The 115343-nt window shown below is 71.9% G+C and carries 86 protein-coding genes and 1 tRNA gene (2 of these 87 cut by a window edge); 65 read left to right on the top strand and 22 right to left on the bottom strand.

The annotated features are described in order from the left end of the window. The 15 genes in view from ACQEWB_RS09675 to ACQEWB_RS09605 are tightly spaced (at most 54 nt apart) and all read left to right on the top strand, a layout consistent with a single transcriptional unit that may run on beyond the window. A protein-coding gene (locus ACQEWB_RS09675) for an ATP-binding protein (RefSeq protein WP_432829100.1) crosses the window boundary here: on the top strand, positions 1 to 1104 show its 3' portion. The gene continues 852 nt to the left of window position 1, outside the view; only the last 1104 of its 1956 coding nucleotides appear in the window; the start codon falls outside the window, past its left edge; it ends in the stop codon at positions 1102 to 1104. After that, positions 1095 to 1385: a hypothetical protein gene (locus tag ACQEWB_RS09670; RefSeq protein ID WP_432829098.1), complete on the top strand. Its 291-nt coding sequence runs from the start codon at positions 1095 to 1097 to the stop codon at positions 1383 to 1385. The genes ACQEWB_RS09675 and ACQEWB_RS09670 overlap by 10 nt, the downstream gene beginning before the upstream one ends. Continuing rightward, complete coding sequence (locus tag ACQEWB_RS09665) at positions 1382 to 7822, top strand: eCIS core domain-containing protein (protein ID WP_432829096.1); 6441 nt, start codon at positions 1382 to 1384, stop codon at positions 7820 to 7822. Before ACQEWB_RS09670 ends, ACQEWB_RS09665 begins: the two co-directional genes overlap by 4 nt. 12 nt (positions 7823 to 7834) lie before the next feature. Then, positions 7835 to 8398: a HEAT repeat domain-containing protein gene (locus ACQEWB_RS09660; RefSeq protein WP_432829094.1), complete on the top strand. Its 564-nt coding sequence runs from the start codon at positions 7835 to 7837 to the stop codon at positions 8396 to 8398. After that, on the top strand, positions 8395 to 9081 hold the full coding sequence (locus ACQEWB_RS09655) for a hypothetical protein (protein ID WP_432829092.1): 687 nt from the start codon (positions 8395 to 8397) through the stop codon (positions 9079 to 9081). The genes ACQEWB_RS09660 and ACQEWB_RS09655 overlap by 4 nt, the downstream gene beginning before the upstream one ends. 9 nt (positions 9082 to 9090) lie before the next feature. Next, positions 9091 to 9444 carry a hypothetical protein gene (locus ACQEWB_RS09650; RefSeq protein ID WP_432829090.1) on the top strand — a complete coding sequence of 118 codons (354 nt, stop codon included), beginning with the start codon at positions 9091 to 9093 and terminating at the stop codon, positions 9442 to 9444. Further along, on the top strand, positions 9437 to 10576 hold the full coding sequence (locus ACQEWB_RS09645) for a hypothetical protein (protein ID WP_432829088.1): 1140 nt from the start codon (positions 9437 to 9439) through the stop codon (positions 10574 to 10576). Before ACQEWB_RS09650 ends, ACQEWB_RS09645 begins: the two co-directional genes overlap by 8 nt. A gap of 27 nt (positions 10577 to 10603) precedes the next feature. Next, a complete protein-coding gene (locus tag ACQEWB_RS09640) occupies positions 10604 to 11140 on the top strand; it encodes a phage baseplate assembly protein V (RefSeq protein WP_432829086.1) in 537 nt (178 codons plus the stop codon). Between the two features lie 22 nt (positions 11141 to 11162). Continuing rightward, positions 11163 to 11498 carry a hypothetical protein gene (locus ACQEWB_RS09635; RefSeq protein ID WP_432829084.1) on the top strand — a complete coding sequence of 112 codons (336 nt, stop codon included), beginning with the start codon at positions 11163 to 11165 and terminating at the stop codon, positions 11496 to 11498. Next, positions 11495 to 11884, top strand: coding sequence for a GPW/gp25 family protein (locus ACQEWB_RS09630; protein ID WP_432829082.1), 390 nt, complete (start codon positions 11495 to 11497; stop codon positions 11882 to 11884). Before ACQEWB_RS09635 ends, ACQEWB_RS09630 begins: the two co-directional genes overlap by 4 nt. Next, positions 11881 to 15015: a putative baseplate assembly protein gene (locus ACQEWB_RS09625; RefSeq protein ID WP_432829080.1), complete on the top strand. Its 3135-nt coding sequence runs from the start codon at positions 11881 to 11883 to the stop codon at positions 15013 to 15015. Before ACQEWB_RS09630 ends, ACQEWB_RS09625 begins: the two co-directional genes overlap by 4 nt. After that, positions 15012 to 18710, top strand: a complete 3699-nt coding sequence (locus ACQEWB_RS09620) for a putative baseplate assembly protein (protein WP_432829078.1) — start codon at positions 15012 to 15014, stop codon at positions 18708 to 18710. Before ACQEWB_RS09625 ends, ACQEWB_RS09620 begins: the two co-directional genes overlap by 4 nt. Next, on the top strand, positions 18710 to 20839 hold the full coding sequence (locus tag ACQEWB_RS09615) for a hypothetical protein (protein ID WP_432829076.1): 2130 nt from the start codon (positions 18710 to 18712) through the stop codon (positions 20837 to 20839). Before ACQEWB_RS09620 ends, ACQEWB_RS09615 begins: the two co-directional genes overlap by 1 nt. Positions 20840 to 20893: 54 nt before the next feature. Beyond that, on the top strand, positions 20894 to 22444 hold the full coding sequence (locus ACQEWB_RS09610; protein WP_432829074.1) for a DUF6519 domain-containing protein: 1551 nt from the start codon (positions 20894 to 20896) through the stop codon (positions 22442 to 22444). Further along, the gene (locus tag ACQEWB_RS09605) at positions 22444 to 23343 is read left to right on the top strand and encodes a peptidoglycan-binding protein (protein ID WP_432829072.1); all 900 of its coding nucleotides are present in this window, start codon (positions 22444 to 22446) and stop codon (positions 23341 to 23343) included. The genes ACQEWB_RS09610 and ACQEWB_RS09605 overlap by 1 nt, the downstream gene beginning before the upstream one ends. A 43-nt stretch (positions 23344 to 23386) precedes the next feature. Here ACQEWB_RS09605 and ACQEWB_RS09600 read toward each other — a convergent pair whose 3' ends face one another. The 4 genes from ACQEWB_RS09600 to ACQEWB_RS09585 all read right to left on the bottom strand — a co-directional run bounded on the left by ACQEWB_RS09600 (position 23387) and on the right by ACQEWB_RS09585 (position 30972). After that, the gene (locus tag ACQEWB_RS09600) at positions 23387 to 24757 is read right to left on the bottom strand and encodes a M1 family metallopeptidase (protein ID WP_432829070.1); all 1371 of its coding nucleotides are present in this window, start codon (positions 24755 to 24757) and stop codon (positions 23387 to 23389) included. Between the two features lie 77 nt (positions 24758 to 24834). Then, entirely contained in the window at positions 24835 to 28701 is a 3867-nt protein-coding gene (locus ACQEWB_RS09595) for a Pls/PosA family non-ribosomal peptide synthetase (RefSeq protein ID WP_432829068.1), read from the bottom strand. A 274-nt stretch (positions 28702 to 28975) separates the two neighbouring features. Further along, on the bottom strand, positions 28976 to 30556 hold the full coding sequence (locus tag ACQEWB_RS09590; protein WP_432829066.1) for an MFS transporter: 1581 nt from the start codon (positions 30554 to 30556) through the stop codon (positions 28976 to 28978). After that, positions 30553 to 30972, bottom strand: a complete 420-nt coding sequence (locus tag ACQEWB_RS09585; RefSeq protein ID WP_432829064.1) for a DUF3291 domain-containing protein — start codon at positions 30970 to 30972, stop codon at positions 30553 to 30555. Before ACQEWB_RS09585 ends, ACQEWB_RS09590 begins: the two co-directional genes overlap by 4 nt. A 295-nt stretch (positions 30973 to 31267) precedes the next feature. On the opposite strand from ACQEWB_RS09585, the gene ACQEWB_RS09580 reads away from it, so the two are divergent. The 25 genes from ACQEWB_RS09580 to ACQEWB_RS09460 all read left to right on the top strand — a co-directional run bounded on the left by ACQEWB_RS09580 (position 31268) and on the right by ACQEWB_RS09460 (position 69829). Continuing rightward, on the top strand, positions 31268 to 32560 hold the full coding sequence (locus ACQEWB_RS09580; RefSeq protein ID WP_432829062.1) for an NAD(P)/FAD-dependent oxidoreductase: 1293 nt from the start codon (positions 31268 to 31270) through the stop codon (positions 32558 to 32560). Positions 32561 to 32607: 47 nt separating this feature from the next. Further along, entirely contained in the window at positions 32608 to 32874 is a 267-nt protein-coding gene (locus tag ACQEWB_RS09575; RefSeq protein ID WP_030946039.1) for an acyl carrier protein, read from the top strand. After that, complete coding sequence (locus ACQEWB_RS09570; RefSeq protein WP_432829059.1) at positions 32858 to 33769, top strand: thioesterase domain-containing protein; 912 nt, start codon at positions 32858 to 32860, stop codon at positions 33767 to 33769. Before ACQEWB_RS09575 ends, ACQEWB_RS09570 begins: the two co-directional genes overlap by 17 nt. A gap of 70 nt (positions 33770 to 33839) precedes the next feature. Next, positions 33840 to 40637 (top strand): SDR family NAD(P)-dependent oxidoreductase, encoded by a 6798-nt coding sequence (locus ACQEWB_RS09565; RefSeq protein WP_432829057.1) that lies wholly within the window; start codon positions 33840 to 33842, stop codon positions 40635 to 40637. 23 nt (positions 40638 to 40660) lie between these two features. Next, complete coding sequence (locus ACQEWB_RS09560; protein WP_432829055.1) at positions 40661 to 48085, top strand: beta-ketoacyl synthase N-terminal-like domain-containing protein; 7425 nt, start codon at positions 40661 to 40663, stop codon at positions 48083 to 48085. A 45-nt stretch (positions 48086 to 48130) separates the two neighbouring features. Continuing rightward, positions 48131 to 49741 carry a PfaD family polyunsaturated fatty acid/polyketide biosynthesis protein gene (locus ACQEWB_RS09555; protein ID WP_432829053.1) on the top strand — a complete coding sequence of 537 codons (1611 nt, stop codon included), beginning with the start codon at positions 48131 to 48133 and terminating at the stop codon, positions 49739 to 49741. Continuing rightward, a complete protein-coding gene (locus ACQEWB_RS09550; protein WP_432829051.1) occupies positions 49738 to 49887 on the top strand; it encodes a hypothetical protein in 150 nt (49 codons plus the stop codon). The genes ACQEWB_RS09555 and ACQEWB_RS09550 overlap by 4 nt, the downstream gene beginning before the upstream one ends. Continuing rightward, a complete protein-coding gene (locus tag ACQEWB_RS09545) occupies positions 49884 to 51824 on the top strand; it encodes an acyl-CoA dehydrogenase family protein (protein WP_432829049.1) in 1941 nt (646 codons plus the stop codon). Before ACQEWB_RS09550 ends, ACQEWB_RS09545 begins: the two co-directional genes overlap by 4 nt. After that, positions 51821 to 53578 (top strand): acyl-CoA dehydrogenase family protein, encoded by a 1758-nt coding sequence (locus ACQEWB_RS09540; RefSeq protein WP_432829047.1) that lies wholly within the window; start codon positions 51821 to 51823, stop codon positions 53576 to 53578. Before ACQEWB_RS09545 ends, ACQEWB_RS09540 begins: the two co-directional genes overlap by 4 nt. Before the next feature lie 7 nt (positions 53579 to 53585). Then, positions 53586 to 54389, top strand: coding sequence for a 4'-phosphopantetheinyl transferase family protein (locus ACQEWB_RS09535; protein WP_432829045.1), 804 nt, complete (start codon positions 53586 to 53588; stop codon positions 54387 to 54389). A gap of 131 nt (positions 54390 to 54520) precedes the next feature. Continuing rightward, positions 54521 to 55165, top strand: a complete 645-nt coding sequence (locus tag ACQEWB_RS09530; RefSeq protein ID WP_432829043.1) for an RNA polymerase sigma factor — start codon at positions 54521 to 54523, stop codon at positions 55163 to 55165. Further along, positions 55162 to 56577, top strand: coding sequence for an aldehyde dehydrogenase family protein (locus ACQEWB_RS09525; RefSeq protein ID WP_432829041.1), 1416 nt, complete (start codon positions 55162 to 55164; stop codon positions 56575 to 56577). Before ACQEWB_RS09530 ends, ACQEWB_RS09525 begins: the two co-directional genes overlap by 4 nt. Before the next feature lie 23 nt (positions 56578 to 56600). Then, positions 56601 to 57089 carry a DUF4188 domain-containing protein gene (locus tag ACQEWB_RS09520; protein WP_432829039.1) on the top strand — a complete coding sequence of 163 codons (489 nt, stop codon included), beginning with the start codon at positions 56601 to 56603 and terminating at the stop codon, positions 57087 to 57089. Then, positions 57086 to 58792, top strand: coding sequence for an acetyl-CoA carboxylase carboxyltransferase subunit alpha (locus ACQEWB_RS09515; RefSeq protein WP_432829037.1), 1707 nt, complete (start codon positions 57086 to 57088; stop codon positions 58790 to 58792). The genes ACQEWB_RS09520 and ACQEWB_RS09515 overlap by 4 nt, the downstream gene beginning before the upstream one ends. Then, complete coding sequence (gene accB / locus ACQEWB_RS09510) at positions 58782 to 59264, top strand: acetyl-CoA carboxylase biotin carboxyl carrier protein (RefSeq protein ID WP_432829035.1); 483 nt, start codon at positions 58782 to 58784, stop codon at positions 59262 to 59264. Before ACQEWB_RS09515 ends, accB begins: the two co-directional genes overlap by 11 nt. Before the next feature lie 18 nt (positions 59265 to 59282). Beyond that, positions 59283 to 60644, top strand: a complete 1362-nt coding sequence (gene accC, locus ACQEWB_RS09505) for an acetyl-CoA carboxylase biotin carboxylase subunit (RefSeq protein WP_432829033.1) — start codon at positions 59283 to 59285, stop codon at positions 60642 to 60644. 100 nt (positions 60645 to 60744) lie between these two features. Further along, on the top strand, positions 60745 to 61209 hold the full coding sequence (locus ACQEWB_RS09500) for a cobalamin B12-binding domain-containing protein (protein WP_432829031.1): 465 nt from the start codon (positions 60745 to 60747) through the stop codon (positions 61207 to 61209). Further along, on the top strand, positions 61209 to 62486 hold the full coding sequence (locus ACQEWB_RS09495) for a methylaspartate mutase (RefSeq protein ID WP_432829029.1): 1278 nt from the start codon (positions 61209 to 61211) through the stop codon (positions 62484 to 62486). Before ACQEWB_RS09500 ends, ACQEWB_RS09495 begins: the two co-directional genes overlap by 1 nt. Positions 62487 to 62622: 136 nt before the next feature. Then, positions 62623 to 63567 (top strand): transporter substrate-binding domain-containing protein, encoded by a 945-nt coding sequence (locus tag ACQEWB_RS09490; protein WP_432829027.1) that lies wholly within the window; start codon positions 62623 to 62625, stop codon positions 63565 to 63567. Between the two features lie 104 nt (positions 63568 to 63671). After that, positions 63672 to 64568: a DMT family transporter gene (locus ACQEWB_RS09485; protein ID WP_432843720.1), complete on the top strand. Its 897-nt coding sequence runs from the start codon at positions 63672 to 63674 to the stop codon at positions 64566 to 64568. Further along, a complete protein-coding gene (locus ACQEWB_RS09480; RefSeq protein ID WP_432829025.1) occupies positions 64565 to 65608 on the top strand; it encodes an aspartate-semialdehyde dehydrogenase in 1044 nt (347 codons plus the stop codon). The genes ACQEWB_RS09485 and ACQEWB_RS09480 overlap by 4 nt, the downstream gene beginning before the upstream one ends. Next, positions 65605 to 66708 carry an aspartate kinase gene (locus ACQEWB_RS09475; RefSeq protein WP_432829023.1) on the top strand — a complete coding sequence of 368 codons (1104 nt, stop codon included), beginning with the start codon at positions 65605 to 65607 and terminating at the stop codon, positions 66706 to 66708. The genes ACQEWB_RS09480 and ACQEWB_RS09475 overlap by 4 nt, the downstream gene beginning before the upstream one ends. A gap of 2 nt (positions 66709 to 66710) precedes the next feature. Then, a complete protein-coding gene (locus ACQEWB_RS09470; protein ID WP_432829021.1) occupies positions 66711 to 67694 on the top strand; it encodes a TauD/TfdA family dioxygenase in 984 nt (327 codons plus the stop codon). 119 nt (positions 67695 to 67813) lie between these two features. After that, positions 67814 to 68818, top strand: a complete 1005-nt coding sequence (locus ACQEWB_RS09465) for a LuxR C-terminal-related transcriptional regulator (protein WP_432829019.1) — start codon at positions 67814 to 67816, stop codon at positions 68816 to 68818. 114 nt (positions 68819 to 68932) lie between these two features. Further along, positions 68933 to 69829, top strand: a complete 897-nt coding sequence (locus ACQEWB_RS09460) for a LysR family transcriptional regulator (RefSeq protein ID WP_432829017.1) — start codon at positions 68933 to 68935, stop codon at positions 69827 to 69829. Between the two features lie 12 nt (positions 69830 to 69841). Here the strand turns inward: ACQEWB_RS09460 and ACQEWB_RS09455 are convergent, their stop codons facing one another. Further along, positions 69842 to 70735 (bottom strand): LLM class F420-dependent oxidoreductase, encoded by an 894-nt coding sequence (locus tag ACQEWB_RS09455; protein ID WP_432829015.1) that lies wholly within the window; start codon positions 70733 to 70735, stop codon positions 69842 to 69844. Positions 70736 to 71093: 358 nt separating this feature from the next. Here ACQEWB_RS09455 and ACQEWB_RS09450 point away from each other — a divergent pair, with 358 nt between their 5' ends. From ACQEWB_RS09450 to ACQEWB_RS09385, 14 genes are all read left to right on the top strand, one after another. Next, complete coding sequence (locus tag ACQEWB_RS09450) at positions 71094 to 71546, top strand: nuclear transport factor 2 family protein (RefSeq protein ID WP_432829013.1); 453 nt, start codon at positions 71094 to 71096, stop codon at positions 71544 to 71546. Between the two features lie 28 nt (positions 71547 to 71574). Continuing rightward, positions 71575 to 72012 carry a nuclear transport factor 2 family protein gene (locus ACQEWB_RS09445; RefSeq protein WP_432829011.1) on the top strand — a complete coding sequence of 146 codons (438 nt, stop codon included), beginning with the start codon at positions 71575 to 71577 and terminating at the stop codon, positions 72010 to 72012. Then, positions 72009 to 73043 (top strand): ankyrin repeat domain-containing protein, encoded by a 1035-nt coding sequence (locus tag ACQEWB_RS09440; RefSeq protein ID WP_432829009.1) that lies wholly within the window; start codon positions 72009 to 72011, stop codon positions 73041 to 73043. Before ACQEWB_RS09445 ends, ACQEWB_RS09440 begins: the two co-directional genes overlap by 4 nt. 24 nt (positions 73044 to 73067) lie before the next feature. Further along, positions 73068 to 73376 (top strand): muconolactone Delta-isomerase, encoded by a 309-nt coding sequence (locus ACQEWB_RS09435; RefSeq protein WP_030947702.1) that lies wholly within the window; start codon positions 73068 to 73070, stop codon positions 73374 to 73376. 25 nt (positions 73377 to 73401) lie between these two features. Beyond that, the gene (locus tag ACQEWB_RS09430) at positions 73402 to 74109 is read left to right on the top strand and encodes an EthD family reductase (protein WP_432829006.1); all 708 of its coding nucleotides are present in this window, start codon (positions 73402 to 73404) and stop codon (positions 74107 to 74109) included. Next, positions 74096 to 75319 (top strand): MFS transporter, encoded by a 1224-nt coding sequence (locus ACQEWB_RS09425; RefSeq protein WP_432829004.1) that lies wholly within the window; start codon positions 74096 to 74098, stop codon positions 75317 to 75319. Before ACQEWB_RS09430 ends, ACQEWB_RS09425 begins: the two co-directional genes overlap by 14 nt. 10 nt (positions 75320 to 75329) lie before the next feature. Then, positions 75330 to 75728: a cupin domain-containing protein gene (locus ACQEWB_RS09420; protein WP_432829002.1), complete on the top strand. Its 399-nt coding sequence runs from the start codon at positions 75330 to 75332 to the stop codon at positions 75726 to 75728. A gap of 12 nt (positions 75729 to 75740) precedes the next feature. After that, positions 75741 to 76373, top strand: coding sequence for an NADPH-dependent F420 reductase (locus tag ACQEWB_RS09415; RefSeq protein ID WP_432829000.1), 633 nt, complete (start codon positions 75741 to 75743; stop codon positions 76371 to 76373). Next, entirely contained in the window at positions 76370 to 76666 is a 297-nt protein-coding gene (locus ACQEWB_RS09410; RefSeq protein ID WP_432828998.1) for an antibiotic biosynthesis monooxygenase family protein, read from the top strand. Before ACQEWB_RS09415 ends, ACQEWB_RS09410 begins: the two co-directional genes overlap by 4 nt. A 212-nt stretch (positions 76667 to 76878) precedes the next feature. Next, the gene (locus ACQEWB_RS09405) at positions 76879 to 78267 is read left to right on the top strand and encodes an FAD-binding oxidoreductase (RefSeq protein WP_432828996.1); all 1389 of its coding nucleotides are present in this window, start codon (positions 76879 to 76881) and stop codon (positions 78265 to 78267) included. 5 nt (positions 78268 to 78272) lie between these two features. Continuing rightward, a complete protein-coding gene (gene mdlC, locus ACQEWB_RS09400; protein WP_432828994.1) occupies positions 78273 to 79931 on the top strand; it encodes a benzoylformate decarboxylase in 1659 nt (552 codons plus the stop codon). Between the two features lie 222 nt (positions 79932 to 80153). Continuing rightward, entirely contained in the window at positions 80154 to 80990 is an 837-nt protein-coding gene (locus ACQEWB_RS09395; RefSeq protein ID WP_432828992.1) for a type 1 glutamine amidotransferase domain-containing protein, read from the top strand. Between the two features lie 28 nt (positions 80991 to 81018). Beyond that, the gene (locus tag ACQEWB_RS09390) at positions 81019 to 82701 is read left to right on the top strand and encodes a thiamine pyrophosphate-binding protein (protein ID WP_432828990.1); all 1683 of its coding nucleotides are present in this window, start codon (positions 81019 to 81021) and stop codon (positions 82699 to 82701) included. Positions 82702 to 82703: 2 nt separating this feature from the next. Next, positions 82704 to 83291 (top strand): DJ-1/PfpI family protein, encoded by a 588-nt coding sequence (locus ACQEWB_RS09385; RefSeq protein ID WP_432828988.1) that lies wholly within the window; start codon positions 82704 to 82706, stop codon positions 83289 to 83291. Positions 83292 to 83338: 47 nt separating this feature from the next. Here ACQEWB_RS09385 and ACQEWB_RS09380 read toward each other — a convergent pair whose 3' ends face one another. The 5 genes from ACQEWB_RS09380 to ACQEWB_RS09360 all read right to left on the bottom strand — a co-directional run bounded on the left by ACQEWB_RS09380 (position 83339) and on the right by ACQEWB_RS09360 (position 89308). Further along, positions 83339 to 84700, bottom strand: a complete 1362-nt coding sequence (locus ACQEWB_RS09380; RefSeq protein WP_432828987.1) for a helix-turn-helix domain-containing protein — start codon at positions 84698 to 84700, stop codon at positions 83339 to 83341. A gap of 41 nt (positions 84701 to 84741) precedes the next feature. Then, positions 84742 to 84927, bottom strand: coding sequence for a hypothetical protein (locus ACQEWB_RS09375; RefSeq protein ID WP_432828985.1), 186 nt, complete (start codon positions 84925 to 84927; stop codon positions 84742 to 84744). A 198-nt stretch (positions 84928 to 85125) separates the two neighbouring features. Beyond that, the gene (locus ACQEWB_RS09370; protein WP_432828983.1) at positions 85126 to 87453 is read right to left on the bottom strand and encodes a dipeptide ABC transporter ATP-binding protein; all 2328 of its coding nucleotides are present in this window, start codon (positions 87451 to 87453) and stop codon (positions 85126 to 85128) included. Continuing rightward, positions 87450 to 88301 (bottom strand): ABC transporter permease, encoded by an 852-nt coding sequence (locus tag ACQEWB_RS09365; RefSeq protein WP_432828981.1) that lies wholly within the window; start codon positions 88299 to 88301, stop codon positions 87450 to 87452. The genes ACQEWB_RS09370 and ACQEWB_RS09365 overlap by 4 nt, the downstream gene beginning before the upstream one ends. Before the next feature lie 23 nt (positions 88302 to 88324). Then, entirely contained in the window at positions 88325 to 89308 is a 984-nt protein-coding gene (locus ACQEWB_RS09360) for an ABC transporter permease (protein WP_432828979.1), read from the bottom strand. Positions 89309 to 89357: 49 nt separating this feature from the next. On the opposite strand from ACQEWB_RS09360, the gene ACQEWB_RS09355 reads away from it, so the two are divergent. Beyond that, on the top strand, positions 89358 to 91067 hold the full coding sequence (locus ACQEWB_RS09355) for an ABC transporter family substrate-binding protein (RefSeq protein WP_432828977.1): 1710 nt from the start codon (positions 89358 to 89360) through the stop codon (positions 91065 to 91067). Here ACQEWB_RS09355 and ACQEWB_RS09350 read toward each other — a convergent pair. The 4 genes from ACQEWB_RS09350 to ACQEWB_RS09335 form a co-directional block, all read right to left on the bottom strand. Next, positions 91010 to 92224 (bottom strand): IS701 family transposase, encoded by a 1215-nt coding sequence (locus ACQEWB_RS09350; protein WP_432843718.1) that lies wholly within the window; start codon positions 92222 to 92224, stop codon positions 91010 to 91012. The two genes, ACQEWB_RS09355 and ACQEWB_RS09350, sit on opposite strands and share 58 nt — an antisense overlap. Positions 92225 to 92287: 63 nt before the next feature. Then, the gene (locus ACQEWB_RS09345) at positions 92288 to 94435 is read right to left on the bottom strand and encodes an AGE family epimerase/isomerase (protein WP_432828975.1); all 2148 of its coding nucleotides are present in this window, start codon (positions 94433 to 94435) and stop codon (positions 92288 to 92290) included. A 4-nt stretch (positions 94436 to 94439) separates the two neighbouring features. Then, a complete protein-coding gene (gene glgX, locus ACQEWB_RS09340; protein WP_432828973.1) occupies positions 94440 to 96551 on the bottom strand; it encodes a glycogen debranching protein GlgX in 2112 nt (703 codons plus the stop codon). Positions 96552 to 96843: 292 nt separating this feature from the next. Continuing rightward, positions 96844 to 96931, bottom strand: a tRNA-Leu gene (locus ACQEWB_RS09335). A gap of 188 nt (positions 96932 to 97119) precedes the next feature. Here ACQEWB_RS09335 and ACQEWB_RS09330 point away from each other — a divergent pair. The 3 genes from ACQEWB_RS09330 to ACQEWB_RS09320 all read left to right on the top strand — a co-directional run bounded on the left by ACQEWB_RS09330 (position 97120) and on the right by ACQEWB_RS09320 (position 99871). Beyond that, positions 97120 to 98445 carry a M20/M25/M40 family metallo-hydrolase gene (locus tag ACQEWB_RS09330; protein ID WP_432828971.1) on the top strand — a complete coding sequence of 442 codons (1326 nt, stop codon included), beginning with the start codon at positions 97120 to 97122 and terminating at the stop codon, positions 98443 to 98445. A 136-nt stretch (positions 98446 to 98581) separates the two neighbouring features. Further along, entirely contained in the window at positions 98582 to 98815 is a 234-nt protein-coding gene (gene chpH, locus ACQEWB_RS09325) for a chaplin ChpH (protein ID WP_200700911.1), read from the top strand. A gap of 156 nt (positions 98816 to 98971) precedes the next feature. Then, on the top strand, positions 98972 to 99871 hold the full coding sequence (locus tag ACQEWB_RS09320) for a chaplin family protein (protein WP_432828968.1): 900 nt from the start codon (positions 98972 to 98974) through the stop codon (positions 99869 to 99871). A gap of 80 nt (positions 99872 to 99951) precedes the next feature. On the opposite strand, the gene ACQEWB_RS09315 is transcribed toward ACQEWB_RS09320, so the two are convergent. Then, positions 99952 to 100140, bottom strand: a complete 189-nt coding sequence (locus tag ACQEWB_RS09315) for a DUF5703 family protein (protein ID WP_007380901.1) — start codon at positions 100138 to 100140, stop codon at positions 99952 to 99954. 47 nt (positions 100141 to 100187) lie between these two features. On the opposite strand from ACQEWB_RS09315, the gene ACQEWB_RS09310 reads away from it, so the two are divergent. Next, complete coding sequence (locus ACQEWB_RS09310; protein WP_432828965.1) at positions 100188 to 100871, top strand: hypothetical protein; 684 nt, start codon at positions 100188 to 100190, stop codon at positions 100869 to 100871. Between the two features lie 67 nt (positions 100872 to 100938). Here the strand turns inward: ACQEWB_RS09310 and ACQEWB_RS09305 are convergent, their stop codons facing one another. Next, entirely contained in the window at positions 100939 to 102960 is a 2022-nt protein-coding gene (locus tag ACQEWB_RS09305) for a helix-hairpin-helix domain-containing protein (RefSeq protein WP_432828963.1), read from the bottom strand. Between the two features lie 439 nt (positions 102961 to 103399). After that, positions 103400 to 104386, bottom strand: coding sequence for an aldo/keto reductase (locus tag ACQEWB_RS09300; RefSeq protein ID WP_432828961.1), 987 nt, complete (start codon positions 104384 to 104386; stop codon positions 103400 to 103402). A gap of 115 nt (positions 104387 to 104501) precedes the next feature. Between ACQEWB_RS09300 and ACQEWB_RS09295 the strand changes: the two genes are divergently transcribed. Both ACQEWB_RS09295 and ACQEWB_RS09290 read left to right on the top strand, forming a co-directional pair. Continuing rightward, on the top strand, positions 104502 to 105557 hold the full coding sequence (locus tag ACQEWB_RS09295) for an LLM class F420-dependent oxidoreductase (RefSeq protein ID WP_432828959.1): 1056 nt from the start codon (positions 104502 to 104504) through the stop codon (positions 105555 to 105557). 246 nt (positions 105558 to 105803) lie between these two features. Further along, the gene (locus ACQEWB_RS09290; RefSeq protein ID WP_432828957.1) at positions 105804 to 106592 is read left to right on the top strand and encodes a ferritin-like domain-containing protein; all 789 of its coding nucleotides are present in this window, start codon (positions 105804 to 105806) and stop codon (positions 106590 to 106592) included. 7 nt (positions 106593 to 106599) lie between these two features. Here ACQEWB_RS09290 and ACQEWB_RS09285 read toward each other — a convergent pair whose 3' ends face one another. Further along, positions 106600 to 107598 carry a magnesium and cobalt transport protein CorA gene (locus tag ACQEWB_RS09285; protein ID WP_432828955.1) on the bottom strand — a complete coding sequence of 333 codons (999 nt, stop codon included), beginning with the start codon at positions 107596 to 107598 and terminating at the stop codon, positions 106600 to 106602. Positions 107599 to 107660: 62 nt separating this feature from the next. Here ACQEWB_RS09285 and ACQEWB_RS09280 point away from each other — a divergent pair, with 62 nt between their 5' ends. The 4 genes from ACQEWB_RS09280 (at position 107661) to mshC (ending at position 111114) form a co-directional block, all read left to right on the top strand. After that, positions 107661 to 108347, top strand: coding sequence for a histidine phosphatase family protein (locus tag ACQEWB_RS09280; RefSeq protein WP_432828953.1), 687 nt, complete (start codon positions 107661 to 107663; stop codon positions 108345 to 108347). Between the two features lie 67 nt (positions 108348 to 108414). After that, positions 108415 to 109005: a DUF3090 domain-containing protein gene (locus ACQEWB_RS09275; RefSeq protein WP_432828951.1), complete on the top strand. Its 591-nt coding sequence runs from the start codon at positions 108415 to 108417 to the stop codon at positions 109003 to 109005. After that, entirely contained in the window at positions 108969 to 109790 is an 822-nt protein-coding gene (locus ACQEWB_RS09270) for an SCO1664 family protein (RefSeq protein WP_432828949.1), read from the top strand. Before ACQEWB_RS09275 ends, ACQEWB_RS09270 begins: the two co-directional genes overlap by 37 nt. 94 nt (positions 109791 to 109884) lie before the next feature. Beyond that, entirely contained in the window at positions 109885 to 111114 is a 1230-nt protein-coding gene (gene mshC / locus ACQEWB_RS09265; RefSeq protein ID WP_432828947.1) for a cysteine--1-D-myo-inosityl 2-amino-2-deoxy-alpha-D-glucopyranoside ligase, read from the top strand. Positions 111115 to 111180: 66 nt separating this feature from the next. Here mshC and ACQEWB_RS09260 read toward each other — a convergent pair whose 3' ends face one another. The 4 genes from ACQEWB_RS09260 to ACQEWB_RS09245 form a co-directional block, all read right to left on the bottom strand. Next, positions 111181 to 111738: a hypothetical protein gene (locus ACQEWB_RS09260; RefSeq protein ID WP_432828945.1), complete on the bottom strand. Its 558-nt coding sequence runs from the start codon at positions 111736 to 111738 to the stop codon at positions 111181 to 111183. 68 nt (positions 111739 to 111806) lie between these two features. Further along, positions 111807 to 113528: a S8 family peptidase gene (locus ACQEWB_RS09255; protein ID WP_432828943.1), complete on the bottom strand. Its 1722-nt coding sequence runs from the start codon at positions 113526 to 113528 to the stop codon at positions 111807 to 111809. 236 nt (positions 113529 to 113764) lie between these two features. Continuing rightward, entirely contained in the window at positions 113765 to 114775 is a 1011-nt protein-coding gene (locus ACQEWB_RS09250) for a PAC2 family protein (RefSeq protein ID WP_432828941.1), read from the bottom strand. A 239-nt stretch (positions 114776 to 115014) separates the two neighbouring features. Then, a protein-coding gene (locus tag ACQEWB_RS09245; RefSeq protein ID WP_432828939.1) for a FadR/GntR family transcriptional regulator crosses the window boundary here: on the bottom strand, positions 115015 to 115343 show its end. 343 nt of this gene lie beyond the right edge of the window; 329 of the gene's 672 nt are visible here — the last part of the coding sequence; the start codon falls outside the window, past its right edge; its stop codon occupies positions 115015 to 115017.

Below are 115343 nucleotides of genomic sequence, written 5' to 3'. Positions count from 1 at the left end.
GTACCGGTGGTGGTGTCGAGCGAGGACCCGCTGCGGTCGGAGCGGACGTACGCCGCCCGGGTGGCGGTGCCGCGGCTCGACGACGAGGAGCAGTTCGAGCTGTGGAGCGACGCGTTCGGCGACGTCGCCGAGCTCGACGACGGCGAACTGCGGTCGCTGGTCGCCCAGTTCCAGCTGCCGCCGCACGTCGTGCGTGCCGCGGCCGCGACCGTACGGCGCCGGCTCCCGCACGAGGACGAGCTGGACGCCGCCGAACTCGCCTGGCGGGCGGGGCTCGACGAGGCGCGGATCGGCATGGACGAGCTGGGGCGGCGGATCGCGCCGCAGGCCGGCTGGGACGACCTCGTGCTGCACGAACGGCAGACCGGCGTGCTGCGGGAGATCGTCGCGCATGTGCGACAGCGGGCAACCGTCCACCAGGAGTGGGGATTCGGGGCAACGCTGCGGCGGGGGCTCGGCGTCACCGCGATGTTCGCGGGCGGCTCCGGCACCGGTAAGACCCTCGCCGCCGAGGTCATGGCGAAGGAACTCGGGCTCGACCTCTTCGTCATCGACCTCTCGCAGGTCGTCAGCAAGTACATCGGCGAGACCGAGAAGAACCTCCGCCGGGTCTTCGACGCCGCCGAACGCGGCGGCGCGCTGCTGCTGTTCGACGAGGCCGACGCCCTGTTCGGCAAGCGCAGCGAGGTCAAGGACAGCCACGACCGGTACGCCAACCTGGAGGTCAGCTATCTGCTGATGCGGATGGAGGCCTACCGGGGCCTGGCCGTCCTCACCACCAACATGAAGAGCGCCCTGGACACCGCGTTCCTGCGGCGTATCCGCTTCGTCGTCGACTTCCCCTTCCCGGCCGAGCACGAGCGGGCCGAGATCTGGCGCCGGGTGCTGCCCGCCAAGGCCCCGGTGAAGGACATCGACCCGGCGCTGCTTGCCCAACTCACCGTCGCCGGCGGCTCGATCCGCAACATCGCCCTGTCCGGAGCCTTCCTCGCCGCCGAGGAGGGCGACCGGCTCCAGATGCGGCACATGCTGGCCGCGGCCCGCACCGAGTACCTGAAGCTGGAGCGCTCCCTGACGCCGACGGAGGTCCGCGGATGGGTGTGAACAGTGCGGCACAGCCGTCTGCGGTCCGCGTCGAGATCGGCGAGCTGGTACTGGACGGCTTCCGCGCCGACCCCGAGCGCGTCTCGGCCGCCTTCGAGACCGAACTGACCCGGCTGGTACGGCTGCACGGTGTCCCGTTGGCCGCGAACGGCCCCCTCGCCGTCGACGCCCTGTCCGGGCTGCCGCCCCTGCCCGCCGGGCTCTCCGCGCGCCGCCTCGGCCAGGAGCTGGCCCGCGCCGTGCACGAAGGGCTGAGCGGGCACGGGGAGGTGAGCCGGTGAGTTCCCCGACGCGGGACGCGCGGTCCGAGCAGGCCGCCGAGCAGCGCCGCCGCAAGCGCAAGGAGCGGGCCGCCAAGTCCCGTACGCCCGAACCGAAGAACATCGTGAGCGGCGCCGGACAGCCTCTCGACCCGGGCCTGCGACGGGAGTTGGAGGAGCAGCTCGGTCACGACCTCGGGCGGGTACGGCTGCACACCGGCCGGGACGCCGGGCAGCTGACCGAGCTGCTCGGCGCCGACGCGGTCGCCGTCGGCCAGGACGTCTTCTTCCGCGAGGGCGCCTTCCGGCCCGGCACCGACGAGGGCCGGCGGCTGCTCACCCACGAACTCCAGCACACCGTGCAGAACCCGCACGGCCTGGGCGCGCTGCGGGCCGGGCGCGAGCTGGGCGCCGTAAGCCTTCCGCAGCAGGCGATCGAGCGGGAGGCGGAGGCGGCCGCGCAGGCGGTCGTACAGCCGGATTCCGCTGAGCTCTCGGCCCCGCACGTCGAGGAGGGGCAGAGCACGCCCGGCTGGCTGCGCTACGCCACCGTCGACGCCGACCGGATGCGCGCCGAGGCCGTCGACCCGGCGACCCTGGTGGACCGGCTCGCCGGGAATGTGCTGCGGTCCCTGCGCGGCGATCCGACCGACGCGTCCGGGCGCGTGCGCCTCCAACTGGCGCGGATGTCCGAGCAGTTGGAGGATGCCGTCGTCGAGCGGCTCGAATCCCGGCTGCTCACGCCCGAGTACGACCGGCTGCTGGAGATCGCCGACCAGGCCCGGCCCGGACCGGTCGAACTCCAGCCCGCCGAGGCGCCGTTGCCCGAGGTCGACCTCCTCGCGGAGCTCGGGGTCGAGCGCCTTCAGTGGCAGAAGAAGCAGGAGTCCAGGCGTGGTTCCGCCGACCGGCGGGCCGCCGACAGCCGTGAGGAACAGCGGGACGGGAAGGCCAGGGACGAGAAGAGCGGCAGCGACCGCAGCCGGGCGCGGGCGGACTCGGCCACCGAGGAGCAGGAGGCCGCCCAGCGCACCGAGCAGGAGGACGAGCGCAACGCCTCCCGGCAGCGGGGCGAGGAGGAGCAGCAGCAGACCGACGAGCAGGCCTCCGCCGACCGCAAGCGCACCGACGAGGCCGCCGACGAGCGTGCCCAGGGGCAGCAGGAGGGCACCGAGCAGGCCAAGGAGGAGCGCAAGGAACAGCGCGAGCGCGAGGAGGCCGACCCGCAGCAGGCCAGTGCGCCCGGCGCCGACAAGCGCAAGCAGCGGGACGACCAGACCCAGCCCGCCGCAGGGTCCCGCAACGAGCAGCCCGACCCGAAGCAGAAGGCCCAGCCCGGCCCCGTACGACCGGAGAAGGTCGACGAGCGCGCCGAGCAGCCCGACTCGGCGTTGTCGGAGCACGGTCTGAACGAGCAGGACGAGGACGGCGGCGAACCCCGCGAGGAGGAGCGGCCGCTCGGCCTGGAGGCGGGCGCCGACAAGGAGGTCGTCGGCGAGGAGGACGAGGGCGGCGGCGCTCCCGGCGCGCAGGACGAGCCCGCGCTCAAGCCCGAGGACTATCTGCCCGCCGCCGACCTCGACCTGTCCGCCGTACCGACCGCGGACCGGCTCGAACCCGGCGCCGCGGAACCGTCGTTGCCCGGCTTCCCGACCCCGCCGCCGACGAAGGCCGAGCAGACCGAACAGGAGCGGGAGAAGCGGGACTCCGAGGAGGACGAGGACGGGGCCGGGCCCGAGCAGAAGGCGCCGGGGCAGGACGAGGGGCCCGTCGAGGGCGAGGCCCCGCAGCCCGAGAACGGGCCCGCCGCGCAGGCCCAGGACCGCGGCACCAAGGACCTCCAGGAGACGGAGAAGCCCCTCGACCAGGAGGTCGGCCCGGACCCCGCGACCCAGGACAAGGACCGGCCCGAACCGGAGAACGAGAAGCCCGACGCCGAACAGGAGCAGGAGAGGGAGCAGGACAGGGCCCCGGAGTCGACCGAGGGGGACCGGGCCGACGACGAGAAGCCGGACGCCGAGGACGCGGAGGAGGAACGGAGCGAGCAGCGGTCGCGGACGGCCGCCGAGTCTCGTACGACCGCCGGGTCCGGTACGGCCGCGGGGGCCCCGTCGGCTGCCGGTGGGTCGGTGCAGTCCGTCGCGTCCCCGGTGGCGGCCGCCGTGTCCCGGCCCGCCGGCGCGCAGACGCCGAAGACCGCGGTCGAGGACCGTGAGCCCTCGCCCGCCACCCGCCGGGGGGCCGAACCACCGCGCTCCGAGCGGGAGGCGCCCGCCGCCAAGAGCCGGGTGCCCAAGGAGACCGGGCCCGGCGCCGTGCCGCGCGGGCCTGTCGGGGCCGCCGAGATGACCGGGCCCGCCGTCGGAGCCGGGCCCGGCGCCGCGCCGTCCGTCGCGCAGGCGGCGGTGAGTCCGGCCGCCGAGCAGACCGACGCACCCGGGCAGGCCGGTGCGACGGACGGGCCGCGGCCCGAGGCGTCGCTGGAGAAGGACGGCGGCGGCTGTGCGCCGCCGGCGCCCGCGCCCGAGAAGGACGAGGGCGGGCAGGGGAGTTGCGGGGGCGGCGGGGGCGAGGCCGCGGCCGAGGAGAAGCAGGAGGAGCCGCCGGACGTCTCGGGGCAGGACCCCAAGGCGGCCGTACAGACCGTCAGCAGGCTGGCGCCCGACCAGGCGGCCGCCGCCATGCCCGGGGTCGACAAGGCCGCGGAGAAGAAGGTCGGCGACGAGCAGAAGCGGCTCGACGCGGACCCGCCCACCCGGGAACGGCCGTCGGGGGCGCCCGAGACGCGTTCCGCACCGCCCGAGGCCGCGCCCGCGGCCGCCCAGGTCAGCGGGAAGGTGGAGCGGGTCGGTCCGGCGGACCAGGGCGAGAAGCAGCAGGCCAAGGGCGGGGTGAAGGCGGCGGGCCAGGAAGCCACCGCCAATGTGCCGCCTCCGCCGCCGCCCGCCGTACCGGACAAGGGGCTCAGCGAGGCCGAGGCCAAGAACGTCGAGGCCGCCGCCGACGCCGTCCCGACCACCGACCCCGAGCTGGAGAACAAGACAGTCGGCCCGGCGCCCAAGATCCGTCTCGAGGGTGCCAGCGACCCCACCCGCACCGACGACCAGGCCAAGGCGCTCAAGGACAAGCAGACCGATCTGCAGACCACCGGCCGTGCGGACGCGGCCAAGCCGCTCGGCGAGGACCAGATCTACCCGAACGCCCCCGCGGAACAGCTCACGGGCAAGGCCTCCGGCGGCGCGGGCGGTGGCAAGGGCGGCGCGCTGGAGGCGACACCCGCGCCCAAGGCCGGAGTCGGTGCCGTCGCCAAGCAGGAGAAGGGCTCCGAGATCACCGGGGCCGCCGGCAAGGCGCAGGGCGACCTCGGCGCCAAGGAGAAGGAGCAGCAGCAGGGCGAGCAGCAGGCCAAGCAGGACAAGCAGACCGAGATCGACCGCGAGGTGGAGCGGAACACCTCGCAGCAGACCGCCGAACGCGGCCGGGTCGCCCGGGAGACGCAGCAGCAGCGCGAGGACTGGCGGACCGAGCAGGACAAGAAGGTCGAGGACGCGGACCAGAAGTCCGGCGACGAGCACGAGGCGAAGAACAAGGAGATCGTCAAGGCGCGCGACGACAAGGACAAGGAGATCGGCGCGCGCAAGGACAAGGACAACTCGCAGATCGACACCGAGCGGGAGAACGCCGAGAAGGAGGCCGAGAAGAAGAAGGAGGAACAGAAGCCCTCCGGCGGCCTGTTCGGCTGGATCGCCGACAAGGTCGCCGACTTCTTCAAGGGCCTCCTCGCCGCCGTCACCGCGGTCTTCGACGCCGCCCGCAAGGCCGTCAACGGGATCATCGACCAGTTCAAGGAGTGGGCCAACCAGGCCATCGACTTCGTACGGGACCTGGCGATCAAGGCGATCGACGCGCTGGCGGACGCGCTGATCGCGATCGGCGACGTGCTGCTCTCGGCCTTCCCCGAACTCCGGGACCGGTTCCGCAAGGCCATCGAGGGACTGCGGGACGCGGCGATAGCGACGGTCAACCAGCTGGCGGACGGCCTGAAGAAGGCCGTCAACTCCCTGCTGGACGCCCTGGCCGCGGGCCTCAACGCACTCCTCGACGTCCTCGAAGCGGGCCTCAAGGCCGTCATCAAGGCGTATCAGGCCGTCATCGTCGGGGCGATCAAGTTCGCGCAGGCGGCGATCGAGGCGCTCGGGAAGTTCGCGGCCCTGGTCGCCGACATCGCACCCGACCCCGGCGGCTGGATCGCCAAGGCGGGCAGCGCGGCCAAGACCGGCATCACCGACCACCTCTGGGGCGCCATCAAGGTGGCGGTGAAGGGATGGTTCGACACCAAGGTCGAGGGCATCCTCGGGCTCGGCAAGGCGGTCATCGACGTCCTGGTCAAGGGCTGCGTCTCGCTGAAGCAGATCGGCAGGATGGCGTGGGACGCGATCATCGCGTCCCTCCCGATGATGATCGCCTCCCTCGTCATCGAGAAGGTCGTCTCGATGATCGTCCCGGCGGCCGGGGCGATCCTCACGATCATCCAGGGCCTGATGGCGGCCTGGTCGACGGTCAGCTCGATCCTGTCCGCGTTCGGAAAGTTCTGGGCCTATCTGAAGGCGGTGAAGGCGGGCCCGGCCGCGTGCCTCTTCGCGGAGGCGGTCGCGGCGGGCGTCGTGGCCCTCCTGGACTTCATCACCAACTTCCTCCTCCAGAAGCTGTCTTCGGCCACGAAGGGCGTCGGCAAGCGCCTCAAGGGCATGGCCCAGAAGATCATGGACGGCCTGAAGAAGGTGGGGGGCGGGGCGAAGAAGGCGGCGGGGGCGGCGGTGAACTCGGCGCGGGGGGCGGTGCGGAAGGCTCGGCAGGCGCTGTCCAGGGAGGGCACCGAGCCGAGGCCGAAGGGTCGTCCGTCACCGGAACCGAAGTCGCCGGTGAAGCCGAAGGACCACGCGACACCGAAGGGGCCGGCGAAGACGCCGGACGCGGCGGAGACGAAGCCGAAGGAGAGGGCGCCTGCGAAGAAGCAGAAGGAGATCGAGGGCCCCAAGCCCGCCAAGCCCAGGAAACCCAAGTCACCAGCGGGCAAAGCCCTTTCGAGGGCCAAGGGCGCGGTCAAGTCGGCCCTGAAGAAGGTCGGCAACGCGGCGAAGACCCTCGGCCGGAAACTGAAGAAGTCGAAGCTCGGCAAGGCGCTCAAGAACGGGGCGTCGAAGCTGCGGAACTTCCTGAAGCACAAGAAGGACCGGCTGCGGGACCACAAGAGGCGGCAGCAGGAGCAGAAGCGGCGGAAACAGGACCAGCGGAAGAAGGACGAGAGGTCCAAGGAGTCCAAAGAGGCACGGCTGCAGAAGATCGTCGCCCGGGTCCGGCCCAAGGTGCGTCAGCTCCTCGAGCGTGGCGTACCGGAGCGCGCCCTGCTCGGCGCCCTCGCCGCAATGCGCACCTGGTACCGCCTCACCGGTCTGGACAAGCAAGGCGAGCGGCAGTTCGAGGTCGAGGCCACGCTCAATCCGCATGAGTCCGCCGGCCAGGGCTACGAGCTGCAACCTCCGGACATGCGCGAGCTCGTGCGCGAGGAATCGAAGGACATCCTGGAGCGACAGGACGTCAGGGACAGAGCCGCGACGATGCGCCAGGAGAAGAACGCGGCCGAGGCGAAGGAGCAGGGCGGCGGGGCCAAGCACGTGCTGGAGACCCAGGGTTCCGCGGATATTCCCGCAGTGGTCCGATACCTGCGGGAGCGCGGTGACAGGCTGCAGATTTCCAAGCCGGACGGCACCACTGAGACCCTTCCGCCGTACAACCCCAGATACAAGAACGAGGACTACACGGTCGGGCCGAACAAGGAGATGGTCCGAGAGAAGGACCAGCCGGGAGCGCGGAACGCCAAGACCGCGGGCGTGGGCAGTTATCACGAGGTCCCGCAAGAGCTGAAGAGGTTGAACATCTCGGACGAGGACTTCGCGGCCGGAATGCGTTCCTATGTGCGGAACGGAACTCTTCCCGGCAGTTGGACCGAAGAGCAGCGTGACTTCATACGGAACTCCCACTGGCTCATGTTCGTGCGCGAGTCGACGCGAAACTACAGCAATATCGGCTTCGCCGCGCTGACCACGGACCTCATTGCCCGTGGACCGGAAGATCGCGGCATATCGTCCCAAGGTGCTTTCGCCGGTTATGAGGGGACGGACAGGCTGGGAGAGCGCGGCGAGTTCCCGATGTCCATGATGGGGGCCATACAGTCGGGATGGGGCATCGAGCAGCAGGAAGAGGGCCAGGAGAAGGGGCTTCGCGGCACCGGGAAGCGACGTGATGAACTGGCACGGCGCGAGGAGGAGATGGCCCAGAAGTGGGTGCTGGCGGCAACCGAAGGACAGGGCATCACCGGCATCAACCGGAATGACGCCATGCAGAAGGGCCGGAAGCTCGTGTCCAACTTCCTCAAGCGTTTCTACCGGCTGCAGTAGAAAGGAAAACAGATGACCGACTCCAGCCGCTTCGTTCTCAAGCAGGAATACTCCGTCCAACGTGTGAAACGGCTTGCCTGGGACCTTGACTGGGATGTCGTCGACCTGCGCCGAGAGGAAGCCGGTGCATTCATCGACATCTGGATCACGTACGACAAGCGCGCCGAGGTTCACCATGTCGACGACGAGCCGATCGGGATGCGCTATCTCACAGTGCGGGGAGAGGGGCGGGACGAGGTCGTCCGGCAGATTCAGGAGAACTGCGATCTGTGGGGTCACGGCGAGGCCCGACGGGAGCTTCGGGAGGCAACGGACAGAAACCAGAAGCTCGTCGCCCTCTATGCGGCTGTTCTCACGGCTCCCGGGGAACAGGAGGACGACCTGGTCGAGGAACTGGGAGTGGCCGCCCGGGACGAGGACCCGGGAGTGCGACAGGCGGTCGTCATCGCGACCGGATACCTGCCCTGGCCGGGGTTGGTGAGTCTCGTGGAGGAAGTGCTCGTCCACGACTCGGTGGAGCACATTCGTGAGAACGCGGCCATTCTTCTCGAAGGACTCCGAGGGGGCGGGCAGTGACCCGCTACGCCGACATCCCCAAACCCATCCGCTCCGGCATAGTCGTCGTCGACCCCGACCGCGGCACCCCCCAGCGGATCATCGTGCTGCAGTTCAACCCGGACACCCTGGAGCGGAGCATCGCGCCGCAGTCCGCCGGGGATAGTGGGGACTCCGGGAGCGGTGGGACGGGGAGCGGGGACAGGAACGAGGCTCTGCGGCTCAAGGGTCCCGCCGAGGAGACCTGGAAGTTCACCGCCGAGATCGACGCCACCGATCAGCTGGAGATCGCGGCGCCCGACGGGATCCATCCACAGCTCGCCACGCTCGAGATGCTCGTGCAGCCGACCACCGCCCAGCTCCGTGCGGCGAGTCGGCTCGCGCAGAACGGGACCATCGAGATCAGCCCGATCGAGATGCCGTTGACCCTGTTCACGTGGGGCAGCAAGCGGGTCATGCCGGTGCGGCTGACCGAGCTGTCCGTCAACGAGTCCGCCTTTGACGTGAATCTCAATCCGATACGTGCGTCGCTGGGCATCGGCATGAAGATCCTCACCGTCAGCGATCTCCCCGCCGGGCATCGCGGCGCCGACCTCTACATGGCCCACCTCGCGCAGAAGGAGCGGCTCGCCGCCGCCGCGCGGGGCGGGAGTCTCGGGGCCCTCGGGCTGCCGGGAGCGGACGTGCTGAGCGGGAGGGGCTGAGCTCGGATCATGGCTGACATCGAGTCCTACGAGAGTGCGCTCGGGGCGATACCGGGGGCCCATCCGTATCCGCGGACGAGCCGGTACCACGACGCCGAGATCGGCGTGCACACCCTTCCCGACGGGACCCAAGTGCGGTACGCCAAGCGGCGGTTGCTGCCCCCGCTGGACACCCAGGAGACCCAGGAGCATGTCGTCGGCGCAGGCGAGCGGGCCGATCTGCTCGCCCAGCGCTTCTTCGGCGACCCAGGTCAGTGGTGGCGCATCGCCGACGCCAACCCCGCACTCGATCCACGGGAGTTGACCGACGAAGCCGGGCGGGTCGTGGAGATTCCCGAGCCCGGAGGGCGCCGACGTGGCTGAACAGCCCGTGGGGCAGGGCCCCGTACACGTGACGCTCCTCATGGGGCCGAAGCTCGTCCGGCCGGTGCCGGCCGAGGTGACCGAGGCGCTGCTGTCCGCGCAGATCACCGCGACGGCGGGCGAGAGGAGTGGCTTCCAGCTCGCTTTCGATCTCACCAAGGGTGGGGTCATCGGCCAACGGCTGCTGCCCGAAGGGTTCTTCGACCCGAAGACGCGGATCATCGTGACCGTGAGCGTCCGGGGGACCACCGACGTCCTCTTCGACGGGCTCGTCGTACGGCAGGAGGTCGGCGCCAGCAACCAGCCAGGCCACTCCACCCTCACCGTCACCGGCGAGGACCTGACCCTGCTGATGGACCTGGAGGAGCGGACCGCGCGGTATCCCAACCTGCCGCCGTCCGAGCGGGTGCTCGCCATCCTGCGCCGGTACTCCGACTACGGCATCCGCCCCGACGTCTACGCCGAGCAGATCGCCCAGCCCCCGCACCAGGACCTCCGCGTCCACTACCAGACCGGCACCGACCTCCAGTACGTCACCGAGCTCGCCAAGGCCAACGGCTACACCTTCTATCTGGAGCCCGGACCCAACCCCGGCCAGTCATCGGCCCGTTGGGGCCCGGAGGTTCGGCTCGGCATCCGCCAGCACGCCCTCAACGTCAACATGGACGCCAACACGACGGTCGACCAGCTGACCTTCTCGTACGACGGGACGGCCAGGGAAGAGCCGCAGGCGCGTTGGCAGGATCCGGGGACGCGGGTCTCGACGCTGCTGCCGCAGCCGCCGATCAGTCCGCTGCGGCCGCCTCTCGGACTACGGCCCACCCCCGCGCTCAAGCGCAAGACCCTCTCCGGCACCGCCAAACAGCAGCGCGAGCAGGCCGAGGCGGAGCTGCTCGCCCGGGCCGCCGTGTCCGCCGACGTGATCTCCGGGTCGGGCTCGCTCGACGTCAACCGGCACGGCTACATCCTGCAACCCCGCCAACTGGTCGGCGTGCGCGGCTCGGGGCGGGCGTACGACGGCGACTACTACGTCAAGTCCGTGACGCACAACCTGCGTCCGGGCTCCTTCCAGCAGAACTTCACCCTCTCCCGGGAGGGCCTGGAAGCCCGCAGCGACTACGTCCGGCCGTAACACCCCAGCGATCAGGAGCAGTTCAGCATGGCGGTACCCAGCAATCGCTACCTCGGCAAGTTCCGCGGCCGGGTCGTCGACAACAACGATCCGCTGCGGATCGGCCGGATCACCGTCGAGGTCCCGGACGTCCTCGGCGACGAGCCGTCCACCTGGGCGCTGCCCTGTCTGCCGTTCACGGGACCCGAGGCCGGGCAGTTCGCGGTGCCGCCGCCGGGCTCCGGGGTGTGGGTGGAGTTCGAGCAGGGAGATCCCAGTTTCCCGGTGTGGACCGGGTGTTGGTACGGCTCCGCCGAGGAGCTGCCGCCCGACGCGCGGCGCGAGCTCCAGGCGAACTCGCCGAACAAGCCGGTCGTCGTGCAGACGCCCGGCGCGCACAAGCTCGTCATGAACGACACCGCGGGAGCCGAGCAGGGGATCCTGCTCCAGGCCCAGGGCGGCGCGTACATCCGCATCACCAGGGAAGTCGTCGTCATCGCGAACGGCGCGGGCGCCGAAATCCTGCTTCAGGGCGATCACGTCACCATCAACCAGGGCCAGTTGACCGTTCGGTCGAAGCGCTAGCAACAACGGGGGAGAAGAGAAGTTGTCCGGGAGTCTGCTCGACGCGAGCGCCGTGATCGGCTGCCCGCACGGCGGCCGTGTCAGCGCCGCCACCACACCCTCCGGCGGCGTGCTCGTCGGGGGCACCGCCGTCGCCACGGGCGCGCACGCCTACGTCGTCACCGGCTGCCCGCACACCGTCGCGGGCCGGCCCACGCCGTGCGTCTCGGTCCGCTGGACCGCCGACGGCAGCGGCGTCACGGTCGACGGCGCCCCCGTGCTGCTCGACACCTCGGCGGCCCAGTGCTTCACGGCGGCCTTGGTGCCGCAGGGGCCGCCCGTGGTCCAGGCCGCACAGCGAAAGGTCACCGTCCGATGAGCCGCGAAACACGTCAACGCCCGCGCAGCGACCTCGCGTTCCCCTTCCACGCCGACCGCCGCGGCCGCACCGCACACGCCGGCCACGCCGAACACGTCCACGACCTCATCGAGCAACTGCTGTTCACCAGCCCGGGCGAGCGCGTCATGCGCCCCGACTTCGGCTGCGGACTTCTCGACCTGGTCTTCGCCCCCAACAGCCCCGAGCTGGTCAGCACCCTCGAACTCTCCGTGCAGGCCTCGCTCCAGCGCTGGCTCGGCGACCTCATCGACGTCGTCGCCCTCGACGTGATCAGCGACGAGAACACCGTCCGGGTCTACCTGTCGTACGTCCTGCGGGCCACCGGCACCCGGACCGACGACGTCTTCGAGGGGAGGACCGCATGAGCACCGCCACCTCCCGCCGCTCGAAGGTAAGGGCCGCCCAGCTCAACGGAGTCGACGCCGTGGAGGTCGGCGACGACGGGCTGCTGCTCACCGTCACCTTCCTCGGCAAGGCCCCGCACAGCCTCGGCCCCGAGAACGTCCGCATCGACGGCGGCCGCCGTGTCACCGGCATCACGGCCCTCGACGTCAGCGTGGAACGCGAGGAGGACCCGGAGCTCGACGACCGGCTCTACGTCACCCTCGACCGGGCCGGCGACACCTCCCGCTACCGGTTCGCCCTGGTGGAGACGGACCCCTACGGGCGTCCCGGCACCGAGCCGTACCGCGGCTTCGACCAGCGCTACCACTCCGCCGGCTTCTCCTTCCGCCCCGACTGCCCAACTCCCTTCGACTGCAGGGGAGACGGGGAGACCCTCCAGGAGTTCCCGGCCGCTCCGGTCGTCGACTACACCGCCCGCGACTACGAAACCATCCGCAAGCTGCTCCTCGACCGGCTCGCGCTCACCACCCCCGACTGGCGCGAACGCAACCCCGCCGACCTGGGCGTGGCGCTGGTCGAGCTGCTCGCCCACACCGGCGACCAGATCAGCTACCAGCAGGACGCGGTGGCCACCGAGGCCTACCTGGACACCGCGCGCCGCCGCGTCTCCGTACGCCGGCACGTCCGGCTCATCGACTACGCGATGCACGACGGATGCACGGCCCGGGCATACGTCACCGTCCGAACCGCCGGCGACACCACGCTCGCGTCGGGCACCTTCCGTTTCGCCTCGGTCGACGTCCGCACCCTCGACCCGCACGACCGGCCCGAACCCGGCACGGTCATCGACGAGAACGACCTCGGCGACCTGGACGAGCGCGGCTCGGTGGAGGTCTTCGAACCGGTCGTCGCCGCCGACCCGTTGGAGCTGCGCACCGCCCACAACGCGATACGGCTGTGGACGTGGGGCGGCGAGGTCCGCACCCTGCCGAAGGGGGCCACGGCCGCCACCCTGCGCGACGAGTGGGACGACCCGGAGACCTGCCGGGACCGCCGACTCGCCCTGAACCCGGGCGACTTGCTCATCCTTGAGGAGGTCAAGGGCCCGCGGACGGGCACCCCCGGCGACGCCGACCCCGCTCACCGGCAGGCGGTCCGGCTGACCTCCGTCACCCCGGCCGTCGACCGCATCGAGGACCAGCCGGTCCTGGAGGTCACCTGGGCCGCCGAGGACGCCCTGCGCTTTCCGCTCGGCCTCACCACCCGCGGCGGCCGGGACTGCCTGCCCGTCGAGGACGTGACCGTCGCCCGAGGCAACGTCGTTCTCGTCGACCACGGCCGCACCCTCACCGGCCTCCCCGAGACGACCGTCGTACCGCCGGAGCCGGCCGTCGTACCGTCCTGTGACCAGCCCGCCTTCGGCTGCTACGACCGCGAAGAGGGCAACGCGCCCGCGCGGCTGATCAACTCCCTCACGAACAAGGCGGAGAGCGGCGAAGCGCTGGTCCCCGACGACGTCCGCGAGCTCTTCGCGGTGGTCGGCGAGGCGGCGACCGTACGCGCCGGAATCGGTCTGGAGCGGGCCGGGCAGCGGCACGTGGGGGTACCCCCGGCCGGAGGCTGGGGGAGGGTGGTGCCGGGGACGGCGTACGCCCAGGCCGCCGCCCTTCGTACCCTGCTCGCGCAGTCCGTCTACCCGGGGATCAGGCCCCGCTTCCGTCCCGTCCTCGGGCGCTCGCCGGTCGTACAGGCGGTCGCCTTCCCGGACGCCCAGGTCGTGGCCGCCGGGCAGGCCGAGCGGATCGCCGCCATTCCGGGGCGGTTGCGGCAGCGGCTCGTCGAGCTGTGGCGCAGCGCCCGTGACCGGAACGGGCTCGGTGACGAGGAGATCGGTGAACTCGCCGTGATCTTCGGCCTGAAGGTCCTGGAACGGTTCGAGCTGCGTGCGCATCCGGTGCGTGCACTGCGTGAACTCCTGCACAAGAGCGACGAGTTGCTCGACGGGAAGCTGCGCCGGGTCGAGGTCCTCGCCTCCCGTGCCCGCGCGGGCACGGTGCTCGACGGACACATCGCCTGGGAGATCGCGCACAGTTGGGGTCCGGTGTACGCCGTCGGACTGCACCCGGAGGAGCCGGTGCTGAGGGGATCCGCGACGGCCGCGCTCGCCCAGGACCCGCGCCGCGCCCTGCCCGCCGTACGCGTCGAGGACGGCGAGCTCACCTGGCAGCCCCGCCGCGACCTGCTGCACAGCGCCGCCCGCGACCGGCACTTCGTCGGCGAACTGGAGGACGACGGCCGCCTCGCCCTGCGCTTCGGCGACGGCCGGCACGGTACGAAGCCGACGGCGGGCGCGCGGCTCGCGCTGCACTACCGGCTCGGCGGCGGTATCGCGGGCAACGTCGGCGCGGAGGCCATCAACCACCTGGTCATCCGGAGCGACCGCGAACAACCGCCCGCCGCGACGGTCCGCAATCCACTACCGGCCACCGGCGGCACCCGACCCGAACCCGTCGAGCAGGTACGGCAGTTGGCCCCACTCGACCTGCGTCGCACCCGCCTTCGCGCGGTCACCGCGGACGACTACGCGGCCCTCGCCGCCGAACTCCCCGGCGTCCAGCGCGCCGCGGCCGACCTCCGCTGGACCGGCAGCGTCCAGGAGGCGCACATCGCGATCGACGCGTACGGCGGCGGCACGCCGTCGGCCGAACTGCTCGCCCGCGTCGAGCAGTCCCTGGAGACGTACCGGCGTATCGGCCACGACCTGGTGGTCGGGCCGGCCCGCCTTGTACCGCTCGACATCGCGCTGAGCGTGTGCGCCGCGCCCGGCCATCAGCACGGGCAGATCCTGGCCGAGCTGTACCGCGTGCTGGGGAGCGGCCGCCTGGCGGGCGGGGGGCTCGGGTTCTTCCACCCGGACGCGCTGACCTTCGGCGAGCCCGTACGGCTCAGCCGGATCGTCGCCGTCGCGGCCGCCGTACCGGGCGTGCAAAGCGTCCAAGTCACGCGCCTGCGGCGGCTGTTCGAGCAGGACCGAGGAGAGAGGGAGGACGGCGTGCTGCCGCTCGGCCCGCTGGAGATCGCCACCTGCGACAACGACCCGGACCGGCCGGAGAACGGCCTGCTGGCGATATCCCTGGGAGGCGCGCGATGAGCGACGAGCGCGTTGCGCCGACGCCGGTGCACAATCCGCCGGGCCGTACTGCCCTCGACTACCGCGTCGGCGAGTACGGGTCCTTTCTGGCCGCCCTCCTCGACCGGCTCGCCTCGCCCGCGTACCCGGCCCTGGACGGGCTCACGGTCCGGACGCCGGACGATCCGGCGATCGGGCTGCTCGACGCCACGGCTGTGCTGGGTGACCTGCTGACCTTCCACTCCGAGCGGATCGCCGACGAGGCGTATGTCCGTACGGCCAACGAGCATCGGTCTCTGGTGCTGCTCGGGCGGCTGGTCGGGCATCGGCCGCGGCCGGGGGTGGCGGCCAGTACGTATCTGGCGTACACGCTTGAGCGCGATCCGCGGGCCGAGACGCTGCCCGTGCTGATTCCGCGGGGGGCGCGCAGTCACAGCGTGCCCGCCTCCGCGGACGAGGAGTCGCTGACGTTCGAGACCGGGCGGGATCTCACGGCTCGGTGGGACTGGAACGAGCTCAAGGTGCGGCGGCGGAGGCCGTCGTTGGTCACGCCGGAGGATCTGGAGCGGCGGTCCGAGTTGTTCGTGGAGGGCACGGGCAATTCGCTTCAGACCGGTGACCAGTTGCTCTTCGTGTTCGGGGAACAGGCCGGTGGGGAGCGGAAGTTGCTGCCCGTGGCCGGGGTGCGGGTCGATCGGGACGATGACGTCACCGCGCTGACGCTGCCGAAGTCCGCGCCGCCGAGCTTGAAGGAGCTTGTGGACGAGGTGCGGCGGTGGATCGCCGAGCCCGCGGTGCCTGGGGAGCCGGGGGATGAGCCGCCCACGCCGGACGTGCCCAATCCGCGGCCGGTGAGTCGGTTGGTCGAGGACTTCGAGGATCAGGTCCTCGCTCCGTTGCGAGACCGGCTGGATGGGGTGAAGACCCCTGAGAGCCTGGCAGCGGTGCTGGTGGAGCCGGTCGAGCGGCTTGGTGAGGCGGAGGTTCTGGCTGAGCCGTGGCCGGACGTGTCCGGGTGGTTCGAGCAGTTGCAGGCGGTACTTGAGGAACTCAGCCGTCGGGCAATGGAGTTGGTGCCTGCGCAGAGCGCGCAGGAAGGGGCCGGGACGGGGGGTCCGGCGGGTGCGGCGCCGCGGGGGCTTGTCGCGCAGTTCCCCGCGCCCCTCGAAAGCGATGCCCGGAGCGCTGCTTTTCAGGCGCTGGCCGCTGTTCTGCCCGCCCTGCGCGCCTCGACGCCGGTCGCCCCGGGCGCAGCTCGGCAGGCCGACACTGATCCCGCTCGTCTCCTTGCCGCCCTCGACCCCGGCCTCGGCAGCCTCTATCCGGCCTGGCGCAAGGCGGTGGCCGTCGGGGCGACCCCGCTCCTCCGCGCGCTGCTCGCCATGCGCGTAACCGCCGCTCCCTTCGGCGCCACGGCCCCACTCAAGCCCGTCCAGGACGAGCAGGGGCGGGTCATCCGGTCCGCTGACTGGCCGCTCACCGGGGCCGTGCTGACCGGGATGCGGGTCGTGTACGACACCGCGGCCAAGGTGGCGGTGCGGGCCGAGTTCCAGTACGTCGAGGGGAACAGTTCCGATCAGCGGGCCGTGACCCTGCCGCTCTCCCAGCAGGTGAACTTCGCGCTCGGGCCGGGGCAGGTCGAGCTGTCGACCTCGCAGGAGCCCGGCGTCAACGTGCGGTTGCGTGCCGGGCTGCCCGAGTGGGCGGTGTTCGTGTCGCGGCCGGACGACGACGGTCTGGTGCGCGTCCGGATCGACGACGGCACCGCCCAGGAGATCCCGCTGCGGCCCGGTGTCCCCGAGCAGTTCACCCACGGCGAGTACGAGGTGAGCCTGCGCTACACGGTCGGCAGTACCGAGCCCAACGTCGAGATCGTCATCGCGAGCAAGCCCGCGCCGGTCAACCGGAATGTGCTCCAACTCGACAGCGTGCACACCGGCATCAACGTCGGCAGCTGGGTCGCCGTCCAGCGGCCCGCGAAGGGCGCCCCGGGCGGCATACCCGGCGACGCCGGGCTCGCCTTCGTCACCACACAGGTCAGGGCGGTGCGTGTGGCGGCGTACACCAACTACGGGATCACCGGCCGCGGTACCGAACTCACCCTCGACGAGGCGTGGTTGGACGAGTTCGACGTACTGCTCTCGCACATCCGGGACACGACCGTGTACGCCGGCGGCGAGCCGCTGCGGCTCGCGGACGAACCCCTGGGCGAGGAGGTGCACGGCAATCGGATCGAACTCGCCGAGTTGTACGACGGGTTGAGGGCCGGGCGCACGCTCGTCGTGAGCGGGGAGCGCAGCGACATTCCGGGAACGCCCGGTGTCACCGCCACCGAGGTCGTCACGGTCGCCGCCGCCGATCCGGCCGTCGACCCGCAACTGCCCGGCGACCACGTCCACACCCGGCTCACCCTCACCACCGACCTCGTCCACCGCTACCACCGGGCGACCGTCCGCATCCAGGGCAACGTCGTCGAGGCCACCCACGGCGAGAGCCGCGAGGAGGCCATCGGCAGCGGCGACTCCGAGCGCACCAACCAGACCTTCGCGCTCTGGCAGTCCCCGCTCACCTGGCTCGCCGACGACAACCCCCTCGGCGCCACCCCGGTGTTGGAGATCCGGGTCGACGGTGTGCGCTGGCACGAGGTCGACAGCCTCGCCGGACGCGGCCCCGAAGAGCGGGTGTACATCACCGGTTCGGCCTCCGACGGGCGTACGACCGTGACCTTCGGGGACGGCGTTCACGGGGCGCGACTGCCGAGCGGGCACGAGAACGTCCACGCCCGGTACCGGTTCGGCACGGGGAAGGCCGCCAACGTCGCCGCCGACCGGGTCACCCAGCCGCTCACCCGCCCGCTCGGCGTCACCGCCGTCACCAACCCGCGCCCGGCGACCGGCGGTGCCGATGCGGACGGGCCGGGGCTGACCCGCCGCACCGTCCCCCTCGCGGTCTCCGCCCTCGACCGGCTCGTCTCCGAGGCCGACTACGAGGACTTCGCCCGCTCCCGCGCCGGCATCGGCCGGGCCGTCGCGCGCGAACTCTTCGACGGGCGGCGGCGCGTGCTGCATGTGACCGTCGCCGGCACCGACGACGTACCCCTCGGCGACGAGACCCTGCAACCCCTGCGGGCCGCGCTCACGGAGTACGGGGACCCGGGGCTCCCGGTCCGCGTGGACGCACGGGAACTGGTGCTGCTGCTCGTCGCCGCCAAGGTGAAGGTCGCGCCGGATTATGCCTGGGAGTACGTCGAGCCCCGGCTGCGGGCCGCGCTGCTGCGCCGACTCGGCTACGAGGGACGGGAGTTGGGGCGTCCCGCCCGGCTCTCCGACCTCCTCGCCACCGCCCACACCGTGCCCGGCGTCGACTACGTGGACGTCGACGTCTTCACCGGCGTCCCCGCCTCCGCGACCCCCGAGGAACTCGCCGCCCTGCTCACCGACCCCGGCGAGCCGAAGTCCGCGGTGCCGGCGCGCGAGGCGGCGTACGACGAAAAGGTCCACACGGTGACGGACGCGGACGGCGAGACGCTCTCGTCGGTCTGCCACGAGTACGGCATTCCGCTCGCCCGACTCCTGCGCCTCAACCCCGACATCACCGACACCCGACGCCTGTCCAAGGGCCGGTCGGTGTACGTCTTCCGCGGCATCCGCCCCGCCCGACTCGCCCTGCTCTCCCCGAGGGCGGCGGACACCCTCATCCTCACGGAGGTCAAGTGATGTCCCCGGACGTGCAGTTCGACACCGCAGCGCCGGTGGCATCGCGCGAACCCGACGGGCTCGCCGCGCTGCTGCCCCGCTGGTACCTCCTGCGTGACGCCGAGGAGGGCGAACCGCTGCGTGCGCTGCTCGCGGTGATCGCCGAGCAACTCGACCGGGTGCGCGACGGTGTCGCCCAGGGCTACGAGGATCTGTTCGTGGAGACGGCGGCGCCCTGGGTGCTGCCGTACCTCGGCGATCTCGTCGGCTATCGCACGCTGCCCGGCTACGAGCGTGTTCTCACGACCGGTCTGCACGACGGCGGGCGGGCCGCGCTGGCCGAGGCCGTCGCGCCGCGCGCGGACGTCGCGGCCACGGTGGCCAACCGGCGGCGCAAGGGCACGCTGCATCTGCTGGAGGAGATCTCCGAGCAGGTGGCCGGGTGGCCCGCGCGGGCGGTGGAGCTGTCGCGGCTGGTCGCCCAGAACCAGTCGGTGAAGCTGTACCGGGACACGGGACGGGGCCAGACTCCCGACCTCCGGGACGGCTCCGCGCTCGCGCTCCAGGGCGGGCCCTTCGACACCACGGCCCGTACGGTCGACGTCCGTCGCGCCAACTCCCGGCGCAGGCAGGCAGGTTGGACTCCGGCGGGTGTCGGTCTCTTCGTCTGGCGGCTCAAGGCGTACTCGCTGACCTCGTCTCCCGCGTACTGCGTCGACCGCGCCCGCAACCTCTACACCTTCTCGATCCTCGGCAACGACAGCCCCCTGGTCACCAAACCGGTCCCGGAGCCGTCGCCCACCCACACCGCCACCGTCGACAACGTCCCCGCCTTCATCACCCGGCGCCTGCTCCACGACCGGCTGCTCGACTACTACGGCCCCGGCAAGAGCTTCGTGATCCGGCGCGACGGCGAGGACAAGCCCGTACCGCCGTCCGACATCGTGGTCGCCGACCTGTCCGACTGGCGCTACCGGCCCAGGCGCGGGCAGATCGCCGTCGACCCGGAACTCGGGCGGATCGCGTTCGGGTCGCGGTCGGCGCCCCGGCAGGGCGTGTGGGTGGACTACCACTACGCGTACGGCGCCGACATGGGCGGCGGCGAGTACGAGCGGCCGGATCGCGTGGAGCGGCCCGACGCCGTCTTCTACCGGGTGGGTCCCGGGCAGCCGTACCGCCAGATCATGGACGCCTACCGGGCCTGGCAGAGCGAGCGCGGCCCCGGGCGGACCGGGATCATCGAGATCACCCACAGCGGCGCCTACCAGGAGCAGCTGGACTTCGACCTCGATCCCGGCGACCGGCTGGAGCTGCGCGCGGCCGAGGGGACGCGGCCGGTGATCCGGCTGCTCGACTGGTACAGCAACCGGCCCGACGCCCTCAACATCCGTGCGGTGGAGGCGGATTGCGCTCCTTGCGATCGGCCGCGGATCGTGCTTGACGGGCTGCTCGTGGCCGGTCGCGGGATAAATGTCACGGGTCCGATGGGGGCCGTCGTGCTGAGGCACTCCACCCTCGTGCCCGGCTGGTCCCTCGAGCCCGAGTGCGAGCCGCACTCGCCCGAGGAACCCAGCATCGTCCTGGAACGCACCACCGCCTGCCTTCAGGTGGAACACAGCGTCCTCGGCACCATCGAGGTCATCGGGGACGAGGTGAGCGAGGACCCCCTGGACATCCATCTCCGGGACAGCATCCTGGACGCCACCGGCCACGACCGTGAGGCCCTCTCCGCCCCGGACTGCCGGCACGCGCACGCCGTGCTCCATGTGCACCGCACGACTGTCATCGGCGAAGTGCACACCCATGCGGTGGAGTCGGCCGAGAACTCCGTCTTCACCGGGAAGCTGCACGTGGTCCGGCGCGGAATCGGCTGTCTGCGGTACTCGGCCGTTCCGGCCGGTTCACGCACACCGCGGCGCCATCGCTGCACCGACGTAAGGCCGTTGTTCTCGGCCGTGCGCTACGGGACGCCCTGGTACGGGCAGTTGGCCGACCGCTGCCCCGAGGTGATCCGGCGAGGCGCGGACGACGGCGCCGAACTGGGCGCCTTCCACGACCTGTACCGGCCGCAGCGCGAGGACGGGCTGCGCGCGCGGCTCGCGGAGTACACGCCCGCGGGCACCGACTCCGGGATCTTCTACGTGACTTGAGCAGTGCCGCCGTACGACACACCCGCAGAATCCTGAACCAGGGGGACCCCCTTCATGCACGCTGATCTCTCCCGACTCACCTTCCGGCCGGAGCGGCACTACTCCGCGGTCGTCGCCCAGCAGGGCCGCGTCCAGCTCGACGCAGACACCAACGAGCAGACCGCGATCCAGCTCCACCAGGCGCGTACGCTCGCCGCCGACCTGATCGGCCGCTACGGCGGGCCGCGCGACGCGGCGGGCTTCCGTATCGAGTACGTGGGCGGCAGGCACGACATCGACACGCTGTACATCCACGGCGGGCGGTACTACGTCGACGGCATCCTGGTCGACGCGGACCGCCCGGCGCCCGGGGTGCCGGTACCGGACGAGGACGCGGAGGAGCAGGACTCGGCGCCCAACCCGCCCTCGTACTGGACCTATTGGGACCAGCCCGACGCCTTCCGCGATCCGGAGAAGCCCGGCGACCGGCTGCCCTCTCCCGCGCAGGCGCCGTTCGTGGTCTACCTGAACGTCTGGGAGCGCTCGGTCGGCGCGGCCGAGGACCCGGCGCTGCGCGAGGTCGCGCTCGGCGCGGCGATGCCGGACACGGCGGCCCGGGTGAAGGTCCTCTGGCAGGTACTGCCGCTCTCCCTCTCGGAGTTGGCGATCGAGGACGCCGACCCGTCGAAGGAGGTCGTGCGCGCGGCCTTCGAGAAGTGGGCCAGGGGACAGGCGCTGTCCTCCGCCCGGCTGGCCGCCCGCAGCGAGCGGCCCGACCATGCGGACGAGGACCCCTGCCTGGTCAGGCCCGACGCCCGGTACCGCGGACCGGAGAACCAGCTCTACCGGGTCGAGGTGCACGCCGGCGGCGAGGCGAAGGACGCGACCTTCAAGTGGTCCCGGGAGAACGGGTCCGTGGTCTTCCCGGTCGATGAACTCGACGGCACATGGGTGCAGTTGGCGTCGCTCGGGTACGACGACAAGCTGGACCTCGACGTCGGCGACCACGTGGAGTTCACGGACACGGCGTACTCCTCGCGGCTGGAGGCCCTGCCGCTGCTGCGAGTCGAGGAGCTGGACCTGCCGGGGCGGCGGGTCCGGCTGTCCGCCGAGCCCGACGCGGGTGTCGGGCGGCTGCCCCACCTCAACCCCTTCCTGCGCCGCTGGGACCACCGCGAGGGACCGAAGCGCAAGGGGCGGACCTCCGCGCTGAAGGGCGGGGCGCTCAAGGTCGAGGAGGGGGAGTGGCTGCCCCTGGAGGACGGCGTCGAGGTGTACTTCGCCAAGGGCGGCGCCTACCGCACCGGCGACCACTGGCTGATCCCCGCCCGCACCGCCACCGGCAGCGTCGAGTGGCCCGCCGACCCGGCCCGCCGGCCGCTGCTCCAGGGGCCGGCCGGCGTCACCCGGCACCTCGCCCCGCTCGCACTGGTCAAGGGCGAGGAGAGCGCCGTCGACCTGCGGCTCGCGTTCGGACCGCTGGCCAGCAGCATCCCGGCCGCCGACGAGGCGAGCCTGGCCGCCGAGGCCCAGGCACGGCGCGAGGAGGCGGCGGCTGAGGACCCCTCGCACGGGAGGTCGCAGACCACGGCCGAAGCGGAGGCGACGGCGGAAGGAGACAACTGATGGCCACGCCCCTGAGCGCGTCCAAACTGCTGGAGATCCTGCGTGCGGAGGGCCTGACGGTCCACGAGGTGCGCAAGTGGCGTACCCACAACCGCAATACGAAGGGCCCGTGGGGTCCGGTGAACGGCGTGATGATCCACCACACCGTCACCTCGGGCACCGAGAACTCCGTGAACATCTGCTACAACGGCTACTCCGGGCTGCCCGGCCCGCTGTGCCACGGCGTCATCGACAAGAAGGGCGAGATCCATCTCGTCGGCAACGGCCGTGCCAACCATGCCGGGTTGGGCGACAGCGACGTGCTGCGCGCGGTCGTCGACGAGTCGAGGCTGCCGCACGACAACGAGGCCGACACCGACGGCAACCGGCACTTCTACGGCTTCGAGTGCATCAACCTCGGTGACGGCAAGGACCCTTGGCCCGAGGCGCAGAAGGAGGCCATCGAGAAGGTGTCCGCCGCGATCTGCCGGCACCACGGGTGGAGCGAGCGGTCCGTCATCGGGCACAAGGAGTGGCAGCCGGGCAAGCAGGACCCGCGCGGCTTCACCATGGACGGGATGCGCAAGCGGATCGCCGAGCGGCTGGCGGGCAGGGGCGGCGGGAGCGGGGGCGGCAAGGAGACGGACCCGAAGCCGACGCCGACCAAGCCGTCGTACGCGCCCTTCCCGGGCGGCGGGTTCTTCCATGCCGGCCAGAAGTCCGCGGTGATCACCGCCATGGGCAGGCGGCTGGTCGAGGAGGGGTGCGACCACTACGAGGACGGGCCCGGCCCCGAGTGGACCGACGCCGACCGCGAGTCCTACAAGGCCTGGCAGCGCAAGCTCGGCTTCAAGGGCAAGGACGCGGACGGCATCCCGGGCAAGGTCAGCTGGGAGAAGCTGAAGGTGCCGGCGTCCTGAGGGGCGTGGCCGGGCGGGGCCGAGCCCGGCGGCCCGCTCCCGCCTACGCCGATTCCGCGTTCGTCGGCGGATGCGTCGGCCGCGCCGGGATCTGCGTCGGCATCGGAGGCAGCGCCGCGCCGTACACCCAGGCGTCGAACAGGTCGTTCAGCGGCTCGTCCGCGTAGCGGCCCGCGTGCGCGGTGAACGTCGTCGTCGTGACGGCGCCGCCCCGGTGCAGGCCCGCCCAGCCGCGCAGCATGCGGAAGAAGGCGTCGTCGCCCAGCGCGCAGCGCAGCGCGTGCACGGTGAGGCCGCCGCGCTCGTAGAGCCGGTCGTCGAACATCGACTTGCGGCCCGGGTCGGCCAGCCGCAGGTCCTGCGGCTGAGCGGACAGCAACCGGTGCGCGGCGGCCGCGAATTGCTGCGCCGAACGCCCGCCCGAGCGCTCCGACCACAGCCACTCGGCGTACTTGGCGAACCCCTCGTTCAGCCATATGTGCCGCCAGTCGGCGATCGTCACGCTGTTGCCGAACCACTGGTGCGCCAGCTCGTGGGCCACCAGCCGCTCCGAACCCCGCGCCCCGTCCACGTGGTTGGCGCCGAACAGCGACAAACCCTGGGCCTCGACCGGGACGTCGAGCTCCTCCTCGGTCACCAGGACCGCGTACTCGTCGAACGGGTAGGGCCCGAACAGCTCCTGGAACAGGTCCATCATCTGCGGCTGCCGCGCGAAGTCCCGGGAGAACTCCGGCAGCAGCTGCGCCGGGATGTGCCCGTGCTGCGGCACCCCGCCGGGACCCGGATCGCCCAGCAGCACCGTCTGGTACTTGCCGATCGCCAGCCCGACGAGATAGCTGGAGGTGGGGGCCGCCTGTTCGTACACCCACGTTGTCGTGGACGCGCGGGTCGTACGGGTCAGCAGCCGCCCGCCCGCCACCACCTGGTACGCGGACGGCGTGGTGACCGAGATCTGGTACGAGGCCTTGTCCGCGGGCCGGTCGTTGCACGGGTACCAGGACGGCGCCCCGATCGGCTGGCTGGCCACCAGGGCCCCGTCCTCCAGCTCCTCCCAGCCGAGCCCGCCCCAGGGGCTGTTGACCGGCTTGGGGTTGCCCGACCAGTGCACCTCGACGGTGAAGGCGGCGCCGGGGCGGACCGGCTTGGCGGGGCGGATGCGGAGGCGGCCGCCGCGGTGCGTGTAGTGCGGCTGGCGGCCGTCCACCCGGACCCGGCCGATCTTGAAGTCGGCCAGGTTCAGGGTGAATTCGGCCAGCGGCGAGCGGCCCGCGATCGCGTTGATCCGCGCCGAGCCCGCGAGTCTGTTCGGGCCCGGGCGGTAGTCCAGCGTGAGCTCATAGCGGTGCACCCGGTACCGGGAATCACCGTGGTCCGGGAAGTACGGGTCCGCCCCCGCCGACTGCTGGACTGCCACTGCCGTTTCTGCTCCCTGCGCTGCGCTGCCACTCCATGACGCCGGTGCCCCGTTCACCGGTTCCGAGTGGCCCGCGCTCAGGGTCGCCATGCCTCGATCGGGTTACCGAGCCAGCGCGTGTCGTCCGGGACGGACTCCGCGGCCATGACGAGCGACGCGGGACCCAGGGTGGTACGGGCCCCGATCGTGCTGCCGGGCAGCACGATCCCGCCAGGGCCCAGCGTGGCGCCCTCACGGAGAACAACAGTATCCGTCCGCAAGATCCGGTCGTGGAAGAGGTGGGTCTGCAGGACGCAACCTCTGTTCACGGTGGACGCGTCCTCCAGGGTCACCAGGTCGGTCTCGGGCAGCCAGTAGCTCTCCACCCACACGCCCTTGCCGATCCGGGCGCCCAGACCGCGCAGCCAGCCCGTCATCAGCGGCGTACCGGGCACCGAGCCGGCCAGCCAGGGCACGGCCACGACCTCGACGAAGGTGTCGGCGAGCTCGTTGCGCCACACGAAGCCGCTCCACAGGGGGTGCTCACCGCTGCGGTGCCGCCCCACGAGCAGCCACTTCGCGACGATCGACACCAGGGCCGCCGTCACACCGGTCGTCAGCAGCACCACGCCGGAGAGGAGGGGAGCCCAGGGCCCGAGCAGGCAGAGCAGCGCCACCGTGCCGACGGCGAGCGCCGCCGAGCAGAACACCGGCACGATCCGGAACAGCTCGACCAGTCCACGCGCCCACAGCAGCCGGGCCGGCGGGTCGTACGTCAGGCTCTGGTCGCCCGTCTCGGCGTTCCGCGGCAGCTTCACCGGCGGCAGACCCAGGTAGGAGCTGCCCTTCTTCGCCTTCTTCGGTGTGGCGGACAGCACACCCACGAGCCCGCCGTCCGGGACACTGCGGCCCGGCGCGGTCATCCCGGAGTTCCCGAGGAAGGCCCGCCGCCCGATCTCCGCACGCCCGATCCGCAGCCAGCCGCCACCGAGCTCGTACGGCGCGGTCAACGTGTCGTCGGCCAGGAACGCGCCCTCGCCGACCGTGGTGAGGCTCGGCAGCGCCAGCACGGTGGACACCTCGGCGCCCCGCCCGATCTTCATCCCGAGCAGCCGCAGCCAGACCGGCGTGGCCAGCCCCGCGTACAGCGGGAAAAGGGTCTCGCGGGAGCGGTCCATCAGCTGGGTGACCGTCCAGGCCTGCCAGCCGATCCGGCTGTGCGTGGGGTGCGTGCCCTCGCGCAGGCCGAGGCTCAGCAGCCGGACGCCGACCAGGATCAGCAGCGCGTACGCCGCCCCGAACGCCAGCGTCGCGGGGACCAGGGCGAGCGCGGCGCCCTTCAGGGGCGCGTCGGCGTCGATGAACGCACGGGCCACCAGGAAGGCGGCGGCGCCCGCCAGGAGCGGCAGCGCGGAGAGGGCGAGGCCGGTCAGGCCGTACATCACCCGCCAGTACGTGCCGCGCTGCGGGCGGTGCTTCGGCCAGTTCCGCTTGGCCTTGCCGAGCTTGACCGCAGGTGCGCCGGCCCAGCGCTGGCCGGTCGGGATCTGCCCGGTGACGGCGGAGCCGGGGGCCACCTCGGCGCGCTTGCCGACGCGGGCGCCCGGGAAGAGCATGCTGCGGGTGCCGACGGTGGCGTGCGCGCCGACCTTGACCGTGCCGATCTCCAGCCGGTCGCCGTCCAGCCACCAGCCGGACAGGTCGACCTCGGACTCCACGGCCGCACCGCGGCCCAGCTTGAGCAGGCCGGTGACCGGCGGCAGCGAGTGCAGGTCGACGTCCTGGCCGACCTTGGCGCCCAGGGCGCGCGCGTACCGCTCCAGCCAGGAGCCGGTCAGCGAGGTCGCCCCGGTGAACTCGGCGAGCCGCTCGGCGGCCCACAGCCGCAGGTGGACGCTGCCACCGCGCGCGTACCGGCCGGGCTCCACGCCCCGCAGCAGCAGTCGGGCGCCGCCCGCGGCGACCGCGAGCCGGCCGGGCGGGGTGAAGAGCACGAGCGCGCCGGCCGCGAGCGTCCACCAGGGGGCGGTGGGCAGCCAGGAGTACGCCGGCAGCAGGTTCCCCAGCGCGGCCAGCGGGATCGTCCAGCGCAGGCCGAGCAGCGTGAAGAGCGGGACCAGGAGCAGCAGCTGGAGCACCTTGGCGCGGACCGGCACCGGGGCGATCGTGCGCTGCGCGCCGTCGTCCTGGGTGGATTCCTCCAGGTGGCGGGCCAGCTTGCGCAGGGTGGGCTTCTGGTAGATGTCGACGACGGCGGCGCTGGGATAGCGGGTGCGCAGCCTCGTCGTCAGCTGGGCGGCGGCCAGGCTGCTGCCGCCGATCGCGAAGAAGTCGTCACGGGCGCTGGTGATCGGGATGCCGAGGACTTCCGTCCACTGCTCGGCGAGCCAGGCCTCGGTGCCGTACAGCTGCTCGGCCGGGCCGCCCGTCTCCAGGCCCTCCAGGGGCCACGGGAGGGCGTTGCGGTCCACCTTGCCGGAGGTCCGGGTCGGGAGGTCCTCGACGGGCGCCAGGAGCGGCACGAGGGCCGCGGGCAGCTCGGCGCGGAGCTTCTCGACGGCGGCGGCCTGGTCCCAGCCGTCCTGGGTGACGACGTAACCGACGAGGAGCTGGTTGCCGCTGCGGGCGGTGCGCACGGCGGCCGCGGCGCCCTGGACGCCCGGCAGCGCCTGGAGGGCCGCGTCGACCTCGCCGAGCTCGATACGGCGCCCGCCGAGCTTGATCTGCTCGTCGGCCCGCCCCAGAAAGACCAGCCCCTCGGGCTCGGCCTTGACCAGGTCACCGCTGCGGTACGCCCGCTCCCAGCCCAGCGACTCCAGCGGCGCGTACTTCTCCGCGTCCTTCTCGGCGTCGAGATACCGGGCCAGACCGACCCCGCCGATCACCAGCTGCCCGCTGTCGCCCATCGGGACGGGCTCGCCGGCCTCGTCGACGACGGCCAGCTCGTAGCCGTCAAGGGGCAGCCCGATCCGGATCGGCTCCTCGCCGGACATCAGCGAGGCACAGGCCACGACGGTCGCCTCGGTCGGCCCGTACGTGTTCCAGACCTCGCGACCCTCGGTGACCAGCCGCTGCACCAGCTCGGGCGGGCAGGCCTCGCCGCCGAAGATCAGCAGGCGTACGTCGTTCAGAGTCTCCGGCTCCCACAGGGCCGCGAGCGTGGGCACGGTCGAGACGACGGTGATCTCCTGCTCGACCAGCCAGGGGCCGAGGTCGGCGCCGCTGCGGACCTGGGAGCGCGGCACGGGCACCAGACAGGCGCCGTAGCGCCAGGCCAGCCACATCTCCTCGCAGGACGCGTCGAAGGCGACGGACAGGCCCGCCATGACCCTGTCACCGGGACCGATCGGGTCCTCGGTGAGGAACAGCGCGGCCTCGGCGTCCACGAACGCGGCGGCGCTGCGGTGCGAGACGGCGACGCCCTTGGGCTTTCCGGTGGAACCGGACGTGAAGATGATCCACGCGTCGTGCTCGATGCCCGGGCGGGCGGCGGGGACCTCGCTGCGGCCGGTCACGGTGAGTTCGTGGGCGGCGCCGACGACGGCCCGCACCTCGGCCTCCCCGAACACCAGCTCGGCCCGCTCGTCCGGGTCCTCCGCGTCCACGGGGACGTAGGCGGCGCCGGCGGCGAGAACGGCGAGGATCGCCACGTAGAGGTCGTTGGTGCCGGAGGGGACCCGGACACCCACACGGTCCCCGCGGCCGACGCCGGCCGCGTCGAGCCGGCGGCGCAGCAGCTCGACCTCGCCGGCCAGCTCCCGGTAGGTCAGCTGGACGGAGCCGTCGTCGAGGGCGAGTTCGTCCGGGCAGGACCGGACGGACGCGTCGAAGATGTCGACGAGCGTGCGCGGAGAGGCCGCCTGACCTCCCGAAAAGCGTGCGGTGTCGCCGAACTGCTGGTGGATCTCAGCGCTGAGCTCTTCGTCGAGCAGGCCGAGAGCGTTGCTCTCGTGTATGGCTGCCATCGGTCCTCGCGTCTCGATCCCGGAAGCCTCCGGGGCGCTGGCGGGCCCGCAGGTCTGCCTGGGGTTGTCCTCCTCCAGCTCCGTAACAAGCCGGAAATTTTAGTACGACGCTAGGTTCCTGCAGTGTGTTCGGCCACTCGGGAGGTCCGATCGGGCGCGGCGGCAGCCCACTTCAGCCCCTCTGACCTGGTGATCTCCCCTCCGGAGAGAGATGGCCCACACTCTGCGTGAGGGGAGGTTTCCGCAGGGTGTTGAAGGGGTGTCCGCCTGGTGACTAAGGGGTGTTGGGGGAGCGACGGGCCAGGAGTACAGCCGCGAGAAGTGCCGCTACGCAGGAGACTCCTGCGACCACCCAGAGCGCGCTGTGGACACCCTCCGTGAACGCGTCCCCGACCGCGCCCGTGATCTGCGGTGAGGAGCGTCCGGAGGAGTTCCCTCCGCTTCGGGCCACCTGGACGACCTGGTCGATCACCGGGGGCGGCAGGTGGTGTTCGGCGAGGTGCGCGGGGAGCGTGTTCAGGAAGCGGACGGCCAGTACGGCACCCAGGATCGCCGTCGCGAGCACCGAACCGATCTGCCGGAACGCCGTCACCGCCGAGGAGGCGGCGCCCATCTGCGGGCCCTCGACCACCTCGAACGCGGCCGCCGTGGAAGGCGCGACCACCAGACCACTGCCCAACCCCGCGAGCACCAGCCCGAGGGCGGTCACCCCGTAGGAACCGTCCGGCTGTTGGCGCAGCAGCACCAGGGCGGCGGCCGTGGTGACGAGCGAGCCCGCCGCCAGCAGCCGGCCCGCGCGGACCCGGCCGGCCAGGCGCTGTGCCGTGGCCGTCGCCGCCACGAAGGCGAGCATCGCCGGCAGCAGTCGCATACCGGTGCCCAACGGCCCGAAGCCGCGCACCCGTTGCAGGAACAGCACCTCCAGGAAGACGACACCGACGAACACGAACAGCGCGGCCGCCGCGACGCACAAGGCCGCCGTGTAGCGGGCGTTGGCCATCATCCGCACGTCCAGCATCGGCACGGCCCGGCGGCGCTCGGTCAGGATCAGCGCCGTCAGCGACACCGCCGCCACCGCGAGCACGGCGACCACGACCGGGTCGTCGTATCCCGCCCTGCCGCCCACGGCTATTCCGTAGACCAGCGTGGACAGGCCCAGCACGGCCCAGAACTGGCCCGGCAGGTCCAGTGGCCGGTCCGGCACCCGGGACTCCTTGACCGCGTACAGCGTCACGGCCACGGTGAGCAGTGCCAGCGGCGTGTTCACCAGGTACACCGCCCGCCAGCTCCAGGTCTGGAGCAGGGTGCCGCCGAGGAGGGGGCCGACGGCGAGGCCGACGCCCGAGACCGACACCCAGATGGCTATGTAGCGCAGCATGCGCGGGAGGTCGACGAAGAACGTGGTCGTGATCAGGGCCAGGGAGGTGGGCAGGACCAGGGCGCCGCCCAGGCCGCTGACGCCCCGTCCGACCAGGACCTGCGGGTAGGTGTGGGCCGTCGCCACGACCAGGGAGCCCGCCGCTATCAGGACCGTGCCGACGACGAACACCCGGCGCCGCCCGAACCGCTCGCCCAGCGCCCCGCCCGACAGCACGCAGGCCGCGACCACCAGGGTGTAGGTGCTGGACACCCAGCTCAGGTCGGCGGGCGCCACCCGCATGTCGACCTGGAGCGCGCGCAGGGTGGAGATGGCCGCGGTCACTTCGATGAACGACATGAACAGGCCGAGGCAGGCGGCCAGGAGGACCAGACGGCCCTTGGGGACCACCGGTGCCGGCGGGGCGCCGGTCGGCGCCGTGCCCATGGCGCTCGTCCCGGACTCCGTGCCGTCCGATTCGGCCGAGACCGTGCTCATGTCGCCTGCGCCTCCTTCTCGGCCTGCTCGGCGAGGCGGCGCTGGGCCTCGTCCCAGGTGATCGGGAGCCGGTCGCGCTCGCTGTCCCAGAACACGAAGACCGAGCCCTTCATGCCGGGGCGCAGCCCGCGCACGCTCTTCGCGTGCGGGTCGGTCCGGGCGAACGCGTCCAGCGCCTCCTGGTCGCGCCAGGCCGACAGCGTCCAGAACGTCCGCTTCAGCGGCTCCGCCTTCAGCGAGGCGCCGAGCACTCCCGGCGACCTGCGCACCTGCTGGAAGACCACCAGCGACAACAGGAAGAACTTCGGCACGCTCAGCAGCGAGCGCAGCTCCAGCCGGGAGGCCATCACCAGCGGTGGCCCGGCGGGCGGCGTCTCGTCCTTGGCCGTGCCGGGCATCCAGGGAATCGTCGGCATGAAAGGTCTCCTCGACGGGACGGTCGGGGCGGAGTGGTCGGACACACATAAGAGGCCGCGAGCGCCGCGTTTCGTACACCCCCGCAGGAGTGAATTCCGGTCGTATCGGAGCCTTCGATAGCCGAAGTCCGCCCGCCGATGAGCCGATTGACCCCGATTTCCGGCCCGGCCTACGGTTCTTGTGCGCCGTCCGCAGGGCACCGCCGCGGACCGCCAACCCACTCAGAGGTATCAGCCCTCTGCGCCTCACCGTGACCGTTCCCGAGAACTGTTCGAGCCGAGGTGCAGCCCTGTCATGACCACCCGTGTCGCTGTCGTCGGAGCCGGGATCTCCGGACTCTCCGCCGCCCACCACCTGCCGGACGACGTCGAAGTCACCGTGTACGAGAGCCAGGACCGCCCCGGCGGTCACGCCCACACCGTGGAAGTCGACGAGGGCGGCCGCACGATCGGCATCGACACGGCCTTCGTGGTCTTCAACGCACGCACCTACCCCGAGCTCACCGCCTTCTTCGAGAAGCTCGGCGCACCCGCCCTCGACCACACCGGCGGCTTCGACTTCTTCGACCTCGACCGCGGACTCGACTACGGCACCGCCGAGTTCGAGCTGACCGAGGACGAGATCGCGGCCCGCTACCCGGCCGACTTCCTCCCCCTGTGGCGCGACGCCGAGCGCTTCCACCGCGAGGCCCCCCGCGACTTCCTGCGCAAACGCACCGACCTCTCCCTCGGCGACTACCTGGACCGCGGCGGCTACAGCGACGCCTTCAAGTACGGCTATGTCGTACTCCTCGCCACCGCCGTCTGGTCGGTCCCGGCCGAGCTGATCTGGGAGATGCCGGCGACCACGGTGATCGCCTTCTTCATGTCCCACGACCCGGGCGGCCTCGGCGGGCGTTCGGTGGCCTGGAAGACCGTCTCCGGCGGCAGCATCGAGTACGTCCGCCGGGTCGTCGCCGGCATCAACGGCAAGGTCCGCACCGGCGCCGAGGTGACCCGGGTGCGCCAGGAGCCGGACGGGGTCGTGATCGGCACGGCCGCCGGCGAGGAGCGGTACGACTACGCCGTACTCGCCGCGCACGCCGACCAGACCCGCGCCGTCCTCGAACACCCCACCCTGCGTCAGGCGGAGATCCTCGGAAAGGTCCGCTACAGCGCCACCCGGGCGATCCTGCACACCGACCCGTCGAGCATGCCGCCGAGCCGCGACCGCTGGCAGAGCTGGAACTACGGCCTCAAGACCGTCGACGACCGCCCCCGCACTTGGGTCGCCTACTACATGAACTCCCTGCAGGGCTTCACCGCCGAGCAGGACTACTTCGTCACGCTCGACTCGCCGATCGCCCCGCGCGACGAACTCGTCGTGCGCGAGCTGCCGTTCACGCACCCGGTCATCGACCTGGAGGTGCGGGCCATGCAGCGCACGATCTACGACGTCAACGCGCCCGGCGGCCGGGTCAAGCTGGCCGGCTCCTACTTCCACGCGCCGCGCATCGGCGTCGACCTCATCGGCTCCCACGAGGCCGGATTCGTCTCCGGGCGCAAGGCGGCCGAGGCCGTGGCGCGCGAGATCCGGACCCGTCACTGAACGGCACCGCCCGTCACTGAACCGCACTGAAGGAACAGGGGATTCCCATGCAGCGTGTCACCGCCGAAGAGGCCCGGGCCTGGCTGGTAGAGAAGCTCGCGATCCGGCTCGGGGTCGGGCAGGAACAGATCGACGTCGAGCGCTACTTCGACGAGTTCGACCTGGACTCGACGGAGGCGCTGATCCTCGCGGGCGAGCTGGAGAAGTGGCTCGGCTTCGAACTGGAGGCCACGGCGCTCTGGTACCACCCGACAATCGCCGCCCTGTCCGAGCACATCGCCGAGGAGAGCGACCGCCATGTCGCAGCGGCCTGAGGCCGTACGACGTCAACGGGGGCCGGAGCAAAGCCTGTTGACGTCCCTCGGACCGGCTCGCGGGGACGCCCGGAAGACCGTCGTCGCCGTCCACCCGGGCGCGCTGCCGGCCACCGTCTGGCGGACGGCGCTGGCCCGGCTGCCCGAGGACGGCGCACCGCATCTGCTCGACCTCGGCAGCGTCCCGGAGTACTTCGCCGCCGCCCTCGTCCCGACCCTGTCCGTCATCGGCGTCCGCGAACTCGCCGAACGCTGCCTGACCGAGCTGACCGACGCGGGGCTCACCGAGCGGCCGTTCACGCTGGTCGGCTGGTCCTTCGGGGGAGTGGTGGCGTACGAGCTCGCCGCCCGACTCGGCGACCAGGGGCTAGGTGACCGGGTCGAGGAGTTCGTCGTACTCGACTCGATCGCCCCCGTGGCCGCGTTCCAGCGGCCCGAGGAGGAACTCCGACCGGCCATGCTCCTCGGCTGGTTCGCGATGTACCTGGGCGCCAAGCGGCGCCATCGGCTCGAAGTGGAGCCGGGGGCCCTGGAGGGCCTGGGCGAGGAGGACGGCCTGGGCGTGCTCCTCGCCGAGGCGGTCGCCCAGGGCGTGCTGCCCGACGGCACCGAGCACGCCGGGCTGCGCAAGCTGTACACCGCGTTCCACACCGGACTCGTCCGCAACAACCGGTGCACCGTGGGCTATCTGCCCGCCCCGCTCGACCGCACGATCACCGTCGTCAAGCCCGCGGGATCCCTGCTGCCCGACAGCCCGGACCTCGGCTGGGCCGAGCTGAGCGGACGACCACTGCGCCGGATCGCCGTACCCGGCGACCACTACACGATGCTCCAGGAACCGGAGACCGCGGACGCCCTCGCCGCGCTGCTCACCACCGGTTCGGCAACTCGCTGAGTTCCCCCACCACTTGACGCACCCGCCGCACACGACCCGCGCGACGCGCAAGCCCGAGAGGACCACCATCGTGCACTACTCACGTCTGGCCGAGACGCCGATCGCGATCGTCGGGTTGGCGGGCCTCTTCCCCAAGTCGCGCGACCTGCGCGAGTTCTGGCACAACATCGTGAACGCCGAGGACTGCATCGAGGACGTTCCCGAGAGCCACTGGAACCCCGAGGACTACTACGACCCGGACCCCATGGCCGAGGACAAGACCTACGTCCGGCGCGGCGGCTTCCTGCCCGAAATCGCCTTCAACCCCATGGAGTTCGGGCTGCCGCCCAACACCCTGGAGGTCACCGACATCCTCCAGCTGCTCTCCCTGACGGTCGCGCGGGACGTGCTGCGCGACGCCGGGGCCGAGAACGGCAGCTGGTACGACGCCTCCCGCACCGGCGTCATCCTCGGCATCACCGGCGCCAACTCCCTCACCCAGCCGCTGTCCGCACGGCTTCAGACGCCGGTCCTCAAGGAGGTCGTGCGCAGTGTCGGGCTGAGCGAGGCGGACGCCGAGGAGATAGCGCAGCGGTTCAAGAAGGCCTACATCCCCTGGGAGGAGAACTCCTTCCCCGGCATGCTCGGCAACGTCGTCGCCGGCCGCATCGCCAACCGCTTCGACCTCGGCGGCACCAACTGCACGGTCGACGCCGCCTGCGCCAGCTCCCTCGCGGCCGTCAAGCTCGCGGTCAGCGAACTCATCGAGGGACGCGCGGACTTGATGCTCACCGGCGGCTGCGACGCCGAGAACACGATCCTCATGTACATGTGCTTCAGCAAGACCCCGGCGTTCTCGAAGAGCCAGCAGATCCGCCCCTTCGACGAGTCCGCCGACGGCACGCTGATCGGTGAGGGCATCGGCATGCTCGCCCTCAAGCGCCTCGCCGACGCCGAACGCGACGGCGACCGCATCTACTCCGTCCTGCGCGGCATCGGCACCTCCAGCGACGGCCGTTTCAAGAGCATCTACGCGCCGCGCGCCGAGGGCCAGCAACTCGCCCTGCGCCGCGCCTACGAGGACGCGAACGTGCCGGTCGGCTCGATCGAGCTGTTCGAGGCGCACGGCACCGGTACGGCGGTCGGCGACCACACGGAGCTGAGCGCGCTGTCCTCGGTGGTCGCCGCCGGCAACGAGGACCACGGCTACGCCGCCATCGGCAGCGTCAAGTCCCAGATCGGCCACACCAAGGCGGCCGCGGGCGCCGCGAGCCTCATCAAGCTCTCCCTCGCCCTGCACCAGAAGGTCCTGCCGCCCACCATCAACGTCGAGACCCCCAGCGAGGCCGTCGACCCGGCCGGCACGCCCTTCTACGTCAACACCGAGGCACGCCCCTGGGTGTTGGACCCGGAGCGCGACAAACGCCGGGCCGCCGTCTCGTCGTTCGGCTTCGGCGGCACCAACTTCCACATGGTGCTGGAGGAGCACGGAGAGTCGTCCTCCGAGGCCAGGTCACTCGGCCCGACGTCCCGTTGGGGCCTGTGGCACGCGGCCGGCCCCGAGGCGCTCGCGCTGCGCATCGAGAACGGCGCCGCCACCGACGAGTCCGGCGCCATCCCCGCGAGCGACGCCCGCATCGGGATCGTTGCCGGCAGCGACGAGGAGTTCGCCGAACTCCGGGCCACGGCAGTGGAGTTGCTGCGCGCCCGGCCCGACGCGGCGTCCTGGCAACACCCCAAGGGCATCACGTACCGCCGCGAGGCCGTCCCGGCCTCCGCCAAGACGGCCGCCGTGTTCGCCGGACAGGGCAGCCAGTACGTCGGCATGGGGCGCCGCGCCGCCGTCGCCGTGCCGCCCGTGCGGGCCGCCTTCGACCGCGCCAACCGGCTGACCGACGGGCCCGACACCCTCGCCCGCACGGTCTTCCCGCCGCCCGCGTTCACCGACACGGCCCGCGCCGAGCAGGAAGTGGCCCTGCGCCGCACTGACTTCGCCCAGCCCGCCATCGGCGCGCTCGCCTCCGGCCAGTACGCCTGGCTGCGCGGACTCGGCTTCCGCGCCGACGGCGTGATCGGCCACAGCTTCGGTGAGCTCACCGCGCTGTGGGCCGCGGGCGCGCTCGACGACGACCGGTTCGCGGAACTGGCCCGCGCCCGTGGCCTCGCCATGGCCCCGCCCGAGCCCGCCGCCCCCGGCTTCGACCCCGGCGCGATGGCGGCCATCCGCGCCTCGCTCTCCGATGTCCAGGCACTGGTGGCGTCGTACCGGAACGTCGCCATCTGCAACATCAACGCGCCCGGCCAGATCGTCGTCGGCGGCCCGACGGACGAGATCGACCGCCTGGTCGCCGACGCCTCGGGCCGCCAGGTCCCCGCCAAGCGGCTGCCGGTCTCCGCGGCCTTCCACACCGGCTTCGTAGCCCACGCGGCGGACGCGTTCCGGCAGGCCGTGGAGTCGACCGGCCTCGGCGCCCCGACGATCCCGGTGTACGCCAACACGCCGGGCTCCTCCTACGGCAGCGACCCGGCCGCCAACCGCCGCACCCTCGTCGACCAGCTCCTGCAACCCGTCGACTTCGTCTCCGGCATCGAGAAGATGTACGCGGACGGCTTCCGGATCTTCGTCGAGTTCGGCCCCAAGCGCGTCCTGACCGACCTGATCGACCGCATCCTCGAGGGCCGCACCGACGTGGTGACCCTCGCGGTGGACGGCGGACCGAGCAAGGACGGCGAACTCTCCCTGAAGCGCGCGGCGATCGAACTCGCGGTGCTCGGGCTGCCGGTGGTGGGCTTCGACGACCATGTGGAGCCGCGGCGCGACCAGCCGGTACGCAAGGGGATGAACATTCCGCTGCGCGGCATCAACTACGTGACGCAGGAACGGCGTTCGGCCTATCGGGAGGCGCTCGCCGAGCCCTTGGCCCTGGCGGCGGCCGGTGCGGACGCCTCCGGCGGCGTCGAGGGTGTCGTACGAGACGGGCTTGCTCTTCAGGCGGAGATCCTCACCGCTCATGCGGACACCGTGCACGCGTCGGTGCGTTCGCTGGAGGAGTCGGTACGGGCCGGAGGGCACCCCGACACGGAGGCGGCGCTGCGGCTGATCCGGGAGCAGAGCACGACGATCGGGGCGGCGCACGAGCGGTCGACGCGGTTGCTGTTGGAGGCGTTGCGGGGGCGGGAGACGGAAGGGGAGGGGGAGGAGGTCGAGGCGACGGTTGCCGTCGGGGCCGAGGCTGAGGTCGAGGTCGAGCCCGCACCGGCAGCCGAGCCCCCGGAGCCCGTCATGCAGCCGGAGCCGGAGCCGGAGCCGGTGGCTGTCGCCGTGCCCGAGCCCGAGCCCGAAACCGAGCCCGTTTCCGTGGCCGACTCGGCCATCGCTGCCGGGGTGATGGATGCCCTGATGGGTGCGGTGGCGGAGAAGACCGGTTATCCGGTGGAGATGCTGGAGCCGAGCATGGATGTCGAGGCGGATCTCGGCATCGACTCGATCAAGCGGGTGCAGATCCTCGGTGCGCTCCAGGAGGCGTATCCGGTGTCGGAGGACGTCGATCCGGAGGTGCTCGCGGAGCTGCGGACGCTGGACGACATCGCCGGATTCCTGGCCTCCACCGTGCCGGCGGAGACGACGGACGCGCCGGCCGGCCCAGAGCCGATCGCCCAACTCGCGCCGCCTGCGCCTGCGCCTGCACCCGAGCCGGAACCGGCCGTCCGACTCGACGTCCAGCCCGCCCCGGCACCCGAGCCGACCGCCGCCTCCGACTCGGCCGTCGCCGAAGGCGTGATGGATGCCCTGATGGGTGCGGTGGCGGAGAAGACCGGTTACCCGGTGGAGATGCTGGAGCCCAGCATGGATGTCGAGGCCGATCTCGGCATCGACTCGATCAAGCGGGTGCAGATCCTCGGCGCGCTCCAGGAGGCGTATCCGGTGTCCGAGGACGTGGACCCCGAGGTGCTCGCCGAACTCCGTACCCTGGATGACATCGCCGGCTTCCTCGCCTCGACCGTCTCCGCCGAGCCCGTCCCGCAGCCCGCGCCTGCGCAGCAGCCTGCTCCCGAGCCCGTCGCAGCCGCCGCCCCTGAATCCAGTGGAGCCGTTGCCGCCGGTGTCATGGAGGCGCTGCTCGGCGCGGTGGCGGAGAAGACCGGTTATCCGGTGGAGATGCTGGAGCCGAGCATGGACGTCGAGGCGGATCTCGGCATCGACTCGATCAAGCGGGTGCAGATCCTCGGTGCGCTCCAGGAGGCGTATCCGGTGTCCGAGGATGTCGATCCCGAGGTGCTCGCCGAACTCCGCACCCTGGATGACATCGCCGGCTTCCTCGCCTCCACCGTGAGTGAGACGCCCGGTTCGACTCCCGTGGTCCAGACGGCCGCCACCCCCCTCACCGTCGCCTACCCACCGGCCCCCGGCATCGGCCGCACCCACGCCGACGTCGTCGAGATCGCCCCGCCGCACACCCTCGTCGGCGCCTACGCCGAACCCCGCACCGCCGTCCTCGTCGACGACGGGTCGACGCTGACCCGGCCGCTCGCGGGAGCGCTCCGTGGGGACGGCTGGCGGGTCGAGGTGGTCGCACTGCCCGGTGTCGACACCGTCGTACCCGAGGCGGATGCCGTGCGGCGGCTGGGGAGTTGGGACGAGGGGGAGCTCGCCGGGGCGCTGGTGCGCGGGCGGGTCGACCTCGTCGTGCAGCTGGCCGCCGCGGCCGGGCCCGACTGGGCCGAGGGCGTACAGCGACTCGCGCACTGCCTGCTCGTCGCCAAGCACAGCCTGGCCGGACTCAGGACGGCCGCCGCGCAGGGCAATCGCGCCGCCTTCGTCGCCGTGACCCGGCTCGACGGCGCGGGCGGATACCGCGGTGGCGGCGACGCCTCCCCGCTGCTCGGCGGCGTCGGCGGCCTGGTGAAGACCCTCGCCGTCGAGGCGCCCGAACTCTTCGCCCGTACGGTCGACTTCGCTCCGGAGCTGGCCCCGACCACGGTCGGCGCCCGCTTCCTCGCCGAACTCCACGACCTGTCGGCCGAGCACGTCGACGTGGCCCACGATCCGGCAGGACGCCGTGCCGTCACGCTCGCGGCCGAGTCCCGGGACGCCCACGCCACTGCCGTCCCGGAGCTCACCTCCGACGACCTGCTCGTCGTCACCGGCGGCGCCCGCGGGATCACCGCCGACTGCCTGCACGCCCTGGTCTCCGCCAGGCCGGCCGGGCTGCTGCTGCTCGGCCGCAGTCGGCCGACGCCGGAGCCCGAGTGGGCCGTCGGGACGGAAGGGCCGGCGCTGCGCGGGCTCATCGCGCGGCGGGCCACGCAGAGCGGGCAGAAGCCCAACCCCCGTGCCATCGAAGGGGAGTTCCGGGAGATCACCGCCTCCCGCGAGATCGCCGCGAACCTCGCCCGGCTCTCCGCCACCGGCGCCCAGGTCGAGTACCTCACCGTCGACATCACCGACCCCGGCGAGGTGCGCCGTGCGCTGACGCCGTACGCCGGACGGGTCACGGGAGTGATCCACGGGGCCGGTGTGCTCGCCGACCGGCTCATCGCGCAGAAGTCGCCCGAGGAGACGCGCCGGGTCCTGGCCACCAAGCTGACCGGGCTCGGCAATGTGCTCGACGCGCTGCGCGGGGTCGCCGAGCTGCGGCATCTCGTCCTGTTCTCGTCCGTCGCCGGGTTCTTCGGCAACCGCGGACAGTCCGACTACGCCATGGCCAACGAGGCGCTCAACCGGATCGCCGTACGACTGAAGCGGGAACTGCCCTCCGCGCGGGTCACCGCGATGAACTGGGGGGCCTGGGACGGCGGAATGGTCTCCGACGACCTGCGCGCCATGTTCGCCTCGCGCGGTATCGCGCTGGTGCCGCTCGCGACCGGCGCGGGCATGTTCGCCGAGCAGTTCACCGCCGGGCGCGGGCACGACACGGTGATCGTCACCGGGCCGCTCACCCCGCTCTCCGGACCGCCCGCGACGCAGGGGGCCGCGCTCGCGCCGCTCGTCGTCGACCGGACGCTCACCGACCTCGCCGAGGAACCGCTGCTCACCGACCACGCCATCGGCGGCCGGCGCGTACTGCCCGCCACCGCGGCACTCGGCGTGATGGTCAACGCCGTTGAGACGGCGACCGGTCAACCGGTGGGCACGGCAAGCGGGTTCAAGGTGTTCAAGGGAGTCGCCTGGGACGAGGCCGAGGGTCAACAGCCACAGCGGCTACGGCTGTCCATCGAGACCGCGGACAGCGGGGCGGGTGGTGGCACGGCCGGGTCGACGGCCGGAGTGCCCGGTCTCCCGGTGGACGTCCTCGCCTCCTCCGTCGACGCCGGAGGCCGCAGCCGCCCCGCCTACAGCGTCCGCCTGACCACCGGCGACGCCGGCCCGCGGCCCGCCGACCGGACCGACCTCGCGGGCCTCGCCCGGAGCGGCGCCGGACAGGACGCCGCCCGCCACTACCGCGACGGCACCCTCTTCCACGGCCCCTCCCTGCGCGGGCTGCGCTCCGTGCTGGTCAGTGACGAGCAGCGGCTTCTCGTACGGGCCCGGCTCGCCGACCGGCGGCCCGCGCTCGGCGGGTACCACGGGCGGCTGCACAGCCCCGTCCTCGCCGACCTGCTGCTCCAGGCCGTGCTGGTGTGGGTGCGCGAGCGGCGCGGGCGGGCCTGTCTGCCCATGGAGATCGGGCGCCTGAGCCTGTACGCGCCGCTGCCCTCCGACGGGGACTTCCTCGTCGCCGTGGAGGACGTGCGGCCCGGCCGGACCGGCGTCACCTGCACGGTCACCGCGCTCGACCCGCAGGGCCGGGTGCTCGCCGTACTGGAGGACGTGGTCGCGGTGGAGGACGCGGAGCTGGACGCCCGGTTCCGGCAGGTGGGCCGGACCGCCGCCGCGGTCACGGTCTGACGACGCTCGGAGGCTGATCCGTCATGGGCAAGTACGCGATCGTCGGACTGTCCTGCCTCTTCCCGGGGGCGGCCACGCCCGACGCCTACTGGAACAACCTGATGGGCGGGGTGGACTCGCGCACCGAGGGCGGCGAACGGATCTTCGGGCACGATCCGCTCGCCGGGCAGAGGCCCCTTACCGACGGCGAGAGCGGGGAGCGGCACCGCATCTACTGCACGCGCGGCGGGTTCGTCGAGGACGCCCCGGCCCTCGACCTCGCCGGTTACGCACTGCCCGCCGACTACCTGGCCGGCCTGGACCGCTCGTTCCACTGGGCGCTCCGGGTCGCCGGGGACGCCCTGGCCGACGCGGGTGTATCCCCCGCTGCCGCGGACGGCCGGGCTGCCGGCCGGAGGACCGGGGTGGTGTTCGGGAACTACCCGTTCCCCACCCCGGCCTCCGGCCGAACAGCGGGGAAGCTGTGGGACGCCGCGGTCTCCGAGGGCCTCGCGGCGGCCGGCTTCCCCGCGGCCGGGTTGCCGTCCGGTGCGGCGGACGGCGACCCGGCCAGTGACCGGAGTGGCAGGGCCGCCGCGCACAACCTGTGGCCCGGCGGGCTTCCCGCGCACGTGGTCGCCGCCGCCCTCGGGCTCGACGGCCCCCGGCACACCCTGGACGCCGCCTGCTCCTCCGCGCTCTACGCCCTCCAGCTGGCCTGCGCCCAACTCGCCACCGGACGCGCCGACCTGATGCTGGCGGGCGGAGTCTGCGCCCCCGACCCGACCGTCATCCATCTCTCCTTCTCCGACCTGCACGCCTACCCGCCGGACGGCTTCAGTCAGCCCTTCGACGCCCGGTCCAAGGGCATCATCACCGGTCAGGGCGCCGCCATGGTCGCCCTGAAGCGGCTCGCCGACGCCCATCGCGACGGCGACCGGGTGTACGCCGTCATCGACGCGGTCGCCCTCGGCAACGACGGCCCCGGCAAGCACCTCCTCGCTCCGAACGTCACCGGCCAGCTCACCACGTACGAACTCGCCTACCGGGGAACCGACTTCACCCCGCGGGACATCCAGTACGTCGAGTGCCACGCCACCGGCACCCCGCTCGGCGACCGCACCGAACTCGACGGTGTGGAACGGTACTTCGGGCGCGGCCCGCTGCTCGGCTCGGTCAAGGGCAACATCGGCCACCTGCTGACCGCGGCCGGCATGAGCAGCCTGGTCAAGGTCGTCCTCGCGCTCGGACACGGCGTCATCCCGCCGACCGTCGGAGTGGCCGAGCCCCTGCCGGGCACGGTCGCGGACCGAGTCGTACGGCAGCCCGTGCCCTGGCCCGCGACCGACGGCGTACGCCGGGCCGCCGTCTCGGCGTTCGGCTTCGGCGGCACCAACGCGCACGTCGTCCTCTCCGAACCGAAGGCGCAACAGGAAGAGCCCGCCGAGCCGCCGACACTCTCACCCATGGCCGTCATCGGCATGGGCGCGCACTTCGGATCCTTCACCACGCTCGACGAGTTCGAGCGCGCCGGGTACGAAGGCGCCGATGCCGTGAGGGAGTTGCCGCCACACCGGTGGCGGGGCTTCGAGACGCTCGACGGCGTCGCCGCACCGCGGGCCGCGTACATCGACGGCTTCGAGGTCGACGCCACCTCCTACCGCATCCCGCCCAAGGACCTGGACCACTTCAACCAGCAGCACCTGCTGATGATGCGGGTCGCCGAGGAGGCGCTGAAGGACGCCGGTTACGAGCGTCCCGGGCCCGGCACGAAGGGGCGGCGGGTCGCCGTCGTCCTCGGTATGGAGATGGAGCCGAGCGCGGAGGGGCACGGCGCCCGTTACGCGCTCGGGCGCAAGCTCGCCGCCTGGTGCGCGGGCGCCGGACTCGCCCCCACGGACGAGCAGTTGGCGGCGCTGACCCGGGCCGCCCGGGACGGCATCCACGACTCGATCGAGGCCAACGAGGTCCTCAGCTACATCGGCAACATCATGGCCGCCCGGATCTCCTCCCTGTGGAACCTCACCGGACCGTCCTTCACCGTCTCCTCCGACAGCTCCGTCGGCGTCGACGCCCTCGACGCGGCCCGGCTGCTGCTGCTCGACCCGAGCGTCGAGGCGGTCCTGGTGGGAGCGGTCGACCTGGCCGCCGGGCCCGAGTCGACGCTGGCCAGGGTGGAGCTGGCGGCCGGCGACCCACGCCGGGACGCGGAGCCCGGGGGCCGGCTCGGTGACGGTGCCCGTGCCGCCCTGGAGCCGGTGAGTCTGCTCGGGGACGGCGCCGGTGCCCTCGTGGTCACCCGCCCCGGCTCGATCCCCCCGGAACGCACCGTGTACGCCACCGTCGACGCCCTCGCCGTCCGCCACTCGCCGGCCCTCGACCCGCGCCCCGACCCCGACCTGGTGGCCACCGCGGCCGAGGAGGCCCTCGCGGGCGCCGGAGTGACACCGGCCGAGGTCGAGCTGGTGGAGACCGGGGCGGTGACGGACGACGCGCTGGACGGCCTCACCCGCGTCTGGTCGGGCGAGCAGCCGCTCCACACGGCGCTCAGCTCGGTCAACTCCGGTGTCGGCGACGTCGGTTGCGCCTCCGTGCTCGCCTCCGTCATCAGGGCCGCACTCTGCCTGCACTACGCCTACCAGCCGGTCGCGCCCCCCGGCGTCGACGGCGCTCGCCTCGCCGGCTCCGCCCTCTTCCTCGCCACCGACTCACGGCCCTGGCTGCGCGAACGCCGCGAGGGCCGCCGTATCGCCTCCGTGAGCGTCACCGGAACCGCGGGCACCCATGCCCATCTGGTCCTCGGCGGCGCGCAGACGCGGGGCGAGGTCGCCGCGACCGACTGGGTGCGGTCCGGGGGCAGCCTGGTCGTGCCGGTCGGCGCGGAGGACATCGACACGCTGGTACGGCGGCTGGGCGAGCTGCGGGACGCGGTCGAGGCCGGCGGCGACTGGGCCGGGCTCGTGGCGGACCGGCCGGCCGCGCTGAAGGCCGTACTCGTCGCCGACGATCCGGCGGGTCTGGTACGGCAGTTGGAGCAGGCGGCCAAGGACCTGCCCGGGGTGTACCGGGCGGGCGGCGAGTGGACGTCCCCGTCCGGGAGCTGCTTCGCGGCGCGACCCGCGGGCGGCCCGGGCGCGAAGACGGCGCTCGTCTACCCCGGGGCCTTCAACTCGTACCTGGGACTGGGCCGTTCGCTCTTCCGGGCCTTCCCGGGACTCCTCCCGCGCTTCGAGGCGCAGGCCGAACTGCCCGCCGAGATGCTGCGCTCGGCCGCCCTCTACCCGCGGGCGCTCGGACCCATGGACCGGCGTGAACTGATGCGCCGTGAGGCCGAGTTGATCGACGACATCCCGCTGATGCTGGCCGTCGGCACGAGCTACGCGCTGCTCTCGACCGACCTCGTGCGCGAGGTGCTCGGGGTACCGGTGCACGGGGCGTTCGGGTACAGCCTCGGCGAGAGCAGCATGCTGTTCGCGACCGGGGGGTGGGTCAAGGAGGCCCGGGCGACGACGAAGATCGACGCGTCGCCGCTGTTCGTGGACCGGCTGCGCGGCCGCAAGAAGACGGTGCGCGGGCTGTGGGGCCTCGGGGACGAGGTGTCCGACCAGGAGGTGTGGGCGACGCATGTCGTGCTCGCACCCGCGGACGACGTCCGTGAGGCGGTGGCGCGCTACGACCGGGTGTACATCACGCACGTCAACACGCCGGCCGAGGTGGTCGTGGCGGGGGACCCCGGTCAGTGCCGGGACCTGATCGACGCGCTCGGCTGCCAGAGCGCCCGCTCGCCCGCCAACCACGTCATGCACTGCCCGGTGGTGGACGGGGTGCTGACGGAGCTGGCGGACCTGAACCGCTATCCCACGGGTGACGTCGGGGACCTCGTCCTCTACAGCAGCCGCCACTACGCGCCCGTCGGCGACCTGGACCAGGACGTCGTGGCCCACAACATCGCGGTCACGCTCCGCGAGACGGTCGACTTCCCGCGCCTGGTGCGACGGGCTTACGAGGACGGCTTCCGCTGCTTCATCGAGGTGGGCCCGTCCAGCACCTGCACCCGCTGGATCCACGAGACGCTGGGCGACGACCCGCACCTGTCGGTCCCCGTGGACCGCCGGGGAGCCCGCGGCGCGACGGACATCGCCCGCCTGGTGGCCCGTCTCGCCGCCCACGGAGTCCCGGTCGACCTGACCCCGTTCCGCCCACGGACGACGACGGAACGGCGCCCGGTGGGTCTGCGGACCTTCGAAGTGGGGGGCGCGCCGGTCGCCCCGCTGGTGGCGGAGGCGGCGGCGCCCGTGCTGGAGAGGGTGCGGCGGGTCGCGGAGCCGGTGGGAGTCGCGGTGGCGTCGGTCGCCGCATCGGTGCAGGCACCGGGGACCTTCAGTTCAGTGCCGCCGACACCCGCGACAGCCGGTGCCGTGCCCGTACCGGTCCCGCCGCCCCCGACCAGTCCGTCACCCCCCGTCCCGGTGACCGCCGGGGCCCCCGACCAAGCCCCGGAACTCCCTGCCCAGGGATTCCACGCCACGGAATGGGACACCGCGATGCCGACCCGCCCAGACGGTCCGCCCGTACCCGCGCTCTCGCTGGAGCGGGACCCGATCACGATGCTCCCCGCCGACGCGGTCGCGGCACCGTCCCTCGACGCCCTGCCGCCGACGGCCTCCGTGCCCCCGCAGGCCGCGCCCGCGGACGTGCCGCCCCGCCCGGCCATCTTCGGCGCCCCCCTCCCCGTACCGCCGAAACCGGACCGTCCCACCGACGACCGGGCCGCCACGCTCGCCCTGGTGCGCAGCCTGCGGGCCGAGATCCTGGAGGCGCACCAGGAAGTCCTCGACGCCCAGCGGGAGTTGCGCGAGGAGCTGACGGCGATGCTCACCGCGTCGGCGCCCGCCCGGCCGCCCGTCGCCACCCGGCCGCCGGCCCCCCTCCCGCCGACGACGCCCCTCCAGCCGCCCACCTCTCTCCAGCCGCCGACCGCCCTCCAGCCGCTGACCGCCCCGCAGCAGTCGACCCGCCTCCAGCCGCCCGCCACCCCGCAATCGCCCCCGACCACCCCCCGCGCCCCGAAGCCCGAAGGCGTCGTCTGGGACGAGCACGACCTGCTCGAATTCGCCGTCGGCAAGGTCGGCAATGTCTTCGGCCCCCGTTTCGCCCGTATCGACGGCTACGACCGCCGCGTCCGCCTCCCCGCGCCGCCCTACCTCTTCGCCACCCGCGTCACCCAACTCGACGCCGAACCGGGGGAGTTCCGGCCCTCCTTCATCCGTACCGAGTACGACGTCCCCGAGGACGCCTGGTACGCCGTCGACGGCCAGGTCCCACCCGCCGTCACCATCGAGGCCGGCCAGTGCGACCTGCTGCTCATCAGCTATCTCGGCGCGGACTTCACCAACCGCGGCCAACGTGTGTACCGCCTCCTCGACAGCAGCCTGAGCTTCGTCGGCGACCTGCCCCGCACCGGCCAGACCCTGCGCTACGACATCTGGATCGACCAGTTCGTCCGCCAGGGCGACACCCTGCTCTTCTTCTTCCACTACGACTGCTACGCCGACGGCGAGCTCATCCTCAAGCTCAACAACGCCTGCGCGGGCTTCTTCACGGACGAGGAGCTGGAGAGTTCGCCGGGGCTGGTGCAGGGGAGGGTCGCACCGGGCCTCAAGACCACGGCGGATCCCGGGCGTTCGCAGTTCAAGCCGCTCGCCGTCACCGACCGGACCGCGCTCACCGCCGCCGACCTCGACGCCCTCGCCGAGGGCCGTGTCGCCGACGTCTTCGGGCCGGGTCATCGCCAACCACCGGGCTGCAACACCTCCCTTCGGCTCCCCGCCCGCCCCCTCCTGATGGCCGACGAGGTCACCCTCCTCGACCGCAAGGGCGGCAGCCACGGGCTCGGCAGGATCGAGGCCGTCAAGGAACTCGTGCCGGACGAGTGGTACTTCACCAGCCACTTCCCCGACGACCCGGTACTCGCGGGGTCGTTGGTGGCCGAAGGGGCCGTGCAGCTGCTCGAGCTCTACGCCCTCTCCCTCGGCCTGCACCTCACCCTCCCCGACGCCCGCTTCCAGCCCGTGCCGGGTCTGCGGACCGAGGTGAAGGTGCGCGGGCAGATCACACCCCGCAACGCCCGCATCGAATACCGCATCGACATCACGGAGTTGACGCTCCTGCCGCGCCCGTCCCTCGTCGCCGACGTCGTCGTGCTGCGCGACGGTACGCCCTCCATCGGTGTCACCGGCCTCGGCATCCGGCTGCGCGAGAAGCCCGGCACGCCGTACCGCCCCGAGACCGCCGGCACCGTCCCGCACTTCCTCGGCCGGCTCTCCCCGGCCACCGGAGAGCCCGCCCTGCTCAACGAGTTCCACATGGCGCACGCGGCGAAGGGTGACCTCGCCATCGCGATGGGGCCGGAGTTCGAGGTCTACGCGGACAGCAGGGCCCCGTACATCCCCAACGGCGACTTCCTCTTCGTCGACCGGGTGATGAAGCTGGAGGGCACGCGCGGGAAGCTCAAGCGCGGGGCCGTGATGGTGACCGAGTACGACGCGCCCGAGGACGCCTGGTACTACGCCGACAACGGTCACCCGTACATGCCCAACTGCGTCTACATGGAGTCCAGCCTCCAGGCGGCCATCCTCCTCGGCTACTACCTCGGCGCCACCCTGCCGCTCCCGGAGGAGCAGTTCAGCATCCGCAACCTCGACGGCCGCGCCACCCTGGTCAAGGACGTGGACCTGCGCGGGAAGACCATCCAGCACCGGTCCACGCTGCTGTCCAGCGACCGGATGCCCGGTTCGATCCTGCAGAACTTCTCCTACGAACTCTCCTGCGACGGCGAGGTCTTCTACACCGGCGAGTCCCTCTTCGGCTACTTCAACGCGAAGGCTCTCGAGCATCAGGTCGGCCTGGACAAGGGACAGCACGTGCTGCCGTGGCTGGACACGCAGCCGGCCAGGCCCGCCGGGACGCGCCGCGTCGACCTGCGGGACCACCGCGCCGCCGAGTCCGCCCGCCGCGGCCCGCGGCTGGCCGGCGGTCACCTCGACCTCGTCGAGTGGCTGGACGTCCTGCCCGGCGGCGGCGAGCACGGGCAGGGATACCTCCGCGGGCACCGTGCCATCCGGCCCGACGAGTGGTACTTCTCCTGCCACTTCCACCGCGACCCGGTGATGCCCGGCTCCCTCGGCGTCGAGGCGCTGCTCCAGGGCATGCAGGTGTACGCCGTCGAGACCGGCCTCACCGACGGGCTGCGCAACCCGCGGTTCGCGCTGAGCAGCGGCACCGAGACCACCTGGTCCTACCGCGGCCAGATCCTGCGCACCGACCCCGACATGGAGTTCGACGTCCACGTCAAGGAGATCCGCCGCGAACCCGGCCGGATCGTCCTCCTCGGCGACGCCCACGTCTGGAAGTCGACGCTGCGGATCTACCGCCTCGACAACCTCGGCATCGAGATCCACCACGACTGAGCAGCAGTCACAGCCAAGCGGCAGCTACAGGACCGGGAGAACAGCATGAGCACCGAGCAGCCGCGGCCGCGGTGGAGCGGATCCGTGGCCCCCGCGGTCGGCGACAGCGGGATCCAGGAGGCGCTGACGCGCCTGGACGAGCCCGTCTACATCCTGCGCGGGCCCTACGGCCTCGGCGCGGCCGCCGGGGGCAGGGTGAGCGCCGGCGGCGAGCACGAGATCGTCGCCGCCGCCCCGCCCCTGGGCCCCGAACGCCTGGGCAGCGCCGCCTTCCTGGCCGCCCACGGGGTCCGCGAGGCCTACATGAGCGGCGCCATGGCGAACGGCATCGCCTCCGCCGACCTGGTGATCGCCATGGCCCGGGCCGGCTACCTCGCCTCCTACGGCGCGGCCGGGCTGCTGCCCGAGGCGGTCGAGCAGGCACTGGTGCGGTTCGCGACCGAGATCCCGGGGCTGCCGTACGCCTGCAATCTCATCCACAGCCCGAGCGAGGAGCGCCTCGAACGCACCGCCGTCGACCTGTACCTGAAGCACCGGGTGCCGTGTGTCGAGGCGTCCGCGTTCCTCGCCCTCACCCCGCACATCGTGCGCTACCGGCTGGCCGGGCTGCGCGCGGGCGGACCGTACGGGGTGGTCGCCGAGAACAAGGTCATCGCCAAGATCTCGCGCACGGAGCTGGCGGAGCTGTTCATACGGCCGGCGCCCGAGCCGATGGTGCGGGCGCTGGTGGACGAGGGGGCGATCAGCGAGGAGCAGGCGCGGCTCGCCGCTCGGGTGCCGCTCGCCGACGACATCACCGTGGAGGCCGACTCCGGCGGGCACACCGACCGGCGTCCACTGCCCGCGCAGCTACCGGTGATCATGCGTCAGCGGGATGCCCTGGCACGGGAGTTGGCGTACCCGGAGCGCATCCGGGTGGGCGCGGCCGGTGGCATCGGGACCCCGGAGGCCGCCTGGGCCGCCTTCGCGATGGGCGCCGACTACGTCGTCACCGGGTCCGTCAACCAGTCCTGCGTCGAGGCCGGTACGTCCGACCAGGTCAAGGAGATGCTCGCGCAGGCCGACCTAGCCGACTTCGACATGGCGCCCGCGGCCGACATGTTCGAGATGGGCGTAGAGCTCCAAGTCCTCAAGCGGGGCACGCTGTTCCCGATGCGCGCCCGGCTCCTCTACGAGCTCTACCGCGACCACGACGGCATCGACGACCTCCCGGCCGCCGCCCGCGCCCGGGTCGAGAAGCAGATCTTCCGGCGGCCCCTGGACGACGTCTGGGCGGAGACCGTCGCCTACTTCGAGCGCCGCGACCCCGACCAGCTCGCCCGCGCCGCCGCCAACCCCAAACGGCGGGCCGCGCTGGTCTTCCGCTGGTACCTGGGCATGGCCTCCCGCTGGGCCAAGACGGGGGAGGAGGACCGCGCCGTCGACTACCAGATCTGGTGCGGCCCGGCGATGGGCAGCTTCAACTCCTGGGTGCGCGGCACCTACTTGGCCGCCCCGCGCAACCGGCACGTGGCCGACGTCGCCCGGCACGTCATGACCGGCGCCGCCTTCCACCAGCGGCTGTCCATGCTCCGGGCGGCCGGCCTCGCGCTCTCGCCCGCGATCGCCGACTACCCGGTCCCGCAGCCCGACCCGGCGCTCGGGGCACGGCCGTGACGGCCGTGTCCGCCGCCCCGGTGCGGCTCGACGACCGGCCGGGTACCTCCCGGCGCCCGGTGGACGTCCACGGCTTCGTGTCCTCGCCGTCGCTGACCGACTGCCCGCCGCCGCGGGCTGCCCGCGCGCTCGGGTTGCGGCCATGACGGCCTCCTTCGCCGCCGCGGCGCTCCTCGACGAACTGCTCGGCGACCCCTGGCGGTCCGAGAACGTCTACGGCTTCGACGCCGGGGCCGCCCGGGACGCCCGCGGCGACTTCCCGCACGCCTTCGCCGCCCGCCTCGACGCCGTCGACTTCCCGCTCGCCTACCTGCCGCCGTCCCTCGGCGGCACCCTGAGCGGCCTCGACGACACGCTGCTCCTGGTCAGGGTGGCGGCCCGGCGCGACGCCGCCGTCATGCCCGCGACCCTTCTCTCCTGCTCCGCCGTCCTCACGGTCCTCGCGGCCGGTACGCCCGAGCAGGCGAAGACCGTCGCCGACTGGGTCCAGGAGGGCCGCACGGTCGCCTTCGCGCTCTCCGAGGAACAGGCGGGCAGCGACGTCCTGGCGGGCGAGTGCCGCCTCGACCCGGCCGCGGACGGCGGGTTCCGCCTCACCGGCCGCAAATGGCTCGTCGGGCGCGGCGCCACCGCCGACGCGGTGGTCGTGGTGGCCCGTACGGCACCCCGCGGCCCGGCCGCCTTCACGGCGGTGCTGCTGGGCCCGGGGGAGCTGACCCGGGTACGGCGGCAGCCCGCCCAGCCGGTCACCGGCATGCGCGGCATCGACTTCGCCGACCTGGTCTTCGACGGCACACCGGTCCTGGCCGAGGCGGTCGTCGGCACCGTCGGCGGCGGCCTCGCCGGGGCGATGCGGGCCCAGCAGGTGGTACGGCTGCTCAGCACGGCCGCCTGCCTGGCCACCGCGGACACGGCGCTGCGGACGGCCCTGCGGTTCACGCGGGCCAGGCGGGTCGGAGGCGTCCGGGTCGCTGACACGGGTCACGGCTCGCGTGAACTCGCGGTCGCGGCGGCCGAGTTGTTCGCGGCGGACCTGCTGTCGTTGACGGCGGCCCGCTATGCCCACCTGTCACCGTCGACGTTCGGCCTGTGCTCGTCGGTGGTGAAGCGGGTCGCGACGCGTCTGACGGCGTCCTCGGCGGCCCGGTCCCGCTCACTGCTGGGCGCGCGCGGGGTCCTGGCCCATGGCCCCGGCGCGATCGTCGACAAGGCCCAACGGGACAACGCGATCGTGGAGTCGATCGACACGAGCCCCTTCGGGGTGCTGCGGGCGGTGGCGCTTCAACTGCCCGGCTATGCGACGGCATTCGGAGAGCCGGGACGCGGCGGGCACACTTCGGGGACGCATGCGGGCATCCCACCGGCCGCCGCCGACTCCGGTCCTGCCGCCTCGGCTCCTGCCGCCGGTTCTACGCCCGCCGCCCCGACTCCGGCCTCCGGTCCCGGTCCTGCCGCCTCGGCCCCCGCGGCCGATCCCGCGCCCGCGGGCACGGCGCCCATGGCCGGATCGCCGCCCCCGATCCCGCTCGACGCCCTCTTCGCCTTCGGCACCCCCCTCCCCGACCTCCACCCCGCCGCCCTCGACCTCTCCGCGCGCCCCAAGGACCTCGTCCTCCTCGGCTTCGCGGAACAGGCCGAGGCGCTCGCCCAGGACCTCGCGGCGCGCGGCGAGGATCGGGCCGCCGTCCTCGTCCGGGACGTACGCGCCGCCCTCGCCGGCACCTTCGCCACCGCCGCCGAGGCCCAGCGCGACCGGACCCGTGGGCTCGGCGCCTCGCCCGAGCTGCTCGACCTCGCCGACCGGTGCTGCCTGCTCTACGCGGCCGCCGCGGCGGCGCTCGCCTGGCGGGCGCACCCCGAGCGCGGTCTGTACGGGGAGGACGCGGCCGGCGCCGGCTGGCTCACCGCCGTGCTAGCCGTGCTGCTCGCCCTCGCCGACGGGCGCGACCCGCGACAGGCGGGCCCCGACCTGCCGCCCGCCGCCCGCGCCCTCACCCGGCTCGACGCCGCCCGGCTCCTGTTCACCGCGCACCCGGTCCAGCTGTCCGACGGACCGTCCCCCGAGGAGGACCAGACGACATGACCGACCTCACCGCGCTCATGGCGGACCTGGAGGGGTATCTCGGCGATCCCTGGGACGCCGGCGGCCCGATGCCGTACCCGCGCATCCTCGATCTCGACGAACGCCAGGAGTATCCACACGAGTTCGTCGACACCCTCGCCGACTGGGGCCTGTACGACTGGATCGTCCCGGCCGCCAACGGGGGCCGGGCCGTGCACGTCGAGGACGGCTTCAACCTCTACCGTCTCGTCGGCCGCCGCGACCCCACCTCCGCCACCGCCATGGTGCTGACCAGCCTCAGCTACATGCCGGTCTGGATCGCCGGCAGCGCGCAGCAGCGCCAGTACTTCGCCGACGCCATTCGCAGAGGGGAGAAGCTCGCCTGGGGGCTGTCCGAGCGGCGGCACGGCAGCGACGTCCTCGCCAACGAGACCAACGCCCGGCGGGTGGACGGAGGTTGGCTGCTCAACGGGGAGAAGTGGACCATCGGGAACGCCACCGTCGCCGCCACCGTCATGGTCTTCGCGCGGACGGCGGACAAGGGCGGCCCCGGCGGATACTCCATCTTCGCCGTCGAGAAGGCGGGCATCCCGGCGGAGCAGCTGGCGCACCTGCGCGACGAGCCCCTGCACGGGCTGCGCGGCCTCGACATGAGCGGTGTGCGCCTCACCGACTGCTTCCTGCCGGACTCGGCGCTCGTCGGCAGGGTCGGGCAGGGGCTCGAAGTGGCGCTCAAGAGCAGCCAGTTGGCGCGGATCGCGATCTCCAGCATCGCCATGAGCTGTGTGGACACCGCCCTGCGCACAACCCTCGACTTCGCCTCCGGACGCGTGATCTTCGGCGGTACGGTCTTCGAAGTGCCGTACTCCAAACGGCAGTTGACGGAGAGCTTCGCCGAGCTGCTGATCGCCGACGCGCTCACCACCGGGGCCGTGCGCTCGCTCCAGCTCGCGCCCGCGCAGGCCAGCATCTGGTCGTCGGTCGTCAAGTACTTCGTGCCGACGCTGCTGGAGGAAACCCTCGCCCGGCTGACCACCGTCCTCGGCGCCCGCTACTACCTGCGGGCGCACCCGCGGCACGGCATCTTCCAGAAGGTGCTCCGCGACTTCGCCATCTCCAACTTCGCCGACGGCAACACCGTGGTGAACCTCAAGAACATCGCCCTCCAGCTCCAGGGGCTGCTCGCGAACGCCGTCGCACAGGAGCCGGACGCGGTCGCGGAGGCGGTCGGGCTGACGGCCCGGCTCTTCGACCCCGCCCACCCCATGGAGCCGTACGAGCCCGCCGAACAGCAGCTGTTCAGCCGGGGCGGCGACGACTCCGTACTCGCCCTGCGCTCCGCGGTCGCCGAGCTGCGGACCGCCGCGGCCGGCGCCCAGGGGCGCGAGGCGGGGTGGCTGGCCGGGTGTGCGGACACGGCGGGGCTGATCGCCGACGAGGTGCACCGGCTCGCCGACGAGCACGCCAAGCTCCTCGCCGAACAGGGCAGGCGGGCCGGGCAGTCGGCCGAGCTGTACGACCTCGCCAAGCAGTACGCGGCGGTGTCGGCGGCGGCCGCCTGCGTCCATCTGTATCTGCGCGGTCGGGACAGCTTCGCGCCCGCCATGCGCTCACCGGCCGTGCTGCTGCTCTGTCTTGAGCGGCTGCTCAGGCGCTTCCACCCCACGCGCCGGGTGACCGGGCCCGAGGACCTCGACGCCGCCGCCGAGGTCATGGCGGACGCCCATCGCGCGGGGCTGCTGTTCTCCTTCCGTCCGTTCCAGGTGAGTTGGTGACCCGGAGATGCGTGCGACCGTGCAGGCCCGAGACAGGTCCCGGGAGCCCTTCGGCGATCCGCTGGCCGAAGGCGCCGACGTCTGGCTCCTGGCCGAGGAGGACGTCGAGCGGTTCGCCGACGCGACCGGGGGGCTCGAACTGCTCACCGAGGAGGAGCGCGCCCGACACGACCGGCTGCTCTTCCCCGCCGCCCGCACCCGCTTCCTCGGCGCCCGGCTGCTCTCCCGCCAGGTGCTCTCGCAGTACGCCGACGTGCACCCGGGGGAGTGGCGGTTCGACAAGGGCCGGTTCGGGCGGCCGTCGGTCCAGGGCGCCGACTGGGGACTGGACTTCAACATCACCCACACCAACGGCCTGATCGCCGCGATCGTGGTCCGTGGCCGAACCGCCGGGGTCGACGCCGAGAACACGCCGGCCCGCCCCGAGGCCATCCAGTTCGCACCCAAGGTCTTCACACCGCTGGAGCAGGAGGTGCTGCGCCGGGACCGGGAGGACCAGCAGGGGCACGCCTTCGCCGACTCCTGGGTGGCCAAGGAGGCGTACACCAAGGCCACCGGCATGGGGATGGCGCGCGGCTTCGACGCGTTCTCCGTGCACCGGCTCAGGGGCGGCGGGCTGGCCGTCGTGGACGACGAGATCCCGCAGGACGAACGGCCGTTGTGGCAGATCCAGGTCCTCCAGGTGTGGGACCGGTTCGCGCTCGGCATCGCCATCCGGGCCAGCGAGCAGGACTCGGGCCCGATCCCCGTACGGATGCGGTCCGCCATGGCCGAGCTGCTGCCGAACTCCCGTGCGGGAGGCGTCGGATGAGCGACTGCGCTGTCCACTCCTGGCAAGACCGCTACCTGACGCCGTCATCCGTTTCCGGCCACCGCACCCGCCCGGTTGCATGGAAGCCGGAGCCCGCTCAGGTGCGGGCGCGCGCCGACGGAGGACGAGCGATGCCGACCATGGGGAACGCCGAACTGCTCGCGGGCTGCGCCCGCGGCGAGGCGGAGGCCTGGGACGAGACGGTCGACCGGTTCGGGCGGCTGGTCTGGTCGGTGGCGCGCAGCCACCGGGTCAGCCGGGTCGAGGCCGAGGACGTACGCCAGCTCACCTGGTTCCGGCTGATGCAGAACGCCGACCGGATCCGCGACCCCGAGCGGCTCGGCGACTGGCTCGCCACCGTCGCCCGGCGCGAGGCGATCAAGGCCGCCACCCGCGACCGGCGCCTGGTCATGGTCGGCGACAGCTCCTCCCTGGAGCATCTGCTGGACCACCACGAGAGCCCCGAGCAGATCACCCTGCGCGCCGACCGCGGCCAGGAGGTGCTGCGCGCCCTCGACAGCCTCTCCGACCAGTGCCGCGAACTGCTGCTGCGGGCCCTCCAGGACCCGCCCGCCTCCTACCAGGAGATCGCCGACGCGCTGTCCATGCCGGTCAGCTCGGTCGGCCCGATCCGCACCCGCTGCCTGCGCCGGCTGCGGCGCGCCCTGGACCGGGACGCGGCGCCCGTCGCCCTCGACGGCGGCTGCGCCGGCTGCCCGGCCCAGACCCAGGAGAAGGCCGTAGCCACTCCCGAGACCACCGAGGTGCCCAGGTGACCACCCTCACCGCGTCCCAGACCCAGCTGGTCAGCCGGGAGATCACCACCGGCGAACCGCTCGGCACCGTCGAGCCGGCCACCCCCGACCGCGTCACCTCCGCAGCCCGGCGGGCCGGCGCCGCGGCCCCCGCCTGGGCGGCCACGCCCGCCGAAGAACGCGCCGCGATCGTCGAGCGCGCCGCCGACCTGCTGGTCCAACGGGCCGAGCAGGCACAGGAGTTGCTGGTCAGGGAAGGCGGGGCGATTCCCGGCAAGGCCTTCTTCGAAGTGCACCAGGCCGCGCAGGAACTGCGGCACGGCGCGCGCCTCGCCCGGCACCCCGGACTCCCGCACCCGCCCGCCGACGACCCCGACCGCGCCGCCGAGGTCACCCGCGTACCCGTGGGCGTCGTCGGGGTGATCGTGCCCTGGAACTTCCCGCTGCTCCTCGCGGCCCGCTCCCTGGGCCCCGCGCTGGCCCTCGGCAACACCGTCGTGCTCAAGCCCGACCCGCACACCCCGCTCTCCGGCGGACGTCTCTTCGCCGAGGCGTTCGGCGAGGCGGGTCTGCCGGCGAGCGTCCTCGAGGTCGTGCACGGCGACGCAGAGGCCGGATCCGCGCTGGTCCAGGCGCCCGACGTGACCATGGTGTCCTTCACCGGGTCGACCGAGGTGGGCCGGGAGATCGGCGCCGTCTGCGGGCGGCTGCTGAAGCGGGTCGTGCTCGAACTGGGCGGTCAGAACGCCTTCGTGGTCCTCGACGACGTCGACGTGGAGCAGGCCGCGGCGGCCGGCGCCTGGGGCTCCTTCCTGCACCAGGGCCAGATCTGCATGTCCGCCCGCCGCCACCTCGTGCACGCGTCGATCGCCGACCAGTACACCGAGGCACTGGCCCGGCACGCGGCCGCCCTGCGCGTCGGCGACCCGCACCGCTCCGACGCCCAGATCGGCCCGGTCATCGACCGCCGCCAACTGACCGGCATCGCGGTAGCGGTCGAACAGGCCGTCGCGCAAGGCGCCCGTCTGGTCACCGGAGGGCGCCCGCAGCCGCCGTACTACCCGCCGACCGTCCTCGCCGACGTCACCGAGCAGATGGACGTCTTCCACACCGAGGTCTTCGGCCCGGTCGCCACGGTCACCGCCTTCGCCGACGACGCGGAGGCGGTACGGCTCGCCAACACCAGCGACTACGGACTGACCGCCGCCGTCTACACGGGCGACGCTGAGAGGGGCTCGCTGATCGGCCGTCAACTCCACTGCGGAGTAACGCACATCGGCGACCAGACCGTCGTCCAGGACGCCGCCCTGCCCTTCGGCGGCATCGGAGCCTCCGGCAACGGCTCCGGGTTCGGCGGGCGGGCCAGCCTGGAGGCGTTCACCCGCTGGCGCACCCTCACCACCAGCACTCCACCGCGCACGTACCCCTTCTGACGGACCGTCGACGAGGAGATTCCGTGGCAGCCAAGGTCGAGCTCGTGCCCCAGGTGGCGGAGCCGCCCGAGGGAACCGTCGTGTTCCTCATCGGCATGCGGATCAACAGCTTCTGGAAGGTGCACCGCTGGCTGCCGTCCTTCATGGCGATGGTCCCGATGCTCGTCGAGCTCAACAAGCAGAAGGAGTACGGCTTTCTGGGCGCCCGAACCTGGATCGGCCGGACCGTCCTGGTGCTCCAGTACTGGCACTCCATGGACGAGCTGATGGCGTACGCGCACGACACCAGCGCCTCCCACCGGCCCGCCTGGGGCCGCTTCAACCGCACCGTCGCGAACAACGGAGCCGTCGGCATCTACCACGAGGCGTACGTCGTCGACCCGGCCCGCATGCACACCGTCTACCGCAACATGCCGCCGTTCGGCATCGGCCGGGCCACCGAGAGCCGGCCCCAGCGGGCCGTTCCGGTGCCGCGCGGGCACGGCAGTACCCAAGAGCGGAGCACACCATGACGACACCAGGGCCCGTCCGGGCCGGACAGGACGTGCAGTGGCGCCGGTGCGGCTCCTGCGGCGCGTACATCTACGGCAAGCGGCTCGACCGCAACCGCAAGGTCTGCCCCGAGTGCCAGTTCCACTTCCGCATCCCGCCGGACGTGCGGATCGCCCAACTCGCCGACCCCGGCAGCTTCGAGGCGTTCCCCGACACCTACGCGCCGCGCGACCTGCTCGGCTTCGGCGACAGCAAGCCGTACCCGGACCGGCTGCGGGACGCCCAGGCCCGGACGGGCCGTCAGGACGCCGTACTCGCCGGGAAGATGAGCATCAACGGCCGCCAACTGGTCGTCGCCGTCCTCGACTTCACCTTCATGGGTGGCAGCATGGGCACGGTCGTCGGCGAGACCGTGACCGCCGCGGCCCGCACCTCCCTCGCCGAACGCCTCCCGCTGCTCCTGGTCGCCGCCTCCGGCGGGGCCCGGATGCAGGAGGGCGCGCTGTCGCTGATGCAGATGGCGAAGACCTCCCAGTGGATCGCCGCCCTGCGCGAGGCCCGCGTCCCGGTGATCAACCTCAACACCGACCCGACCTTCGGCGGCGTCAGCGCCTCCTTCGCGATGCTCGGCGACGTCGTCCTCGCCGAGCCCGGCAGCCTGCTCGGCTTCGCCGGACCGCAGGTCATCCGCAACACCATCCGCCAGGAGCTGCCGCCCGGCTTCCAGAGCGCCGAGTTCCTTCTCGAACACGGGATGATCGACGGCGTCGTACCGCGGGAGAACCAGCGGGAACAGCTGGCGCGACTGCTGTCCCTGCTCGGTCCGTCCGTGCCCGAGCTCCCGCAGGTGACCCAGGAACACGCGGTGTTGGACAACCCTGTGCCGACCACCCGCACCACCCGCGAGACCGTCGCCCTCGCCCGGGACATCCAGCGGCCCACCACCCTGGAGTACATCGGATACGTCTTCGACGACTTCGTCTCCCTGCACGGCGACCGCGCCTTCGGGGACGACGAGGCGCTGGTCGGCGGGCTGGCCCGGTTCGGCGGGCAGAGCGTCGTCGTCCTGGGCCATCAAAAGGGCCATGACACGGCCGAGTTGGTGCGCAGCAACTTCGGGATGCCGAACCCCGAGGGCTACCGCAAGGCGCTCCGGCTGATGCGCTTCGCGGACCGCTTCGGGCTGCCCGTGATCGCGTTCATCGACACGCCCGGCGCCTTCCCCGGCATCGGCGCCGAGGAGCGCGGGCAGAGCGTCGCCATCGCCGACTGCATCCTCGAACTGTCCCGGCTGCGCGTCCCGGTCGTCTCCGTCGTCACCGGCGAGGGCGGCAGCGGCGGCGCGCTGGCGCTGGGCGTGGCCGACACCGTGCTCATCCTGGAGAACGCCTACTACTCGGTGATCAGCCCCGAAGGCTGCTCCACCATCCTCTTCGGTACGGCCGAACACGCCGGCCGCGCCGCCGACGCCCTGCGCCTGACCGCCTCCGAACTGCTGCGCCTCGGCGTCGTCGACGGCATCGTGCCCGAGCCGCCCGACGGCGCCCACACCGCCCCGCACACCACCGCGCTGACCGTGAAGAGCGCCCTCGCGCGGACCCTCGCCCCGCTGCTCGACCTCTCCGGCGAACAGCTCGTCGACGCCCGACGGAGGCGGTACGACCGCTTCGGGGACCCCCGACTGCAGCCCGTAGTGGACTGGGAGACGCACGATGAGCACTGAGGTGACCACCGAGAGCACAGACATGACCGTGGAGGAACTGCGGGCACACACGCTGCTCCTCGCAGGCCAACTCCCCGGCACGCTACGGCGGATCACCCTGCGGGCCGGGTCGCTGAGCGTGGACGTGGAGTGGGAGAACGCGCCGCCCGTGCAGGCCGCTCCGGTCACGCAGCCGGCTCCCGCGATCGCCACCCCCGCCGCCCCGGAGCCCGACCCCGCCCCCGCGAACCTCGTCCGCGTCACCGCCCCCCTGGTCGGCACCTTCTACCAGGCCTCCTCCCCGGGCGCCGAACCCTTCGTCAAGGTCGGGGACACGGTCGAGGCCGGGCAGCAGCTCGCCATCATCGAGGCGATGAAGCTGCTGAACTCCATCACCGCCGAGGTCAAGGGCGTCGTGCACGCCATCCACGTACAGGACGGGGAGGTCGTGGAGTACGCGCAGCCGCTGGTCGACCTCGTCCCGGCCGGCTGAGACGGGGCGGACGACGACATGTTCGACAAGGTGCTCATCGCCAACCGCGGCGAGATCGCGCTCCGGATCATCCGGACCTGCCGCGACCTCGGCGTCCGTACCGTCGCCGTGTACTCGACGCCGGACGCCGACGCCCAGTTCGTGAAGGCCGCCGACGAGGCCGTGCACATCGGCCCCGGCGCGCCCACCCGCAGCTACCTCAACATCCCCAACATCATCGGCGCCGCCGTGAAGACCGGCGCCGAGGCCATCCACCCCGGCTACGGCTTCCTCTCCGAGGACCCGTACTTCGCCGAGATCTGCGCCGACGACGGCATCACCTTCATCGGCCCGCCGCCGGACGTCATGGAGAACGTCGGCGACAAGGCCACGGCCCGCAGACTGATGACCGCCGCGGGGCTCCCGCTGCTCCCCGGCACCACCGAGCCGGTCGACTCCGTCGAGGCCGCCGAGGAGATCGCGCGGGAGATCGGCTATCCGGTGATCATCAAGGCGGCGGCCGGTGGGGGAGGGAGGGGCATCACCGTCGTACGACGGCCCCAGGACCTGCGGGACGCCTACACCACGACCCGGGCCAACGCGCAGGCCGTCTTCAAGAACAGCGCCGTCTACATCGAGCGCTACCTCACCCGCACCCGGCACATCGAGATCCAGGTGTTCTGCGACGACTTCGACGGCGCCGTCCACCTGGGCGAACGCGACTGCTCGGTGCAGCGCCGGCACCAGAAGCTCGTCGAGGAGTCGCCCGGGCCCGGCATCTCGCCCGAGCTGCGCTCCCGGCTCGGCGCGGCCGCCGTCGCCGGGGCACGGGCGGTCGGCTACCGGGGCGCCGGGACCGTGGAGTTCCTGCTGGAGGCCGACCCGGAGGCGCACAACGCCTTCTGGTTCATGGAGATGAACGCCCGGATCCAGGTCGAGCATCCGGTCACCGAACTCGTCACCGGCGTCGACCTGATCGGCGAGCAGCTGCGCGTCGCCTCGGGCTCCCCGCTCACCGTGAAGCAGGAGGACGTCGAGGTCCGCGGCCATGCCATCGAGTGCCGGATCAACGCCGAGGACCCCGACCGCGGCTTCGCGCCCACGCCGGGCCTGCTGGAGAACTACCGCACGCCCGGCGGCCCTTGGGTCCGGATGGACACCGACTACGTGCCCGGCTCCCGGGTCAGCCCCTACTACGACTCGATGATCGGCAAGCTCATCGTCTGGGGCCCGGACCGCGCCACCTGCCTGGACCGCGCCCTGCGCGCGCTCTCCGAGTTCGAGGTGTCGGGCCCCGGCGTCCACACCACGATCCCCATGCACCAGGAGATACTCGGGCACCCCGAATTCCGGCGCGGGGGCATCACCACGGATTTCCTGGAACGGAATTTCGCGCTGTAGGAAATCCGGCGCTCAACTTATGGAAATTCTTGATCGCCGGACCGGGAAATCCGTTGGGCGGGACCTGTACTTTTCCTCCGGGGAATTCAAGAGTGAAGGCATGTCTCTGCGAATCGTCGTATCGAGTGTCTCCTCCGACGCGCACATGTGGAATCTGGTCTATCTGCAACTGCTGTTGGAGGAAGGCGGGCACGAGGTCACCAACCTCGGAGTGTGCCCGCCGGACACGACCGTGATGGACGCCTGCCGCGGCGCCGACCGCCCCGACCTCCTGGTCCTGAGCACCGTCAACGGCCATGGCCACCTCGACGGACTGCGCCTGATCCGCGCCCTGCGCGCCGACCCGGAACTCGCCGGACTGCCCGTCGTCATCGGCGGCAAGCTCGGCGTCCGGGGCGGCGACGCGGAAGAGGGCCGACGGCTCCTGGACGCAGGTTTCGACGCCGTGTTCAACGAGTCGGAGCAGCCGGCCGGCCGCACCCTCGCCACCTTCGGGCAATTCCTCGCAGGGCTGGCCGAGGCGGTCGCCGTGCCGCAGCCCCTGGTCGCCGGAGCCTCGCACTGATGGCCCGGTTCGCCGAATTCGTCCGTACGGCGACCGCGGCGGGTCGGCTCGTCGTGCAGCCCCGCATGGGCTTCGGCGAACTCGCCCGGATGCGGGCCGGGTTGACGGCCGTGCGGGACTGCCGGGCCACCACGGTCGGCACCATCACCCTCGACAGCTACACCCGCGTCGGCGACCACGCCTCCGCCCGCCGCGCCCTGCGCGAGGGAGCCGACCTCAACGGCTTCCCGCTCCTCGCGCACGGCGCCGGAACCGTACGCGACCTGCTGCACGAGGTCTCCGGCGACGGCTTCCCGGTCCAGGTACGGCACGGCTCGCCGCTGCCGCTCGACCTGTTCCGCACCATGGTCGCCGCCGGCGTGGACGCCACCGAGGGCGGCCCGGTCTCCTACTGCCTGCCCTACGGCCGCGTCCCGCTCCCGGAGGCCGCCGACAACTGGGCCCGGTGCTGCGAACTCGCCGCCGGCGCCCGCGACCCCATGCACCTGGAGACCTTCGGCGGCTGCATGCTCGGCCAGCTCTGCCCACCCTCGCTGCTGGTCGCGCTGAGTGTCCTGGAGGCGCTGTTCTTCCACGAGCACGGCCTGCGTTCGATCTCCCTCAGTTACGCCCAACAGGTGCACCTGGGCCAGGACCTGGAGGCGTTGGCAGCCCTCCGCCGCCTCGCCGCGGAACACCTGCCCGGCGTGGACCGGCACATCACCCTCTACACCTACATGGGTGTCTTCCCGCGCACCCCGATCGGCTCCTACCGCCTGGTCGAGGACAGCGTCCGCCTCGCGGTGCACAGCCGTACCGAGCGGCTCATCGTCAAGACGCCCGCCGAGGCCCGCCGTATCCCGGCGATCGAGGAGAACGCCGAGGCCCTGGAGTTCGCCGACGCCGTGGCTCGCAAGGCCGCCGCGGACTGCGCGGTCACCAACTGCCCACCGCCCACGGACACCGGCCTCCTGGCCGAGGCCCGCACGCTGATCGAGGCCACCCTCGAACTCGGCCACACGGTCGGCTCGGCGCTGGTCGCCGCCTTCGCCCGGGGCGTCCTCGACGTGCCGTACTGCCTCCACCGCGACAACGCGAACGCCGCACGGGCGGTCATCGACGAGCGGGGGATGCTGAGTTGGGCGAAGGCGGGCGGGATGCCGGTCAAGGTGCGGGAGCGGGACACGGAATGCACGTCCGGGCTGACCGCCGACCGGCTCACCGCCATGCTCGCGTACAACGAACGCCGGTACGACCGCGAGGACTTGGTGGGCTCGTTGTTGCGGGGTGCGGCATGAGTGCCCAGCGTCGCCCTGCCGGTCCGGAGTGCCGCATGGATGCGCGCCGTCACCTCGGGAGCCGGGAGTGCCGGATGCGCGTGTGCGGAGTGCACGCCGCCGCCTCGCTGCCCCTCGGCCGTGCCGGGGGTGCCACGTGACCGCCCGCGGCACCCCCGCCGGGACCCTCGCCGCCGTCCGCGCCCGTGGCGCCGTCCGCGTCCTCGTCTCCCGTGGCCAGCCCGGCCTCTCCCTCTGCGCCCCCGACGGCCACTGGACCGGCCTCGACGCGGACGTCGCCCGGGCGGTCGCCGCCGCCGTGCTCGACGACCCCGAGGCCGTCGACTGGTGTCCCGCCGGATCCGCCGCCCGGCTCAGTCAACTCGCCGACGGACAAGCCGATCTGACGGTGTGCAACGTCAGCTGGACGATGGGCCGCGAGGCCGCGCACGGGCTGCTCTTCGCCGGGGTGACCTGTTACGACGGCGAGGGCTTCCTCGTCCCGGCAGACTCCGGCGTCCACGAACCCGCCCACCTCGCCGGCCACCGCCTCGCCGTGCACGCCGGCTCCACCTCCCCGGTCAACCTCGCCGCCTGGTACGGGCCCAGGGGACTGGCCGTCGAGCCCGTCGCCTTCGACGCCCCCGCCGACGCGCTGCACGCCTACGCCCGCGGCGACTGCTCCGCGTACGTCCTCGACAAGGTCGCCCTGGCCGGCGCCCGCCGCACCCTGCCCGAACCGGCGGCGCACCGGATCCTGCCCGCCGAGATCTCCCGCGAGCCGATGGCCGCCGTGGTGCGCGACGACGACCCCGGCTGGTTCCGGATCTGCCGCTGGGTGCTCCAACTCCTGTTCGCCGCCGAGTACGAGGGCCACCGCACCGGCGCCGCGGGCCGCGAGTCCGTCGCCCGCCAGGCCGGCCGGCACGGCCCCGCCGCCGGACTCGACGAACGCTGGGCCGCCCGGGTCCTGGACGCCGTGGGCAGCTACGCCGAGCTCTACGAACGCAACCTGGGCCGGGCCTCGGGCCTCGACGTGCCGCGCGGCCCCAACGAGCTGTGGACCAGAGGAGGTCTGCACTACGCCGTGCCCCTGCACTGAACCGCGCTCCGACCCGCAGAGACGAGGTACCGACCGTGACCAGCACCCCCACCCGCGGCCCCGCCGGGCAGCAGACCAGAGGAGCCGTCGAACTCACCGCGGCCATGGTCCTGTCGGGCACCCTCGGCGTCTTCGTCGTCGAGTCCGGCCAGCCCAGCTTCAACGTGGTCTTCTTCCGCTGCGTCTTCGGTGCCGCCGCGCTCACTGCGTACTGCCTGGCCCGCGGGCTGTTCAGGAACCACAACTTCACCCGCCGCACCTTCGCCCTGGCGGTCCTCGGCGGAATCTGCATCGTCTTCAACTGGGTGCTGCTGTTCAGCAGTTACGGCAAGACGTCCATCTCGGTGGCGACCGTCGTCTACCACACCCAGCCGTTCTACGTGGTGATCCTCGGCCTGGTCCTCTTCAAGGAGAAGCTCAACCGCCACCAGGCCGGATGGATCCTGATCGCCTTCGTCGGAGTGCTGCTGGTCGCCGACCTCGCCACTGCCGACGGCGCGAAGGGCACCACGTACTTCATCGGCGTCGGCCAGGCCCTCCTCGCCGCCCTGCTGTACGCCTTCGCCACCGTCATCGCCAAGCATCTGAAGTCCGTACGACCCGAACTCACCGCCCTCACCCAGGTGTTGGTCGGCATCCCACTGCTCCTGCCGTTCACGGCACTGGGGAAGACCGCCGGTCTCGGCGCCGACTGGGCCTGGCTGGTCGGGCTCGGCGTGATCCACACCTGCCTGATGTACATCCTGCTGTACGCCTCGTACCAGAAACTGCCCACCGCCAAGATCGCGGTGCTGTCCTTCGTCTACCCGGCCGTGGCCATCCTCGTCGACTTCACGGTGTACGGGCACCACATCACGCCCCTGCAGGCCCTGGGCGTCCCGCTGATCGTCGTGGCGGGCCTCGGCGTGAACCTCGGCTGGCGGCTACTGCCGGCCGGACGGCGCCGCACGCCCGGCAAGGCGGCACCACCCGCGCTCACCCGGATCGGAGAACCCCGATGACCTTCGTCAGCGACAGCAAGGCCCCGAGCATCGCCATCGTCGGCGCGACGGGAGCGGTCGGACAGACAATCGTCGAACTCGTCGGGACAAGGGGCTTACGGCACAGGGGAGTTCGCCTGGCGGCCTCCGCGCGCTCGGCAGGCCGCGAGATCGAGGTCGACGGCCGTACCTGCACCGTCGAGGACCTGGAGGGCTTCGACTTCTCCGGCGTGGACATCGCCTTCTTCTCCGCCGGTACGTCCGTCAGCCAGAAGTACGCCCGCCCGGCCGCCGCGCAGGGCGCCCTGGTCATCGACAACACCAATGCCTTCCGCATGGACGCGGACACCCCGCTGGTCGTCCCGCAGGTCAACGCCGACGTGCTCACCGGGCGTCCGGCGAGCGGCGTCATCGCCAACCCCAACTGCTCGACCATTCCGCTGGTGCGGCTGATCCAGACGGTCGAACAGCGGTGGGGGATACGGCAGGTGGTGGTCAGTACGTATCAGGCGGCCTCGGGACAGGGGGAGCACGGCATCGCGGAGCTCCGGCAGGGCGCCGAACTCGCCCTGCACGAACCGGATGCCGAGCTGCCGGCCGACCGCTTCGGCAAGCCGCTCGCCTTCAACGTCGTGCCCTTCATCGACCAGTTGCTCGACACCGGGTTCACGATGGAGGAGCAGAAGATGCTCCAGGAGTCCCGCAAGATCCTCGGCCTGCCGCACCTCGACCTCACGACCACCTGCGTCCGCGTGCCCGTCGTCAACTCCCACTCCGAGGCGGTGTGGGTGGAAGCAACCGAGCCCGTCGACCGCACCGAACTCGTCGCCCGTCTGGCCGAGTTGCCCGAGGTCACCGTCCACGACCGGGACACCCTGGGCGCCTACCCGACCCCGCTGACCGCGGGCGAGCCCGACCACGTCCACGTCGGCCGCATCCGGGTCGCCCCGCACAACCCGCGCGGCTTCTGGCTCTGGCTGGTCGCCGACAACCTGCGCATCGGGGCCGCCCTGAACGCCGTACAGATCGCCGAGACCGTCCTCGACCGGGGGTTGCTGTGAGCGACGCTGCCATTCTGAAGTTCGGCGGCTCCACCTTCCGTACCCATGCCGCCTACGACAAGCTCGCGGCCGGCCTCGAAGAGCGCCTCGACGGCGAGGGCCGGCGGCTGGCCGTCGTGGTCAGCGCGATGCAGGGGGAGACCGAGCAGCTGCGCGGACGGCTGCACGAGGTCAACCAGCACCCCGAGGACGCCACCCCGGCCGGTATGCTCGCCACCGCCGACCTGATCAGCGCCCACCTCCTCGCCACCGCCCTGCACCGCAGGGGCCGCACCGCGACCGTGCTCGCCGGGCACCAGGTCGGGCTGATCACCAACTCCTCGTTCCTGTGGGCGCGGGTCATCGAGACCGACGCGGGCCCGCTGAGCAAGACGCTCTCCGAGTACGAGGTGGTGGTCGTCCCCGGCGGACAGGCGGTGGACGCGCAGGGCCGGCCCACCTGGCTCGGCAAGAACAGCTCCGACCTGAGCGCGATCGCGGTCGCCCGGGCCGTCGGCGGGAACGCCTGCGAGATCCACTCCGACGTCGACGGCATCTACACCTCCGACCCCCATCTGGTGCGCGGGGCACGGCTGTTGCCGAAGGTCTCCTTCAACATGGCCGCCCTGATGTCCCTGTACGGCGCGAAGGTGCTGCACCGCAGGGCCGTCCAACTCGCCCTCCGGCACGGCATCGAGATCGTCTGCCGCTACAACCGGGCACCCTTCTCGCCGGGCACGACCATCAGCCGCGAGGGCGACCAGATGGCCGCGATCGTCTTCAACCAGCGCTCCGTGGTGCTGGGTTACGACAACGACGACTGCGCCGACCTCGCCCATGGGGTCTTCCACGCGGCCGGCATCGACACCGTGCGGCTCACCGACAAACCGTGGGTGGCCGTGGTCGGCGGCTTCGTCGACCTGGAGGCGGTGCAGCGGCGCCAGAACCTCAAACCGGGAACCCACATCGGCGTCCCGGTCGCCGAGATCCGCGGCTCCAAGGTCACCACCCACATCGCCGAGAGCGGCGAGGACGCCCTGCACGTCGCCCAACGCCTGCACGACCGGCTCGACATACCCCTCGCGGACCCCGAGCCGCAGCCCCAACTCGCCGGAGTGTGACCGTGACCTTCGCCGACCTCGAACTGCCCGACCGGGTGCGCGACACCATCGGCACCGAGCTGTGTCTGCTGCCCGACCCGACCCACGACGTCGACCGGGCGCTCACCCGCTACCACCGCGTCTTCGCCGCCCTGCCCACCGAACTCCTCCAGCAGATCATGGACTTCGGCCGGCACAACGACTCCCCGGGCGTGATGCTCGTACGCAACCTGCCCCTGGACGAGAACCTGCCGCCGACCCCCGTCGACGGCGAACCCAGCACCGCCAAGAGCAGCTTCGTCGCCGAGGGAGTGCTGCTCGGCCTCACCGGACTGCTCGGCGAACCGATCGGCGTGCTCACCGAGAAGGCAGGCCGGCTCGTCCACGACGTCGTCCCCGTGCCGGAGGGAGCGCGCGCCCAGACCAACCAGGGCTCCGCCGTCTTCCTCAACTTCCACAGCGACATCACCTACGACACCACCGGCCGCTACGACGTGGCCAACCCGGACTTCCTGGTCCTCAACTGCCTGCGCGGGGCCGCCGGGAACGACGCCTTCACCTACTACGCCGACGCCCGCGACCTGTGCGCCGAACTCCCGGACGCGATCGTCGAGACCCTGCGCAGCCCGCTCTACCGGCTCAACGCGCCCGGCAGCTACACCCGCAGCGTGGGCGAGGAGGTGCTGTCCGAACCGGTGCCGATCCTCAGCGGCGCGGCCCGCTTCCCGGAGATCACCGTCTCCGCCAACGGCACCCGCCCCCTGACCCGGGGCGCCGAGGCCGCCCTGGGCACCCTCCAGGAGGCCTGCCGAACCGTCGCCCACGCGGTACGCCTGCAACCGGGCGAGGCCCTCCTCATCAACAACCGCAAGGGAGTCCACGCCCGCTCCACCTTCCGGGCCCGCTACGACGGACGGGACCGGTGGCTCCAACGCACCTACATCCGGCGCAACCTGTGGAACCTGCGTTATCGGGCCACCCCGGAGGACCGCCGCGTTCATTACTGAATGCGGCCGCCTACCTAACGCTTTCGAGCCCGCGTGCCTCGCAAGGGAGTTCGGGCGGATGGCGCTCGCCTACGCTGGAGCGGCGAGATCCAGTGCGGGACGACTTCGGGGGTGAGGAATTGACGGGTGGGATTCCTCTACTGGGCGAACTCGCGGTCAAGGCCTACGAAGTGGCCCTCCAGAAGGGCCGCTTCGAGGACGAGGAGATCGCCGCCTCCCTGCGCGTGGACCCGGGCGCCGTCGAGGAGGTGCGCAAGTCCCTCCAGGACCTGCACCTCCTCAGCCAGAGCGCCCCCGGACGCCCCGTCGTCCCCCTCGACCCCGAGGTCGCCGAGGCCGAGCTCGTGACTCCACTGGAGGTCGAGATCGGCCGCCGACGGCGAGAGATCGGCCGTATCCACCAGGAGTTGCGCACCCTGGCCGCCGACTACCGGGCCCGGCCCAGTGGCGCCGCCGCCGACGTACCCATCACCGTCCTCGACGACGTCGAGGAGGTGCGCCGCGAGATCGACCGCGCCCGCTACGGCTGCACCGAGGAGCGCATGAGCCTCCAGTCCGGTGGCGGCCGACCGCCCGAACTCCTCGAAGCGGACCGGGAACACACCCTGGAGCTGCTGCGCCGGGGCGTCCGCGTACGCACCCTCTACCAGCACACCTCCCGCACCAGCCTCGCCACCCGCACCTACGTCCAGGAGATCACCCGCCAGGGCGCCGAGGTACGCACCGTCGACGAACTCTCCGAACGGCTCATCATCTACGACCGCAGAATCGCGTTCATCCCCAAGGAACGCACCGGCACCCAGCCCCCCGGCGCCGCCGTCATCACCGAACCGACGGTCGTCGGATACCTCGCCCGCACCTTCGAGTCGGTCTGGCAGATCGGCCGCCCCTTCGAGGTGGACCAGCAGACCGCGGAATACCAGCAAGTCGCCGAAGAAGTACGGCATTCCATCATCCGCCTGATGGCCCTCGGCCTCAAGGACGAGGTCATCGCGCGCCGACTGGGAATGGCGACCCGAACCTGCCGTCGACACATTTCGGCGATCATGGAGGAAATGGGTGCCGTCAGCCGTTTCCAGGCGGGCCTGATAATCGGCCGCGAAAACGGGGATGTTGGCAGCTAGCTGACGCCGCGTGGCCCGAAAGGGACATCGCCCGGACATGGCGCACAAGTCCTCCCGGTGATTCGCTGGACTGGGAATTAATCCATTGAGCGTCGGCCCATGCAGGGAGAGACCATGGATATCAGGCAGCTGGCGGCGTTCCACAAGGTGGCCACGCTGCTCAGTTTCTCGAAGGCGGCGACGGAGCTGAAGTACGCGCAGTCCAGCGTCACCAGCCAGATCAAGGGACTCGAGATGTCCCTCGGCGTCGACCTCTTCGACCGTCTCGGCGGCCGTATCCAGCTCACCGAGGCGGGGCAGCGGCTGCTGCCGTACGCCGAGCAGATGCTGGCCCTGGCCGGCGAGGCCCGGGGCGCCACGGTCGGCTCCGGGGACCCCTCCGGCGTCCTCACCATCGGCTCCATGGAGAGCATCACGTCCTACCGGATGCCGCCCCTGCTGGAGTTCTTCCACCACCGCTACCCCGCCCTGCACATCGTGCTGCGCCCCAGCCTGTGCGCCGAGACCTGCCACGCGCTGCGCCAGGGCATGTTCGACATGGGCTTCCTGATGGAGGCGGAGACCCAGCACCCGGGCGTCCAGACGGAGGTCCTGGGCTCCGAACCCCTCACGGTCGTGGCGGCCCCCGACCACCCCCTCACCCAGCTCCCCAAGGTGACCACGGAGGAACTCCGCCGCACCCAGGTGATCTCGGCGGAGGCCGGCTGCGCCTACCGGGAACTCTTCGAGGCCGAACTGAACGACGGCACGGGCGAGGCCCTGCCGTTCCTGGAATTCGGCACGATCGAATCCATCAAGCGGGGCGTGGCCGCGGGCCTGGGAATCAGCCTCCTGCCGACGGCATGCGTCCAGGACACCCTGGATTCCGGGGTGCTGGTGAAGCTGGACTGGGACATCCCCTTCGAGGTCTTCACCCAACTGGCATGGCGGCGAGGAAAGAACATGACCCGAGAAATGCGCGTCTTCACGGACCAGTCGATCCGGTTCCTGGCCGAGGAATACGGGCGTTGAGCGATTGCCGGGTCAGTCCCGGGCGACCGGTGCCAGTTCGCGGAGGGTGCTGCGGAGCATGCGGATGTGGTCGTCCACGGTTCCCAGACCCATTCCCATCGTGCTCAGACACAGATGCGTAGCCCCCAGGTCCCGCCAACCGGCCACGAAGTCCGGCCACTTGGCCTCCGGCACCTCCGCCAGCTTCAGCCGAGCCTCGAAGCCGAGCTCGGACGGATCACGCCCAGCCCGTACGCAGTACTCCCGCACCCGCCCGACCGCGGCCCGTGCCGCCTCGTCCGGTGGGCGTTGGGGAAGCCAGCCGTCTCCCAGTCGCCCCACCCGCCGCAGCACCGGCTCCGCCTCTCCGCCGAACCACACGGGGATCCGACCCCGCACCGGCCGAGGCAGGATCCCCGCGTCGTCGATCCGATGCCAGCGCCCCTCCACACTGACCGTCGGCGAGCCCCACAGCGCCCGCAGCACCTCCACCTGCTCGGCACTCCGGGCGCCCCGGTCCGTGAAGGTCGCGCCCAGGGCGTCGTACTCGACCCGGTTCCAGCCGATGCCCACGCCCAGCCGCAGCCGGCCGCCGCTGAGCACGTCGACCTCCGCCGCCTGTTTGGCGACCAGCGCGGTCTGGCGTTGGGGGAGCACCAGGACGCCGGTGACCAGCTCCAGTGAGCGGGTGACGCCGGCGAGGTAGCCGAACAGGACGAAGACCTCGTGGAAGAGGTCCTCGTCGGTGTAGCCGTACCAGCCGGGGCGGCCCGCGGTGCCGGCGCCGAGCACGTGGTCGAAGGCGACCGCGTGCTGGAACCCCAGCCCCTCCACCGCCTCCGCCCAGGCGCGCACGGCGCCCGGATCCGCGCCGATCTCCGTCTGCGGGAACACCGCCCCGATCCGCATACTTGTGCGGTTCTGCATGGTCAGGCTGCCCGGCCGACCAGACCCCAGCCGTCGTCCTCGCCGGATGACCCGCGCTTGTTCTGTACGGCGTTCACCATCGGTGCCTCCAAGTTCGGTCGATCCCGTCGTCGTCCCACCCTCGCCGTGCCGCTCCTCGCCCGGAGGGCGCCCCGCACCCGGAGCCGGGCACTCCGTCAGACGGGGGATGACACTGCGTCAAGTGAGCGGTCAGATCAAATGAACTGACGTAGTACCGGGTCGGAGCTCGCAGAGTGTGCCGGTCGGGCCCGGTGCCGGGACCTCGCGCCCGGACCCCCTCACTAGCGTCGGCCGGGATCGCCTTTCCCGACACCACGGCATTCCACCGGAGTTGACCATGAGTTCCGCCGAAGACCGGCTCGACGCGATCGAGACCTGCACCAGGATGCTGTGGCTCGTCGACCTGCGGCAGTGGGACGCCCTCCCGGCCCTGCTCGCCGAGAAGGTGACGCTGGACTACACGAGCCTCTTCGGCGGGCAGCCGTCGACCAGCACGCCCGACCGCATCATCGCCGACTGGCGGGCCGGGCTCGGCCACCTCGAGGCGACCCAGCACATGATCGGCAACCAGATCGCCGAGGTGCGCGGGGACGAGGCGGTCGTCACCGCCCACTTCCAGGCCACCCACCTGCTGCCCGACGCGCACGGCGGACCGACCTGGACGCTCGGCGGCCGCTACCGCTTCGACCTGGCCCGCGGCGCCGCCGGCTGGCGCATCGCCGGCGTGGTGATGACGGCCCTGTGGGCGGACGGCAACCAGCAGATCATGACCCCTCCGGACAGCCAGTAGGCCGCGACCGCGGCCGCTAGGAGACGACATGAGCGACCTCACCGAGCAGACCCGGGACGTGGCGAAGCGGTGGTTCGGCGCCCTGACGAGCGGCGACTTCGGCACCGCGCTCGGGCTCCTCGCCGACGACGTCGAATGGATCAACTACCGCCCCGTGCCCGGCTACAACGACGACATGAAGTGGATCGGCACCCTGCACTCCAGCGCCGAAGTGGCCGACAGCGTCGGGGTGTTCGCCGGACAGTGCGACGTGGTCTCCGAGGAACTGCTCGACCTCGTCGTCGAGGGCGAGAAGGCCGCCGGGATCATCCACGAGATCTCCCGGGTCAAGGAGACCGGCATCGACTTCGAGATCATCTTCACCCACTGGCTGACCGTCCGCGACGGCCGGATCGTCCGCTGGGAGTCCCACACCGACCCGTCCCAGATCATCCGCGCCATCCGCGGCGGGGCGGTGTCCTCATGAGCACCGACTTCATCGCCGCCGTGCGCGGTCGCGCCACCGAGGAGGTACGGCGGCTGCTCGACGCGGGCGCCGACCCGAGCACCCGGGAGCACTCCTCCGGGCTCACCGTCCTGATGATCGCCGCGGGCCAGGCCGACCCGGCGACGGTCGGCACGCTGCTAGCCTCCGGCGCCGACGTCCACACCGCCGACAGCCGGGCCGGCGCCACCGCGCTGCACAAGGCCTGCCAGGGCGGCAGCCTGGACGTCACCCGGCAGCTCGTCGAGGCCGGTGCCTTCGTGGACGCCGTGGCCCCCACCACCGGGCACACCCCGCTGATGGACGCCCTCTGGTACAAGTACCCGGACCTCGTGGAGTACCTCCTCGACCAGGGTGCAGGGCTCAAGCTCCACACCCACTACGGCTTCTCGCTCGAAGAGCACTTCGCCTACGAGCTCAACGTCAACACCTTCGGCAAGGACAAGCTCCTGCGCGCCGAACAGCTCCTCAAGGAGCGCCGGGAGCACGACGCGAACGCCGTGGAGGCCCAGCCCCTGATGGCGGCCACCGCCGCCGGGGACACCGAGAAGGTGCGCCAACTCCTCGCCGACGGCGCCGAAGCGGACGCCCGCGCGCCCTTCCTCAACGGCTTCAACGACGCCCACACCCCGCTGCTCGTCGCCTCCCGCGACGGCCACGGCGAGATCGTCCGGCTGCTGCTCGGTGCGGGCGCCGACATCAACGCCGTCGAGCCCTGCTTCGGTGCCGTGCCCCTGCACAAGGCCGTCTACAACGGCCACGCCGACATCACCGCCGACCTGGTCGCCCACCCCGGCATCGACCTCGACTTCCAGGGCGCCACCAACGGCTACACCCCCCTGCACGACGCCCTGTGGCACGGCTACGCCGACTGCGTGACCGTCCTGCTCGACGCCGGCGCCCGCACCGACCTGGTCGGCCACGACGGCAAGACCCCGCTCGACCTCGCCGTCGAGGTCTTCGGCGAGGACGCCCCGATCACCCGCCGGATCACGGCACGTGTCGCCTCGTAACCCCAACTCCCCTAAGGAACACCCATGTTGTTCTACGTCCAGATGCGCTGGAACCACGAGGGACGGATCTCCCTGGACGAGCTCTGGGAGATCGAGCGCGAAGAGGCCGAACACGCCCAGGAGACCCTCGACTCCGGCTTCGCCGTCGGGCTGTGGAAGGTCGCCGCGCAGAAGCGGGTGATCGGGATCATCGAGTCCCCGAGCGCCGAGGAGCTGGACCGCACCGCGCTCGGCCGGCTGCCGATGCGGGAGTACCTCGAGTTCGAGGAGGTCTGGCCGCTGCGGGATTACCTCGGCTTCGCCGAGGACGTCAAGAAGGCCTACAAGGTCTGATCGCTCACTTCTTCTGGAGATGGCCATGATCCACCAGCTGATCTTCGCCCACCCCAAACCCGGCATGTCGGAGCAGGAGTTCCAGGACTACTGGGTCGACGTGCACGCCGTGCAGTACGCGAGCCGGATCCCGCAGATCAGGAAGTACCTGATCGACACCCGCATCCCCTTCGGGCCGGAGCCCGAGGACCCCCTGTGGAGCGGTATCGCGGAGATCTGGCTGGAGAACGAGCAGGACCAGCTCGCCTCCCTGCAGACCCCCGAGTTCCTTGAGGGCGCCCGGCTCGACGAGCCCAAGTGGGCCGCCTTCTGGCGGACCGTCGTCCTCGACACCGACGCGCACGTGCTGCGCGTCGGCGACCACCCGGCACCCGCGGACGGCGTGAAGATCGTCGCCCTGGTGAAGCGGAACGAGGGCACCACCGTCGAGCAGTTCCGCGAGCGCAGCCTCGGCGAGCACGCCGAGCTGATGCTCAAGGTGCCGGGCCTGCGCCGCTACCTCCAGTGCTTCACCCGGGACGGCGCCTACGCCATCGGCGAGTCCCTCCTCGATGCGGCCTACCTGCTCTCCTTCGACAGCCTCGAAGACCTGGAGAAGGCCGCCGCCTCCGAGGAGTACACGGCGGCCAAGGACGACCTCGTCACCTTCGTACAGCCCCGCTATCTGCACCACATGGCGGTCAAGGAGCACTGGATCATCGGCTCGGAGGACAGCGCACGTGAAGACCGCTGAGAACCATCGGCGTACCCAACTGGCCCTGGGGACCCTCGCCCTGGGTGCCTTCGTCATCGGCACCGCCGAACTCGTCATCGTCGGCATCCTCAACCTCATCGCCAAGGACACCGGCGTCTCGGTCGGCACCGCCGGCCTCCTCGTCACCGCCTACGCCCTCGGCATCTGCATCGGCGGCCCGCTGCTGACGGCCGTGACCATCCGGCTCGGCCGCCACCTGCTGCTCTGGTCGGCGCTGTCGGTGTTCCTCGTCGGCAACCTGCTCGCCGCCCTCACCACCAGCTTCGGCGCGCTGATCGTGGCCCGGGTCATCACCGGCGCCATCCACGGCCTGTTCATCGGCGTGGCCTCCGCGCTCGCCGCGCACCTGGTGCCGGCCGGGCAGCAGGGCCGGGCCGTGGCGATGGTGTTCGGCGGGATCGCCGTCTCCACCGTCATCGGCGTGCCGCTCGGCACCCTGGTCGGCAACGCGATCGGCTGGCAGGCCACCTTCGTCGGCATCGTCGCGCTGGGCGCGGTGGCCCTGGTCGCCACCCTCGCCTTCGTGCCGCGGATCGGCATCACCGGACCCGTCGGGCTCGGCGCCCAGGCCAAACACGCCTTCGCGCCAAGGGTGTTGGCCCAGCTCGGCGTCGGACTGCTGCTGCTCGGCGGCCAGTTCGCGGCCTTCACCTACCTCGCCTCCTACCTGGAGGACGTCACCGGCATCTCCGGCGGCGCCGTCAGCGCCTTCCTGCTGGTGTACGGAATCGCCAGCGCCGTCGGCGTGTTCGGCGGCGGCCGGTTCGCCGACCGGGGCGCGGCGACCACGCTGGTCGTCGCCAACATCGCGCTCGCCCTCATCCTCACCGCCCTGCACTACGTCGGAGACAGCCCGGCCCTGACCGCCGTCGCCCTCGCCGTGTGGGGGCTGGTCGGCTTCGGCCTGGTGCCCTCCTTCCAGCTGCGGGTGATCACCCTCGCCGGACCCGGCGGCGACCTCGCGGCCACGCTCGGCGCGTCCGCCGTGAACGCGGGCATCGCCGGGGGAGCGGCCGCGGGCGGCTGGGCCGTGGAGAGCCACGGTGTCGACTCCGTGTTCGTGCTGGCCCTGATCGTCATGATCGTCGCCCTGCCCGCGACCTGGGCGGCCACCCGCCTGCGCCCGGCGTCCGCCGAGCCGACCCCGACGCCGGCCCCCGTGGCCGACCCGGTGTCCGACCCCCTCTAAGGACCGACCCATGCAGATCATCGCCAAGAGCGGCCTGCCCACCGTGCAGATCAACGGCGAGGTGGCGGCCCACATCCTCAACGCGAGCGACCATCCCGGGCTCAGCGTCTCGGCGTTCATCGTCGACGTGGCCACCGACGCCGGGCCCCCGCGCCACACACACCCCTACGAGGAGATCTTCGTGATCGTCGAGGGGACGGTACGGCTGGAGGCCGGCGGGGAGACCGTCGACGCGACGCCGGACGACATCTGCGTCGTACCCGCCGGGATGCCGCACAAGTTCGCCAACCTCGGCCCCGGCCGGGCCCGCATGGTCAACATCCACGCGGCCAAGGACGTCGTCACCGAGTTCGTCCCGGACGAGGCCGACACCAACGAGTCGTACGCGTACAACCGCCCGGGCAGCTGAGAGGACCCCCACATGAGGATCGGCATCCTGGGCAGCGGCGAGATCGGCGCCACCCTGGCCCGGCTGCTCACCACCGCCGGACACCAGGTCGCCGTCGCCAACCGGCGCGGCCCCGGCTCCCTCGCCGGGCTCGTCACCGAACTGGGCGACCGGGCACGGGCGGCCACGGTCGAGGACGCGATCGCCTTCGGCGAGCCGCTCGTCTTCGTGGCCGTCCCCTTCGGGGTGTACGAGACCCTCCCGGCCGGCGCGCTGGCCGGGAAGGTCGTCGTCGACACCACCAACTACACCCCCGGCCGGGACGGGATCTTCCCGGAGCTGGAGGAGGACCGGACCACGTCCTCCGAGCTGATCGCGGCCCACCTCCCGGACTCCCGGCTGGTGAAGGCCGTCAACACCCTCAACTACAAGTACCTGCTCGACCTCGCCCGGCCCGGCGCACCCCGCGAGGAGCGGACCGCGTTGTTCGTGGCGGGCGACGACGCCGAGGCCGACGGGATCGTGGCCGGGCTCCTCGAAGAGCTCGGGTTCGCGGTCGTCCGGACGGGCTCCCTCGTCACCGGCGGGCGTCGGCAGCAGCCGGGCACGCCCGTCTTCAACCGCCCCCTCAACGCACGTACGGCACAGGAGAGGTGGAGCACATGACCATCGTCGAGACCATCCGGTTCAAGCTGCGCGCGGAGGTCGGCGACGCCGACTTCCAGGACCGCAACCGGACCATGGAGAAGGAGTACCTGCGGGAGCGGCCCGGCTTCCTGGCCCGCTCCACCGCCAGGAGCGCCGAGGGCGAGTACCTGGTGACCGTCCACTGGGCGACCCCCGAGGACGCCGAGGCCACCATCGGGGCCTTCTTCGGAGCCCCCGAGACGCAGTCCTTCCTCGCCGCCGTGGACCTGGAGACCGTACAGCCGGGCCGCTACGAGCTGATCGGGACCTGAGGCGCTCTCCTCCCGTCGGGCCGGCTCCAGGACTGTGAGGGATCCGGGGGCCGGCCCGATTCGTCCTCCGGCCGTCCGGTGCGATCCCCGGACCCGCGCGGCCCGTCCTCGCATCCGACCGTCCCGTGGACCGTCCGTCCATCCTCCGGGCCGTCCGCCGATCCCCCGGACCCTCCGTCCATCCCCTGGACCACACGAGAAGTGGTGGAGCCATGGCACCCTCAACGACCACTCCCGCGTCGGCGGCCGCCGTACGCGCCCTGCGTACCACCCTGCGCGGCGGTGTGTTCACGGCGGGCGACGCGGGCTACGAGCCGGCCCGGCGCCTGTGGAACGGCGCGGTCGAGGCGCGGCCCGCGGTGATCGTCCGCCCCGCCGACGAGACGGACGTGACCTGGGCGGTCCGCATCGCCCGGGCCCACGGTCTGCCGCTGTCGGTGCGCGGCGGCGGCCACGACTGGGCGGGCCGGGCCACCGCCGACGGCGGCCTGGTGATCGACCTCGCCGACCTGCGGCGCGTCACCGTCGACCGCGCCACCGGCACCGCCGTGGCCCAGGGCGGCGCCAGGGCCGGCGACCTGGTCGAGGCGACCCGGGCCCTCGGCCTCGCCCCCGTCACCGGCACCGTCAAGGCGGTCGGCTTCGCCGGACTCACCCTCGGCGGCGGCTACGGCCTGCTGGCCGGCCAGTGCGGCCTGGCCCTGGACAACCTGGTCTCCGCCCGCGTCGTCCTCGCCGACGGCCGCCCCGTCGTCGCGAGCGCCGACGAGAACTCGGACCTGTTCTGGGCCCTGCGCGGCGGAGGCGGCAACTTCGGCGTCGTCACCGAACTGCGCGTCCGCCTGCACCCGATCAGCACCGTGCTCGCCGGCATGATCCTCTACCCGCTCGCCCAGGCCGCCGCCGTCCTGCGCGGCCACCGCGAGGTGACCGCCTCCGCCGCCGACGAACTCACCGTCATGACCGGCTTCTTCGGCGGCCCCGACGGCCAGCCGCTGATCTACCTGCTGCCGGTCTGGTGCGGGGACATCGCACAGGGCCGCCGGGTCATCGACCGCTTCGACGCCCTCGGCACCCCTCTCGCCGGCCGCGTCTGCCCGCAGGAGTACGCGAGCGTCCTCGGCATGTTCGACCAGGTCGTCGTCGACGGCCGGCACAACGAGGTCGGCACCCGCTGGCTGCCCGAACTGACCGACGAGGCAATTGAGTTGATCGTCGACGCGGCGGCCACGGCCACCTCGCCGTACTCCGGCATGTACGTCCACCACTTCCACGGCGCCGCGAGCCGCGTCCGCTCCGAGGACACCGCCTTCGCACTGCGCCGGGACCACCTGCTCGTCGAGATCGGCGCCGCCTGGGACCCCGCCGAGCCGGCGGCGCCGCACCGGCGCTGGGCGCACGAGGTGTCCGCCGCCCTCGCCGGGCACGCACTGCCCGGCGGCTACCCCAACCTGCTCGGCCCGGAGGAACACCAGCGCGCCACAGCCGCGTTCGGCCCGGGCGCCGGACGGCTGCTGAAGGTCAAGGAACGCTACGACCCGGACCGCGTCTTCAGCGCGGTGGCGGCGCTCGAACCGACCCACCCCGACTCAGGAGCCTGATCACCATGACCGCCACCAACGAAGCGGCCACCATCCGCACCGTGCGGGACGCGACCCTCGACGTCCTGCGCGCCCTGGGCATGACGACCGTCTTCAGCAACCCCAGCCACACCGAGATGAAGCTGTTCGAGTACTGGCCCGAGGACGAGTTCCGCTTCGTCATGGGCCTCCAGGAGGCCTCCGTCGTCGGCATGGCCGACGGCTACGCCCAGGGCACCGGCGAACCCGCCCTCGTCCTCATCAACGGCGGCCCCGGCCTCGGCAACGCCATGGGCAGCGTCTACACCGCGGCCGCAGCCAACACCCCGATGGTCATCCTCGGCGGCCAGCAGGCCCGCAAGATGCTGCTCGGCGACCCCTTCCTGGTCGCCAAGGACGCCACCCAGCTGCCCAGGCCGTACATCAAGTGGGCGGGCGAGCCCGGCCGCCCGCAGGACGTGCCCGCGCTGATCGCCCAGGCCTACCAGATCGCCAAACAGGCCCCGCAGGGCCCGGTGTTCGTGGCCGTCCCCGAGGACGACTGGGTACGCCCGGCCGACCCGGAGCCGATCCGGATAGCCCAGGTCGAGAGCGCCGTCGTACCGGACCCGGCCGTCCTGGCACGGATCGCCGAGGCCCTCAGCGGCGCCGAGCGGCCCGGACTGGTGGCCGGCGGTCCCGTGGACGCACAGGGCGCGCGCGGCGAACTCATCGCCCTCGCCGAGAAGTTGAACGCCCGTGTGTGGGGCGCCCCGGTGTGGAACCGCGGTGCCTTCCCGGAGAACCACCCCCTCTTCGCCGGCGTCCTGCCGCCCATCCCCGAGCTGGTCAACGAGCGGCTCGCCGCCCAGCACGACGTGGTCGTCGTCCTCGGCGGCCCGGCGTTCACCCTGTTCACGGCCTGGGACCTGTTCTCGACCGCACCCGCGGACCTCGACAAGTCCCCGCGGCCCCAACTCACCCCGGACGTACGGTTCCTGCACGTCACCGACAACCCGCAGGCGGCCGCCGCGACGCTCGCGGACGAGAGCTTCGTCGCCCCGCCCGGCGCGGTCGTCAAGGCCCTCGTCCCGCTGGTCGCCGAGCGCGAGCGCACCGAACTCGCCCCGGTGCGCGAGCCGGTGCCGGTCCCGGAGCCGTCGACGCCGCTCACCCAGGCCTACCTCTTCCACGTCCTGTCCCAGGAACTCCCGGACGACGCCGCCCTGTTCGAGGAACTGCCCATCGCCCGCGCCGACTTCCACGAGCAGATCCCGCTCGGTGCGGACAACGGCTACTTCGCCACGGCCAGCGGCGCCCTCGGCTTCCCCTTCGCCGGCGCGGTCGGCTACGCCCTGGCCCGCCCCGACCGGCGTGCGGTGGTGGTCGTCGGCGAGGGCTCGGCGCAGTACACCCTGCACGCCCTGTGGACCGCGGCCCAGCACCAGCTGCCGGTCACCTTCGTCATCCCCGACAACTCCGGCTACCTGTCCCTCAAGTACTACCTGGAGGACCAGAAGTCCTGGCAGAAGGGCTGGGACCTCAGCGGCCTCGACATGGCCCAGCTGGCCCGGGGCTTCGGCGTGCGCGGCGAACGTGTCGAGAGCCCCGAGGGCCTGCGCGAGGCCCTGCGCGGCGCCCTGACGGCCGACGGCCCGGTGCTCCTCGACGTCGTGGTCGCCGACCCGGGTCTGTTCCGCCTCTGAGTCCCGCGCACCGACACCGGACGCCCTCCGCCCACCGGGGGGCGTCCTTCGTTGCGCATGGGACAACACCCCTCGTCACGCCCCGATTTGCCGTAGTGCGGTCTGCCACTTGGGGATGTGCGGCACCGGGTGCCCTCCCCGCTGGTACCGGCCGAAGCCCGAAAACTAGACATGAGTTCGGCGGTTCACGCGTACGAACCGACGCCGACCGAGAGGAACCCCATGAGCAGGCGCATCCTCGTCGTCCTGTCCGAGTACGGCTACTGGGGCGAGGAACTCATCGGCCCCCTGGAGACCTTCGACAGGGCGGGCTACCACCTCACCTTCGCCACCCCGACCGGAAAGCGGCCGGTGGCGCTGCCCCCGAGCATGGACCCCGACTACGTCGACCCGCCCCTCGGCCGCTCCGTCACCACGCCCGAGATGGCCGCGAAGGTCAAGGCCGTCGAGGCCTCCGACCGCCTCGACAACCCGCTCGACCTCTCCTCCTGGCTCCCGGACCGGCCCTACCGCTCCAAGCCGTACTTCCTGCGCGACTGGGAGGCCTACAACACCCGCCTGGAGAAGGTCCGCGAGCAGATCGCCGACCGCTACGACGCCCTCCTGATCGTCGGCGGCAGCGGCCCCATCGTCGACCTCGCCAACAACTGGCGCGTCCACGACCTGATCCTCGCCTTCCACGGCCTGGACCGCCCGATCGCCGCGGAGTGCTACGGCGTCGCCTGCCTGGCCTTCGCGCGCGAGCAGGAGGACCGCGAGAGCATCATCCGCGGCAAGCACGTCACCGGGCACTGCATCGAGTACGACTACCTCGACGGCACCGGCTTCGTCGGCACCGACTTCAACATGGGCCCGCCGCCGTACCCGCTGGAGTACATCCTGCGCGACGCGACCGCCCCCGGCGGCGCCTACCACGGCAACTTCGGCAAGACCACCTCGGTGATCGTCGACTACCCCTTCATCACCGGGCGTTCGACCCCCGACTCCTACCTCACCGGCCAGAAGACGGTCGAGGTCCTCGACCAGGGCCTGCGCCAGTGGGGTTTCCGGTCCGCCTAGCCACCGCCGCTCACAAGGAGGCAGACCCATGGACAGCAGGCCGGCCCGGGCGGCGTTCCTGGAACAGCTGGTGGCCGAAGGGGTGCCGTACATGTTCGGCAACCCCGGCACGGTCGAGCAGGGCTTCCTGGACGAACTGCGCCACTTCCCGGCGCTCGAGTACGTGCTCACCCTTCAGGAGTCGGTGGCCGTCGGCATGGCGGACGGCTACGCCCGCGCCACCCGGCGCCCGGCCGTCGTCCAGCTGCACTCCGGCGTGGGCCTCGGCAACGGCATCGGCATGCTCTACCAGGCCAAACGCGGCCACGCCCCGCTCGTCGTGGTGACCGGCGAGGCCGGCCTGCGCTACGAGGCCATGGAGGCGCAGATGGCCGCCGACCTGGTCGCCATGGCCGAACCGGTCACCAAGTGGGCGACTCGGGTGGTCGACCCCGACTCCACGCTCAGGGTCCTGCGCCGCGCCTTCAAGGTGGCCGGCACCCCGCCGTACGGGCCGGTCCTCGTCGTCCTCCCCGCCGACGTGCTGGACCGGCCCACGAGCGAGGAGGCGGTGCCGGTGACCTACCCCGACACCGCCTCCGCGCCAGACCCCCGATCCCTGGAGCGCGCGGCCGAGCTGCTGGCCGATGCGCGCAGGCCGATCGTGATCGCGGGCGACGGCATCCATTTCGCGGGCGCGCAGGAGGAGTTGGGCCGGCTCGCCTCCGTGTGGGGCGCGGAGGTGTGGGGCGCGGACTGGGCCGAGGCCAATCTGTCGGTCCGACATCCGGCGTACGCGGGCCAGTTGGGCCACATGTTCGGCGAGAGCAGCCGTCGTGTCACCGGCGCGGCGGACGCCGTACTGCTGTGTGGCACGTACGCGCTGCCCGAGGTCTTCCCGGCCCTGTACGGCGTCTTCGGCGAGGGCGTGCCGGTGGTCCACATCGACCTGGACACGGACGCCATCGCCAAGAACTTCCCGGTCGACCTGGGCCTGGTGGCCGACCCGAAGCGGTCCCTCGCGCTGCTCGCCGACGCGATCGGCGCGCGGATGAGCCGCGAGGAGCGTACGGCCGCCGAGGACCGGCTGCGACGGGGCGCCGCCGAACGGGCCGAGGCACGGACGGCCGCCGCCCGCGCCGCCCGCGAGCGGGCCGACGCCCAGGAACTCCCGCACGTGGCCTTCGCCGAGGAGCTCGCGGCTCGACTCCCCGACGACGTGGTCCTGTTCGACGAGTCCCTGACCGCCTCCCCGGACCTCTTCGGCCCCCTCCCGGCGGCCGAGCCCGGCCGCTGGCACCAGACCCGCGGCGGCTCCCTCGGCGTCGGCATCCCGGGGGCACTGGGTGCCCAACTGGCCCACCCGGACAGCACGGTTGTCGGCTTCACCGGCGACGGCGGCAGCCTCTACACCTTCCAGGCGCTCTGGACGGCGGCCCGGCACGACATCGGCGCCAAGTTCGTCATCTGCAACAACAGCAGCTACAAGCTGCTGGAACTCAACATCGACCAGTACTGGGGCGCGCAGGGCATCCCCGCGCACGAGTACCCGGAGATCTTCGACCTCTCCCGGCCGGCGATCGACTTCGTCGCCCTGTCGCGGTCGCTCGGCGTGCCCGCGCTGCGCGTGGAGAAGCCGGGCCAGGTGCCGGCGGCCGTCGCCGAGGCGCTCGCGCACCGCGGCCCGTTCCTGATCGACCTGGTGACCGAGCGGCGGGGGAGGGGACGGTAGCGGTGCGACTGACGGGTCACAAGATCGCCGTACTGATGGAGAGCGACTTCTACGAACCCGAGATCCTCTACTACCGCCACCGCTTCCCGGAGGAGGGCGCCGAGGTCCACTTCCTGTCCCGGCTGTGGGGCGCGAAGGAGATGACCTTCCAGGGGCACGAGCACCGGATGCCGTTCACGGTCACCGAGTCCTTCGAGGACGTCGACGAGTTCGCGCTCAAGGAGTTCAGCGCGGTCATCGTCCCGTCCGGCATGGTCGCCGACCGGCTGCGCTACACCGAGGACCCGGCCCAACTCCCGCCCGCCGCAAGGTTCCTGCGCCGTGCCTTCGCCGACCCGGCCATCCTCAAGGGCGTCATCTGCCACGGCATGTGGCTCGCGGCGCCGGTCGCCGGACTGGTCCGCGGCCGGCGTGCCGTGGTGCACAACAACCTGCTCGGCGACCTGCGCAACATGGGCGGCGAGTACGTCGACCGGGACGTGGTCGTCGACGGCGACCTGGTCACCGCCCGCACCGGCGAGCACTGCCACCTCTTCGCCCGCACCATCATCGACCTGCTCGCCGGCCGTCCCAGAGGCGCGGTGAGCTGACGATGGCTCACGGGGGAGAAACACCGGGCGGCACCGCACCGCCCGGCTCAGTCCTGGTGCTGCCGGCTCAACGCCGCCGCCTGCGCGGGGTCATAGGTCGTCGGCATGCCCGAGGCCTGGAGGGCCTGCTCGTACGCCTCCAGGGCCTCCTTGGTACGGCCCTGGCGCTTCCACACGTCGCCGAGATGGCGCCACTCCTGGGCGGTCTCGTACGACGGCGTGAAGTGCCGCAGCTGACGGGCCGCCGCGTGCAGGTTGCGCAGGCCCTCTTCCGGCTCCTCGCGCAGCAGCAGGATCTCGGCGAGCCGGAGCCGGGCCGAGACGGCTTCCACGCGCGGGCCCGAGCCGAGGAGCCCGAGGGCCCGCCGGGCGTGCATGAGGGCGTCGTCCCACTGGCCGAGCTGGGTGTGTGCGTCGGTCAGACAGATCTCGCACTTGGCCTGCTCCACGGCCGTGCCGAGCTCAGCGAGGGTCTGGGCGGTGTCTTCGAGCAACCCGAGAGCGCGCTGCGTGTCCGGCTGCGGGGACTCCAGCTCCAGCCAGGCGACGTTCATCTTGAGGATGGCCACGTGCCGCAGATTGTCGTCGTCGGCCATCATCGCCAGCGCCCGCTCGGTGAGGGCGAGGGCCTCGCTCCGCTGCCGCCGGGAGACGGCGACCAGCCCCGCGTTCCAGTACACCGCGCCCCGGCCGGCCCGGCCGCCGTGCTCCTCCGCCACCGGGATCAGCTTCTGGGCGAGGAGATGGGCGCGCGTGATGTCGCCGCGCATGAGATACGAGGCGATGAGCGTGGCGCCGACCTGGATGTGGTCCACGGTGACGTCGAGTCCGAGGGAGTCGAGCGTGGCCAGGGCCTGCTCGCCGATCTCGATGCTGAGGGTGATGTCCCCCATGTTGCGGTAGCAGCGGCTGAGGGCGACCGAGATCCGGCACCACGCGTCGGAGCCGGCCGCGAGCGACGGGTTCCTGGTCAGCTCCTCCAGCACCGGGATGGCCGCCTCGATCCGGTCGAGCTTCTCCAGCGCGGTCGCCTGGCCGATGCGGGCGCGCAGCCGCATCGCGGGATCCAGCAGAACGGGTTTGGCGAGGAGTTCACCGAAGGCCTGCAGGGACTCGCCGTTGTCGCCGTTGCGCAGGGCCATTTCGGCGAATGCGAGCTTCAGCCGGGTGTCCTCGACGGCGTGGTCGTCCCGGCCGGTTCGCAGATGGTCCGGCGAGCACCCCAGTTTTCCGGCGAGAGAGGCGACCACCGCATCCGAGGGGGCCCTTTTCCCGGATTCGATGAGCGAGATGTAACTCGCGGAGATATCCGTGGAGGCGAGATCCTGCTGCTTGAGACCCAGCTTGGTGCGGAGGACCCGGATGCGCCTGCCCACCTCGACCGGAGATGCATCTTCCGCTTGATCCATATTACTGCTCCAGGGTGAGCACATGACTCGGATGTCATAGATCACAATACCAGCATGACTGTGGCACGCCAATGGGCTTCGCCGCCCTGCTTCCCGTAGCGGCTGAAAGTCTCCTGTTCCGTCCGTGGCACCCGGACGCCGGTGGCAGGAAATGGAAATTCCGATTCCCGTTGTATCTGTACTTTCAATTCTTGCTTGACTTGATCTGTAATGTTCGATTGACTCATTTGGTAAATGTAAATCTATAGGAGAGTGGGGAAAAGGGAGTGATGCATAAATTCGCGGCGATACTGTTGGCCGTCCTGCTCGTCGCCGGACTGGCCGGTGCCGGAGCCTTCCTCGCAGCAGGAAGGGCGTCGGCGGGGGCGGTCGAAGAGCAGCCGGCCCTTGGGCCCGGTGGGTGCTGCTGAATCCTTCGGAATACGTCAGCCCCTCGGCGGCGGGGAATCAGGCCCTGCTGCGGAACGGGCATCGGTGAGCGGAAAATGACATGCCACTGATCGGCCACCCCCCACAGCCGTCGTCAGGGGCTCGGGAATTTCCCGCTCACAGCGATTTCGGCGCTCCTTCGGGAGCGATGCGTACATCGGGCAACGTGTCCGGAACCGGCACCCCCGGACCTCCTCGCCGGGTGACCCCGGATCGCCCCGCAGGATGACCGCCCCGCGGCGGTCGCGGAGCGCGACGGGATCCGGCACCGGCACCGCGTCGAGCAGTGCCCTGGTGTACGGATGGCCCGGCCGCTCGAACACCTTCCGGACCTCGCCGGTCTCGACGATGCGACCGGCGTACATGACCGCGACCCGGTCGGCGATCTGCCGTACCACTGCCAGGTCGTGGGAGACGAACAGACACGCAGGGCCCGGGTCCTCCTTCAGCCTGCGCAGCAGATCGAGGATCCCGGCCCCCACCGACACGTCCAGCGCGGACACGGGTTCGTCCAGCAGAAGCAGCTCCGGCTCCACGGCCAACGCCCGGGCGATGGCGATCCGTTGACGCTGCCCGCCGGAGAACTCGTGCGGGTATCCGGCGGCGTCGCCCGGGTCCAGCCCGACGAGCCGCAGCACCTCCCCGACCCGTGCGGCGACCCGCTCCGCGGGAACCCGCTGCACCCACAGCGGCTCGGCGACGATGTCGCCCACCGGCATCCGCGGATCGAGGCTCGACATGGGGTCCTGGGGCACGAACTGCACCGCACCGCGCAGCCGGCGCGCCACGGCACGGCCGAGCCGGGCGGTGTCATGGCCCAGCACCTCGACGGTCCCGCACTGCGGCGCGGCCAGGGAGACCACCTGGAGCAGGACGCTGGACTTCCCGGCCCCGGACTCACCGACGAGCCCCAGCGTCTCGCCCCGCCGCACCTCCAGATCGACCCGCTCCACGGCCCGCACCGCACCCGCCCCACCGCGCCCCGCCCGACGGCCCTGCCCACCCACCACCGGAAAGGACCGGGCCAGCCCCGAGATCCGCAACACCACGTCCCCGTCCACCCGTTGCCGGAGCGCCGCCCCACCCGCCTGCCGACCCGCCGCCCGCGCCGCCCCACCCGCCGCCTGCGCCGTCCCGCCCGCCTGCCCGCTCGCCGCCTGCGCCGTCCCGCCCGCCTGCCCGCTCGCCGCCTGCGCCGTCCCGCCCGCCTGCCCGCTCGCCGCCTGCGCCGTCCCGCCCGCCTGCCCGCCCACCGCCTTTGCCGTCCCGCCCGTCTGCCGGCCCGGCAGCTGCGCCGTCCCGCCCGCCGAAGGTGGAAACAGCTCCGCTGCACCGAGCCCCGCCGCGACCTCGCCCCGATGGCAGGCGGCCAAATGGCCGTCGACACCGTCGAGTTCGGGCTCCAGCACCCGGCACGCCTCCACCACGAGCGGACAGCGTGCCGCGAAGGCGCACCCCGGCCCCGGCCACCCGGCCGCGGGCGGCGAACCCGGCACCGGCGTGGGCGGTGTGTCCCGGTCGATCCGCGGCACCGAGCCGATCAGCCCTTTCGTGTAAGGCATCCGGGCCGCCCCGTACAGCGCGTCCACGCCGGCGCTCTCCACGATCCGCCCGCCGTACATCACGGCGACCCGGTCCGCGGCACCGGCCACCACCCCCAGATCGTGACTGACCAGCAGCAGCGCCGCCCCCGTGGCCCTGCGTGCGGTGGCCAGCGCCTCCAGGACCTGGGCCTGGACCGTGACGTCCAGCGCGCTGGTGGGTTCGTCGGCCACGATGACGTCGGGCCGCCCGGCCATCGCCATGGCGATCATGGCCCGCTGCCGCATACCGCCCGAGAGCTCGTGCGGATACGACCGTGCCGCCCGCCGGGGCTCCGGCACCCCGACGGCGTCCAGCAGCTCGACCGCCCTGCGCAGCGCCGACTCCCGCCCCGGGCGCGGGCGTCGGTGGATCCGCAGCACCTCGCCGATCTGGTCCCCGACCCTGAGCACCGGAGTGAACGCGGCGAGCGCGTCCTGGAACACCAGGGCGATGTGCCGGCCGCGCACCCGGGCCAGCTCCCGCACCGGCAGCCCGACCAGCTCCCGGCCGAGCAGCCGCACCGAGCCCGACACCCGCAGACCCGGCGGGCTCAGCCCCAGCAGGGCCAGGGCGGTCAGGCTCTTGCCCGCGCCCGACTCGCCCACCAGACCCAGCACTTCGCCGCGGCGCAGCACCAGGTCGACGCCACGCACCAGCGGCAGCGCGGGAGAGCGGCGCGAGGCCGGCCGCTCGACCCGCAGGTCCCGCACGTCGAGCAGCACCTCACCGGACGCCGTCACGCCCCGCTCCCCACGGGATCCGCCGACGCGGACCCGCCCGCCGGATCGAGCACGCCTCGCAACGCGTCACCGACCAGATGGCAGGCGAGGACGAACACGATCAGCAGCCCCGACGGGAACCAGAACATCCACGGATACGTCGTCGGCACGTCCGCGGCATCCGCGATCAGCGTGCCCAGTGACACGTCGGGCGGCTGCGTCCCGAAGCCGAAGTACGACAGCCCGGTCTCGCTGATCACCGCCCCGGCCACCGCCACGGTGGCGTCGGTGACGAGGAACGACGCCAGGTGCGGCAGGATGTGCCGCCGGATCGTCGTGACCGGCCCGACTCCCATGTACCCGGCCACCAGTACGAACTGACGCTTCATCAGCGACCGGGTCGTGGCCCGCACCGCCCGCGCGGTGACCATCCAGCCGAACGCCGCGATCAGTCCGGCGTAGGCGAGCCAGCCGAACGAGCGCAGCCGGGGCGCCAGCAGCACCAGGACGAGGAAGGCGGGCACCACCAGCATCAGGTCGACGAAGAGCATCAGCAGCCGGTCCGCCCAGCCCCCGAAGTAGCCGGCGCACACGCCGACGACCGCTGCGAGGCCCGTCGAGAAGAACGCCGCCAGAGCTCCGATGAGCAAGGACTTCTGGAGGCCCCGCGCGCACTGCGCGAACACGTCCTGCCCGATCCGGTTGGTGCCGAACCAGTGCCCGGCCCCGGGCGGCCGGTGCAGCGCCGAGTAGTCGATGTCGGCGTAACCCCACCGGGACACCAGCGGACCTGCGAACGCGAGCAGGAAAAGGCCGAGCAGCAGCGCCGCGCCCGCCACCGCGCCCGGCGAGCGCACTGACCGTCGCACCGGCGATCCCCCGCGGCCGGCTCTCACGCGTACCGGACCCTCGGGTCGAGCGCGCGATGCAGCAGGTCCGCCACCAGCCCGGCGAGCAGCACCAGGGCGGCGCTGAACACCTCCACCGCCACGGCGGAGTTCACGTCGCCCTTCTGGACGGACTCCACGAACCAGCTGCCCATGCCGTGCCAGCCGTAGATCTGCTCCGTGAACACGGCACCCGTGAACAGGGTCAGGAAGCCGAAGGAGAAGAACGCGGTCAGCGGGATCAGCGAAGTGCGCAGCCCGTGCCGCAGCAGGGCCCGCCCGGGCGTGAGCCCCTTGGCCTCGGCGGTGCGCAGATGGTCGGAGGCGAGCACGTCCAGCGTGGCACCGCGCTGGTAGCGGCTGTACATGGCGATCGCGCCCAGCGCGACGGAGACGGTCGGCAGAATCAAGTGCACGGCGGAGTCGCCCACTTGGGCGAGGAGGCCGCCCCGCAGGCCCGGCGTCCGCTCGCCGGTGTAGCGGATCACCGTACGGCCCGCGGCGTCGTTGACCGACAGGGCACCGGCCTGAAGCAGCAGCCCCAGCACGAAGGGCGGCACCGACAGCACCGCGAACGAGAACAGCGTCAGCGCCCGGTCGGGCAGCCGTCCCCGCCGCATCGCCGCCCACACCCCGGCCAGCACGCCCAGAACGGTGCCCGCCACCGTGCCGGCCACCAGCAGCCGCGCCGTGACCCCCACCCGTCTGCCGAACTCGGCGTTCACCGAGGAACCGTCCAGCGTGCGGCCGAGGTCACCGTGCAGCGCCCGCCACGCCCAGTGGCCGAACCGGTCGGTGACCGGCTTTCCCGGATCCAGCCCGAGACCGGCCAGTTGAGCGTCCACCACCGCCGCGGAAGGGCGTGGTGTCCGCTGCTCGTAGTAGGCCCGCGGATCGAGCGCCATGGCGGAAATCAAATAGCAGAGAAAGGTTGAAACGAGTAGTAATGCGAGGGAGTTCGTGAGGCTTTTTGCCAACGCCCTTGACATGCCTTGATGTTAAGCTCCGGACAACCTCATACGGGGAGAGGTCGTCACAATGAGCGGATGTGCTGTGCGCAACAGGCCGTTGTGGCCCACGCTGATATGGATCGCCCTCTGCGGGCTCCTGTTCGGCTGTACCTCCGCCCACGGCAGCGGCACCTCCGGCGACGAGTCCAGTGCGGCGGTTCCCGCCTACGGCCGTACGGACATCAACGCGCGGCCCCCGGCCGAGCTGAGACAGGGCGGCACCCTCACTCTTCCGATCTACCAGTGGCTGACCCAGTTCAACTACTTCCAGGTGGACGGCGGCTGGGACGACGTCTCCACCGTCATGAGCCTGCTCGAACCCCGGCTCTTCGCCCGCGACGCGAAGGGCACCCCGCACCCGGTCCCGGACTACCTGCGCGCCGCCTCCGTCACCTCCTCCGCCCCGCAGACCGTCACCTACCGTCTCAACCCCGAGGCCAAGTGGTCCGACGGAAAACCGCTGGGCTGGCGGGACTTCGCGGCCCAGTGGCGCGCCCTCGGCCGCGGCGACCAGCGCTACCGTGTCGTCGACCCCAGCGGCTACGAGGACATTGCCTCGGTACGCCAAGGGGCCGACGCGCTCGAGGTGAAGGTCACCTTCAAGCGGCCCTTCGCCGACTGGCAGCGGCTGTTCACCCCGCTCTACCCGGCCGCCGCCTACACCACCCCCGCGCAGTTCAACGACGGCTGGCGCAAGGGCCCGCCCATCACCGCGGGCCCCTTCCGCATCGGGTCGCTGGACGCCACCGCCCAGACCCTCACCGCCGTACCCGACCCGAAATGGTGGGGCACCCGGCCCCGCCTCGACCGGATCGTGCTGCGCACCCTCGACCCGACCACCGCCGTCCAGGCCTTCCTGAACGGCGAGCTCGACGCGGTCAACGCCGCCTCCGCCGACCTCTACGACCGCCTCAAGGACGCCGACGACACCGACATCCGCACCGGCTCGGCCTGGGACGACGTCCAGGTGGCCCTCAACGGCGCCGCGGGCCCGCTCGCCGACCCCGAGGTGCGCCGGGCGGTGCTGAAGGCCGTCGACCGGCAGGCGCTCGCGAAGGTGGCCGGCACCGGTCTGCCCGTCGGCGTCCCGCTGCTCGGCAATCACTTCTTCATGACCAACCAGCCGGGCTACAAGGACAATTCGGGGACCCTTGGAACGTACGACCTGAAGGACGCGGAACGCATTCTTGAACAGCGGGGCTGGCACCGTGACGGCAACAGCGGCACACGAACCAGGAACGGGCAGAATTTGACGCTCCGTTTCGTTCTCAGCCAGGCCACCAACCGACTCGGTCTGGACCTCTCCCAACTTCTCCAGCAGATGCTGCAACAGGCCGGAATCCAGGTGGAGATCCAGAAAGTCCCGGCCGACGACTACTTGCCGAAGTACCTCAACCGCGGGAATTTCGACCTGGCGATCTTCCGATTCACCGGACTGACCTATCCGAGCACCCTGTATCCCGTCTACCGGGAGCCGACCGGCGACCAGATCTACGAGAACTACGGCCGTATTTCCAGCCCCCAGGTCGACTCGCTGCTCAACCAGGCGGTGCACACCCTGGACGCCGGACGCCGCAACCGGCTCTACAACCAGGCCGACCGCCTGCTCTGGCGGCTCGGCCACGACGTCCTGCTCTACCAGCGCCCCCAGGTCCTCGCGGTCCGCGAGGGCCTCGCCAACTACGGCGTCCCCGGCCTCGGCGACACCGACTTCACCGCCGTCGGCTGGGAGCGGTAGGGCCGGTTCAGCGCGTCGTACCCCATCGCCACCGAGGCGAGCGTGACGTGATGGTGCCAGCCGCGGAAGGAGCGGCCCTCGAAGTCGGCCAGCCCGAAGTCCTGCTGGAGCCGCCCGAGGCTCTCTCCGGACAGAGTCCGCAGCTGGGCCAGCGGCAGCACGTCCGACAGCTTGCGGCCGGGCAGGTTGGTCAGCCAGTAGGCACGCGGGGTGGGCCGGCCGTAGGGCCAGTCGGTCACCAGGTGCCGGGGCCGCTGCGGCGGCAGCGCGGCGGCCGACCGGGCGCCCGCACCCCCGCCGTGGGGCGCCTCGGTCAGCAGCAGCGCCGGCGCCGACAGCACCTGGGACTGCCGCATCCGCGCCGTCGCCCGGTCCTGCCAGGCGATCGGCATCCGCTTGCGGTGCTGCGCCGCGTGCACCGCCAGCTCCGTCAACGTGCCGCTCCCGTACGGAGATCCGGCACACGGCCGCGGCAACGTGACCGCCGTGCTCGGCGAGGCCTCGACGAGATAGGCGAGCCCGCGTGCCTCCAGGCCGCGCAGCAGCGGCGCCACGTCGTTCTCGCCGCGCCAGTCCACCAGGACCGGCAGCGGCTCCAGATACCAGTCCTCCAGCATCTCGTCGACGGCCTCCAGGATGTACCGCCAGCGCGGCCGCGACCGCTCCTCCGGCGGCAAGTGGGCCTGGGTGCGCAGCCGTTCGTCGCGGTCCCAGCGGGCCGGCAGCATCAGCCGCCAGCTGACCGGGACCCCGCCGTGCCGGCCCACCAGCGAAGTGGCCAGCGCCAGCTGGCAGTTGACCGTCCGCTCCAGCGAGGGCGCGTACTGCCGGGCCACGCCCACCGAGCGGTCGCCGTTCTTGGCGAACACGACCTCGTCGACGCACCACGCCTCGGACCTGAAGGCCTGGCTCAGCTGCCCGGCGAGCCGCCGGCGCACCGGCCCGCACGGCCACGGGCTCTGGTTCACGAACTGCTGGATCTGCTGCACGGCCCGGCGGCCGAGGACCTGCTCGGAGATCCGGGCCGGCGTCTTGCGCCCGGGCACGTCGAGCAGCCCGCGCACATAGACCTCGCCCCAGCGCCGCTGGTCGGAGCGGCTCAGGGTGCCGAACAGGTCCTGGCAGTACGCGGAGAGGTCCACCGGCTCGTAGGGCAGCTCGTAGGGCGGCTCGTACGACTCCGCGGCGAGGTGCCCGAGGGGCAGGGTGGTGGTCACGGTTCAGTCCTCCTCGCCCTCTAGCAGGAAGGCGTCGGTGGCAAGCAGGGCTTCGCGGACCTCCGGCAGGACATGGCCGACGACGACGAAGTCGACGTCCAGACCCGCCTTGGTGCGCTGCACGAGCAGTTCGTTGACCGCGGGCCGGCACATCTCGGTGACCTCGGACAGATGGAACTCCACCCGCCGCGGCCCCGCGGCCATCACCTCGCCGAGCACCCGGCGGAACTTGTCCAGCTCGCCGCCGTCGACCGCGCCGCCGCAGCGGACGTGCGCGGTGCCGCCGTCGAACTCGCTGCGCATCCGCAGCCGCATCTGCACGGGCTCCAGCTCGACCCGCACCCGCACCGGCCCGTCGCTCTCGGGGAGCCGCACGGTCAGCTGCTTCGCGTCGAAGTGGTGGTGTTCACGGCCGTCGACCCACACCCGGGTCAGCTCCACCGAACCCGGCGGCAGCAGATCGGGCGCCACCCTCAGCTCCCGCCCGGGCAGGTCGTCCGGGCGCGGGCGGAAGTGCAGGGTGAGCGGTTCGTGACTGATCAGCAGCCCGGTGTACGCGGCCGCCAGGTAGCACAGTTCCAGTGAGTGGTAGCCGGCCATGGCGTGCGAGCCCTTGAGCCGCTCGGTGCCCACCAGGTACGGGATGCCGTCGGCCAGCACGTTGAAGTAGACCCCGCCGTCCTGGTGGTCCAGGAAGAAGGCGTTGTAGAAGGAGGCGGCCTCGCGCGCGAGCCGCAGCGACTCGGGGTCGTCCCCCGTCCCGGCCAGGATCAGATAGGCGAGGATCGCCTGCTCCTGCTGCCACCAGGCCTTGCGGTCGTGCCACACCATCCGGTGGATGCCGCTGTCCGCGTCGGCCCGCCGTTCCACCACGTCGTACCAGCCGCCGCGCTGCTGGTCGCTGCCGACCGGCGGCATGATCTCGCCGATCCGCCGGGCGGCCTCGGCGTACTCCTGCTTGTCGTGCAGCGCGCGGATCCGGGTCAGGTTCCAGGCGATCTTCAGGTTGTGCCCGACGACGGCCCGGTCCTGCTGCCAGCCCCAGGTGCGGTCCGGGCTCCAGTCCTCGTGGAAGCGCTCCTGTACGAAGGGGCTGTCCGGCTCGTCCGGGAAGCGGGCCACGATGGTGTCGGCCGTCTCCTCCAGGAGCTCCGCGAAGTCCTCGCGGCCGGTGGCCAGATATGCGTTGATCAGATAGGCGGGGGCGTGGTCGCCCACGGAATTCCAGTTCTTGCGGGAGCGGTTGCGGCCCAGGGCGTCGTCGCAGGGGCTGAGGTTGATCGGGTCGATGTGCGAGAAGAAGCCCCCGCGCTCCTCATCACGGAAGTACCGCTGGAACAGCGCGACCGTGCGGTCGATGTCGTCCAGGATCCGCGGGTCGCCGGTGATCCGGTACGTCTGGGTCGGGCCGGCCAGCGCGTAGATCTGCTCGTACATCGGGATCGCGTCGAAGTCGTCGCCGAACTCCGAGGCGTACACCTTGCGCCGCCCGGTCGGCGTGATGTCCATGCCGTGGTACCAGTAGACGATCCCGTCCTGCTTGTCGTCGACGCGCATGTACTGCCGTAAGTACTCGGTCCCGCTCTCGGCCGCGTCCAGGAACCGGTCCTCGCCGGTCAGCAGGTACGCCGTCGAAAGGCCGTACACCAGCCGGGAGATGGTGTCGGTCTCCTGCCGCACGTTCTCACCCGCGTGCTCCGGCAGATGCGCGCCGTCGAGGGTGAGGTGGGTGCGGTAGTTGCGCCAGTCGAACTTGCCGTCCGGGAACTGGCCGCGCAGATAGAAGTCGGCGATAGCGGCGGCCTGCCGCACCCACCAGTCGGGGTGCTCGAAGACGTAGTGGCCGCGGCTCTCCTCGGGGAAGGTGATCTCCTTCGCCTCGAAGCGCGAGCCGCCCTCCCACTCGTAGAAGATCCCGTACGCGAACAGGAAGCGCCCGGTGCCCAGCATGTCCCGGGTGCGGGAGGTGGTGTCCTGGTAGGGGTCGCCCAGGTTGCGGACGATGCGGGAGACGACGTTGCGGGCGAGATGCACGGTGAACTCGCGGCCGTCGGAGGTGCGCAGCCCGAACCGGTGCTGGGTGGGGCTGTGGTACGTCACGTATCCCGCGAGGGTGTCGGAGAGGATTCGGCGATCGGTGGTGGCACTCATCTCGTCAGGTGCCCTTCTCGTCGGGTAGGGCCACGAGCAGGACGACACTGCGGCCATGGGCGTGGAAGACGTCCCCGTCGACGGCTTCCTCGGTGCCGGGGGCCAGCAGGTCGTGCGGCCCGGTGCAGGCGGTGTCCAGGACCCGGGACCAGCGGTGGCCGTCGATCGGCGGCAGCTCGAAGTCCAGGCCCAGGTGGTACATGTTCAGGATCAGATGGAGGTCGGGGTCGCCGTCGAAGCCGGCCAGGGTGCAGGCCAGCACCCGGGCGTCCGCGTGGTCCCAGCCGGGGCACAGCAGCTTGGTGCCGTGCCAGGTGACGTCGGCCTGGCCCCGCTCGTTGCGCCGCTCGGTGAAGAAGCGGGCCTGGCGGAAGGTCCCGAAACGCTTGCGCAGCCCGATGACCCGCTCGGTGAAGGAACGTATCTCCGTCTCCTTCTCCGCCTGGTTCCAGTCCAGCCAGGACGTCTCGTTGTCCTGGCAGTAGGCGTTGTTGTTGCCCTGCTGGCTGTTGCGGAACTCGTCCCCGGCGAGCAGCATCGGGACGCCCCGGCTGAGCATCAGGACCGACAGGAGGTTCTTGATCTGCCGGATCCTGAGCCGCTCGACCTCCTCGGAGTCCGTGGGGCCCTCGACCCCGCAGTTCCAGCTGAAGTTCTCGTGCGCGCCGTCCGCGTCGGACTCGCCGTTGGCGTGGTTGTGCTTGTGCTGGTACGACACCAGGTCGTTGAGCGTGAAGCCGTCGTGACAGGTCACGAAGTTGATGCTGTTGGTCGGCAGCACCTGCTGCGGATAGAACAGGTCGGCCGAGCCGCCCAGCCGGGAGGCGATCTCCCCGACCAGACCGGCGTCCCCGCGCACGAACCGCCGTACGTCGTCCCGGAACGGCCCGTTCCACTGCGCCCAGCGCTTCCCCGGGAACCGGCCCACCTGGTACAGCCCGCCGCCGTCCCACGGCTCCGCGATGATCTTCGTCTCGGCGAGCACCTGCGACAGCTCGATCGCCCACAGCGCGGGCGGTACGGCCATCTCGTACCCCATCGGCCCCCGCGACATCTCGGAGGCGAGGTCGAAGCGGAAGCCGTCGACGTGGTGCTCGGTGACCCAATACTCCAGGCACTCCAGGATGAACTTGGTGACCATCGGGTGGTTGGCGTTCACCGCGTTCCCGCAGCCCGTGAAGTCCATGTAGTGGCTGCGGTCCTGCGGCCACAGGTGGTAGTACGCGTCGTTGGCCATCCCGCGGAAGCTGATCGTCGGCCCGAACTCGTTGCCCTCGCTGGTGTGGTTGAAGACCACGTCGAGGATGACCTCGATGCCCGCCCGGTGCAGCGCCTTGACCATGTCGCGGAACTCGGTGATGTGACCGGCGAGATGGGGCTCGGCGCAGTAGCCGGTGTGCGGGGCGAAGAAGCCGTACGGGTCGTAGCCCCAGTAGTTGTGCAGCGGGGTGCCGTCCGGGCCGGCGCGCAGGATCTGCGTCTCGTCGAAGTCGAAGACGGGCAGCAGCTCCACGGCCGTGATGCCGAGCCGCTGGAGCTCCGGGATCTTCTCGACCACCGCGGAGAAGGTGCCGGGGTGGGCGGTCCGCGAGGTCGGGGAGGCGGTCAGGCCGCGGACGTGCGCCTCGTAGATGATCGTGTCCGCCATCGGCGTGCGTAACGGGCGGTCGCCCTCCCAGTCGTAGTCGTCGAGGTCGACGACCAGGGAGCGCATGCAGTGCTCCACGTTGTCCCCGCCGCCGATCGCGTGCGTGCGGTCCCAGCAGCTGTTGATGTTGGCCCGCGCGTACGGGTCGAGGAGCACCTTGCGGTGGTTGAAGCGGGCCCCGGAGTGGTGCGTGTTGCGCGGGCCGTCGATCCGGTACGCGTACACCTGGCCCGGGCCGAGGCCGGCCACATGGCAGTGCCAGAAGTGGAAGCTGCGGTGCCGCTCGGGATGGAGCCGCACCACCCGGGACGGCAGGGGCGCGTCGCAGCGGTCGAAGAGCAGGAGGTCGACCCGTGTCGCGTGCTCGGAGAAGACCGAGAAGTTCACGCCGTCGGCGTCGACGGTGGCGCCCAGCGGCTGCGGGCGCCCCGGGGTGACTCTCGAGCCGGCCTCCGGCCGACGCTCCATCGTCAGGCTTCCCTGGGTCCTCACTGAGCTTCACCCCTTGCCACCTGGGAGTCACTGGCTGCGAACCAGTCAACAAGCCTTGTAAGGTAGAGTCAAGTGAATTGTAAATCCGGAAGCCTGTGCGAAGCCCGGCGTACGCCGGAGCACATACGGGGAGCTGGGGCTTCGCCGGATCGCGGGGAATCTTGCGGAACCTGACCGGGGACGGTCATCGGCGGCGGGTTGTGGACAAGCCGGGCCGCTTGGATACGACGAAGCCCCCCGGCCGATGATCGGCCGAGGGGCTTCTACTTGGTGTCCGAGGGGGGACTTGAACCCCCACGCCCGATAAAGGGCACTAGCACCTCAAGCTAGCGCGTCTGCCATTCCGCCACCCGGACAAGGTGTCTGTCGTGCGGGGTTTCCCCCGCGGCGACGAAGGAAACACTACCAGGCTTTGGACGGGCCCCTGGTCACCCCCTGTGTCCGCGTGAACGGCATGTGACGAGGGACGCCCGGTCTTGGGGTGCGGCCCGGGTCGGAGGGAGGATGAGGGGAACCACCAGCAGTGACAGCGGGAGGAAGCAGCGTGAGCGACACGGACACGGCCAGGGCCGTAAGCGGCGAGGACGAGGTCGTGGACCTCTGCCGCGACCTGATCCGGATCGACACCAGCAACTACGGCGACCACTCGGGTCCGGGTGAGCGCGCGGCGGCCGAGTGGGTCGCCGGGAAGCTCGCCGAGGTGGGGCTCGAACCGGAGATCTTCGAGTCGCATCCGGGGCGCGCGTCCACGGTCGCCCGCATCGAGGGCGAGGACCCGTCCCGGCCCGCGCTCCTCATCCACGGCCACCTGGACGTCGTACCGGCCAACGCGGACGACTGGACGCACCACCCCTTCTCGGGCGAGGTCGCGGACGGATGCGTGTGGGGGCGCGGGGCCGTCGACATGAAGGACATGGACGCGATGACGCTGGCGGTCGTGCGTGACCGGCTGCGCAGCGGCCGGAAGCCGCCGCGGGACATCGTCCTGGCGTTCCTCGCCGACGAGGAGGCGGGCGGCACGTACGGCGCCCGGCACCTCGTAGACAACCACCGGCAGCTCTTCGACGGCGTGACCGAGGCCATCAGCGAGGTCGGCGGGTTCTCCTTCACGGTGAACGAGCAGCGCAGGCTGTACCTGATCCAGACGGCCGAGAAGGGCATGCACTGGATGAAGCTGACCGTGGCCGGCACCGCCGGACACGGCTCGATGATCCACCGGGACAACGCCATCACCGAGCTGTCCGAGGCCGTCGCCCGGCTCGGCCGGCACAGGTTCCCGGTGCGGGTGACCAAGACCACCCGGGCCTTCCTCGACGAACTCGGCGACGCGCTCGGCACCGAGCTCGACCCGGAGGACATGGAGGGCACCCTCGCCCGCCTCGGCGGCATCGCCAAGCTCATCGGCGCGACCCTCAGCAACACGGCCAACCCGACGCAGCTGGGCGCCGGTTACAAGGTCAACGTCATCCCGGGCGAGGCCACCGCGCACGTCGACGGGCGCTTCCTGCCCGGGTACGAGGAGGAGTTCCTCGCCGACATCGACAAGATCCTCGGCCCGAAGGTGAAGCGCGAGGACGTGCACGCCGACAAGGCCGTCGAGACGACCTTCGACGGGGCGCTGGTCGACGCGATGCAGTCCGCGCTGCTCGCCGAGGACCCGGCCGCCAAGGCGATCCCGTACATGCTCTCCGGCGGCACGGACGCCAAGTCCTTCGACGACCTCGGCATCCGCGGCTTCGGCTTCGCGCCGCTCAAGCTGCCGCCGGAGCTGGACTTCGCGGGCATGTTCCACGGTGTCGACGAGCGGGTGCCGGTCGACGGCCTGAAGTTCGGCGTGCGCGTTCTCGACCGCTTCATCGACGCTTCGTGACCTCCGAAATCGCCTGCGTGTGCAGAACTGACTGAGAAGAGTGAATGCGCTCATAAGCTCGTAGCTCCATTACTCCCTCCTCGTTACAGGTGATGCGATCCGCTACTTGGGATCGCATTGCCAACAAGGAGGAATAATGATCAAGAAGGTCGTCGCTGCTGCGGCTGCCACTGGTGGTCTGGTTCTCGCGGGTGCGGGCCTGGCCGTCGCCGACGCCGGTGCCCAGGGTGCCGCGGTGCACTCCCCGGGTGTCGCGTCCGGCAACGTCATCCAGGTTCCGGTTCACGTCCCGGTGAACGTCTGCGGCAACACGGTCTCCGTGATCGGGCTGCTGAACCCCGCCTTCGGCAACACCTGCATCAACAAGTGACGTCGACCCGCTGAGGGTTGTTCGTTTCACGCCCGTCGGCTCCGGAGCGCGTCCCATGCGCTCCGGGGCCGACCGGCCTTTTCGTGAGACTCCGGGATTCCGCGGGGGTCTTCGCGTGATTTCAGGTCAGGGATCGAAGGCAGGGGGGAATTCACAATGCGACAGGTCACCCGCAAGGGGCTGATGACCGTGGCGGCGGCGACCGGCGTGATCGCCGCCGCGGGCGGCTACGCCCACGCCGACTCCGGGGCGAGCGGCTCGACTTCGGACTCGCCCGGCGTGCTGTCGGGCAACACGGTGCAGGCGCCGGTGCACGCGCCGGTCAACGCCTGCGGCAACACGGTCAACGTGGTCGGGGTGCTCAACCCGGCGGTCGGCAACTCCTGCGCCAACCACGGCGGCTCGTCGTCCGGCGGACACGGCGGACATGGCGGATACGGCGACTCCGGTGGTCACGGCCACTCGGGCTCGGGGGGTTCGTCGGCGGGCGGGCACGCGAGTGACTCGCCCGGTGTCGGTTCGGGCAACCATGTCGAGGCCCCGATCGACGTGCCGGTGAACGTGTGCGGCAACACCGTCGACGTGGTCGGCGTCGGGAACTCCACCACGGGCAACGACTGCGCCAACGGCGGCGGTTCCGGGAGCGGTTCCGGGGGCGGACACAGCACGCCTCCGGGGGGCGGTCACACCACGCCTCCGGGCGGTGGCCACACCACGCCTCCCGGTGGTGGTCACGAGACGCCGCCTGGGAACCCCGGGCAGCCGGGCCACCCGGGCGAGCCCGGCAATCCGGGTACCCCGGGTAATCCCGGCACCCCCGGCACCCCGGGTAGCCCCACGGAGCCCGGTCACCCCGGCACTCCGGGTACGCCGTCCTCCCCGGGCGGCTCCTCGCACGCCAACCAGCCGGGTGCCCAGTCGGTCACCGCGCCCCAGGGCACCGCGCAGCTCGCGCACACCGGCAGCGACCTGCCGCTGGGCCTGACGCTCCCGGTGGGCGCCGGGGCGCTGCTCGCGGGCGTGGTCCTGTACCGCAAGGCGCGCGCGTCGGCGTAGCGCCTGCCGGACGCGTCACGGAGCGGGCCCCGCCTCGGCGGGGCCCGCTCCGTTTCCGTCTTCTGCGTCGCCGCCCCCGCTCACCACGTGGCGCGCACCTGGCGGATGATCCGCCGGCGCAACCGCACCCTGCGGCTGCCGTCGCGCATCAGACTGAGGCGGTCCAACTCCCAGTGTCCGTACTCGGCATGGTCCGTCAGCAGGCGTGTGGCGTCCTTGCGGGAGACCCCGCGCGGTACGTACACGTCGACAAATTCGTATTCCGGCATCGCATCTATTGTGCGGGCTGGGGCCCGGTACGGATAGCGTCTGCACTATGTCTGATGCTGCGCAGCCCACCGCTGCCGAGGTACGCGCCGCCGCCGAGGCGGTCAAGACCGCGCTCGACCGCCACCTGGCCGCGGTCGAACGCCGGTCGGGGGAGGACGACCCGGCCGTCTACGAGGCGTTCAACCAGCTGGCGGCGGCCGCCGAGGCGTACGACGAGCTGCTGTTCCACACCCACCAGGAGGTCACGCCGTTCGACATCCCGGCCACCGTGCCGCCGTACACCGGTCCCGAGCCGGAGGCGATCAGCGTGCTGATCCGCCAGGACTACACCGTGGCGGAACCGCAGCGGCTGCTGGCGCAGGCGGAGCGGATCCAGGTCGCGGAGGGTGGCGACGGGGTCGCTGCGCGTGCCGACGAGGATCTTGACGTCGCGCAGGCCCTGGAGCTGGTGTTCGGCGAGTTCGAGGCGGACGAGATCGCTTCGCGGCACAAGGAGTTCGGGCTGGCGGAAGGGGACTCGACGCTCTGGGTCACGCGGCTCGAGGAGGTTCCGGAGCCGGGGGAGTGGCTGGACGCGCCGTTCGAGCAGCCGGACCAGGATCAGGTGATTTGCCGGTTCGAGGCGAGTACGTCGTTTGCCGACGGGGTCGACGACGAGTTCGAGGACGAGCTTGACGTGGTGGAGCTGGACGGGGACGAGGAGTTGGAGCCGCTTGACGTTGATCGTTGATCGTTGAGCGGTGACGAGGGCGGCGGTGCGGGGTTCGGGCCCGGGCCGCCGCCCTCGTGTGTGCGCGTCAGCTTGTCGTGGGCAGTTGGGTTGCCAGGAGGACGGGCAGGCGGGTTGTGCGGGGCTTGGGAGGGATTTCCGATACCGCCCGTTGCAGGGCCTGGTCCGCTCCATGGACCACGGACAGGTGGCGGTCTGCTCGGCTGAAGGCCGTGTAGACCCAGGGACGGGTCAGGGACTGCGCCGTGTCTCCCGGCAGGACCACGACCACCGCCGGCCAGCGGTTGCCCGTTGCCTGGTGGGCCGTGAGGGCCCAGCCGTGGCGTACGGACTGCTCCACCCGCTCTTTCGGTACGACTACGGGGGCGCCCGCGCAGGACAGGTGCAGCCCCTCCGTGTCGGCCTTCACCACGTGGCCGGGGACGGTGCGGCCGGGAGTGGGGGAGTAGGCGATGCGATCGCCGGGGTCGAAGCCGGCGAAGCGGCCCGGGCCGGGGTTGAGACGGTCCTTGAGGGCGGTGTTGAGGGCTCGGGTGCCCGCGGCGCCGCCGTGGGCCGGGGTGATCACCTGGGTCTGGTCGGCGGGGACGCCGATCGCCCTCGGGACCGAGTCGGCGACCAGCTGGACGGTGCGGTGCACGGCCTCGCCCGCGTCCCGGACCGGCACGATCACGACCTCCTTGCCGGGGGCCTCGACCTGGTTCAGCTCGCCGATGCCGATGCCGGAGACCAGCTCGCCGAGGGGGCCGAGGTCGGGCAACCGGGAGGCGACCTGGGGGCAGATGCGGGCCGCGAGCAGATCGGCGAACACCCGACCGGGGCCGGCCGACCACAGCACCGCGGGGTCCCCGGCCAGCACCAGGCGGGCCCCGTCGCGCAGCGACTCGACGAGCAACGCCGCCGTCTCGACGTCCAGTTGAGACGCGTCGAGGACGACGAGGAGGTCCAGGTCCAGCGCGCCGTCGGCGTCGCGCCCGGGGCCTTCGGCGCCGGAGAGCAGGCCGGCGACCGTGGCGGTGTGGCCCGTGGGGGTGGAGCCGGAGTCGTCGGGCGCGGGAGTCTCCTGGCTGTCCTCGCACCGTGCCGCGAAGCGGTCGCGGCCGGCCGGGGTGTGCGTCGCCGCCCAGGCGCGGAGGCCGAGGGCCGTGGCCGCTCGGAGGAGCGTCGCCGGTTCGGCCAGGGATGCCTCGCCGCCCGTGTGGAGGGCCAGGCCATGGCCCGCGACCACGCGGATCAGTTCGGCCGTGGAGCCCTTCGTCCGCGCCGCCGCCCGCTCCCACTCCTCCGCCGAACCGTCCTCCTTCGGGACCGAGTTGACCAGGCGGGCCAGTCCGTCGGCGAGGCTCTCCTCCGCGAGGGCGTACCGCTCCAGGCCGACCAGGATCCGCACCGGCCGTTCCTCGGCCTCGCCCTCCTCGTCCGCCTCGGGCTGGGGTGCACGCGGGTCTAGCGCGTCCTGGAAGACCAGCGCCTCGCCCTCCGCGACGGTGCTCTGCACCGCGGACTCGGCGTCCGGCACGCCGCGCCCGCCCAACGCCGCGGTGAGTGTCGGCATCTCCAGGGCCGTGTGTCCGGCGAGGGCCGCCTGCTCCAGGAGCCAGCCCGTGAGCGCGCGGCCCCGACGCTCGTCGTCCGGCCCGACCTCGCCGCCCAGCAGCGCACGCGCGAAGCCGTCGGCCTGCTCGGGCCGTACACCGCCGACGCGCAGCAGCTGCCAGGGGTCCTCGCGAAGCTCTTCGTCCGCGCCCTCGCCGAGGGCGGCGGCGACCTGCGGGGCGAGCGTGTCCGGGGCGCCGCCGTCGGCCAGCACACGCCGGACCGCGTCGACGGCGTCCGCGGCGGGGGCCACCGGCGCGGCCGTCTCGGGCGCCGGCTGCGGCCGCCGTACCGGCTCGGGAGCGGGTCGGCGGGCGGTGGGCGCCGACTCGCCGAACGCGGTCGCCGTGGGCTTCGCGCCGCCCTCCACGGCCCGCACCGCGGCGAGCAGATCGGCGGCCGTCCCGCTCAGCTTCGCCCCGCTCTCGATGGGCCCCTTCTTCTCGGCCTTCCGCCGCTCGATCCGCTCCCGCTCGACCTGCTGAGCCGCCAACTCGGCCTCGGCCTCGGACCGCTGCCCGGCAGCCGTGCCTTCCCCGCCCGGGCTCTCGCCGCCACCCCCGGGACCTCACCTCCGGAGCCCGCGGCCTCACTCGCGGAGTCCGCGCTTGCATCCTGGGCGTCACCCGCGGAGTCCGGGCTCACGGCCTCGGCCCCCGCACGTTCCCCACCGCCGCTCGTACCCGAGGCGCTCGCGGTCCCATCGTCGCTCGCCGCGGACTCGGCTCCGCCGCCTGCCGCCACGATCGCCGCCCCGTCGCCACCCTCGGCCGCCGCGGTCGGGTCTCCGGCCGCCCCGCCGGTCGCGTCGGCTCCGTCGGCGTCCGCGCCCTTCCCGGCCCCCTGGCCCGCAGTCGGCTCCCCGGCGGCAGCCCCCGTCGCCGCGCCCGGCGGCCCCGGTTCCGTCGTCTCCGTGGTCTCGGGCTCCGTGCTCACAGCGTGCTCCAGTCGTGATCGGGATAGCGGTGCACCGGCGCCGACACATCGTCGAGCGCGCGGCAGATCTCGTCAGGAAGACTAAGGGCCTCCACTGACAAAGCCGCCGTGAGCTGCTGCGCGTTGCGCGGACCGATCACCGGCGCGGCCACGCCGGGGCGGTCGCGGATCCAGGCGAGGGCGACCTGGAGGGGTGTCACGGCGAGTCCGTCCGCCGCCGTCTGCACCGCGTCGACGATGCGGCTCGCCGTGTCGTCGAGATACGGCGCGACGAACGGGGCCAGGTGCTCGGAGGCGCCGCGCGAGTCGGCGGGCCGGGCGTCGCCCCGGTACTTGGCGGTCAGTACTCCGCGGCCCAAGGGGGAGGACGGGAGCATGCCGATGCCCGCGTCCAGGGCCGCCGGCAGCACCTCGCGTTCCACGCCCCGCTGGAGCAGCGAGTACTCCATCTGCGTGCTGGCGAGGCGGGTCCGGGTGCCCGGAGCCGCCAGCTGCCAGGTCGCGGCCTTCGCGAGCTGCCAGCCGCAGAAGTTGGAGACCCCGGCATAGCGGGCACGTCCGCTGCCGACCGCCAGGTCGAGGGCCTGGAGCGTCTCGTCGAGCGGGGTGTACGGGTCGTAGGCGTGGACGTGCCAGACGTCCACGTAGTCCGTGCCGAGGCGGGCCAGCGAGGCGTCCAGCGCGGAGAGCAGGTGCCCGCGCGAGCCGTCGAAGCGGCGGTCCGGATCCGGCACGCTGCCCGCCTTGGTGGAGATCACCAGGTCCCGGCGCGGGACCAGCCCTTCTATGAGACGTCCGAGCAGGTACTCGGCCTCCCCGTCGCCGTACACGTCCGCCGTGTCGACGAGGCTCCCGCCCGCCTCCCAGAACGTCTTCAAGAGGTCCGCGGCGTCGTGCTCGTCGGTGTCCCTGCCCCAGGTGAGCGTGCCGAGTCCGATACGGGACACACGAAGGCCGGTACGGCCGAGATGCCTCTGCTCCATGAACGCCGACACTACTGGCCTGAACCTGTGGTGTGGGGGCCTGTGGACAAGCAGTTTCCACAGGTTAGGGTCTGCGCAACAGGGACGACGTTACTGATCGGTAAGGGGAACGGCCATGCAGCTCGGGATCAACCTCGGCTACTGGGGCGCCGGAATGGACGCGGACAACCTGGAGGTCGCCAAGGAGGCCGACCGCCTGGGCTACTCCGTCTGCTGGGCCGCCGAGGCCTACGGCTCGGACGCGGCCACCGTACTCACCTGGGTCGCCGCCCAGACCGAGCGCATCGACGTCGGTTCGGCCATCTTCCAGATCCCGGCCCGCCAGCCCGCGATGACCGCGATGACCGCCGCCACCCTCGACTCGCTCTCCGGCGGCCGCTTCCGCCTCGGCCTCGGCGTCTCCGGACCGCAGGTCTCCGAGGGCTGGTACGGCGTCAAGTTCGACAAGCCGCTGGCACGCACGCGTGAGTACGTCGAGATCATCCGCAAGGCGATGACCCGCGAACGTCTTTCGTACGACGGTCAGCACTGGACGCTGCCGCTGCCCGGCGGCCCCGGCAAGCCGCTCAAGCTGACCGTGCACCCGGAGCGCGAGCACATCCCGCTGTACATCGCCGCGATCGGCCCGAAGAACCTCGAGCAGACCGGTGAGATCGCCGACGGCGCCCTGCTGATCTTCCCCTCCGCCGCGCACCTGGAGGAGACCACGCTCAAGTACCTCCGTGCGGGCCGTGAGAAGGCCGGGAAGACCATGGAGGGCTTCGACGTCCACCCGACCCTGCCGCTCGCCCTCGGCGAGGACAAGGACGTGGCCACGCTCGCCGACGCGTTCCGCCCGTACACCGCGCTGTACGTCGGCGGCATGGGCAGTGCCAAGCAGAACTTCTACAACCAGCTCGCCCAGCGCATGGGCTTCGAGGCGGCCGCCGCCGAGGTCCAGGAGAAGTACCTGTCCGGCGACAAGCAGGGCGCCGCGGCCGCGATCCCGCACGACCTGATCGACCAGACCACGCTGCTCGGTTCCGTCGACCGCATCGCGGACCGGATGAACGAGTACGCGGCGGCCGGGGTGACGAGCCTGTCCCTCAACCCGGCAGGCTTCACCCTGGAGGAGCGGATCGCCTCGCTCCGGGCCGGGGTCGAGGCGCTGGAGCGCGCCGGTCTCGCGTAACACCGGCGACAGGAAGAGCAGAGATCTTCCGCGGCCGTGGTGGGGGCTCGGGGGTCTTCCCCGCCACGGCCGTCACAGGGAACAACGCCTGCGCGCGCATGCGGTTACGCTCCCGAAGTGACCCCACGGGTCCTCCTTTTGGCGGAGTTGTCCGACACAGCTGTTGCAGCACCTCTGGCGCCGCATTTGACTCGTGCTTTGCGGATTGCTGCGGAATCCGGCGAGGCCTGCAGAGAGGTGCCCACGATGCTTTCGGCCAAGAGTCTGTTCACGGAGATCCTCGACGACGACGAGTCCTTCGCCCTGTTCTGCTCCATCGCGGCCAGCGGGGAGTCGCAGGGTGGCTGGGAGAACGCGCGGATCGCCGCGCTCGTACCGGAGAGCGAACGCGCGCTCGCCCCCAAGATCACCCGGCACGGTGCCGACGAGGACAAACACGGGCGGATCTTCAACGCGCTGATGAGGAAGCGCGGTCTGGAACCCGTCCCCGTCCCGCCCGAGACCGACTACACGATGCTCCTGGAGCGGCAGGGCATCGGACTCGCCCACGAGAAGCTCAAGGGCGAACAGCCGCTCACCGTGCAGGACGTCGTCACCTACCTCTCCCACAGCCGGGTCACCGAACAGCGCGCCTCGGAAGAGATGGACCTGCTCCGCAAGCACTTCGCCGACCACGCCGACATCGGCCGCGCAGTCCGGATGATCTCGAACGACGAGGACAACCACCTCGCCTACTGCCACGAGGAGTTGCTGCGCTTCGCGGCCGCCGGCCACGGCCGCGCCATCCAGCGCACGCTCCGAGAGTGCGCGCTCGCCGAGATCCGCGTCTACCGGGACGTCAGCCTCGCCGTCATGGCCCACATGGGCCGCATCCTCGGCTGGTCCGGGGCCAAGTCGGCCACGCTCGCGGCAGGCATCCACGCCGTCTACGCGTACGAGCGGTTGGCCGGCTGGCGGCGCATGGTGAGCCTCAGGATGCCCGAGCGCCGCGACGCGCTCGGCGGACCGGCGAGCGCCGCCCCCGAGTTCGCCTGAGCGGTCCCTACAGCCAGCCCCGGCGCTTGAACTGCCGGTACAGCAGCACCTCCAGGGCGGCCATCGCCAGGATCACCGCCGGGTAGGACCACAGCCAGTGCAGCTCCGGCATGTGGTCGAAGTTCATGCCGTAGATCCCCGCGAGCATCGTGGGGATCGCGGCCATGGCCGCCCACGCGGAGATCTTCCGCATGTCGTCGTTCTGCCGGACGCTCATCTGCGCGAGATGCGCCGACAGCACGTCCGAGACCAGCCGGTCCAGGCCCTCCACGGACTCGTTCACGCGCGTGAGGTGGTCGCTGACGTCCCGGAAGAAGGGCTGTGCCTTCTCGTGCACGAAGGGCACCCGAACGCCGAACACCCCCCCGCCCGCCAGCCGGGCCAGCGGCTGCGCGAGCGGACCGGTGGCCCGGCGGAACTCCAGGATCTGCCGCTTGAAGGCGTAGATGCGGGACGCGGTGTGCCGCGAGCCCCCGCCGGACGGCGAGAACACCTCCGCCTCCAGCTCCTCCAGGTCGATGCCCAGTTCGTGCGCCACCTCGACGTAGTGGTCGACCACGGCGTCGGCGATCGAGTACAGGACGGCGGTGGGGCCGTGCCGGAGCATCTCCGGCTCCTCCTCCAGGCGATGCCGTACGGCGGCCAGCGGGGCCTCCTCGCCGTGCCGCACCGTCACCACGAACGAGTCGCCGACGAACACCATGACCTCGCCCGAGGTGACGATGTCGCTCTTCGCCTCGTACCCGACCGGCTTGATCACCATGAACAGCGAGTCGTCGTACACCTCCAGCTTGGGGCGCTGATGCGCGGTGAGGGCGTCCTCGACGGCCAGCGGATGCAGTCCGAACTCGTCCGTGACCCGGCCGAACTCCTTCTCCGTGGGCTCGTACAACCCGATCCAGACGAAGGCGTCGCGCCCGCGGCGGCACTGCGCGAGCGCGACGGAGAGGTCCGCGGGTCCGTCCTCGCGGCGCCCGTCGCGGTAGATGGCGCAGTCGACGATCACGCTGCGTATTCTCCCGCCGCACACCCGTGGGCGCACCTGTTCGTGCGCCTACCCTTGGCCGCATGCCCACGCTGATCCTGGTCCGGCACGGACGTTCGACCGCCAACACCGAGGGGCTGCTCGCCGGGTGGACGCCCGGGGTCGCCCTGGACGAACGCGGCGCCGCACAGGCCGCCGCGCTGCCCGGGCGGCTCGCCGAGCTGCCGATCTCCGAAGTCGTCACCAGCCCGCTCCAGCGCTGTCAGGAGACGGTACGGCCGCTGCTGGAGGCCCGCCCGCAGCTCACCGCCCACACCGAGGAGCGGATCGGGGAGGCCCACTACGGCGACTGGTCCGGCCGCAAGCTCGCCGAGCTCCAGGACGAGCCGCTGATGCAGGTCGTCCAGGCGCACCCGTCGGCCGCCGCCTTCCCCGGCGGAGAGTCGATGCGCGCGATGCAGACCCGGGCCGCCGAGGCCGTACGAGAATGGAACGCGCGCGTGGAGCGCGACCACGGCGCCGACGCCGTCTACCTCATGTGCTCGCACGGAGACATCATCAAGTCGCTCGTCGCGGACGCACTCGGACTTCATCTCGACCTCTTCCAGAGGATTTCCGTTGAACCGTGTTCCATCACCGCGATCCGCTACACACGCCTGAGGCCGTTTCTCGTACGCCTCGGTGACACGGGTGACTTCACGTCCCTGGTGCCGCGCGAGGACCCCCCGGCCCAGGACGCCACGGTCGGGGGCGGTGCGGGCGCACCGTGATCGTCGGGCGCAGTAGGGTGAAGCGGTCGCAGTAGCCGCAGCCATCCACGACTCCAGGAGACAGGACGTGTCCCGTCAGGTGTTCCTCTACGACCCTCCGGACCGCTTCGTGGCCGGCACGGTCGGGCTGCCCGGACGCCGTACGTTCTTCCTCCAGGCCATCGCGGGCTCCCGGGTGACCAGCGTGGCCCTGGAGAAGACCCAGGTCGCCGCCCTCGCCGAACGCATGGAAGAGCTGCTCGACGAGGTCGTACGGCGCAGTGGCGGCAACGCCGCCGTGCCGGCCGTGGCCCCCAGCGAGATCTCCGACAGCGCCCCGTTGGACACCCCCGTCGAGGAGGAGTTCCGGGTCGGCACCATGGCGCTGGCCTGGGACGGCGAGGAACAGCGCATGATCGTGGAGGCGCAGGCCCTCGTGGAGCTCGACGCCGACTCCGAGGAGGACCTCGCGGAGGCCGAGGAGCGGCTGCTCCAGGACGAGGAGAACGGGCCCCCGATGCTGCGGGTCCGGCTGACCGGCGCGCAGGCGAGAGCCTTCGCCAAGCGCGCCCTCGACGTCGTCAACGCCGGACGGCCGCCGTGCCCGCTGTGCAGCCTCCCGCTCGACCCGGAAGGACACGTATGTCCGCGCCAGAACGGATACCGCCGCGGAGCGTGACCACGGCCGAGCTGCTCACCCGGGGTGAGCTCACCGTCCGCGGACAGATCCGGGACGCCTCCAACGCGGTGCTGTACTGCGCCGTCACGCACGAGGGCGAGGAGCTCGCCTGCGTCTACAAGCCGGTGCGCGGCGAGCGGCCGCTCTGGGACTTCCCGGACGGCACCCTCGCCCAGCGCGAGGTCGCCGCGTACGAGGTGTCCGAGGCGACCGGCTGGGGTCTGGTGCCGCCCACGGTGCTGCGCGACGGGCCGTTCGGCGAGGGCATGGTCCAGCTGTGGATCGAGGGCGAGCCGGGCGAGGGCGACGGGCTGCTGGCCCTGGTGGACGGCGAGGAGCCCGAGGAGGGCTGGAAGGCGATCGGCCTCGCGGAGGTGGGGGAGGGGAAGACCGCCCTGCTGGTGCACGCGGACGACGAGCGCCTGAGGCGGCTGGCCGTCCTGGACGCGGTCATCAACAACGCCGACCGCAAGGGCGGTCATCTGCTGCCCGCAGGCGACCGGCTGTACGGCATCGACCACGGAGTGACCTTCAACACCGAGAACAAGCTGCGGACCCTGCTGTGGGGCTGGGCCGGGGAGCCGCTGACACCGGAGGCGGTCGACGTCCTCAAGGGCCTCCGGGAAGCCCTCGGGGCCTCCGGAACACTGGCCGAGCGGCTGTCCGCGCTGATCACCGGCGCGGAACTCGACGCCACGCGCGCGCGTGTCGCCGTACTCCTGGAGACCGGGAGGCATCCGGAGCCGAGCGGGGAGTGGCCGGCCATTCCCTGGCCGCCCGTGTAGGACCACACTGGCCGGTAGTGCGCAAGACCGCCTTACCGGCCATCCGGCCCGGTCCGGTTCGTATACGGAACATCCGTCCGGTTAGGCTCATGACATGCATGCCTGGCCCGCTTCCGAGGTCCCCGCCCTGCCTGGTCAGGGCCGCGACCTGAGGATCCACGACACCGCGACCGGTGGTCTGGTCTCCCTGGACCCCGGTCCCGTCGCCCGTATCTACGTCTGCGGCATCACGCCGTACGACGCGACCCACATGGGTCACGCGGCGACCTACAACGCGTTCGACCTCGTTCAGCGCGTGTGGCTCGACACCAAGCGGCAGGTTCACTACGTCCAGAACGTCACCGACGTCGACGACCCGCTCCTGGAGCGGGCGCACCGGGACGGCGTCGACTGGGTCGCTCTCGCCGAGCAGGAGACCGCCCTCTTCCGCGAGGACATGACCGCCCTGCGGATGCTGCCGCCGCGGCACTACATAGGCGCGGTCGAGGCGATACCCGGCATCGTGCCGCTCGTCGAGCGCCTCCGGGACGCGGGCGCCGCCTACGAACTCGAAGGGGACATTTACTTCTCCGTCGAGTCCGACCCCGACTTCGGCAGGGTCTCCGGCCTCGACACGGCCGCCATGCGGCTGCTGTCCGCCGAGCGCGGCGGCGACCCGGACCGTCCGGGCAAGAAGAACCCGCTCGACCCGATGCTGTGGATGGCCGCCCGCGAGGGCGAGCCCAGCTGGGACGGCGCCTCGCTCGGGCGCGGCCGCCCCGGCTGGCACATCGAGTGCGTCGCCATCGCCCTGGACCACCTCGGCATGACCTTCGACGTACAGGGCGGCGGCTCCGACCTCGCCTTCCCGCACCACGAGATGGGCGCCTCCCACGCCCAGGTGCTGACCGGCGAGTTCCCCATGGCCAAGGCCTATGTGCACGCCGGCATGGTCGCCCTGGACGGCGAGAAGATGTCCAAGTCCAGGGGCAACCTCGTCTTCGTCTCCAAGCTGCGTTACGACGGTGTCGACCCGGCCGCGATCCGGCTGGCGTTGCTCGCCCACCACTACCGGGCCGACTGGGAGTGGACCGACCAGGTGCTGGCCGACGCCGAGGCCCGCCTCGGCCGCTGGCGTGCCGCCGTCTCGCGCCCCGACGGGCCGCCCGCCGAGTCCCTCGTCGAGGAGCTCCGCGAGGCCCTCGCCAACGACCTGGACGCCCCGGCCGCGCTCGCCGCGGTCGACCGCTGGGCGGCCCGCCAGGACGCCGAGGGCGGTACGGACATCGGCGCACCCGGTGTCGTATCGCGTGCTGTGGACGCTCTGTTGGGCGTGGCGCTGTAGACCGAGTCACCAGAAGGGCGCCTCCTCCCCGCGGAAGGAAGCGCCCTTCGTGTCATCCGGTGCCGGTCAGATCCTGCGCACCTGGATGCTGCGCAGGATGTTCGGGGAGCCCGAGTCCCAGATGCCGACGACCTGGTGGCCGAAGGCGAAGGCCTCCTGGACCTGGTCGTGGGTCTGGGCGTTCGGGTTGGCGAAGATCCTGAACTGCCCCTGGATGCGCAGCGCGATCAGGCTGGGCTGCCCCGGCAGCGGCTGCACGACGTCGATGTAGCCGTCCGCGATGCCGGCCTGGAACACCTGCTGCTGGACCTGCTGCTGGACGTGCTGCACGGCCGCCTGCGCGATCTGGTGGAGCTGCTGCTGCACCTGCTGCTCGACCTGCTGTTGCTGGCCCTGCTGCTGGCCGTAGCCCTGCTGCTGGCCGAGCTGCTGCAACAGCTGCTGGAAGGGCTGCTGCTGACCGAGCTGCTGGAGCTGCTCCAGCGAGCCGATGCCCATCCCCATGGGCTGCTGCTGGCCGAACGGGTTCTGCTGGTACGGCTGGTACTGCTGGTACGGCGACGTGCTCGGGTACTGCTGGCCCTGCTGTTGTCCCAGTTGGCTCATCTGCGGGGTGGTGCTCATATCGGTGTCACCTTCCCTTGATGGAGACCGTGCATTGATGGATCGATGGATCGTTTCTTCGCGATACGTCAGCCCGTGACGACCAGGCCGACGATCTCGTCGTCCGAGAACCAGACCCGGACGTCGGGCCGTCCGCCCGCGAAGGCGGAGTGCACCGCCTGGCGGATCTCGGGGGACGGGTGGTTGAGGTTCCGCCAGCCGCCGGCCACGAACAGCCTCAGGCGTGGCGGGAGTTCACGGGGGTACGGCAGCAGTTCGTCCCAGTACTTCTCGGCCCGGCCCGAACCGACCGCCTGCGGCAGCAGCCGGGTCACCGCCGCCTTGATGTCGGGCCGGCTGCCGATCCGCTGCGAGGCGGGCCGGCCCGGCGCGTCCTGCTGCGGGGAACCCGTGGCCCGCAGCACCGCGCGGGCCCGCTCCGGGGACATCGGCTGCTGGGCCGCCGCCTTGAGCATGCCCTGGAGCGCGGCCAGCGCGCCGACCACCACCGGGGACGCGGAGGAGGTACCGGAGAAGGTGTCCGTGTACCAGGTGATCTCCTCGGGGCCGCCCTGCAGATCGCCCGGCCGGTCCCAGAAGCCGCCGGTCGTCGTGACCTCGCGCCCCCAGCCCTGGGCGTCGAGCCGGGCGCCGTAGTTGGAGAAGGAGAGCCTCGACCGGTCCGGGCCGTGGTCGCGGCCGTGGGTGCCGGGCGGCGGTGCGCCCGCGCCGACCAGGACCGCGCCGGAGGACTCGTTGGAGGGGTTGAAGGGGTTGCGCCACGACTCGGGGAACCCGTCGGGGCGGCGCTCGTAGACCGCGTCGTCCAGCGACTCGCCGCCGTTGCCGGCCGCCTCGACGACGAGGACGCCCTTGGCGGTGGCGTACCGGACGGCCGCGAAGTCGTCCGGCCACCACTCGACCGCCACATAGCCGCGCTGGTCGTCGCGCTCCGCGTACTCGAACCGCGGTCCGGGGCGGTGGAGTTCGACCAGTACGACGTCGCCGGGGCCGAGCCGGTCGGCCGCCGCGAGGATCGCGGCCGCGGTGCCGATGCCCTGGAAGGACGCGGCGGCGGTCACCGCCTCCGGCACGATGCCGTTCACGCCGTACTCGCCCGGGTCGCCGCCGATCACGCCGATCACCGCGGTGCCGTGGTTGCGCCAGGCCAGGTCGGTCAGCGGGGTGCCGACCACGACGCCGGCCAGCTTGGCGGCCAGGTCCTCGTGGCCCAGCTGCCAGGCGCCCTCGACGTCGATGACCGTCACCCCCTGACCCGTCCCACCGGGGCGCTGCCATGCCCAGTGGGCGTCGATCCCCTCGGGCGCCGGCCGCAGATAGCCCTGGCGGCCGCTGAAGTCGGGCGTGACCGGGGCCCCCTCCTTGAGCCGGCCGCTCTCCTCCGCCAAAGACGCGGGTACGGCACCCGGCTTGATGTACGCCGTCTCGATGCCCGGCAGCGCCGCGATCCGCGAACGCAGCTCCTCGGCCCGGCTCTCGCCGCCGCGCACCCGGTAGAACAGCGCCAGGTCGGGCACGTTCGCCTCGCCCGGCGCGGCGGACTGCTGCAGCCGCTCCTCGCTGCCGAACAGCGGCTGGAGCGCGAGCTGTTCGTCGCTGAGGAACATGTTGAGGGCCGACACGTCCGCACCCGCGGCCGAGCGGACGCCCTCGGTCTGGGCGCGCAGCCGGGCCTCCGGCCGGGCGACGACGATCAGCTCCTGCTCGGCCCCTCGATAGGTGAATCCCGCTCCGTCGGGCCCGGGCCCGGACGTTCCCGGCCCTTGCTCCGGCTGTACCTGGTCGCTCATCGGTACCGCTCCCCTCGGTCCGTGCGGGTGGCCGTCGGTGCACAACCAAGCACTCCGAGGGCGGCCCGTAAACCCCGTCTTCGCCAACTCGGTTTGGAAACAAGTTGAATTGGGTAACGTGTGCAATCCGTCCGGAAGCAGATGTCACGCCCCAAACCGGCCAAACACCATTGGGGCGAGCGCAACAGGAAGGGGCGGTGCGCCTGATGCGCACCGCCCCTTCTCCGCGTCTCCGGTCAGTCCTCCGACGAGTCCTCGTCGTCCGAGCCCGGCCTGTCGTCCGCGTCCGTCCCCGGCTTCGGCGGCTTCGGCGGTTTCGTACGGCCGCTGGGGCCGTCCCGCAGATACGACGAGCTGTCGCTGCCGTCCGCCGTCGCGTGCCCGCCCGGCCCGGCCGGGCCCGTCCCGCCGTCCCGGCGCCGCAGATACCGCTCGAACTCACGCGCGATCGCCTCGCCCGAGGCCTCCGGCAGCTCCGCGGTGTCCCGGGCCTCCTCCAGCGTCTGGACGTACTCGGCGACCTCGGTGTCCTCGGCGGCCAGCTGGTCCACGCCGACCTGCCAGGCGCGCGCGTCCTCGGGCAGCTCGCCCAGCGGGATGCGCACGTCGATCAGGTCCTCGAGGCGGTTGAGCAGCGCCAGCGTCGCCTTCGGGTTCGGCGGCTGCGACACGTAGTGCGGTACGGCCGCCCACAGGCTGACCGCGGGCACGCCCGCGTGCGTGCAGGCCTCCTGGAGGACGCCGACGATGCCCGTGGGGCCCTCGTACTTGGTCTCCTCCAGGTCCATCCGCTGGGCCAGGTCCGCGTCGGACGTGGTCCCGCTGATCGGGACCGGACGCGTGTGCGGGGTGTCGCCGAGCAGGGCGCCCAGGATGACCACCAGCTCCACGCCCAGCTCGTGGGCGAAGCCGAGCAGCTCGTTGCAGAACGAGCGCCACCGCATGGACGGCTCGATACCTCGGACGAGTACCAGGTCGCGCGGCTTCTCGCCGCCGATCCGGACCACCGACAACCTTGTCGTCGGCCACGTGATCTTGCGCACGTTGCCGTCCATCCACACCGTGGGGCGGTTCACCTGGAAGTCGTAGTAGTCCTCGGCGTCCAGCGCCGCGAACACCTCGCCCTTCCATTCCCTGTCCAGATGCGCGACCGCGGTGGAGGCGGCGTCGCCGGCATCGTTCCAGCCCTCGAACGCGGCCACCATGACCGGGTCGATCAGCTCGGGAACCCCCTCGAGCTCGATCACCCAGGCCTCCTTCCGACGTGCCCTCGCTTGACCACCCAACCTTACGGCGTGCGGCGGGGGCGCCCGCAGCCCCCTTGCACGGGGGAGTGAACGGAACCCTGCCCCGAACGCCACCCCGGGACACCCCCCTGCCCGGGCAGGTCAGACGACCAGGAGAGATCCGACGTCCGACAGTTCCCCGACACCGGGCCTGCCCGGCGCCCTTTCACCCACCCGGGTGGCGGCGTTCGGATCCCGCGTCACAGACTCGCCCTGAGCCACTGCTCCACGCTCGCGATGTGCACCGTCGCCCACGACCGAGCCGCCTCCGCGTCGCGGTCCCTGAGGGCGGCCAGGATCGCGCGGTGTTCGCGCAGGGTGCGGCTGACCGCGTCCTCCTGGGTGAGGCCGCGCCAGATGCGGGCCCGGGTGGTCGGGCCCGACAGGCCGTCGAGGAGGGAGCAGAGCACGGAATTTCCTGAGCTCTGCACGATTCCCCGGTGGAAGTCGAGGTCGCAGGCGACCAGCTCCTCCACCGACGGCGCCTCGCCCAGTCTGTCCAATTGGGCCGACAGCGCGTCCAGTTGTT

It is taken from the genome of Streptomyces sp. CA-249302 (assembly GCF_050936785.1).
Lineage (GTDB): Bacteria > Actinomycetota > Actinomycetes > Streptomycetales > Streptomycetaceae > Streptomyces.
This window is presented reverse-complemented; position numbering and strand designations above follow the sequence as displayed.

Bases quoted from the DNA above. Each gene is read 5' to 3' on its own strand.
- ACQEWB_RS09670 (WP_432829098.1), top strand. From the start codon at position 1,095: ATGGGTGTGAACAGTGCGGCACAGCCGTCTGCGGTCCGCGTCGAGATC.
- ACQEWB_RS09660 (WP_432829094.1), top strand. From the start codon at position 7,835: ATGACCGACTCCAGCCGCTTCGTTCTCAAGCAGGAATACTCCGTCCAA.
- ACQEWB_RS09650 (WP_432829090.1), top strand. From the start codon at position 9,091: ATGGCTGACATCGAGTCCTACGAGAGTGCGCTCGGGGCGATACCGGGG.
- ACQEWB_RS09640 (WP_432829086.1), top strand. From the start codon at position 10,604: ATGGCGGTACCCAGCAATCGCTACCTCGGCAAGTTCCGCGGCCGGGTC.
- ACQEWB_RS09630 (WP_432829082.1), top strand. From the start codon at position 11,495: ATGAGCCGCGAAACACGTCAACGCCCGCGCAGCGACCTCGCGTTCCCC.
- ACQEWB_RS09625 (WP_432829080.1), top strand. From the start codon at position 11,881: ATGAGCACCGCCACCTCCCGCCGCTCGAAGGTAAGGGCCGCCCAGCTC.
- ACQEWB_RS09620 (WP_432829078.1), top strand. From the start codon at position 15,012: ATGAGCGACGAGCGCGTTGCGCCGACGCCGGTGCACAATCCGCCGGGC.
- ACQEWB_RS09615 (WP_432829076.1), top strand. From the start codon at position 18,710: ATGTCCCCGGACGTGCAGTTCGACACCGCAGCGCCGGTGGCATCGCGC.
- ACQEWB_RS09610 (WP_432829074.1), top strand. From the start codon at position 20,894: ATGCACGCTGATCTCTCCCGACTCACCTTCCGGCCGGAGCGGCACTAC.
- ACQEWB_RS09605 (WP_432829072.1), top strand. From the start codon at position 22,444: ATGGCCACGCCCCTGAGCGCGTCCAAACTGCTGGAGATCCTGCGTGCG.
- ACQEWB_RS09595 (WP_432829068.1), bottom strand. From the start codon at position 28,701: ATGGCAGCCATACACGAGAGCAACGCTCTCGGCCTGCTCGACGAAGAG.
- ACQEWB_RS09590 (WP_432829066.1), bottom strand. From the start codon at position 30,556: ATGAGCACGGTCTCGGCCGAATCGGACGGCACGGAGTCCGGGACGAGC.
- ACQEWB_RS09585 (WP_432829064.1), bottom strand. From the start codon at position 30,972: ATGCCGACGATTCCCTGGATGCCCGGCACGGCCAAGGACGAGACGCCG.
- ACQEWB_RS09580 (WP_432829062.1), top strand. From the start codon at position 31,268: ATGACCACCCGTGTCGCTGTCGTCGGAGCCGGGATCTCCGGACTCTCC.
- ACQEWB_RS09575 (WP_030946039.1), top strand. From the start codon at position 32,608: ATGCAGCGTGTCACCGCCGAAGAGGCCCGGGCCTGGCTGGTAGAGAAG.
- ACQEWB_RS09570 (WP_432829059.1), top strand. From the start codon at position 32,858: ATGTCGCAGCGGCCTGAGGCCGTACGACGTCAACGGGGGCCGGAGCAA.
- ACQEWB_RS09560 (WP_432829055.1), top strand. From the start codon at position 40,661: ATGGGCAAGTACGCGATCGTCGGACTGTCCTGCCTCTTCCCGGGGGCG.
- ACQEWB_RS09555 (WP_432829053.1), top strand. From the start codon at position 48,131: ATGAGCACCGAGCAGCCGCGGCCGCGGTGGAGCGGATCCGTGGCCCCC.
- ACQEWB_RS09545 (WP_432829049.1), top strand. From the start codon at position 49,884: ATGACGGCCTCCTTCGCCGCCGCGGCGCTCCTCGACGAACTGCTCGGC.
- ACQEWB_RS09540 (WP_432829047.1), top strand. From the start codon at position 51,821: ATGACCGACCTCACCGCGCTCATGGCGGACCTGGAGGGGTATCTCGGC.
- ACQEWB_RS09535 (WP_432829045.1), top strand. From the start codon at position 53,586: ATGCGTGCGACCGTGCAGGCCCGAGACAGGTCCCGGGAGCCCTTCGGC.
- ACQEWB_RS09530 (WP_432829043.1), top strand. From the start codon at position 54,521: ATGCCGACCATGGGGAACGCCGAACTGCTCGCGGGCTGCGCCCGCGGC.
- ACQEWB_RS09515 (WP_432829037.1), top strand. From the start codon at position 57,086: ATGACGACACCAGGGCCCGTCCGGGCCGGACAGGACGTGCAGTGGCGC.
- accB (WP_432829035.1), top strand. From the start codon at position 58,782: ATGAGCACTGAGGTGACCACCGAGAGCACAGACATGACCGTGGAGGAA.
- accC (WP_432829033.1), top strand. From the start codon at position 59,283: ATGTTCGACAAGGTGCTCATCGCCAACCGCGGCGAGATCGCGCTCCGG.
- ACQEWB_RS09500 (WP_432829031.1), top strand. From the start codon at position 60,745: ATGTCTCTGCGAATCGTCGTATCGAGTGTCTCCTCCGACGCGCACATG.
- ACQEWB_RS09495 (WP_432829029.1), top strand. From the start codon at position 61,209: ATGGCCCGGTTCGCCGAATTCGTCCGTACGGCGACCGCGGCGGGTCGG.
- ACQEWB_RS09485 (WP_432843720.1), top strand. From the start codon at position 63,672: ATGGTCCTGTCGGGCACCCTCGGCGTCTTCGTCGTCGAGTCCGGCCAG.
- ACQEWB_RS09480 (WP_432829025.1), top strand. From the start codon at position 64,565: ATGACCTTCGTCAGCGACAGCAAGGCCCCGAGCATCGCCATCGTCGGC.
- ACQEWB_RS09460 (WP_432829017.1), top strand. From the start codon at position 68,933: ATGGATATCAGGCAGCTGGCGGCGTTCCACAAGGTGGCCACGCTGCTC.
- ACQEWB_RS09455 (WP_432829015.1), bottom strand. From the start codon at position 70,735: ATGCAGAACCGCACAAGTATGCGGATCGGGGCGGTGTTCCCGCAGACG.
- ACQEWB_RS09450 (WP_432829013.1), top strand. From the start codon at position 71,094: ATGAGTTCCGCCGAAGACCGGCTCGACGCGATCGAGACCTGCACCAGG.
- ACQEWB_RS09445 (WP_432829011.1), top strand. From the start codon at position 71,575: ATGAGCGACCTCACCGAGCAGACCCGGGACGTGGCGAAGCGGTGGTTC.
- ACQEWB_RS09440 (WP_432829009.1), top strand. From the start codon at position 72,009: ATGAGCACCGACTTCATCGCCGCCGTGCGCGGTCGCGCCACCGAGGAG.
- ACQEWB_RS09435 (WP_030947702.1), top strand. From the start codon at position 73,068: ATGTTGTTCTACGTCCAGATGCGCTGGAACCACGAGGGACGGATCTCC.
- ACQEWB_RS09430 (WP_432829006.1), top strand. From the start codon at position 73,402: ATGATCCACCAGCTGATCTTCGCCCACCCCAAACCCGGCATGTCGGAG.
- ACQEWB_RS09420 (WP_432829002.1), top strand. From the start codon at position 75,330: ATGCAGATCATCGCCAAGAGCGGCCTGCCCACCGTGCAGATCAACGGC.
- ACQEWB_RS09415 (WP_432829000.1), top strand. From the start codon at position 75,741: ATGAGGATCGGCATCCTGGGCAGCGGCGAGATCGGCGCCACCCTGGCC.
- ACQEWB_RS09410 (WP_432828998.1), top strand. From the start codon at position 76,370: ATGACCATCGTCGAGACCATCCGGTTCAAGCTGCGCGCGGAGGTCGGC.
- ACQEWB_RS09405 (WP_432828996.1), top strand. From the start codon at position 76,879: ATGGCACCCTCAACGACCACTCCCGCGTCGGCGGCCGCCGTACGCGCC.
- mdlC (WP_432828994.1), top strand. From the start codon at position 78,273: ATGACCGCCACCAACGAAGCGGCCACCATCCGCACCGTGCGGGACGCG.
- ACQEWB_RS09395 (WP_432828992.1), top strand. From the start codon at position 80,154: ATGAGCAGGCGCATCCTCGTCGTCCTGTCCGAGTACGGCTACTGGGGC.
- ACQEWB_RS09390 (WP_432828990.1), top strand. From the start codon at position 81,019: ATGGACAGCAGGCCGGCCCGGGCGGCGTTCCTGGAACAGCTGGTGGCC.
- ACQEWB_RS09380 (WP_432828987.1), bottom strand. From the start codon at position 84,700: ATGGATCAAGCGGAAGATGCATCTCCGGTCGAGGTGGGCAGGCGCATC.
- ACQEWB_RS09375 (WP_432828985.1), bottom strand. From the start codon at position 84,927: ATGAGTCAATCGAACATTACAGATCAAGTCAAGCAAGAATTGAAAGTA.
- ACQEWB_RS09360 (WP_432828979.1), bottom strand. From the start codon at position 89,308: ATGTCAAGGGCGTTGGCAAAAAGCCTCACGAACTCCCTCGCATTACTA.
- ACQEWB_RS09355 (WP_432828977.1), top strand. From the start codon at position 89,358: ATGAGCGGATGTGCTGTGCGCAACAGGCCGTTGTGGCCCACGCTGATA.
- ACQEWB_RS09345 (WP_432828975.1), bottom strand. From the start codon at position 94,435: ATGAGTGCCACCACCGATCGCCGAATCCTCTCCGACACCCTCGCGGGA.
- glgX (WP_432828973.1), bottom strand. From the start codon at position 96,551: ATGGAGCGTCGGCCGGAGGCCGGCTCGAGAGTCACCCCGGGGCGCCCG.
- chpH (WP_200700911.1), top strand. From the start codon at position 98,582: ATGATCAAGAAGGTCGTCGCTGCTGCGGCTGCCACTGGTGGTCTGGTT.
- ACQEWB_RS09320 (WP_432828968.1), top strand. From the start codon at position 98,972: ATGCGACAGGTCACCCGCAAGGGGCTGATGACCGTGGCGGCGGCGACC.
- ACQEWB_RS09315 (WP_007380901.1), bottom strand. From the start codon at position 100,140: ATGCCGGAATACGAATTTGTCGACGTGTACGTACCGCGCGGGGTCTCC.
- ACQEWB_RS09310 (WP_432828965.1), top strand. From the start codon at position 100,188: ATGTCTGATGCTGCGCAGCCCACCGCTGCCGAGGTACGCGCCGCCGCC.
- ACQEWB_RS09300 (WP_432828961.1), bottom strand. From the start codon at position 104,386: ATGGAGCAGAGGCATCTCGGCCGTACCGGCCTTCGTGTGTCCCGTATC.
- ACQEWB_RS09295 (WP_432828959.1), top strand. From the start codon at position 104,502: ATGCAGCTCGGGATCAACCTCGGCTACTGGGGCGCCGGAATGGACGCG.
- ACQEWB_RS09290 (WP_432828957.1), top strand. From the start codon at position 105,804: ATGCTTTCGGCCAAGAGTCTGTTCACGGAGATCCTCGACGACGACGAG.
- ACQEWB_RS09280 (WP_432828953.1), top strand. From the start codon at position 107,661: ATGCCCACGCTGATCCTGGTCCGGCACGGACGTTCGACCGCCAACACC.
- ACQEWB_RS09270 (WP_432828949.1), top strand. From the start codon at position 108,969: ATGTCCGCGCCAGAACGGATACCGCCGCGGAGCGTGACCACGGCCGAG.
- mshC (WP_432828947.1), top strand. From the start codon at position 109,885: ATGCATGCCTGGCCCGCTTCCGAGGTCCCCGCCCTGCCTGGTCAGGGC.
- ACQEWB_RS09260 (WP_432828945.1), bottom strand. From the start codon at position 111,738: ATGAGCACCACCCCGCAGATGAGCCAACTGGGACAACAGCAGGGCCAG.
- ACQEWB_RS09255 (WP_432828943.1), bottom strand. From the start codon at position 113,528: ATGAGCGACCAGGTACAGCCGGAGCAAGGGCCGGGAACGTCCGGGCCC.